This window comes from Uniformispora flossi (assembly GCF_049534875.1).
GTDB classification, from domain to species: domain Bacteria; phylum Actinomycetota; class Actinomycetes; order Streptomycetales; family Streptomycetaceae; genus Yinghuangia; species Yinghuangia aomiensis.
Genome location: NZ_JBMULZ010000001.1, coordinates 222633 through 334983, shown reverse-complemented (window position 1 = coordinate 334983; position 112351 = coordinate 222633). Strand labels below are relative to the sequence as shown.

Annotated in this window: 104 protein-coding genes; 52 read left to right on the top strand and 52 right to left on the bottom strand. The window is 71.5% G+C overall.

Annotated features, from left to right (window positions below; all coding sequences use genetic code 11):
• Positions 1 to 48: 48 nt before the first annotated feature.
• Positions 49 to 1197 (bottom strand): acyl-CoA dehydrogenase family protein, encoded by a 1149-nt coding sequence (locus ACPA54_RS01490; protein ID WP_423525937.1) that lies wholly within the window; start codon positions 1195 to 1197, stop codon positions 49 to 51.
• On the bottom strand, positions 1194 to 2402 hold the full coding sequence (locus ACPA54_RS01485; protein WP_423525936.1) for an acyl-CoA dehydrogenase family protein: 1209 nt from the start codon (positions 2400 to 2402) through the stop codon (positions 1194 to 1196). The genes ACPA54_RS01490 and ACPA54_RS01485 overlap by 4 nt, the downstream gene beginning before the upstream one ends.
• 269 nt (positions 2403 to 2671) lie before the next feature.
• Here ACPA54_RS01485 and ACPA54_RS01480 point away from each other — a divergent pair, with 269 nt between their 5' ends.
• Both ACPA54_RS01480 and ACPA54_RS01475 read left to right on the top strand, forming a co-directional pair.
• Positions 2672 to 4528, top strand: a complete 1857-nt coding sequence (locus ACPA54_RS01480) for an AMP-binding protein (RefSeq protein WP_423525934.1) — start codon at positions 2672 to 2674, stop codon at positions 4526 to 4528.
• A gap of 210 nt (positions 4529 to 4738) precedes the next feature.
• The gene (locus ACPA54_RS01475) at positions 4739 to 5656 is read left to right on the top strand and encodes an HdeD family acid-resistance protein (protein WP_423525932.1); all 918 of its coding nucleotides are present in this window, start codon (positions 4739 to 4741) and stop codon (positions 5654 to 5656) included.
• A gap of 34 nt (positions 5657 to 5690) precedes the next feature.
• On the opposite strand, the gene ACPA54_RS01470 is transcribed toward ACPA54_RS01475, so the two are convergent.
• The 3 genes from ACPA54_RS01470 to ACPA54_RS01460 are packed head-to-tail and all read right to left on the bottom strand — an operon-like array spanning position 5691 to position 7355.
• A complete protein-coding gene (locus tag ACPA54_RS01470; protein ID WP_423525930.1) occupies positions 5691 to 6512 on the bottom strand; it encodes a MerR family transcriptional regulator in 822 nt (273 codons plus the stop codon).
• Positions 6513 to 6566: 54 nt separating this feature from the next.
• Positions 6567 to 6896, bottom strand: coding sequence for a hypothetical protein (locus ACPA54_RS01465; RefSeq protein WP_423525928.1), 330 nt, complete (start codon positions 6894 to 6896; stop codon positions 6567 to 6569).
• On the bottom strand, positions 6897 to 7355 hold the full coding sequence (locus ACPA54_RS01460; RefSeq protein ID WP_423525926.1) for a DUF4279 domain-containing protein: 459 nt from the start codon (positions 7353 to 7355) through the stop codon (positions 6897 to 6899).
• A 191-nt stretch (positions 7356 to 7546) separates the two neighbouring features.
• Here ACPA54_RS01460 and lon point away from each other — a divergent pair, with 191 nt between their 5' ends.
• Positions 7547 to 9949 (top strand): endopeptidase La, encoded by a 2403-nt coding sequence (gene lon / locus ACPA54_RS01455; protein WP_423525924.1) that lies wholly within the window; start codon positions 7547 to 7549, stop codon positions 9947 to 9949.
• A 443-nt stretch (positions 9950 to 10392) separates the two neighbouring features.
• On the opposite strand, the gene ACPA54_RS01450 is transcribed toward lon, so the two are convergent.
• Positions 10393 to 11307, bottom strand: a complete 915-nt coding sequence (locus ACPA54_RS01450; protein WP_423525922.1) for an ADP-ribosylglycohydrolase family protein — start codon at positions 11305 to 11307, stop codon at positions 10393 to 10395.
• Between the two features lie 304 nt (positions 11308 to 11611).
• On the opposite strand from ACPA54_RS01450, the gene ACPA54_RS01445 reads away from it, so the two are divergent.
• The 8 genes from ACPA54_RS01445 (at position 11612) to ACPA54_RS01410 (ending at position 23087) form a co-directional block, all read left to right on the top strand.
• A complete protein-coding gene (locus tag ACPA54_RS01445; protein WP_423525920.1) occupies positions 11612 to 14410 on the top strand; it encodes a putative bifunctional diguanylate cyclase/phosphodiesterase in 2799 nt (932 codons plus the stop codon).
• Between the two features lie 469 nt (positions 14411 to 14879).
• Positions 14880 to 16457: an ABC transporter substrate-binding protein gene (locus ACPA54_RS01440; protein WP_423525918.1), complete on the top strand. Its 1578-nt coding sequence runs from the start codon at positions 14880 to 14882 to the stop codon at positions 16455 to 16457.
• A gap of 89 nt (positions 16458 to 16546) precedes the next feature.
• A complete protein-coding gene (locus tag ACPA54_RS01435) occupies positions 16547 to 17581 on the top strand; it encodes an ABC transporter permease (RefSeq protein WP_423525916.1) in 1035 nt (344 codons plus the stop codon).
• The gene (locus ACPA54_RS01430; RefSeq protein ID WP_423525914.1) at positions 17581 to 18759 is read left to right on the top strand and encodes an ABC transporter permease; all 1179 of its coding nucleotides are present in this window, start codon (positions 17581 to 17583) and stop codon (positions 18757 to 18759) included. The genes ACPA54_RS01435 and ACPA54_RS01430 overlap by 1 nt, the downstream gene beginning before the upstream one ends.
• The gene (locus ACPA54_RS01425) at positions 18756 to 19811 is read left to right on the top strand and encodes an ABC transporter ATP-binding protein (protein ID WP_423525912.1); all 1056 of its coding nucleotides are present in this window, start codon (positions 18756 to 18758) and stop codon (positions 19809 to 19811) included. The genes ACPA54_RS01430 and ACPA54_RS01425 overlap by 4 nt, the downstream gene beginning before the upstream one ends.
• Entirely contained in the window at positions 19795 to 21102 is a 1308-nt protein-coding gene (locus ACPA54_RS01420; RefSeq protein ID WP_423525910.1) for an ABC transporter ATP-binding protein, read from the top strand. The genes ACPA54_RS01425 and ACPA54_RS01420 overlap by 17 nt, the downstream gene beginning before the upstream one ends.
• Before the next feature lie 392 nt (positions 21103 to 21494).
• Positions 21495 to 21821, top strand: a complete 327-nt coding sequence (locus tag ACPA54_RS01415) for a hypothetical protein (RefSeq protein WP_345674688.1) — start codon at positions 21495 to 21497, stop codon at positions 21819 to 21821.
• 300 nt (positions 21822 to 22121) lie between these two features.
• Positions 22122 to 23087, top strand: coding sequence for a DUF6745 domain-containing protein (locus ACPA54_RS01410; protein ID WP_423526864.1), 966 nt, complete (start codon positions 22122 to 22124; stop codon positions 23085 to 23087).
• A gap of 11 nt (positions 23088 to 23098) precedes the next feature.
• On the opposite strand, the gene ACPA54_RS01405 is transcribed toward ACPA54_RS01410, so the two are convergent.
• The 8 genes from ACPA54_RS01405 to ACPA54_RS01370 all read right to left on the bottom strand — a co-directional run bounded on the left by ACPA54_RS01405 (position 23099) and on the right by ACPA54_RS01370 (position 31554).
• Positions 23099 to 24061: a DUF1152 domain-containing protein gene (locus ACPA54_RS01405; RefSeq protein ID WP_423525908.1), complete on the bottom strand. Its 963-nt coding sequence runs from the start codon at positions 24059 to 24061 to the stop codon at positions 23099 to 23101.
• Between the two features lie 34 nt (positions 24062 to 24095).
• Complete coding sequence (locus tag ACPA54_RS01400) at positions 24096 to 25034, bottom strand: STM4011 family radical SAM protein (protein ID WP_423525906.1); 939 nt, start codon at positions 25032 to 25034, stop codon at positions 24096 to 24098.
• Positions 25031 to 26374 (bottom strand): STM4012 family radical SAM protein, encoded by a 1344-nt coding sequence (locus ACPA54_RS01395; RefSeq protein WP_423525904.1) that lies wholly within the window; start codon positions 26372 to 26374, stop codon positions 25031 to 25033. The genes ACPA54_RS01400 and ACPA54_RS01395 overlap by 4 nt, the downstream gene beginning before the upstream one ends.
• Before the next feature lie 110 nt (positions 26375 to 26484).
• Positions 26485 to 27294, bottom strand: a complete 810-nt coding sequence (locus ACPA54_RS01390; protein ID WP_423526862.1) for an STM4013/SEN3800 family hydrolase — start codon at positions 27292 to 27294, stop codon at positions 26485 to 26487.
• A gap of 56 nt (positions 27295 to 27350) precedes the next feature.
• Entirely contained in the window at positions 27351 to 28541 is a 1191-nt protein-coding gene (locus ACPA54_RS01385; RefSeq protein WP_423525902.1) for an STM4014 family protein, read from the bottom strand.
• Positions 28513 to 29427, bottom strand: coding sequence for an STM4015 family protein (locus ACPA54_RS01380; protein WP_423525900.1), 915 nt, complete (start codon positions 29425 to 29427; stop codon positions 28513 to 28515). Before ACPA54_RS01380 ends, ACPA54_RS01385 begins: the two co-directional genes overlap by 29 nt.
• 12 nt (positions 29428 to 29439) lie before the next feature.
• A complete protein-coding gene (locus tag ACPA54_RS01375) occupies positions 29440 to 30465 on the bottom strand; it encodes an STM4015 family protein (RefSeq protein ID WP_423525898.1) in 1026 nt (341 codons plus the stop codon).
• Positions 30466 to 30564: 99 nt separating this feature from the next.
• Positions 30565 to 31554, bottom strand: coding sequence for an STM4015 family protein (locus tag ACPA54_RS01370; protein ID WP_423525897.1), 990 nt, complete (start codon positions 31552 to 31554; stop codon positions 30565 to 30567).
• 193 nt (positions 31555 to 31747) lie between these two features.
• Between ACPA54_RS01370 and ACPA54_RS01365 the strand changes: the two genes are divergently transcribed.
• The 7 genes from ACPA54_RS01365 (at position 31748) to ACPA54_RS01335 (ending at position 39984) form a co-directional block, all read left to right on the top strand.
• Positions 31748 to 32629 carry an NUDIX hydrolase gene (locus tag ACPA54_RS01365; RefSeq protein ID WP_423525895.1) on the top strand — a complete coding sequence of 294 codons (882 nt, stop codon included), beginning with the start codon at positions 31748 to 31750 and terminating at the stop codon, positions 32627 to 32629.
• 5 nt (positions 32630 to 32634) lie between these two features.
• Positions 32635 to 33888: a molecular chaperone DnaJ gene (locus ACPA54_RS01360; RefSeq protein WP_423525893.1), complete on the top strand. Its 1254-nt coding sequence runs from the start codon at positions 32635 to 32637 to the stop codon at positions 33886 to 33888.
• A gap of 40 nt (positions 33889 to 33928) precedes the next feature.
• Positions 33929 to 34933, top strand: coding sequence for a hypothetical protein (locus tag ACPA54_RS01355; RefSeq protein WP_423525891.1), 1005 nt, complete (start codon positions 33929 to 33931; stop codon positions 34931 to 34933).
• Positions 34934 to 34966: 33 nt separating this feature from the next.
• Complete coding sequence (locus ACPA54_RS01350; RefSeq protein WP_423525889.1) at positions 34967 to 36472, top strand: adenylosuccinate synthetase; 1506 nt, start codon at positions 34967 to 34969, stop codon at positions 36470 to 36472.
• 465 nt (positions 36473 to 36937) lie between these two features.
• Complete coding sequence (locus tag ACPA54_RS01345; protein WP_423526861.1) at positions 36938 to 37699, top strand: electron transfer flavoprotein subunit beta/FixA family protein; 762 nt, start codon at positions 36938 to 36940, stop codon at positions 37697 to 37699.
• Positions 37700 to 37759: 60 nt separating this feature from the next.
• Positions 37760 to 38719, top strand: a complete 960-nt coding sequence (locus ACPA54_RS01340; RefSeq protein WP_423525887.1) for an electron transfer flavoprotein subunit alpha/FixB family protein — start codon at positions 37760 to 37762, stop codon at positions 38717 to 38719.
• A 152-nt stretch (positions 38720 to 38871) separates the two neighbouring features.
• The gene (locus ACPA54_RS01335; protein WP_423525885.1) at positions 38872 to 39984 is read left to right on the top strand and encodes a barstar family protein; all 1113 of its coding nucleotides are present in this window, start codon (positions 38872 to 38874) and stop codon (positions 39982 to 39984) included.
• Here the strand turns inward: ACPA54_RS01335 and ACPA54_RS01330 are convergent.
• Positions 39879 to 41228, bottom strand: coding sequence for an MFS transporter (locus ACPA54_RS01330; protein ID WP_423525883.1), 1350 nt, complete (start codon positions 41226 to 41228; stop codon positions 39879 to 39881). The two genes, ACPA54_RS01335 and ACPA54_RS01330, sit on opposite strands and share 106 nt — an antisense overlap.
• Before the next feature lie 92 nt (positions 41229 to 41320).
• On the opposite strand from ACPA54_RS01330, the gene ACPA54_RS01325 reads away from it, so the two are divergent.
• Positions 41321 to 41776, top strand: a complete 456-nt coding sequence (locus ACPA54_RS01325; protein WP_423525881.1) for a winged helix-turn-helix transcriptional regulator — start codon at positions 41321 to 41323, stop codon at positions 41774 to 41776.
• Positions 41777 to 41831: 55 nt separating this feature from the next.
• Here ACPA54_RS01325 and ACPA54_RS01320 read toward each other — a convergent pair whose 3' ends face one another.
• From ACPA54_RS01320 to ACPA54_RS01305, 4 genes are all read right to left on the bottom strand, one after another.
• Entirely contained in the window at positions 41832 to 42446 is a 615-nt protein-coding gene (locus ACPA54_RS01320; RefSeq protein WP_423525879.1) for an acyltransferase, read from the bottom strand.
• 78 nt (positions 42447 to 42524) lie between these two features.
• Positions 42525 to 42923 carry a MarR family winged helix-turn-helix transcriptional regulator gene (locus ACPA54_RS01315; protein WP_345674939.1) on the bottom strand — a complete coding sequence of 133 codons (399 nt, stop codon included), beginning with the start codon at positions 42921 to 42923 and terminating at the stop codon, positions 42525 to 42527.
• Between the two features lie 293 nt (positions 42924 to 43216).
• The gene (locus ACPA54_RS01310; protein ID WP_423525877.1) at positions 43217 to 44128 is read right to left on the bottom strand and encodes an SDR family oxidoreductase; all 912 of its coding nucleotides are present in this window, start codon (positions 44126 to 44128) and stop codon (positions 43217 to 43219) included.
• Positions 44129 to 44162: 34 nt separating this feature from the next.
• Complete coding sequence (locus ACPA54_RS01305) at positions 44163 to 45146, bottom strand: LysR family transcriptional regulator (protein ID WP_423525875.1); 984 nt, start codon at positions 45144 to 45146, stop codon at positions 44163 to 44165.
• Positions 45147 to 45220: 74 nt separating this feature from the next.
• Here ACPA54_RS01305 and ACPA54_RS01300 point away from each other — a divergent pair, with 74 nt between their 5' ends.
• Positions 45221 to 46279: an EamA family transporter gene (locus ACPA54_RS01300; RefSeq protein ID WP_423525873.1), complete on the top strand. Its 1059-nt coding sequence runs from the start codon at positions 45221 to 45223 to the stop codon at positions 46277 to 46279.
• Between the two features lie 31 nt (positions 46280 to 46310).
• Here the strand turns inward: ACPA54_RS01300 and ACPA54_RS01295 are convergent, their stop codons facing one another.
• The gene (locus ACPA54_RS01295) at positions 46311 to 47525 is read right to left on the bottom strand and encodes an amidohydrolase family protein (protein WP_345674667.1); all 1215 of its coding nucleotides are present in this window, start codon (positions 47523 to 47525) and stop codon (positions 46311 to 46313) included.
• 115 nt (positions 47526 to 47640) lie between these two features.
• Between ACPA54_RS01295 and ACPA54_RS01290 the strand changes: the two genes are divergently transcribed.
• Both ACPA54_RS01290 and ACPA54_RS01285 read left to right on the top strand, forming a co-directional pair.
• Positions 47641 to 48546, top strand: a complete 906-nt coding sequence (locus ACPA54_RS01290; protein ID WP_423525871.1) for a LysR family transcriptional regulator — start codon at positions 47641 to 47643, stop codon at positions 48544 to 48546.
• Positions 48547 to 48705: 159 nt separating this feature from the next.
• On the top strand, positions 48706 to 49533 hold the full coding sequence (locus tag ACPA54_RS01285) for a hypothetical protein (protein ID WP_423525869.1): 828 nt from the start codon (positions 48706 to 48708) through the stop codon (positions 49531 to 49533).
• A gap of 16 nt (positions 49534 to 49549) precedes the next feature.
• On the opposite strand, the gene ACPA54_RS01280 is transcribed toward ACPA54_RS01285, so the two are convergent.
• Positions 49550 to 50794 (bottom strand): low temperature requirement protein A, encoded by a 1245-nt coding sequence (locus ACPA54_RS01280; protein ID WP_423525867.1) that lies wholly within the window; start codon positions 50792 to 50794, stop codon positions 49550 to 49552.
• Positions 50795 to 51056: 262 nt separating this feature from the next.
• Here ACPA54_RS01280 and ACPA54_RS01275 point away from each other — a divergent pair, with 262 nt between their 5' ends.
• From ACPA54_RS01275 to ACPA54_RS01250, 6 genes are all read left to right on the top strand, one after another.
• Positions 51057 to 51785 (top strand): response regulator transcription factor, encoded by a 729-nt coding sequence (locus ACPA54_RS01275; RefSeq protein ID WP_423525865.1) that lies wholly within the window; start codon positions 51057 to 51059, stop codon positions 51783 to 51785.
• On the top strand, positions 51782 to 53248 hold the full coding sequence (locus ACPA54_RS01270) for a sensor histidine kinase (protein WP_423525863.1): 1467 nt from the start codon (positions 51782 to 51784) through the stop codon (positions 53246 to 53248). The genes ACPA54_RS01275 and ACPA54_RS01270 overlap by 4 nt, the downstream gene beginning before the upstream one ends.
• Positions 53249 to 53304: 56 nt before the next feature.
• Positions 53305 to 53778 (top strand): hypothetical protein, encoded by a 474-nt coding sequence (locus ACPA54_RS01265; protein ID WP_423525862.1) that lies wholly within the window; start codon positions 53305 to 53307, stop codon positions 53776 to 53778.
• Positions 53775 to 53999, top strand: a complete 225-nt coding sequence (locus ACPA54_RS01260) for a hypothetical protein (RefSeq protein WP_423525860.1) — start codon at positions 53775 to 53777, stop codon at positions 53997 to 53999. Before ACPA54_RS01265 ends, ACPA54_RS01260 begins: the two co-directional genes overlap by 4 nt.
• Before the next feature lie 204 nt (positions 54000 to 54203).
• Positions 54204 to 55577, top strand: a complete 1374-nt coding sequence (locus ACPA54_RS01255; RefSeq protein WP_423525858.1) for an ammonium transporter — start codon at positions 54204 to 54206, stop codon at positions 55575 to 55577.
• Positions 55578 to 55637: 60 nt separating this feature from the next.
• A complete protein-coding gene (locus ACPA54_RS01250; protein WP_423525856.1) occupies positions 55638 to 55976 on the top strand; it encodes a P-II family nitrogen regulator in 339 nt (112 codons plus the stop codon).
• A 20-nt stretch (positions 55977 to 55996) separates the two neighbouring features.
• Here ACPA54_RS01250 and ACPA54_RS01245 read toward each other — a convergent pair whose 3' ends face one another.
• The 3 genes from ACPA54_RS01245 to ACPA54_RS01235 are packed head-to-tail and all read right to left on the bottom strand — an operon-like array spanning position 55997 to position 57654.
• Entirely contained in the window at positions 55997 to 56497 is a 501-nt protein-coding gene (locus tag ACPA54_RS01245) for a nucleoside deaminase (RefSeq protein ID WP_345674658.1), read from the bottom strand.
• 26 nt (positions 56498 to 56523) lie between these two features.
• On the bottom strand, positions 56524 to 56994 hold the full coding sequence (cynS, locus tag ACPA54_RS01240) for a cyanase (RefSeq protein ID WP_423525855.1): 471 nt from the start codon (positions 56992 to 56994) through the stop codon (positions 56524 to 56526).
• A gap of 54 nt (positions 56995 to 57048) precedes the next feature.
• Positions 57049 to 57654: a carbonic anhydrase gene (locus ACPA54_RS01235; protein WP_423525853.1), complete on the bottom strand. Its 606-nt coding sequence runs from the start codon at positions 57652 to 57654 to the stop codon at positions 57049 to 57051.
• A 119-nt stretch (positions 57655 to 57773) separates the two neighbouring features.
• Here ACPA54_RS01235 and cynR point away from each other — a divergent pair, with 119 nt between their 5' ends.
• Positions 57774 to 58688: a transcriptional regulator CynR gene (cynR, locus tag ACPA54_RS01230; protein ID WP_423525851.1), complete on the top strand. Its 915-nt coding sequence runs from the start codon at positions 57774 to 57776 to the stop codon at positions 58686 to 58688.
• Positions 58689 to 58837: 149 nt separating this feature from the next.
• On the opposite strand, the gene ACPA54_RS01225 is transcribed toward cynR, so the two are convergent.
• Positions 58838 to 59743 (bottom strand): IclR family transcriptional regulator, encoded by a 906-nt coding sequence (locus ACPA54_RS01225; RefSeq protein WP_423525849.1) that lies wholly within the window; start codon positions 59741 to 59743, stop codon positions 58838 to 58840.
• Positions 59744 to 59953: 210 nt separating this feature from the next.
• On the opposite strand from ACPA54_RS01225, the gene ACPA54_RS01220 reads away from it, so the two are divergent.
• Together ACPA54_RS01220 and ACPA54_RS01215 are read left to right on the top strand one after the other, a co-directional pair.
• Positions 59954 to 61081: an LLM class flavin-dependent oxidoreductase gene (locus ACPA54_RS01220; protein WP_423525847.1), complete on the top strand. Its 1128-nt coding sequence runs from the start codon at positions 59954 to 59956 to the stop codon at positions 61079 to 61081.
• A 94-nt stretch (positions 61082 to 61175) separates the two neighbouring features.
• The gene (locus ACPA54_RS01215; protein ID WP_423525845.1) at positions 61176 to 61613 is read left to right on the top strand and encodes an SRPBCC family protein; all 438 of its coding nucleotides are present in this window, start codon (positions 61176 to 61178) and stop codon (positions 61611 to 61613) included.
• Positions 61614 to 61739: 126 nt separating this feature from the next.
• On the opposite strand, the gene ACPA54_RS01210 is transcribed toward ACPA54_RS01215, so the two are convergent.
• On the bottom strand, positions 61740 to 62456 hold the full coding sequence (locus ACPA54_RS01210; protein ID WP_345674650.1) for a M50 family metallopeptidase: 717 nt from the start codon (positions 62454 to 62456) through the stop codon (positions 61740 to 61742).
• A gap of 65 nt (positions 62457 to 62521) precedes the next feature.
• Between ACPA54_RS01210 and ACPA54_RS01205 the strand changes: the two genes are divergently transcribed.
• Both ACPA54_RS01205 and ACPA54_RS01200 read left to right on the top strand, forming a co-directional pair.
• Positions 62522 to 63466: a DUF7065 domain-containing protein gene (locus ACPA54_RS01205; RefSeq protein WP_345674649.1), complete on the top strand. Its 945-nt coding sequence runs from the start codon at positions 62522 to 62524 to the stop codon at positions 63464 to 63466.
• Positions 63467 to 63644: 178 nt separating this feature from the next.
• Positions 63645 to 64769 (top strand): PP2C family protein-serine/threonine phosphatase, encoded by a 1125-nt coding sequence (locus tag ACPA54_RS01200; RefSeq protein ID WP_423525843.1) that lies wholly within the window; start codon positions 63645 to 63647, stop codon positions 64767 to 64769.
• Positions 64770 to 64884: 115 nt separating this feature from the next.
• On the opposite strand, the gene ACPA54_RS01195 is transcribed toward ACPA54_RS01200, so the two are convergent.
• Positions 64885 to 65820 (bottom strand): alpha/beta hydrolase, encoded by a 936-nt coding sequence (locus ACPA54_RS01195; protein WP_423525842.1) that lies wholly within the window; start codon positions 65818 to 65820, stop codon positions 64885 to 64887.
• Positions 65821 to 66065: 245 nt separating this feature from the next.
• Here ACPA54_RS01195 and ACPA54_RS01190 point away from each other — a divergent pair, with 245 nt between their 5' ends.
• From ACPA54_RS01190 to ACPA54_RS01175, 4 genes are all read left to right on the top strand, one after another.
• Positions 66066 to 68375: a molybdopterin cofactor-binding domain-containing protein gene (locus ACPA54_RS01190; RefSeq protein WP_423525840.1), complete on the top strand. Its 2310-nt coding sequence runs from the start codon at positions 66066 to 66068 to the stop codon at positions 68373 to 68375.
• A 147-nt stretch (positions 68376 to 68522) separates the two neighbouring features.
• A complete protein-coding gene (locus ACPA54_RS01185) occupies positions 68523 to 70097 on the top strand; it encodes an APC family permease (protein WP_423525838.1) in 1575 nt (524 codons plus the stop codon).
• A gap of 176 nt (positions 70098 to 70273) precedes the next feature.
• Positions 70274 to 70975, top strand: a complete 702-nt coding sequence (locus ACPA54_RS01180) for a helix-turn-helix domain-containing protein (protein ID WP_423525836.1) — start codon at positions 70274 to 70276, stop codon at positions 70973 to 70975.
• An 82-nt stretch (positions 70976 to 71057) separates the two neighbouring features.
• Entirely contained in the window at positions 71058 to 71180 is a 123-nt protein-coding gene (locus tag ACPA54_RS01175) for a hypothetical protein (protein ID WP_423525835.1), read from the top strand.
• Positions 71181 to 71241: 61 nt separating this feature from the next.
• Here the strand turns inward: ACPA54_RS01175 and ACPA54_RS01170 are convergent, their stop codons facing one another.
• Positions 71242 to 72420, bottom strand: a complete 1179-nt coding sequence (locus tag ACPA54_RS01170) for an alpha/beta hydrolase (RefSeq protein WP_423525833.1) — start codon at positions 72418 to 72420, stop codon at positions 71242 to 71244.
• A 373-nt stretch (positions 72421 to 72793) separates the two neighbouring features.
• Here ACPA54_RS01170 and ACPA54_RS01165 point away from each other — a divergent pair, with 373 nt between their 5' ends.
• From ACPA54_RS01165 to ACPA54_RS01150, 4 genes are all read left to right on the top strand, one after another.
• Positions 72794 to 73507: a nucleotidyltransferase domain-containing protein gene (locus tag ACPA54_RS01165; protein WP_423525831.1), complete on the top strand. Its 714-nt coding sequence runs from the start codon at positions 72794 to 72796 to the stop codon at positions 73505 to 73507.
• A complete protein-coding gene (locus tag ACPA54_RS01160) occupies positions 73504 to 73740 on the top strand; it encodes a hypothetical protein (RefSeq protein ID WP_423525829.1) in 237 nt (78 codons plus the stop codon). Before ACPA54_RS01165 ends, ACPA54_RS01160 begins: the two co-directional genes overlap by 4 nt.
• 118 nt (positions 73741 to 73858) lie before the next feature.
• Positions 73859 to 74770 carry an AAA family ATPase gene (locus tag ACPA54_RS01155; protein WP_423525827.1) on the top strand — a complete coding sequence of 304 codons (912 nt, stop codon included), beginning with the start codon at positions 73859 to 73861 and terminating at the stop codon, positions 74768 to 74770.
• A 13-nt stretch (positions 74771 to 74783) separates the two neighbouring features.
• Positions 74784 to 76163, top strand: coding sequence for a vWA domain-containing protein (locus ACPA54_RS01150; protein WP_423525825.1), 1380 nt, complete (start codon positions 74784 to 74786; stop codon positions 76161 to 76163).
• Positions 76164 to 76265: 102 nt separating this feature from the next.
• Here ACPA54_RS01150 and ACPA54_RS01145 read toward each other — a convergent pair whose 3' ends face one another.
• Positions 76266 to 78494 carry a HelD family protein gene (locus ACPA54_RS01145; protein ID WP_423525823.1) on the bottom strand — a complete coding sequence of 743 codons (2229 nt, stop codon included), beginning with the start codon at positions 78492 to 78494 and terminating at the stop codon, positions 76266 to 76268.
• Between the two features lie 751 nt (positions 78495 to 79245).
• Entirely contained in the window at positions 79246 to 80508 is a 1263-nt protein-coding gene (locus tag ACPA54_RS01140) for a DegT/DnrJ/EryC1/StrS family aminotransferase (protein ID WP_423525821.1), read from the bottom strand.
• Between the two features lie 195 nt (positions 80509 to 80703).
• Between ACPA54_RS01140 and ACPA54_RS01135 the strand changes: the two genes are divergently transcribed.
• Both ACPA54_RS01135 and ACPA54_RS01130 read left to right on the top strand, forming a co-directional pair.
• Positions 80704 to 81633, top strand: a complete 930-nt coding sequence (locus tag ACPA54_RS01135) for an aldo/keto reductase (RefSeq protein WP_423525819.1) — start codon at positions 80704 to 80706, stop codon at positions 81631 to 81633.
• On the top strand, positions 81630 to 83138 hold the full coding sequence (locus tag ACPA54_RS01130; RefSeq protein ID WP_423525817.1) for a GMC family oxidoreductase: 1509 nt from the start codon (positions 81630 to 81632) through the stop codon (positions 83136 to 83138). Before ACPA54_RS01135 ends, ACPA54_RS01130 begins: the two co-directional genes overlap by 4 nt.
• 58 nt (positions 83139 to 83196) lie before the next feature.
• Here ACPA54_RS01130 and ACPA54_RS01125 read toward each other — a convergent pair whose 3' ends face one another.
• Both ACPA54_RS01125 and ACPA54_RS01120 read right to left on the bottom strand, forming a co-directional pair.
• Positions 83197 to 84480, bottom strand: coding sequence for a PQQ-binding-like beta-propeller repeat protein (locus ACPA54_RS01125; protein ID WP_423525815.1), 1284 nt, complete (start codon positions 84478 to 84480; stop codon positions 83197 to 83199).
• Positions 84481 to 84653: 173 nt separating this feature from the next.
• Entirely contained in the window at positions 84654 to 85154 is a 501-nt protein-coding gene (locus ACPA54_RS01120; protein WP_423525813.1) for a MarR family winged helix-turn-helix transcriptional regulator, read from the bottom strand.
• A gap of 144 nt (positions 85155 to 85298) precedes the next feature.
• On the opposite strand from ACPA54_RS01120, the gene ACPA54_RS01115 reads away from it, so the two are divergent.
• Positions 85299 to 85631, top strand: a complete 333-nt coding sequence (locus tag ACPA54_RS01115; RefSeq protein WP_423525811.1) for a DUF2218 domain-containing protein — start codon at positions 85299 to 85301, stop codon at positions 85629 to 85631.
• Positions 85632 to 85730: 99 nt separating this feature from the next.
• Here ACPA54_RS01115 and ACPA54_RS01110 read toward each other — a convergent pair whose 3' ends face one another.
• Together ACPA54_RS01110 and ACPA54_RS01105 are read right to left on the bottom strand one after the other, a co-directional pair.
• A complete protein-coding gene (locus tag ACPA54_RS01110) occupies positions 85731 to 86198 on the bottom strand; it encodes a DUF3237 domain-containing protein (protein ID WP_423525809.1) in 468 nt (155 codons plus the stop codon).
• Between the two features lie 94 nt (positions 86199 to 86292).
• Complete coding sequence (locus ACPA54_RS01105) at positions 86293 to 87084, bottom strand: FadR/GntR family transcriptional regulator (protein WP_423525808.1); 792 nt, start codon at positions 87082 to 87084, stop codon at positions 86293 to 86295.
• 205 nt (positions 87085 to 87289) lie between these two features.
• On the opposite strand from ACPA54_RS01105, the gene ACPA54_RS01100 reads away from it, so the two are divergent.
• Positions 87290 to 88555, top strand: coding sequence for an amidohydrolase family protein (locus ACPA54_RS01100; protein WP_423525806.1), 1266 nt, complete (start codon positions 87290 to 87292; stop codon positions 88553 to 88555).
• Between the two features lie 10 nt (positions 88556 to 88565).
• Here the strand turns inward: ACPA54_RS01100 and ACPA54_RS01095 are convergent, their stop codons facing one another.
• From ACPA54_RS01095 to ACPA54_RS01085, 3 genes are all read right to left on the bottom strand, one after another.
• A complete protein-coding gene (locus ACPA54_RS01095) occupies positions 88566 to 90350 on the bottom strand; it encodes an arabinofuranosyltransferase AftB family protein (protein ID WP_423525804.1) in 1785 nt (594 codons plus the stop codon).
• 222 nt (positions 90351 to 90572) lie between these two features.
• Complete coding sequence (locus tag ACPA54_RS01090; RefSeq protein WP_423525803.1) at positions 90573 to 91058, bottom strand: hypothetical protein; 486 nt, start codon at positions 91056 to 91058, stop codon at positions 90573 to 90575.
• A gap of 109 nt (positions 91059 to 91167) precedes the next feature.
• On the bottom strand, positions 91168 to 92022 hold the full coding sequence (locus ACPA54_RS01085; RefSeq protein ID WP_423525801.1) for an SEL1-like repeat protein: 855 nt from the start codon (positions 92020 to 92022) through the stop codon (positions 91168 to 91170).
• Positions 92023 to 92409: 387 nt separating this feature from the next.
• Between ACPA54_RS01085 and ACPA54_RS01080 the strand changes: the two genes are divergently transcribed.
• Both ACPA54_RS01080 and ACPA54_RS01075 read left to right on the top strand, forming a co-directional pair.
• A complete protein-coding gene (locus tag ACPA54_RS01080) occupies positions 92410 to 92835 on the top strand; it encodes a hypothetical protein (protein ID WP_423525799.1) in 426 nt (141 codons plus the stop codon).
• Entirely contained in the window at positions 92832 to 93035 is a 204-nt protein-coding gene (locus ACPA54_RS01075) for a DUF6368 family protein (protein ID WP_423525798.1), read from the top strand. The genes ACPA54_RS01080 and ACPA54_RS01075 overlap by 4 nt, the downstream gene beginning before the upstream one ends.
• A 135-nt stretch (positions 93036 to 93170) precedes the next feature.
• Here ACPA54_RS01075 and ACPA54_RS01070 read toward each other — a convergent pair whose 3' ends face one another.
• From ACPA54_RS01070 to ACPA54_RS01055, 4 genes are all read right to left on the bottom strand, one after another.
• The gene (locus ACPA54_RS01070; protein ID WP_423525796.1) at positions 93171 to 94316 is read right to left on the bottom strand and encodes a DUF6183 family protein; all 1146 of its coding nucleotides are present in this window, start codon (positions 94314 to 94316) and stop codon (positions 93171 to 93173) included.
• Positions 94317 to 94515: 199 nt separating this feature from the next.
• Positions 94516 to 95112: a TIGR03086 family metal-binding protein gene (locus ACPA54_RS01065; protein ID WP_423525794.1), complete on the bottom strand. Its 597-nt coding sequence runs from the start codon at positions 95110 to 95112 to the stop codon at positions 94516 to 94518.
• Positions 95113 to 95181: 69 nt separating this feature from the next.
• Entirely contained in the window at positions 95182 to 95463 is a 282-nt protein-coding gene (locus ACPA54_RS01060) for a DUF397 domain-containing protein (RefSeq protein WP_423525793.1), read from the bottom strand.
• Complete coding sequence (locus ACPA54_RS01055) at positions 95447 to 96289, bottom strand: helix-turn-helix domain-containing protein (protein ID WP_423525791.1); 843 nt, start codon at positions 96287 to 96289, stop codon at positions 95447 to 95449. Before ACPA54_RS01055 ends, ACPA54_RS01060 begins: the two co-directional genes overlap by 17 nt.
• Before the next feature lie 189 nt (positions 96290 to 96478).
• Between ACPA54_RS01055 and ACPA54_RS01050 the strand changes: the two genes are divergently transcribed.
• The 4 genes from ACPA54_RS01050 to ACPA54_RS01035 all read left to right on the top strand — a co-directional run bounded on the left by ACPA54_RS01050 (position 96479) and on the right by ACPA54_RS01035 (position 99982).
• Positions 96479 to 97078, top strand: coding sequence for a TetR/AcrR family transcriptional regulator (locus tag ACPA54_RS01050; RefSeq protein ID WP_423525789.1), 600 nt, complete (start codon positions 96479 to 96481; stop codon positions 97076 to 97078).
• Between the two features lie 77 nt (positions 97079 to 97155).
• Complete coding sequence (locus tag ACPA54_RS01045; protein WP_423525788.1) at positions 97156 to 98679, top strand: MFS transporter; 1524 nt, start codon at positions 97156 to 97158, stop codon at positions 98677 to 98679.
• A 194-nt stretch (positions 98680 to 98873) separates the two neighbouring features.
• On the top strand, positions 98874 to 99455 hold the full coding sequence (locus ACPA54_RS01040; protein WP_423525786.1) for a hypothetical protein: 582 nt from the start codon (positions 98874 to 98876) through the stop codon (positions 99453 to 99455).
• Positions 99456 to 99481: 26 nt separating this feature from the next.
• The gene (locus ACPA54_RS01035; protein WP_423525784.1) at positions 99482 to 99982 is read left to right on the top strand and encodes a hypothetical protein; all 501 of its coding nucleotides are present in this window, start codon (positions 99482 to 99484) and stop codon (positions 99980 to 99982) included.
• Here the strand turns inward: ACPA54_RS01035 and ACPA54_RS01030 are convergent.
• The 5 genes from ACPA54_RS01030 to ACPA54_RS01010 form a co-directional block, all read right to left on the bottom strand.
• On the bottom strand, positions 99972 to 100550 hold the full coding sequence (locus ACPA54_RS01030) for a hypothetical protein (protein WP_423525783.1): 579 nt from the start codon (positions 100548 to 100550) through the stop codon (positions 99972 to 99974). The genes ACPA54_RS01035 and ACPA54_RS01030 overlap by 11 nt on opposite strands.
• Positions 100547 to 101116, bottom strand: coding sequence for an RNA polymerase sigma factor (locus tag ACPA54_RS01025; RefSeq protein WP_423525781.1), 570 nt, complete (start codon positions 101114 to 101116; stop codon positions 100547 to 100549). The genes ACPA54_RS01030 and ACPA54_RS01025 overlap by 4 nt, the downstream gene beginning before the upstream one ends.
• A 152-nt stretch (positions 101117 to 101268) precedes the next feature.
• Entirely contained in the window at positions 101269 to 102087 is an 819-nt protein-coding gene (locus ACPA54_RS01020) for an HAD family hydrolase (RefSeq protein ID WP_423525779.1), read from the bottom strand.
• Positions 102084 to 102500, bottom strand: coding sequence for a nitroreductase family deazaflavin-dependent oxidoreductase (locus tag ACPA54_RS01015; RefSeq protein ID WP_423525777.1), 417 nt, complete (start codon positions 102498 to 102500; stop codon positions 102084 to 102086). Before ACPA54_RS01015 ends, ACPA54_RS01020 begins: the two co-directional genes overlap by 4 nt.
• Positions 102501 to 102574: 74 nt before the next feature.
• A complete protein-coding gene (locus tag ACPA54_RS01010; RefSeq protein ID WP_423525776.1) occupies positions 102575 to 103012 on the bottom strand; it encodes a VOC family protein in 438 nt (145 codons plus the stop codon).
• A 145-nt stretch (positions 103013 to 103157) separates the two neighbouring features.
• On the opposite strand from ACPA54_RS01010, the gene ACPA54_RS01005 reads away from it, so the two are divergent.
• Positions 103158 to 104480 carry an outer membrane protein assembly factor BamB family protein gene (locus tag ACPA54_RS01005; RefSeq protein ID WP_423525774.1) on the top strand — a complete coding sequence of 441 codons (1323 nt, stop codon included), beginning with the start codon at positions 103158 to 103160 and terminating at the stop codon, positions 104478 to 104480.
• Here ACPA54_RS01005 and ACPA54_RS01000 read toward each other — a convergent pair.
• From ACPA54_RS01000 to ACPA54_RS00975, 6 genes are all read right to left on the bottom strand, one after another.
• Positions 104477 to 104638 (bottom strand): hypothetical protein, encoded by a 162-nt coding sequence (locus ACPA54_RS01000; protein WP_423525772.1) that lies wholly within the window; start codon positions 104636 to 104638, stop codon positions 104477 to 104479. The two genes, ACPA54_RS01005 and ACPA54_RS01000, sit on opposite strands and share 4 nt — an antisense overlap.
• 361 nt (positions 104639 to 104999) lie before the next feature.
• The gene (hrpA, locus tag ACPA54_RS00995) at positions 105000 to 108905 is read right to left on the bottom strand and encodes an ATP-dependent RNA helicase HrpA (protein WP_423525771.1); all 3906 of its coding nucleotides are present in this window, start codon (positions 108903 to 108905) and stop codon (positions 105000 to 105002) included.
• Positions 108906 to 108979: 74 nt separating this feature from the next.
• Positions 108980 to 109417, bottom strand: coding sequence for a PIN domain-containing protein (locus tag ACPA54_RS00990; RefSeq protein ID WP_423525769.1), 438 nt, complete (start codon positions 109415 to 109417; stop codon positions 108980 to 108982).
• Positions 109402 to 109662, bottom strand: coding sequence for a type II toxin-antitoxin system Phd/YefM family antitoxin (locus ACPA54_RS00985; protein WP_423525767.1), 261 nt, complete (start codon positions 109660 to 109662; stop codon positions 109402 to 109404). Before ACPA54_RS00985 ends, ACPA54_RS00990 begins: the two co-directional genes overlap by 16 nt.
• Positions 109663 to 109869: 207 nt before the next feature.
• Positions 109870 to 110883, bottom strand: a complete 1014-nt coding sequence (locus ACPA54_RS00980) for a TolB family protein (RefSeq protein WP_423525765.1) — start codon at positions 110881 to 110883, stop codon at positions 109870 to 109872.
• Entirely contained in the window at positions 110880 to 112268 is a 1389-nt protein-coding gene (locus tag ACPA54_RS00975; RefSeq protein WP_423525763.1) for an MFS transporter, read from the bottom strand. The genes ACPA54_RS00980 and ACPA54_RS00975 overlap by 4 nt, the downstream gene beginning before the upstream one ends.
• Between the last annotated feature and the right edge of the window lie 83 nt (positions 112269 to 112351).

Genomic DNA, 112351 nt, shown 5'->3' with positions numbered 1-112351 from the left:
GCCGGCCGGGAGGGAAGTCCGACCGGCACGCGACGCGCGCCCGCCGGGTCAGGCCGGCGGCAGGTTCACCAGCTCCGCCAGCGCCGTCCGGTGGCGGTCGGCCGTGCCGAGGAGCAGCGCGCTGCTCATGGCGCGTTTGACGTACAGGTGCGCCGGGTGTTCCCACGTGAAGCCGATGCCGCCGTGCAGCTGGACGCAGTCCTCGGCCGCGTGCACCGCCACGTCCGCGCAGTAGGACTGCGCGAGCGCCGCGGCGACGGGGGTGTCGGGGGAGCCGTCGGCCAGCGCCGCCGCCGCGTAGCGGGCGGTGGCGCGGGACGCCGCGATGTCCGACCACAGGTCGGCGGCGCGGTGCCGCAGCGCCTGGTAGGAGCCGATCGGGCGGCCGAACTGGTGGCGCGTGCGCAGGTAGCCGATGGCCTCCTCCAACGCGCGCTCCGCGACGCCCAGTTGCTCGGAGGCGAGCAGGGCGGCACCGGCGGTGAGCGCTGCCCGCAGCGCCGCGGGGGCGGTGCCGGCGTCGGCGATCACGACGGCCGGGACGCTGTCGAGGGTGAGTGTGCCCACCGGGCGCGTCGCGTCCAGGGTGGTCGTGCGGGTGCGGGTCAGGCCCGGAGCGGCGCCGTCGACGAGAGCCAGCTGCGGGGCGCCGTCCACGACCACCGGGACGACCAGCAGATCCGCCCGGTCCGCGGCGAGGACCGAGGTGACCGCGCCGGTCAGCAGGAGCCCGCCGTCGGAGGGCGCGCCGGTGACCGACAGCGGGAAGTCGGCCGTCGGCCACATCGTCGCCGGAACGGCCAACGTGCCCACGGCGGTTCCCGCCGCGATGCGGCCGAGCGCGGCGTCCCGGACGTCCGACGCGCCGCACGCCGTCAGTGCCGTGGTGGCCAGAATTGCACTGGCCAGGAACGGAATCGGCGCGACCGAACGCCCCAGCTCCTCCAGCGCCACCGCGGCTTCACGCGCCGTCGCACCGGCGCCGCCGAACGCCTCGGGCACCAGCAGCCCGGCGAGGCCGAGGTCTTCCGCGACGGCCTTCCACAGCGCCTCGTCGTACGGTTCGCCGGTGTCGACCCGGGCCAGGACGTCCTGCCACGCGCACCGGTCGGCCAGCAGGCCGCGCAGCGTGGCGCGCAGGTCTTCCTCGATGTCCGCGTAGAGCAGCGACGGGATTTCGGGTGCCGGGGACGTCACCGGGGGATCTCCTTCCACGGCAGCTTGGTGTCGGTGCGCGGCTCGCGCGGGAGTTCCAGGACGCGGTCGGCGATGACGCCGCGCAGGATCTCCGACGTGCCGCCTTCGATCGAATTGCCCTTGGCGCGGAGGTAGTAGTAGCCGGGTCCGCGGCCGCCGTCCGAGCCGCCGAGGTCGACCCGGCGCATCGTCCAGTCGTCGTACGCCAGGCCGTCCTCACCGGCGAGTTCCAGCCACAGCCGGGTGGTGTCCTGGTTGATCTTCGCGAATGCGATCTTCGCCGCCGACCCCTCCGGGCCCGGCCGCCCCGCGGCGAGCTGCTGGCGGATCCGCTCGTTCGCCAGCCGCGCCACCTCCGCCTCGACCCACGCGCCGACCACGCGGTCGTGCAGGCCCGGCGTCCGCACCTCGGGCCTGTCCCGCCACAGCGCGGCGACCGGCTTGATCGGGCCGCCCTCGCGCGGCGCCGCGGCGCCGCCGATCGCGACGCGCTCGTTCATCAGCGTGGTGTTGGAGACCGCCCAGCCCTTGCCGACCTCGTCCGCGCGCATGCTGTCCGGAATCCGCACGTCGGTCAGGAAGACCTCGTTGAACTCGGCCTGCCCGGTCGCCTGACGCAGCGGCCGCACCTCCACCCCGGGCAGCGTCATGTCCAGGAAGAAGTACGTCAGCCCCTGGTGCTTGGGCAGATCCGGGTCCGTCCGGGCGAGGAGCATCGCCCAGCGCGCCTTGTGCGCGAACGACGTCCACACCTTCTGCCCGTTGACCACCCAGCTGTCGCCGTCACGCACCGCCCGCGTCGCCAGGCCGGCCAGGTCGGATCCGGCGCCCGGTTCGGAGAACAACTGGCACCACACCTCCTCGCCCGTCCACAACGGCCGCAGCAGGCGGGCCCGGTGTTCGTCCGTGCCGTGCACCGCGACCGTCGGCGCACCCATGCCCAAGCCGATCGGGTTGCGGAACGGGTTCGCCGGCACGGCACCCGCCGCGGCCAGTTCGCGCTCCACGACCTCCTGCAGCGCCCGCGACGCGCCCAGCCCGCCGCAGCCCTCCGGGAAATGCACCCAGGCGAGACCCGCGTCGAAGCGATGGCCCAGGAACGCGACCGGGTCGGTCGTGGCGGGATCGTGCGCGGCGACCAAATCGCGCACGCGATCGCGGATCTGCTCCGCGGTGACGTCGGCCAAGGCGGCGTGCCTCCTCATCCGGTCTTCGACCGGTGCTGTCCGGTGACCGATATCCGGTCACACCCGGTACTGACTCGCTGTCAACAGCACTACGCAGGCTGATGCTAGGTACACGGATCAACGAGCGGAAGGGTTCCCGGATGCAACCCGGCCCCCGACCCCGCGCGTCCGTACTACGCGGTACGCTCCCTGCCCTGGCACGGCCCAGCTACCGCAGGACAAACCCCCACGCACCGGCACAACGAATCCGCGCGGCCCGGACCCGGCACCGCGCCGTGAGGACACCAGTGACGACTCCCAGCACGAGCGCCACCGGCGGACCGGCCTTCCTCGACACGCTCGCCGCCGAACTCGCCGTCGACGGCGAACCGGTCACCGAAGCGCTCGACGCGTGGTCGGTCCGAACCCCGTTGCGGGTCTTCATCCACTACGGGGAACACGGGCTCGACCTCAGCTACGCCGAAGCCCGCCGCGCCACCGACACCATCGCCGGCAACCTCGAAGCCGCCGGCATCCGCCGCGGCGACCGCATCGCCGTCCACTGCCGCAGCCCCTACGCCGCCGCACTGTGGATGTTCGGCATCTGGAAAGCCGGCGCGGTCTTCTGCCCCGTCGACCCCGACCTCGCCGGCGAACTCCTCGTCGCCCAGCTCACCACCCTCAACCCGCAACTCGTCGTCACCGAACGCGCCGGACTGCCCGCCCTCGAACTCGTCCGCAGGCACCTGCCCTACGCGCCGCGCGTCACCGTCCACGACTCCGTCGGCGTGACCCCGCCGCACGGCTTCCCGGAAATCCCCTACGCGCGCTTCCTCGCCCGCGCCCTCCCCCCGCAACTCGGCGCCATGGCCGAGGACGTCGCCGCCATCGTGCACACCCCCGGCAACACCGGCCGCCCCAAAGCCGCCGTGCTCTGCCACCGGTGGATCGCCCAGTACACCTTCCTGCTGCGCCGCCTCACCACCGCCGACGACGTCGTCTACAGCGACCTGCCGATGCACAGCCCCCTCGGCGCCTTCGCCGGCGTCGCCCGCGCGGCCTGGTGCGGCTCCACCGTCACCCTGTGGGACCGCTTCCACCCCGGCGAGTTCTGGCACCGCATCGCCGCCACCGGCGCCAGCACCGCGGTCCTCACCGACGCGGCCGTCCCGTGGCTCACCAGCACCCCCGAACGCGCCGACGACGCCGTCAACCCGCTCTCCAAGGTGTGGCTCCACCCGCTGCCCGCCACCCACGCCGACTTCGCCCGCCGCTTCGGCATCGACTTCGTCGTCGCCGCCTACGGCCAAGTCGAATCCGGCATGCCGCTCGCCGTCGTCGTCCAAGAACGCCCCGAAGGCGCCGGCACCCCCAGCGCCCTCCACCGCGGCCTCACCCACGAACAAGTCGCCCGCCTCTGCTCGCACTACCGGATCCCCGTGGTGCCCGGACAGGCGATGCCGCGCAAGGGCGTCCTCGGCGCGCCGCTGCCGTTCCTCGAGGTCGCCGTCCTCGACGAATACGACCGGCGCCTGCCACCCGGCACCGTCGGCCAGCTCGCCGTCCGCCCGCACCTGTCCGGCCTCGTCGTCCAGGAGTACGCCGGCGACCCGCTCAGTACCGCCGAAGCCCTCCGCAACCTGTGGCTGCACACCGGCGACGCGGTGATCCAGGCCGACGACGGACTCATCCACTTCGTCGACCGGGTCCAGGACCGCATCCGGATGCGCGGCGAGAACATCTCCGCGTACCACATCGAAGACCTCGTCAACCAGCACCCGGACATCGCCGTGTGCGCGGTCTTCGGCGTACCGATGGACGGCCGCCCCGACGACGACGTCGTCCTCTACGTCGAACCCGACCCCGGCAAACTCGTCGACCCCGCGGCCCTGCGGGCCTGGTGCGCGCAATCACTGCCCCCCTACATGCGCCCCGCCCACATCCGCGTCGTCGTCCACATGCCCCGCACCCCGAACCACCGCGTCGAGAAACACCGCCTGCGCCGCCACTTCCTCGGCGTCGCGGACCCGTCGGGACCGATCGTCGAACAACACCGGATCCCGACGCCGATCCCGCGGGTCGCACTGCCGTCGGGGCGGACGGGCTTCGGCGGCGGGATGCCGCCGGCGCTGCCGCCCGCACTGCCGCCGGGGGGCGGGCGGTAGAGAACGCGGACGGGCGGATCACCCGTCCGAGAACGGCGTACGACGTTTCCGCCCGGGCCGTCACCGGCCCGGGCGAACGTCCGTCACCGGTGCGGGCGGTATGGCCGATCAGGGCGGTCGCATCGGGGTCGGATCGGGGTAGGCCTCGGGTGAGCGGGTACACGGAGTCGCACGTACGACCCGCCGAGATCGACCCGAGGAGCGACCGCCATGAGCAGCACCACCGGCAGCGGCGCGCGGCACCGCCGGGCAGGAGCACCCAAGCAGTCCGGCTTCGGATTCGGCGTGCTGGTGCTCCTCGGCCTGATCCTGCTCGCCGCCGGCGTCGTCGGCCTGCTCTACACGGCCTTCGCGACGCTCACCACGATGGTGCTGTTCGCGTGGCTGCTCCTCGTCGGCGGCATCGTCGGCCTCATCCAAGCCATCCAATCGCGCCGGGAAGCCGGCGCCTTCTGGCTCACGCTCGCGGTGGCCGCGGTGAACATCGCCGCGGGCATCGTGCTGCTGCGGCGGCCCGACGTGGCGGCGTCCGCGCTCACCCTGTTCGTCGCGCTGCTGCTGCTCACCGCGGGACTGTTCCGCGTGGTCGGCGGCATCGCATCGATGTCGGCGCGCATGACGTGGACCGTCGTGGTCGGCGTGATCGACATCGTGCTGGGCCTGCTGGTCCTGGCCGAGTGGCCGAGCAACAGCCGCTACGTGATCGGCACGTTCATCTCGCTGGCCCTGCTGTTCGACGGGCTCAGCATGGTGAGCCTGGGGATCACCGGGCGGCGGATCGTGGACATGGTGCGGACCGAGGACGCCCGGATGGCGCACGGGACGGCGATCACGGGCGTTGGGGCCGGTGCCGCGGCGGGCGCCGGGGCGGGCGTGCAGGAAGGTGCTCCGGCGGGTGTTGAGGGGAGTGCCCAGGCAAACGCGACGACCGAGCGGCCGCCGGATGCCGAGATCGAAGAGGAATCCGAGGAACTCGCGGGCGGCGCGGCCTGGCGCGACGGGCCCGGCGAGGCCGACGGCGGCGACCCGTCGACCGCCGAATGGGCCGCGGACAAGGGCCCCGACACCCTCCGCAAGTCCTTCGGCGCGGGCCCGGACGACGAGACCGGCGGACGGCACCGGCGGTAGGAGGCCGGTGCCGTCCGCCGGTGCCGTCCCTCGGTCAGATGCCGCGGACGACCGGTTCCTGAAGCTCCGTCACCCACCCGGCGACATCGTCCGGAACGTCCAGGTACACCTCGCGCGGCAGACCCGTCGACCGGTAGCCGTGCTCCTCCAGCCACACGCCGAGCGCCTGCACGGTCGGCATGACGTCGTCCATCGACCCTTGGTGCACCAGGGTCGCGGCCTCGATCGCGGGCAGCACGACGACCTCGAAGGCTCGTTTGGCCGCGACGTCCGCCCCGACCGGCAGCGCCGCGTGCACGGTGACCGCGCCGCGGTCGCCGGTCGGCTCGTAGTACGCGATGCCCGGCCCGACCGGCGTGACCCCGGCGGCGGACAGCCGGTCGGCCAGCTCCGCGAACAGCGGACCGACCACCGGCCCGATGAACGCCGGCTCGTGGCCTTCCGCCACCGCCCGCAGCTCGGCCACCCGCACCGCCGGAACCGGCTTCACCACAACGTCCGCAGCAGACATGCAACCCTCGCTTTCGATCGCCCGGAGCCTCGCCTCGACCTGCGCCAACCGCGCGGCCTCCGCCGCCACCGACGCCGCCAGCTCGGCCCGCCGCAACCGCAGCATCCCGCGCAGTTCCTCGGGGCTCACCCGCTCGTCGAGGATCGCCCCGACCTGCTGCAGCGTGAACCCGAGGTCCTTCAAGGCGACAAGCCGGTTGAGGCGCGCAAGCTGCGCCGCCGAGTAGGAGCGGTAGCCGCTGACCGGGTCGACGAACGCCGGCGGCAGCAACCCGATCGCGTCGTAATGCCGCAGCATGCGCACCGACACCTGACCACGCCGGGCGAAGTCTCCGATTCCGAACATGACACCTTCAGCAGAGGGCCTGACACGGTGTGAGAGTCAAGCCGACGGCAGGACTCACAGCGACGCCACGAACCCGTGCGACAGATCGAGCCGGAACTGCGGCCCCGCCGCCCCTGGCTCCCAGCCGCGCCGCAAAGCCGTCCGGACGGCCCGAGCGACGTCGGAGGGCAGCACCGGCGAACCGCGGCGACCGACCCAATTGCCCGGATGCGGTCCTGCGGCGCGGACGACGAGTACGGCGCCGGGGTCGTCGTCGAGGGCGACGGCGTAGGCGCAGGGAGTCCAGCCCAGCGCCCGGCAGTACCTCGGGCGCCCCCGCAGCCGCCAACGGTAGGCGACGGAGTCGACGACGATCCGGCGCGAGCCGGTCTTGGCGATGGCCATCTACGGCTCCTCGTCCGGGCCCGGGGTCATGTCGTACTCGTCGACGTCGAGCGAGGCGCCGGTGGCGGCGAGGAAAGCGAGCGCGTCGCGGTCGAGCCACCAGCCGAGCAGATTGGCGGCGGTAGGCGTGTCCTCGGTGGGGCGAAGGTAGCGCACGACTTCCAGCACCGCGGAGCCCTCGCCGTCCTCGACCTCCGCGTCGAGCCGGCGTGCGAGGTCCGCGATGCGCTCGGTGTGGGGGATGAGGCGGGCCAGGACGCAGGCGGCCTGGTGGTCGACGCGGCGACCGGGCTCGCGACAGACGACCATCCAGGCGTGCACGACCGGGACGGGGGGCGAGGGCAGCTTGGTGCCGCGAACCATGACCTCGTCGGGCTCGATCCCGAGGAAGGCGGTCATGGCGGCGGCCGGGGTGCTGCGGCTTTTGAGCGCGAAATAGACGTACTGGTCGACCTGCATGCGGGTGAGGGTATTCCGACAACGGGTGAGCATGATTCGAACGTGTGTGCCAGGCGGGACCTCTGTGGGGCGTGTTCGCTGTGGGCGATCAGAGGTCGCGGGAGCGGCGGGAATGTTCGCGGGCTCTTTTTTCTTGAGTCGAGGCAGCGCAAGTGCAACGAACGAACCGACTCCGACCCTGGGAGCCCGTAATGAGCGACACCACCTCCGGCATCCTGACCCTCCCGGTGCTGCCCCTCGACGACATCGTGGTGCTCCCGGGTATGGCCGTGCCGCTGGAGCTGAACGAGCCCGAGACCCGCGCCGCGGTCGACGCCGCCCGGGCGCTGCCCGGGATCCGGGCCGGCAAGGGCCAGGCGCGCGTGCTGCTCGTGCCACGCGACGACGGGCACTACCCGGCGGTCGGCACCCTCGGCGTCATCGAGCAGATCGGCCGCCTGCCCAGCGGCGAGTCCGCCGTCGTGGTCCGCGGCACCGCCCGCGTCCGCATCGGCACCGGCACGACCGGACCCGGCGCGGCGCTCTGGGTGGAAGCCACGCCCGTCGACGAGGCCGAGCCGACCGAGCAGGACCAGGAGCTGGCCCGCGAGTACCGTGCGCTGGTCACCACCATCCTCGGCAAGCGCGGCGCCTGGCAGGTCGTCGACTTCGTCCAGCAGATCGAAGACCCGAGCGAGCTGTCCGACAACGCCGGCTACGCCCCGTACCTGAGCCAGCAGCAGAAGATCGACCTGCTGCAGACCACCGACCTCACCGAGCGGCTGGAAAAGGTCGTCGGCTGGACCCGCGACCACCTGGCCGAGCTGGACGTCGCGGAGACCATCCGCAAGGACGTCCAGGAAGGCATGGAGAAGACCCAGCGCGAGTTCCTGCTCAAGCAGCAGCTCGCCGCGATCCGCAAGGAGCTGGGCGAACTCAACGGCACGCCGGGCAGCGAGGAAGAGGACTACCGGGCCCGGGTCGAGGCCGCGGACCTGCCGGAGAAGGTGCTGCAGGCCGCGCTGAAGGAGGTCGACAAGCTCGAACACGCGTCCGAGGCCTCGCCGGAGAGCGGCTGGATCCGGACATGGCTGGACACCGTCCTGGAAATGCCGTGGAACGAGCGGACCGAGGACGCGTACGACATCGCCGGCGCCCGCGGCATCCTGGACGCCGACCACGCCGGACTCGACGACGTGAAGGAACGCATCGTCGAGTACCTGGCGGTGCGCAAGCGCCGCGAGGAGCGCGGTCTCGGCGTCGTCGGCGGGCGGCGCAGCGGCGCGGTCCTGGCGCTCGTCGGGCCTCCCGGCGTCGGCAAGACCTCGCTCGGCGAGTCCGTCGCGCGGGCGATGGGGCGCGAGTTCGTCCGCGTCGCGCTCGGCGGCGTCCGCGACGAGGCGGAGATCCGCGGGCACCGGCGCACCTACGTCGGCGCGCTGCCGGGCCGCATCGTGCGGGCGATCAAGGAGGCGGGGAGCATGAACCCCGTCGTCCTGCTCGACGAGATCGACAAGGTGGGCTCCGACTACCGCGGCGACCCGACGGCGGCGCTCCTCGAGGTGCTGGACCCGGCGCAGAACCACACGTTCCGCGACCACTACCTCGAGGTCGAACTCGACCTGTCCGACGTGGTGTTCCTGGCCACCGCCAACGTGCTGGAGGCCATCCCCGAGCCGCTGCTCGACCGGATGGAGCTGGTGCGGCTGGACGGCTACACCGAGGACGAGAAGGTCACCATCGCCCGCGACCACCTGATCCCGCGTCAGCTCGACAAGGCCGGGCTGGAAGCGGCCGAGGTGGCGTTCACGGACGAGGCGCTGCACCGGCTCGCGGGCGAGTACACCCGCGAAGCGGGCGTCCGCACGCTGGAGCGCGCGATCGCCCGGGTGCTCCGCAAGATCGCCGCGAAGCAGGCCCTGGACGACGTCGAACTGCCGCTGACGGTCGGCACGGCGGAACTGGTCGGCTACCTCGGCCGGCCGCGCCACACCCCCGAGGCGCAGTTGGCCAAGGACGAGCAGCGCACCGCGCTGCCTGGCGTGGCCACCGGCCTCGCGGTCACCGGCGCGGGCGGCGACGTGCTCTACATCGAGGCGTCGCTGGCCGACCCCGAGACCGGCGCGAGCGGGGTGACGCTGACCGGGCAGCTGGGCGACGTCATGAAGGAGTCCGCGCAGATCGCGCTCTCCTACCTGCGGTCCCGCGGGGTGGAGCTGGAACTGCCCGTCGGCGACCTGAAGGACCGCGGCGTGCACATCCACGTGCCGGCCGGTGCGGTCCCGAAGGACGGGCCGAGCGCGGGCGTCACGATGACGACGGCGCTGGTGTCGCTGCTGACCGGCCGCCCCGTGCGGTCCGACGTGGCGATGACCGGCGAGGTGTCGCTCACCGGACGCGTCCTGCCGATCGGCGGCGTGAAGCAGAAGCTGCTCGCCGCGCACCAGGCGGGGATCACCACCGTGCTGATCCCCAAGCGGAACGAGCCGGACCTGGACGACGTGCCGGAGGCGGTCCGCGAGCAGCTGACCGTGCACGCGGTCTCCGACGTCCGCGAGGTCCTCGCGCTGGCGCTGGAGCCGGCCCGGACGCGGGAGCACGCGGCCGCGGCCTGACGGCCCGGACTCCCGCAGGCCCGGCGGCGGCGTCCGCCGGGCCACCCGACCCCGCCGGGGCGAGCAGCCGACCTGCTTGCCCCGGCGGTGCCTTGTCCGCTTGTCCGCTTGTCCGCTTGTCCGAAGCCGTGTCGGGAGCCGCGTCCAGAACGGGATCAACGCGCGCGGCTCCTGGGCACACGGGCGAGAAGCGGCCCGGGCGGCGTTGCGTGGCTCCTTTTGTTCCGCCAACGACCGGGCGGCAAAAACGTCACAGGCGGTTCTCGGGCGAGTGACCTGGCTGTTCGAACAGGCCGGAGCGTGCGGGTCAACTGCCCAGGTTCGGGCGGCAACCGACCAGCGGAAACGTCACGCCCGCTGTTCTGTGCTCTCCCCGCCGTGTTCGAACAAGCCTGGATGGTGAGCAGGCCGCCGGCCTGGACAACGCCCGGCCGGCGAAAACGTCACGCCCGTCGGTCCGCGCTCTCCCCACGGTCTCCGAACAAGCCCCACCGCTTTTCCAACCGCTCGTCCAACGCCGCCAAATACCCTCGCCCGTATGTCCCGTCCTCCAACCCGGTGACCAACACCCCGGGCAGATCCGCCGCATACTCCGGTGTCACCGAAGCCGCGGCCAGGGCGATCGTCGCGACGGTGTCCACGTCCCCCGTGAACGCCACGCACGCGCGCAGCAGCGCCGCCATGCCGCGGTTCGCGGCGAGGGCCGTCACCGCCGCTCGGGCGCTCGACATCCCCGGCGAGCCGACCTTGCCGCGGTACGCGTGATCCCACGCCCCGTACTCGGCGGGCGCCGGCACCTGCGCGGCCAGCCACCGCGGCAGGTCGGCGACCGGGCCGAGGCCGTGGCGGCAGTAGTGCACCGCGAACGCCGCCCCTACCGCCGCGGCCACCCCGCCCGGCGTGTCGTGGGTGATCCGCGCTTGCAACTCCGCCAAACGGCGGACGTCGGCCGCGTCCGGCAGCAGACCCAGCACCCCCGCGCGCATCGCCGCGCCGCTCTTGTCGCTGGCCGGGCGCAGCGTCGCGCGCAGTTGCGCGCCCGTCTTCACCCGGTCGAGCACCGAACGGAAGCCCCCGGCGTAACCCGCCCGCGGGTCGCGCCGGTACGCCGCCACGAACCGGTCGGCCAAGGCTGCCGTCGCGGCCTCGGGTGTTCGGTGCAACGGGTCGTCGTCGAGCAGCCATTCGACGACCGCAAGGCTCATCTGCGTGTCGTCGGTGTAGTGCCCCGGAGCGAGGTCGTGGTGCCGCGGATGCCGGACATAGCCCGACAGCGTGTTCCCGCGGCGGACCAACTCCGGTGCGGCGTACTCGAACCCCGCGCCGTACGCGTCCCCGATCGCCAGTTCGACCAACATGCGGCAAGACCCCCAAATCCCCCGAACGAACCTGTCGCGGTGTCCCTCGCAGGAGTGATGCTCCACGCGGCAACGCCGAGTCTGAGACGTTTCGTGGTCTCGGCGGATACCGTCGACAGTGATCACACGGCTGATCGCGCGTGTGGGGCACACCGTAGTACCCGGAGGGACCGCCCGGCGGCGGCCGTGGCGTCAGCCGCCGCGGACCGGCCGATTTCGCCGGGCGTCGGAAGGCGGGAGACGTGCAGCGACCGACAGGCAGGGGCAGCGCCATGCACAGCAACGACCGCCGGGGGAGCGGGGCATGAGACCCCGCGACGACGTCACGCCGGGCCCGGGCGGTGCGGGCGCGGCGGCGAGCCGTCCGGCCGGCCCCGCCACCGCGGACCTGCCGGATATGGCGGACCTGCCCGTCGTGCCCGGCCTGACCGAGAGCGCGCTGACCGGAACCGGCTTGCCGGACGCGGCCTTGACCGAGACCGGCCGCCCGTTGCCGGGCCTCGCCGACACCGACCTCGAATGCGCCCGCTGCGACGTCGCCCGCACCGAACTCACCCGTGCGGACCTGACCCTGACCGCCCCGGTGGCGGACGAAACCGACGCGGCGGACGCGGACGGGGGAGCGCCCGCGGAGGCCGCGGTCCAGTCGGCACCGCGCTCGGGAACGCCGGTCGGCGCGTCGGACCTCGGCGACCAGGCCGAGTTCGCGTCCGGTTCCGCCGCCGCGCCGCGGTCCGCCCCTGGCTCCGGGGCTTCCCCCGCCGGCTCCGCACTCGCGCCCTCCGCGTCGGCTCCCGCGGACTCTGCCCTGTCTCCCGCGGTCTCTGCGTCCACGCCCTCCGCCTCGGCGGACTCTGTCTCGGCCCCGACCCCCGCCGCCCCGGCTCCCACGCCTTCCGCCCCGGCGGCCGCGTCGTCCGCCCCGCCCCCCGCGGCCACGTCTCCCACCCCCGCCGACGGCCCCGCCCACCACGAGTTCGCCCAGCAGTGGGCGCAGCGGCTCGATCCCGACGCGTCGGCCGACGAGCGCGGGGAACTCCTCGGTCGGCTGCAGGACCTGACGCAGCGTCTGGTGCACGCGCTGAGTGCCGACCCGGGCGACCCGCACGAAGCCCGCGCGGTGGGCGAAGCCCTCGTCGCCACGTCCGCGCCCGGCGGCGGCATGCTCGAGCACACGTTCTCGCTCATCGGCTCGTGGCTGCCGCGGATCGGCACGCAGGTCCCCGACCGCGAGGCGCACGCCCGCCGGGTCGCCGAAGTGCACGGGGCGCTCGCCGCCGGGTACGCCGACGCCCTCCGCACCCGCACGCTTGCCGAGGAGCAGGCCGCGCACGCCGCCGTGCTGGGTGCCCGCGACGACGCCCGTGCCCTCGCCGAGCAGGCGCTGTACGCCAGCGAGGCCCGGTTCCGTGCGGTGTTCGAGCAGTCCGGGCTGGGCATCGCCATCGCCGACGTGCACGGCACGGTCTTGGACGTGAACCCGGCGCTCGCGCAGATGTTCGGGCTGCGCCGGGAGGACCTCACCGGGTACCTCGGCGCGGTCATGCTCACCGAGGACCCGCCGCACGTCGCCCAGTGGTACGCCGAGCTGCTACGCGGCGACCGCGACCACTTCGCCGCCGAGAAGCGCTACGTGCGCGCCGACGGCGAACCGGTCTGGACGCACCTCACCATCTCGCTGATCCGCGATGCCGCCGGACGCCCCGAGTACCAGGTCGCGATGGTCGAGGACGTCACCGACCGGCACCGCCTCTACACCCGCCTCCGGCACCAGGCCCAGCACGACCCGCTGACCGGCATGCCGAACCGGGCCCTGTTCTTCGACCGGCTCGACGCGGTCTTCGCCGAGCCGGGCGCGCACGACCGGGTCGGCCTCTGCTACCTCGACCTGGACGGGTTCAAGGTCGTCAACGACAGCCTCGGCCACGACGTCGGCGACCAACTCCTCATCGAGGTCGCGCGCCGGCTCGACACCTACGTGTCGCGCGCCGGGCACCTCATCGCGCGCATGGGCGGCGACGAGTTCGTGGTGCTGGTCCGGAACTCCGCCGGTACCGGGCAGGTCGTCGCATTGGCCGAGGGGATCCTGGCCACGCTTCGCGAGCCGTTCCGGATCCGCGGACACGACCTGACGGTCGGCGCGTCGATCGGCATCGTCGAGCGCCCCGTCGCCGGGACCGGCCCCGCGGACACCATGCGGGCCGCGGACATCACCTTGTACTGGGCGAAGTCGGAAGGCCGCGGCCGCTGGACGGTGTTCGACAGCGAACGCAACGACCGCGAGGTCGCCCGCTACACGCTGTCCGCGGAGATGCCCGCCGCCCTGCACCACGGCGAGTTCTACGTGGACTACCAGCCGCTGGTGTCCCTCGTGGACAACACCATGTGCGGTGTCGAGGCGCTGGTCCGTTGGCGGCATCCGCGGCAGGGCCTGATCGGGCCCGACCGGTTCATCGGGCTGGCCGAGGAGACCGGGCTGATCGTCCCCTTGGGGATGTACGTGCTGGAACGCGCTTGCCGGGCCGCCCGCCGCTGGCACGGCGCCGGACGGCCGAGCCGCCTCGGCCTCGCCGAGCCCGAGCGGGGCCCGTTCATCAGCGTCAACCTCGCCGAACGCCAGTGCCATGAGCCGGGGTTGGTCCGCCAGGTGGAACGCGTGCTGGCGGAGACCGGGCTGGAGCCGGAGCGGCTGCAGTTCGAGCTGACCGAGTCGCAGATCATGGCCACCGACGGCGGCCCCCTCGAACGCCTGCGCGAACTGGCGTCGATGGGCGTCCGCATCGCCATCGACGACTTCGGCACCGGCTACTCCAACCTGGCCTATCTGCGCCGGCTGCCGGTGTGCGAGCTGAAGATCGCCGGGTCGTTCGTCGAGGGCCTGCGCGCGCCCGGCGCCGCGGACCCGGTGGACGCGCGGATCGTCGCGTCGCTGGTCGACCTCGCACACGCGCTCGGGCTGACGGTGACCGCCGAGGGCATCGAGACCGCGGCGCAGGCGGAGCGCCTGCGCACGATCGGCTGCGATGCCGGCCAGGGCTGGTACTTCTCCCGGCCTGGTCCGCCGGAACGCATCGCGACGCTGCTGGACGCCGCCGGGCGCTGACCGCCCCGGCGGTCGCGGCGGTCGCGGCCATGCCCCGCCCATCGACCTGACGACCTGTCAGATTCATTGTCCGACACCTCGCCATGATCCGCTCTCCGGTCCGGTGTGTTCGGTGGCCGGTATTCATTGCGAATTTCGGATGAAAACAACCGGATATTTAGTGCGTTGATGGCCGGAGATGACCGGTTTGTTGATATGTGATCCCGGTAACTTTGTTGATTCCTCGGGAACTTTCGGCGCCAAGCCATATTTCACTCTTGGCCTTCGAATCAAAGGCTTCCAAGCGTCAAGGCCTGGGGATTGCCGGAAATCGCCCGGTGATCTACGCGCAAAGCCGAGCACCGTGTCCAGTCTGTGATTTGGTTGAGACCAATCATCAGCCTCTATCGGGAACACCCGACGGCTAGTGTTCCGGCCCAGGCAGCGCCGGGTGTCCACCATTCGGCGCCTGGGTAGAGGGATTTCATCCATGGCACGTACGAAGCGCGCGATAGCGGCGGCTACGGTCGGCATACTCGCCGCCACCACGCTGGCGGCCTGCGGCAGCGACGACAAGGACAAGAACACCGGCGCCGGCGGCGGCGGTTCCACCGTCATCCTGGGCACCACCGACAAGGTCGGGTCGCTCGACCCGGCGGCCGCGTACGACCTCCCGTCGTGGACGATCATCCGCAACACCTTCCAGAAGCTCTACCGCTATCCGGAAGGCAGCACGACCGCGGTGCCCGACGCGGCCGAGAAGTGCGAGTTCCCGGACCCGAAGACGTACAGCTGCACCCTCAAGCCGGGGCAGACGTTCTCCGACGGGACTCCGCTGACGGCCAAGGACGTCAAGTTCACGTTCGAGCGCATGGTCAAGATCAACGACCCGAACGGCCCTGCGAGCCTTCTGGAATCGATGGAGAGCGTGGAGGCCCCGGAGGACCTGAAGGTGGTCTTCCACCTCAAGGCCGCCGACGTGACCTTCGCGTCCATCGTCGCGAGCGAGGTCGGCGCGATCGTGCCGGCCGCCAAGTACCCGGCGGACAAGCTGGCGGACAGCAACTTCCTGCTCGGCTCCGGCCCGTACAAGCTCACCAAGTACACCGCAGGACAGCAGGCGGGCTTCGAGCTGAACGACAAGTACAAGGGCGACGTCAAGTCGGCGAACGGCAAGTTCGTCATCCAGTACTTCCCGGAGTCGGCCGCCCTCAAGCAGGCCATCGAGAACGGCACCGTCGACGTCGCCGTCACCGGCCTCTCGCCGACCGACATCCAGGACCTGCGCGGCAAGTCCGCCCAGGGCATCAAGGTCATCGACGGCATCGGCTCGACCATCCGCTTCATGGCGTTCAACGTGAAGAGCGGCCCGGCCGACAACAAGGCCGTCCGCCAGGCCATCGCGCAGACCGTCGACCGCGAGGCGATGATCAAGCAGGCCTACAACGGCACCGTCGACCCGCTCTACACGCTGGCCGCCAACGGCTTCGCCGGGCACGCCGACGCGTTCAAGCAGAAGTACGGCGCACCGAGCAAGGACAAGGCCAAGGCCATCCTCGACGCGGCCGGCGTCAAGACCCCGGTCGACCTGACGCTCTGGTACAACCCGGGCCACTACGGCGCCACCACCGCCGACGAGTACACCGAACTCAAGCGCCAGCTCGACGAGTCCGGCCTGTTCAAGGTCAAGCTCGAAACCACCGAGTGGGAGGCGTACAAGAAGGCCTACGCGGCCGGCGAGTACGCGATCTTCGGGGCCGGCTGGCAGCCGGACTTCCCGGACACGGACAACTACTTCGCGCCGTTCCTGAGCCCGGACGGCACCTTCCACACCGGCTACGACAACCAGGCCGCCAAGGACCTGGTGGCCAAGGAGCGCACGAGCGCCGACCCGGCGGTCCGCAATCAGGCGTTCACCGAACTCCAGAAGATCGTCGCGGACGACGTGCCGTACCTCCCGCTGTGGCAGGGCAAGCAGGTCGCGGTGACGCGGCCGGGCATCGAGGGCGTCGACAAGACCCTCGACGTCTCCGTCCTCATCAGCTTCTGGGTCATCGGCAAGAAGTAGCCCCGGCAATCGCGTAGGACACCAACAGCACTGGGCACGGGCGGAACCGCCGCCCGTGCCCGGTGCCGTGTCCACGAAGGAATCTGACTATGAGCCAGAAATCAGGGAGCCTGGGCCGGTACTTCGCCATCCGGCTCGCCTTGGCCGTCCCGATGGTGCTGATCCTGCTCACGCTGGTGTTCTTCATGATGCGCGTCGCCCCCGGCGACCCGATCACCGCCTCCTCGGGCGGCGCGAAGATGAGCGCCGAGCAGATCGACGCCAAGCGCCACGCCGCCGGGTTCGACCGGCCGCTGCTGTCGCAGTACGGCGACTACCTCGGCGACGTCATCCGCGGCGACTTCGGCACCACGATCTCCGACCACCGCCCGGTGATGGACATCATCGTGGAGAACGGCGGCGCGACTCTGACCCTCACGCTCGCCGCGATGGTGGTCGCGCTGGGGGTCGGCATCCCGCTGGGCAGGCTCGCCGGCCGGTGGAGAGACACCCCGTTCGACGTCGCGACCCGATTGTTCGGCATCGTGATGTACGCGGCCCCGGCGTTCGTCCTCGGCGCGCTCGCCCAGCTCGTCATCGTCAAAAAGCTGCACTGGCTGGACGATTCGAGCCTCCAGGCATCCCCGCTGGTTCAGCTCAACACCCCGACCAAGACCCACATCCTGATCGTCGACGCGATGCTCGCCGGGGACTGGGACGCGGTCAACGACATCTTCCTGCACCTGATCCTGCCCGCGGGCACGCTCGGCCTGATCATCGCCGGCGTCTTCATCCGCATGGTCCGGGTCAACCTCATCCAGACCCTGCGCGGTGACTACGTGGAAGCCGCCCGGGCCCGCGGCATCGCCGAGAAATCCGTGGTCAACCGGCACGCGTTCCGCAACGCGCTGGTCGCGGTCACCACCGTGGTCGGCATGCAGTTCGCGATCCTGCTGGGCGGCTCGGTGCTCACCGAGAAGACGTTCAGCTGGCCCGGACTCGGCAACCAGTTGATCAACTACCTGAACGCGCGCGACTACATCGCGGTGCAAGGCATCGTCACCTTCATCGCCGTGGTCGTGGTCGGCATCAGCATCCTGATCGACTTCGTCAACGCGCTGATCGACCCGAGGGTGCGGTACTGATGGCGACCACAGAGATCAACCCGACGCCGAACCCGGCCCCCGAGCCAGCCGCGACCGCCGCCGAGGCGGCCGCCAAGACCAAGGGCCACCGCTTCGGCGGCCTCCACAAGATCCGCGCGCAGATCCGGGAAACCGAAGGCGTCGCCAAGTACATGCTCTGGACCGGCCTGGTCCTGAGCGGGATCTTCGTGATCGCCGCGGTGTTCGCGCCGTGGATCGCGCCCTACGACTTCGACACCTACAAGACCGACAGCGGCGAACGCTTCCCCAAGCAGGGCGCACCGAGCGGCACGAACTGGTTCGGCACCACCGTGCAGAGCCTCGACGTGCTCTCCCGCGTCGTGTGGGGCGCCCGCACCGCGCTCGAAGTCATCCTGCTCTCCGTCGTGTTCTCGCTGATCGTCGGCGTCCTGCTCGGCCTGGTGTCCGGCTTCGTCGGCGGATGGCTCGACCGCGTCCTCGTGCTGATCATGGACACGCTGTTCGCGTTCCCGTACCTGCTCCTCGCGATCGTCGCCGCGTTCATGTTCCAGGGCCTGCCCGGCGGCGGCGTCCTGACCACGGCACTGGCCATCACGGTCGTCTACATCCCGCAGTACTTCCGCGTCGTCCGCGCCTCGACCCTGTCCGCCCGAGAAGCGGTCTACGTCGAAGCCGCCCGCGCGATGGGCGCCAAGCCCACCACCATCATGCGGCGCTACGTGTTCTCCAACGTCGTCCAGTCGGTGCCGGTCATCACCACCGTCAACGCCGCCGACGCCCTCGGCACCCTCGCCGGCCTCGGCTTCCTCGGCTTCGGCATCCAGCCGACCGAAGCCGCCGAATGGGGCTACGACGTCAGCCGGTCCCTCGACGACATCAACGCCGGCATGTGGTGGACCGCGACCTTCCCGTGCGTCGCGATCGTCCTGGCCATCCTCGGCTTCACGCTGCTGGGGGAGGGCCTCAACGAGGCACTCAACCCGTCGATGCGCCGCCGCAAGATCGCGAAGGCGGTCATCCCGCCGATCACCAACCCGCGCAAGACCGTCACCCTGACGGCCACCGCGACGGCCACCGCGGAGGGCACGGCCAGCACGGCGACCGTCCCCGCTCAGGCCGACCCGCCCGCCGCGGAAAGCGACGGCGACCCCGCCCCCGAACCCACCCCCACCGAGCCGCAGGAGGAGGGCAAGTGACCGACACCGACACCACCCCGGCCCGCGAGGCCGCAACGCCCGTCCTGTCGGCCCGCGACCTGCGCGTCTGGTACGGCTCCAAGCGCGGCCCGGTCGCCGCCGTCGACGGCGTCACCTTCGACGTCCGCCCCGGCGAAACCCTCGGCCTCGTCGGCGAATCCGGCTGCGGCAAATCCACCCTCGGCCGCGGCGTCCTCGGCTTGCTGCCGCCCGGCGCCGCCGTCGACGGCGAAGTCCGCTTCGCCGGCCGCAACCTCGTCGGCATGCCCGCCAAGGACCTCCAAGCCCTCCGCGGCCCGGAACTCGGCCTGATCTTCCAAGAGCCGATGACCCGACTCAACCCGCTGATGAAGGTCTCCGACCACTTCGAAGAGGCCCTGCGCACCCACAACCGCGGACTGGGCAAAGCCCAGATCCGCGCCCGCGCCCTCGAGGCGCTGCGCGGCATGGGCATTCCGGCGAGCCGCTACGACTCGTACCCGCACGAGTTCTCCGGCGGCATGCGGCAGCGCATCATGATCGCCCTCGCGCTCGTGCTGCGCCCCGCGTTCGTGGTCGCCGACGAACCGACCACCGCCCTGGACGTCCTCGTCGAAGCGCAGATCATCCAGATCCTCGCCGATCTGCGCCGCAACTTCGACACCGCGCTCGTCCTCATCACCCACAACCTCGGCATCGTCGCCGAGGCCTGCGACCGCGTCGCCGTGATGTACGCCGGGCACATCGTCGAACAGGGCGACGCCGGCGAGGTCTTCGCCAACCCGCAGCACCCCTACACACAGGAACTGCTGCGGTCGACGATCTCCCTCGGCACCACCGGCCTCCACTTCATCCCCGGCGCGCCCCCGGACCTCGCCGACCCGCCCGCCGGATGCCGGTTCCACCCCCGCTGCCCCAAGGCGATGCGGGTGTGCGCCGACGAGCAGCCGCCCGAAGTCCTGCTGCCGTCCGGCAGCCGCACCACCTGCTGGCTGCCGGTGCCCGACATGACCACCGCGGAAGGCCGCCTTCCGCTCGAGGTGGAGGAGATCGGCGTTGCCGACGAAGCCTGACACCGCCGCGTCCTCCGCCCCCGCGGCCGACGCCCCCGAAACGCTGATCGAGGTCGCCGACCTCCAAGTCCACTTCCCGCTCCGCGGCGGACTGTTCAACCGCCACGCCGGCGCCGTCAAAGCCGTCGACGGCGTGTCCTTCCGCCTCCGCAAGGGCGAAGTCCTCGGCCTGGTCGGCGAATCCGGCTCCGGCAAGACCACCCTCGGCCGTACCCTGCTCGGCCTCAACAAGGCCACCGGCGGCAGCATCCGCTACCGCGGCAAGGAGATCGCCGGCCTCCGGGAAGGCGAACTGCGGCCGCTGCGCCGCAACCTCCAGATGGTCTTCCAGGACCCGCACGCGTCGCTCAATCCGGCGATGGACATCGCCACCGCGGTCGGCCACCCGCTCCAGGTCCACGGCTTGGCCCCGGACGCCGCGGAACGCCGCGTCAAGGTCGCGGAAACCCTGGAACGGGTCGGCCTCAGCCCCGCCGAACTGTTCCTCGACAAGTTCCCCTCCGACCTGTCCGGCGGCCAGAAGCAGCGCGCCGTGATGGCCCGCGCCATCATCGCCGGCCCGGAACTCCTGGTCGCGGACGAGCCGATCTCGATGCTCGACATGAGCGTCCGCGCCAAGATCCTCCAACTGTTCCTGGACCTGAAGCGCGACCTGGACCTGACGTACGTCTACGTGACACACGACCTGGCCAGCGCGAAATTCTTCTGCGACCGCATCGCGATCATGTACCTCGGGCGCGTGGTCGAGATCGGCCCGACCGCGGAGATCTTCGCGAATCCGCGGCACCCGTATACGAAGGCCCTGCTCGGTGCGATCCCCGACCCCGAGAAGGTCGGCGTCCCGCGCAACCTGCCCCGCGGCGAAATCCCGGACGCCGCGCAGCCGCCGCTCGGCTGCGCGTTCCACCCGCGCTGCCCGGTCGCGGTGGCCGGCTGCGGCTGGGAAGCCCGCGACCTGGCCGCGCTCCTGGACCGGCACTGGCTGGCCGCGGGGGAGGACGCGCGCCTGACCGAGTCGGCGCTGTTCGCCCGGCCCGCCGAGCTGGCGACAGCGGGCCTGCGCACGGTGTCGCTCACCCCCGGCAAGGGGCACACCGCCGCCGACGTCGTCGAACTCCTCGGCCGCGTCCGGGAGAAGACCCGCGACGACGCCTTCTGGCGCGGCGTCACCGCCGTCGAAGTACGCGCCGACCGCGCCTGCGTCGACTTCGCCGAGGGCTCGGACCCGCGGCTCCGGCTGGTCGGCGGGACGGCCGACACGGTCTCGGTGGCCTGCCACTTGGTGGAGTAGGAGCCGGGCAGCCGCAGGGGTTGCGGGTTGTTGGCGGCTGCCGGGCCTGTGCCCGCCGGACACGATCGTCCGGCGGGCACCGGCCGTTCGACGCGTGAGCATCAGCGGAAAGCTCCACGCCGTCGTGGCGGTCGGCGACCGGATCCACCGTGTGCGCGGCGCGGTCGGCCGCGCCAACCCGTGGCCCAAGAAGGAGTGGTCGGGCCGGTTAACCGTCCCCTTCCCCAACGCGCTCCGACCGGACCACCCGCTCGCACCCACAGTTCGACCGCACCGTCGGCCTGGGCCAGGGCGCCTGAGCCGAGCGCGCACTCCTCCGCGTGTCGGTCGCGCCCCGTAGCGTTCGAGGTGTCGGGGGAAAGCCTCGACTCCCGGACCCGCGAGGGGGATTCATGTACCGCCAGGGCGACATCCTGCTGCTTCCGGTCGACGACACCGCGGTGCCCGCAGGGGTGACCGGCCTGCCCGCCAAGCCGCGCGACGGCCGCGGCCGGATCGTCCTCGCGCTCGGCGAAGTCACCGGTCACGCCCACGCGGTGGTGGGCGCCGGCACGCTGTTCCTGGACCCGGAGCCGACCACCATCGGCCACCTCAAGCTCGACGCCCCGACCCGCCTCGTGCACGAGGAGCACGCGGCCATCTCGCTGCCCAAGGGCTGGTACAAGGTCGTCCGCCAGCGCGAGTACGTCCCCGGCGCGGTCCGCATCGTCGCCGACTGACCCGCTGCCGCCACCCCCACCCTTTCCCAGGAGCATGCCGTGACCGCCGCCCCGACCGTCTTCCCCACGCTCACGCTCGCGCACCGGGCCGCCCTCGCCGAGACCGCGGACGCGTGGGCCGACGTCGCCGCGGCGGCCCGCCCCGCCGACCGGGACGCCGCCGAACGCGGTATCCGCGCCGCCTACCGCGCCGCCGGACTCCACGAGCCCGACAAGATCCTCTGGTACGCGTCCCCGCTCGCGGCCGCGGTGGCCGCCACCGTTGTCGCGGGCGCCTTCAAGCCGCAGGAACTCACCGCCCTGCGCCTCCCGGTGCGCGCCCCCGCCGGTTCCCGCGCCGGAGCGAGCGTCCGCGACAAGATCCGCGCCGCGACCTGGGAGCGCGCCCGCACCGACACCGTCACCCTGCTCGGCCAAGCCACCTGGGCCCAGGCCTGGGGCGAGATCGCCGAACGCCTGTGGGATCCCACCACCAGCCTGTCGGCCCGCATCCGCGACGGCATCGAAGAAGCCGTCCTCTCCGCCACGGGCACCTCCACCGACCGCGGCACGGCCGCCCGCCGCGGCACCGTCACTCCCACCGCGCCGGTGGCCCGCGAGGCCCGCGCGGCAACGCTCGACGCCCTCGGCGGCCAGCACGACGCGGCATGGCTCGCCGCCTTCGACGGCCTTCGCCGGTGCTTTCCGCAGCTCGACGACTCGCCGTCCGCGCCCGCGCTGGACGCGGTCGCCGAGGTGGCCCGTTCGGCGGGCTGGTGGTGGCCGTACGAGAACGTCGTCCTGGTCGCCGAACGCCCCACCGAACTGCACCGCGACGAGTCCGCGCGCCTGCACAACGGCGAGGGCGCCGCCCTCGCCTTCCCCGACGGCTTCGCCCTGCACGCCTGGCGCGGCATGCCGGTTCCCGCCGACTTCGTCACCGCCCTCGGCCCGGCCGGCAGCGCCCTCAGCGCCCAGCGCATCCGCAACGAGGACAACGCCGAACTCCGCCGCGTCATGCTGGAGATCTACGGCTACGACCGCTACCTCACCGAGGTCGGCGCGCGCCCCCTCCACCGCGACGAGACCGGCGTCCTCTGGCGCATCGACCTCCCCGGCGACGAGCCGGTGGTCATGGTCGAGGTCCTCAACTCCACCCCGGAGCCCGACGGTTCGGTGCGCACCTACTGGCTTCGTGTCCCGCCCACCACCCGCACCGCGCGGGCCGGCGTCGCCTGGACCTTCGGCCTCACCGAGCAGGAGTACCACCCGGCGCGGGAGACCTGAGCCGTACCGGATCAGTGCGGGTACGCCTGGCGTGCCCGCACTTCCTGCTGCCCGTCGCGGAACTCGGCGATCACGCGCGACACGTCCCACGCCGTGCGGGTCTTGCGTAGTTCCCTCAGATAGAGGTGCCGATCGGCCAGCGCGTCGAGTTCGACCGCGAAGTACACGCCCATGAGCGGGTTGATGTACAGCTCCGATCCCGACGTGCGGTCGGTGACCGCCGCGTTCCCGAACTCGCCGCGCAGCGCGGCCGCGACGGAGCCGTTGACGATGCTCGGCCGGTCCGGTGTCTCCGCGGCGGCGTGCGCGACCGCGTCCAGGTACATGCGTCCTTCCGGTGAGTCCCGGGGGATCGACAGGGCTCCCAGATAGCCGCCGGATTCGCGTTCGAGGGCCGCCAGGTTCTCCAGCACATGGCTGTGGCAGACGCCGTGGTAGGCGTCGACGCCGAATCCCAGCGACACCACCAGCTTGGTCGGAACGTCCAGTTCGGCGGCCGCCGCGAGGCTCGTCATGTCCTCTTCGGGGGTTCCGAGGCCGGCTTCGTCGCCGCGCAGCAGGATGTCGGTGCCGCCGTCGACCAGCACCAGGGCGTCCGGGCGGAGCAGGGCGACGAGCGACCGGTATCCGCTCACCAGCGGGCGAACGCCGGTGCGCTGGAACGCGAACACGGTGGCCGGAAAGCCGTTCGCCTCCAGCCAGCGGGACAGCGAGCGTTCCGGGAAGTAGGCGCTGGGGCCGCCGCTGTCCGGCACGACCGCGGCGACGCCGGGCCGCAGGAGGTCGCGCGGAGGCAGGCGGTCGATGCCGACGAACGACAGGTTCGCCAGATGCACCTGCTTGCCGGCCCGCCACAGCGCGATGGCCAGCGGCAGTCCGGCGTAGACGTCGAAGCCGCCTCCGGCGCCGGCGATCAGCACGCGTTCGCAGTCCTTGAGACGGGTGAACAGCGGGGGTTCGGCGAGGGTGAACACCCGCGGCACGGTAGCAAGGCAACCGGTCCGGCGATCAAGCGATTTGCGGCCCCGCAGCCGGTGTCGGCATTGCCGGATCGAAGGCCTGCCCGGTGCCGAATGCCGCCGGGATGCGTTCCAGGATGCCCCCCGCGAAGACGTCGTAGAGCGGGAGCGCGTCCATGTGGACGTAGCCGATGTGGCAGTCGCACAAAGGCCGCGGGCACGGGCGCCGGCCCAGGGCCGCACGGAACGAGCCGTCGTACAGGTTGCCGAGGACGTCCGGGACGAAGTGGCAGCGCCGGACCGTGCCGTCGCCGTCGACGCTGACCACCGAGTCCCCGGTGCGGCAGGCCGCGCCGAGGGAGGCGTGGGGGTGCCGGCTGAACGCGAAGTGCGGGTCGATGTCCGTCCATGCGGCGGCCTCGGCGTCGGTGTAGGTGCGCCCTTCTGCCGCGTTCACCCACAGGTACACGTCCGCGGGCAGGTCGCCGCGCAGCCGTCGTGCCGCGTCCAGGTGTTCGGGAAGGCCGACGACGCCGACGGCGAACCGGACGCCGCGGTCGCGGAGTTCCCTACAGCGGGCCAGGAAACGCTCGTAGGGCACCTGGTCCGGGTGGAACGTCCCCCACAGGGCCAGCCGCCGCAAGTCCGCGGCCTCGGTCCACGACGGCCGGGCGCTCAGGTTGGTCTGGATGGCGATGCGCTCGACGTTCGGCAGGTGGCTCAGTTCGGCGAGCACGCGCCGGTACCACGACCGGACCAGGCCTTCGCCCCACGGCGTGAACAGCACCGACACCCGCTCCGGCGCACCTTCGACCCAGCCCGCGAAACGCTCCAACGCGGCCCGGTCCGCCCGGAGTTGCTCCCGGGAGTCGCGGCGCTTGGCGAACGGGCAGTAACCGCAGTCGTAGTCGCACGACGCCAGCGGCCCGCGGTAGAGGATTGTCAGCGGCCGCGCCGTTTCCCGCGACAGGGCGAGCGGCACGGTCATCGCGCCCGGTATCCGTCCATGAGCGCCGCCGTCGACGGGGAGAAGAGCGCCGGGCCGATCGCATCGGACCAGCCGAGGCCTTCGTCGGTGAGCGCGATCCGGTCGCCTTCGAGCGCCAACCAGCCGCGGTCGGCGAGGGGTTCCAGTTCGGCGGCGAAATCCGTGGCCGGGTCGGAGCCGAAGAGGCCGCGGTACTCGGCGGTGTCCAGGCCGTCGGCTTGGAGCAGCGACGTCAGCAGGTGGCGGCGGCGCCGCTCGGCGGCGTCGAGGCGGTAGCCGACGCGTGCGCGGGTGAAGGCGGCCCGGTCGAGGGCCACGTACTCGTCGATGATGCCGCGGACTTCGCTGATGCCCACCGCGTAGTCGAACGAATAGTGCAGGTCGCTGGTGTAGGAGCGGGCCCCGCAGCCCAGTCCGACCATGCCGTCGCGCTGGCAGCGGTAGCCGGTGTCGGCGTCGGCCGGCGCTCCGGCGCGCCGGAACATGCGCATCGAGACCTGCTCGTACCCCGCGGCGCGCAGGTGGTCGCGGCCGGTGCGATACAGCGCGAGGCGCTCCGCGTCCCAATCGGCCCGGGTGACGGCGCGGCGGCCCAGGCCGGTCAGCGGGCGGACGTACAGCGGATACAGGTAGATCTCTTCCGGGCGCCAGGCCAGGGCCGCGTCGATGGACGCACGCCAACTGGCGTGCGTTTGGCCGTCGATCCCGTAGATCAGGTCGATGTTGAGGGTCGGGACGGCCGCTTCGCGGATCGCGGCGAGCGCCGTCTCGACCTCGGCGCGCTTCTGCGGCCGTCCCGCGGCCCGGGCCTCGGCGTCGTCGAAGGACTGGACGCCGATGCTGACCCGCGTCGTGCCGTGTGCGGCCAGCACCGCGAGCCGGTCGGGTGTCGCGGTCGCCGGGGAGGTCTCCACGGACAGCGGCATCCGGCCGAACTCGGCGCCCATGACGTCGGCGGCGATCCGGAACATCCGGGTCAGCTCGGGGGCGTCCAGGTAGGTCGGCGTTCCGCCGCCGATCGCGCCGACCGCGAACCGGGCGTCCGGGACCGCCTCGCGGACCGCGGACGCCTGGCGTTCCAGGGCGTCCAGGTACCGCGTCACCAGCTCGGCGGGCGCCCCGGTCCGGGTGAACAGGTTGCAGAACCCGCAGCGCATCTCGCAGAACGGTATGTGCAGGTACAGGAACAGGGCCGACAGGTCTTGCCCCGCCCACACGTCGCGCAGCGCGGGCTCGGGCTCCAGCGCTCGGTACGCGGTCTTGTGCGGATACGAGTACACGTAGCCGGCGTACGGCGACCCAAGCGCCAGGGACGGGGCTTCGGCGGCGGTCGGGCCCATGAACGGCTACCTCCGGGACGTGCGGCGAGCTGTGCGGCGAACCCCGCGAGCCTAGGCGGCGGTCCCGACACCGCGTGGCGGCAGGGTCCGGCGGGCGGTGTGTCCCGCGGTCACCACTCGCCCGGGTTGAGGGTGAAATGCGCGTAGGGCACGTTCCACACGACCTCGTGGCCGATGCGGTGGCCGGTGTACCCGTCTTCGCCGTAGGCGGTGCCGTGGTCGGACGTGACGACGGTGAAGCACGGGCGGCGGCTGCTCATGGCGCGGAACAGCCGCCCGATGTGCCGGTCGACGTACTCCAGGGCCGCGGCGTGGGTCTCGCGGGTGTCGCCGTCGGCGGCGTTGGCGCCTTGCAGGTGGAACCAGTTGGGCTGGTGCAGGGCGGAGACGTTCACCAGCAGGAACAGCTTCTGGTCGGTGTCCAGCGCGCCGACCACGCGTTCCGCCCGCGCGACCTGCGCTTCGAAGGAGATCGGCGAGGTGACGCCGAGTTCCGGATCCCAGTGGCTCTCCGCGAACATCCCGGGCAGCACCGACCCGAGCGCGCCCTGCTTGTTGAAGAACCCGACGCCGCCGATGCAGGCCGTGTGGTAGCCGGCCTTGGCCAGTGCCGTCGGCAGGTCGGCTTCGTCGAACACCCAGGTCCGCGGCGCCGTCGACTCGCTGCCGCCGAACCGGGCGGCGAACAGCCGCGGGTGCGGGCCTTGGCCGACAGGCGTGGGCAGGAATCCGGCCAGGAACGCGGTGTGCGCGGCGAAGGTGAAACTGCCAGGGGTGTGCCGCCGCTCCCAGCGGCCCTCGGGCAGCACCTTGGCCAGATTCGGCAGGCGCCCCGCGGCGGCCAGCTCCGCGGCGACGTCGTACCGGAGCGTGTCCAAGGTCACCAGCAGCAGGTCGTGCCGGCCGACGACGGCGTTCATGTCCGGGGTCGCGGGGTCGTCTCCGCGGTCGCCGAATTCGGGCGGGAGCGGTGTCGTCATGTCGGGCACGGAACTCGATCCTCATCTCGTGCCGCCGGACCCGTGGATCCGTACGGCCGCCAACCTCCCACCAGGGCGTGGACCTGTTCCCCCCACGTGTCCCGGCCCCGGTGCAGCACACCCGGCAGCAGGTCCCCGAACGCGTTGACCTCTCCCACCGCGTGGCGGCGCCGATCCACCGCGAAGAGCAGGTCGACACCGACGTGCAGCGTACGGGGAAAACACTCGGCCGCGCGGACACACGTCGCCATTGCCCGCGCCCACGCGTCCTCCCCGACGGCGGCCCGCACCGCGGGCACGTCGCCGCGCGCGTTGCCCAGGTGCAGGTTCGTCATCGGCGACCGGCTCGACCGCGCGACCACGTGCGTCGCGCGGCCCGCGACGACGAGCACGCGCAGGTCGGTGGCATGCCCGTCGAGGGTCAGTTTCGGCAGCCACGCCTCGACGTGCAGGCCGCCCGGACCGGCATCCGCACCGAGCGCGTCGACGAGCGCCGCGACCTCGGTTTCGTCCCGGTACTTGCGGATCCGCAGCGAGTTGAACAGCGCGACACCGTCCGCGCCGCGTGTCAGTTCCACGGACGTGGTGGCCTGCACCCGCGTTCCGTGCGTCTCCAACGCGACCACCCCGGACGCGGACGACCCGTGCGGCGGCTTGACGAACACCCGCGCGGCGCGTGCGTCGGCCATGCGCTGCCGCAGTTCGGCGTACGACCGCACCGGCGCGGTGGGCCCGGACAGCGCCCGCGGCACGGGAACGTCGTGCGTTTCCAGCAGCGGGTGCGCCCGGCGCTTGTCGAACATCACCGCGATGTCCGCGGGATCGTTCGCCAACCAGGCCCCGGGCGAGGCCGCCGCCGCGGCCTCGATCCGCCCCAGCGCGGCGACGAACTGCGCATGCCGGGTACTGCCGCCCTCGACCCGGTGCGGGTCGCCGTGCGTGCCGCCGAGCAGCGCGTGCACGGCGGGGTCCTCGCCCGGCGAGTCGATCCGCACCGGCCCGGGCGGGAAGGCGAGCGGCGCACCGGAGAGCACGTCGCGCCACGCGACCAGCCGCGGCGCGGGCAGGCCCGCGGCCGCGGCGGCGGCCGCGAAGCCGGTGATCCGGCGGTGGCCGGGATTGCCGACCACGGTGACGAGAGGACGTTCCGGCACGCTGCTACTCCCGCACCTCGATGAACCGGGCATGGAAGGACGGATCCACCTCGGGCTTCGCCAACTTCCCGACCGGCAAAGCGGATTCGACGCGTTTGATCATCGTCCTGGACAGGAAGTGGTGGGTCAGGTCGAGAGACTCGAGGTGGCCGAGCGGCTGCCCGGACAGCAGCGCTTCCGCCCCCGCGTCGCCCAGGGTCCCCATGGACAGGTCGATCGTCCGCAGTTGCGCCGTCAACGGCTCCACGGCGAGTGCGGCGGCGAGCGCGTCGGTCCGGTCGCAGTTGCGCAGGCCCAGGTGGGTGAGCGCGGGGAGGCCGTGGCTGCGCAGCAGCTCCGTCACCTCCGTGACCGCGTCGACGGCGTACTCGTGGTCGCCGAACCACAGTTCGACCCGGGTCAGCGCGGGGAAATCGCCTGCGGCGATGCCGCGCACCATCTCGTCGAGGAGCCCGCAGCCCTCCACCGTGAGGGTGCGCAGGCCGGTGTGCCGCAGGTACGGCGCGAACCACGCCCACGAGCCGCGGACGCCCAGCTCTTCGAGCCGCGGGTAGGCGGTCAGCAGCGCGGTCAGGTCGTCGTGCTCGATCATCGACAGCTCGCACTCTTCGTACGCGATGTCGCCGACGAACAGCGCGGCCAGGTTCGGCAGCCGGTCGGCGGCGGCCGCGATCGCGGCCACCGGCTCGCGGGAGTCGTCGCCGTGTTCGGCATTCCAGTCGCCGACGAGCAGCGCCCGCACCGCGCTGCCGTCGACTTCGTCGAGGAACCGGGCGAACCGCTCGGACCACGTCTCGTCGTCGTGCAGCACCCGCACGCGCCACGCGTACAGCTCCGCGGTGCCCGGCCACGGCTCGCCGACGCCGGGCACGTCCTCGACCGGCAGCCCGCCGAAGGTCTGCAGGTGGTTCGCGGTCACGATGCCGTCCGCCTACTCGGTGACTTCGGCGTAGCGGCCGCTGCCCCAGTCGCGGAGTTGCTCGGGGCTGTCGATGTCGACGGTGACGCCGAGCGGGCGCAGCGTCTTGCGGAGGCGCTCGGACGTGGGGTCCGAGATGAAGTGGTGGTTGATGCGCAGCCGCTTCAGGTGGGTGAGGGGCTGTCCGGCGAGCAGCGCTTCGGCGCCTTCGTCGCCGAGCGTGCCCATCGACAGGTCGAGGGATTCGAGGCGGGCGGTGAGCGGGGCGCCGGCGACGGCGGCGGCCACCGCGTCCTGGATCTCGCTGTTCATGAGGCCGAGGTGGCGCAGGGCCGGGAGGCGTACGCCGGACAGCAGCTCGGCGAGGTCGTCGGCGGTGGCGTCGCCGCCGTACTCGGATATGCCCATCCAGACGTCCAGGCTTTCCAGTGCCGGGAATTCGCACAGGCCGAGGGTGGTGATCACACGGGCCGACAGGCCGCCGCTCTCGAAGGTGAGCTTGCGCAGCCCTTCGTGGCGGAGCGGTTCCAGTGCGGGCGGGTCGCCGGCCTCGTCGCCGCCGCGCACGACGAGTTCCTCGAGCTGCGGGAAGGCCCGCAGGACCGGTGTGAGGTGGCCGATGGTCATCCAGGAGATCTCCGACTCCTCCTGGACGACATCGCCGAGGAAGAGGTGCCGCAGGTTGGGGAACTTGGCGGCGTTCTCCACGAGCAGGGCGAGGGCGGGGCTTTCCTCGGAGAGCTCCTCGTCCCAGCATCCGCACAGCAAGGCCGTGACCCGGGTGGTGTCGACCGAGTCCAGGAAGTAGCGGAAGTGGTCTTCGAAGGTGAGTTCGTCGTCTTCCCACGGGTCGATCCGGATCCGCCAGGCGATCGCGTCGGCGGCGTATTCGGCGGGTCCGACGCCGTAGACCTCGGGCTCGCCGTAGTTGCGGGACGGCTGGGTGCCCGGCTCGATCGACGTCGCTTCCGAGGTGCTCGGACGGAGGTCGGCGACCGGAAGGCCGCCGAAGTAGGGGGCGAATTCGTAGAGGCCCATGCGCTGCTCCTTGCTCCCGGGTGTGTGGTCAGACACGCGGCAGGACGCCGCGTGGGGACGTGCGGTGCTGCTCCGGCGCGTGGCGGGCGGTTCCGCGGGTCATTCGGAGACCTCGACGTAGCGCCAGAACTCGTCGTCGTCCTCGTCTTCGTCGGGCTCCTGCTCGCCGTCGGCGACGAGTGTGACGCCGGTCTCCGCGAAGGCCGCCTCGACGCGCTTCCGCATGGCCTCGGACATGAAGTGGTGGCTCAGGTCCAGTGTGCGGAGGTGTCCGAGGGGCTGTCCGGTGAGCAGGGCTTCGGCGCCTTCGTTGCCCAAGGTGCCCATGGACAGGTCGAGTTCGGCGAGCCGGGAAACGATCGGGGCGGCCGCGACGGCGGCGGCGATCTCGTCCTGGATCTCGCTGTTCATCAGGCCGAGGCGGGTGAGGGCGGGCAGGCCGGTGCCGCGGAGGATGCCTTCCAGGTCGCGGACGGTCGCGGTGCCGCCGTAGTCCTCGACGCCGAGCCAGAGGTCGAGGGTCTCCAGCGCGGGGAACGTGCTCGCGCTCAACGCGCGCACCACATTGCCGGGGAGTCCGCCGGTGCGGAACTCCAGGTGCCGCAGGTTCCCGTGCCGCACCGGGTGCAGGACCGCCTCCTGGCCGCCCTTGACGATCAGCGTCTCCAACTGCGGGAACGCGTCGAACAGCGGGGTGAGGTCGCACTGCAGGATCCAGGAGATCTCGTTCTCCTCCGACGTGATGTCGCCGAAGAAGAGGTGCCGCAGCCCGGGGAGCCGCTCGGCGGCACCGGCGAGCAGCCGGACGGCCTCCTTCGAGTCCTCGCCGGGCTCCCACATGCCGACCAGCAGCGCGGACACCTGCGCGGTGTCGACGGTGTCGAGGAACCGCGCGACGTGCTCCGCGAACCTCTCGGTGCGCGGATAACTGTCGATCCGCAACCGCCATGCCGCGTCGGCCGCCGCCGGCAACGGCTTCGCCTGCCGCGCCGCGGCATTGTCGGCCCGTGTCCCCTTGGGGTTCGGCAACGCGGGAAGCTCGACCACGGGCAGGCCAACGAACCGCTCTTCGCGAGCGTATCTCGACATGGCACATGCCTACCAGAGCGCGGTGACTGCCGGGCGGGGAGTGGGCGTCGTGCACGCCCGCTCCGCCCCCGGCTCGCGCCCCCGCGCTCCCGCCTGAGGGAAAACCCTGCTGCGCCCGCTCCGCCCGACGCGCTACGTTGTTCTCAGAGCAAGAAATTCTCAGAATGAGAACAACCAAGGCGAGGGCGGAACCATGCCGGCGGTCGGATCACCCCACGGGCCCAACGAGCAAGCCTGGCTTGCCGCCTACGACCCGCGGGCGTTCGCGCCCGTCGCCGTCACGGTCGATGTCGTCGCCCTCACGATCCGGCACCGTGCCGACACCGGCGTCAAGGCACTCCACGTGCTGACGATCCGCCGCGGCGGCATGCCCTACGCCGGACACCTCGCCCTCCCCGGCGGCTTCGTGCGCGCCGCCGAGGACGAAGACCTCGACGACGCCGCGGTCCGCGAACTCGCCGAGGAGACCGGCCTCGCCGCGCACGGGGGCGGCGAGGCCGGGCAGTCCCGCGGATCCGGATCCGGCGACGGCGCGGCCAACGGCCATGCGACCGCCGCCCGCCCGCCGATCCCGCGCCTCCACCTGGAGCAGCTCGGCACGTACGGCGCACCCGGTCGGGACCCTCGCATGCGCGTCGTCTCCGTCGCGTACCTGGCGTTCGCCCCCGACCTGCCCGACGCCACCGCGGGCGGCGACGCCGCCGCCGCGTCCTGGATCCCCGTCGACACCCTTGACCCCGGCGAACTCGCCTTCGACCACGCGCGGATCCTCTCCGACGGTCTGGAGCGCGCCCGCGCCAAGCTCGAATACACGCCCCTCGCCACCGCCTTCACCGGCCCCGAGTTCACCGTCACGGAACTCCGCGAGGTCTACGAAGCGGTGTGGGGCGAACCCCTGCACCCCGGCAACTTCCACCGCAAGGTGCTGTCCGTGCCCGGCTTCGTCGAGGACACCGACACCACCACCGCCCGCGGCGGCGCCCGCGGCGGCAGGCGCGCCCGGCTCTACCGGGTCGGCGGCGCCCGCCTGCTGCACCCGGCGCTGCTGCGCCCGTCCCGGGAGGGAAACCAGTGACCGGCATGCCCCCACGTACGGCGCCCGCGCTGCCGAAGACCCTGGAGGAGGCACTCGAACTGGTCGGCGGGGCCACCGAACCCGACGACCTCTTCGGGCCCTACGACGGCACCCCGGAGGCCTGCCTGCGCTCCGGCGGCCGCCGCTACCGCGCCCTCGCGCGCATGCTGCACCCCGACACCGTCCCCGACGACCGCAAGGCCGCCGCCCAAGCGGTCTTCACCCGGCTGTCCGAACTGTGGCTGCGCTACCAGCAGACCATCACCGGAGTGACGGGCCGCCAGGTCGTCATCACCACCCGGAAACGCGCCTACTCCGTCGGCGGCGAGCGGGCCCGCGGCGACGTCGCGAACCTGCTGAAGGTCACCTACGCCGACGCCGACGGCGGCGAGGTCCGCGCGCTGCTGAAGATCCCGCGCTCGGTCGCCGACAACGACCTCATGGAGCGCGAGGCCGCGGCCCTCGAGCGGATCGGCAGGGACGGCGACCCGGAGTACCGGGCGTACGTGCCCGGGCTCGTCGAGTCCTTCCGGCACCGCGACGCCGGCTCCGGCAGCGAACGCCGCGCCAACGTCGTCGCCCGGGTGCGCGGCTTCCGCTCGCTGACCGAAGTCCGCGAGGCGTACCCGGACGGCCTGGACGCCCGCGACGTCGCGTGGATGTGGCGCCGCCTGCTGGTCGCCCTCGGCTACGCGCACCGCGCCGGCGTCGTGCACGGCGCCGTCGTGCCCGACCACGTCCTCATCGAGCCGCGCGAGCACGGCCTGGTCCTCGTCGACTGGTGCTACGCGACCGTCCTCGAACCGGTCGCGCCGGGCCCGGGCGGCCGCGTGCTCACCGGTCCGCCGATCGGCCCGTCGTTCAAGCTGTCGAACGGCCGGAAGTCCGGCGGAGGCGTGCCGCCCCCCGACGGGCCCGACGGCGGCAGGACGACCCCGCGGCCCGCCCGGTTCCACCCGGCCGCGGAGCACGTCCCGGCGATGCTCGACCGGTTCGCCGACCTGTACCCGCCGGAAGTGCCCGGGAAGCAGCCGCCGGACACGTCCACCGACATCTTCATGGCCACCCGGTGCATGACCTACCTGCTCGAACCCGGCGCACCGAAGCCGCTGTTCCGCTTCGCCCGCGGCTGCACCCTGCCCGCCCCGGCGCGCCGCCCGCACGACGCGTGGAAGCTCCTCGGCGAACTCGACGAGCTGCTCGGCCGCCTGTACGGCCCGCGCAAGTTCCGGCCGTTCAGCATGCCGGGCCGGCGCTGAGCACCCCCTGACCGCACGACATCCCCCTCGGAGGGAAACCATGGGAAGCGGCAACTGGTCCACCAACGTCTACGACGCCGCGCAGAGCCTCAACGCGCGCATGGGCCGCAGTGCCTTCGACTACAGCGACACCACCCGCGGCAGCATCCCGCGCGACAAGTGGGCGGCGCACGCCGACCTCGACCCGCGCGGCGTCGGCGTCCGGGAGAGCCGGGACAGCGACGAACACCCCACCTCCCTCGCCATATCCGTGCTGTTCGACGTCACCGGCTCCATGGGCTCGGTGCCGGTCACCCTGCAGACCAAGCTGCCGGAGCTTTTCGGCCTGCTGCTGCGCAAGGGCTACGTCGACCACCCGCAGATCCTCTTCGGCGGCATCGGCGACGCGACGTGCGACCGCGTGCCGCTGCAAGTCGGCCAGTTCGAGTCCGACAACCGCATGGACGACCAGCTCGGCAACATCCTGCTGGAAGGCGGAGGCGGCGGGCAGAAGACCGAATCGTACGAACTGGCCCTGTACTTCATGGCCCGGCACACCGAACTCGACTGCCTCGACAAGCGCGGCAAGCGCGGCTACCTGTTCATCATCGGCGACGAGATGCCGTACAACCGGGTGAAGCGCCGCGAGGTCGACGCGGTGATCGGCGACACGATCGGCGAGGACATCCCGATCGAGGCGATCGTGGCCGAATTGCAGCGCAAGTTCGAGGTGTACTACATCCTCCCGGCCGGCACGTCGTACGTCGGCGACACCGAAGTCCTCGGCATCTGGCGCAAGCTTCTGCGGCAGAACGTCATCGAACTCGACGACCTCGACGCGGTCTGCGAGACCATCGCGCTGACCATCGGGCTCGCCGAGGACGCCATCGACCTCGACGAAGGCCTCGGCCACCTGCGCGACGTCGGCGCCGCCGACAACCAGGTCGGCTCGGTCTCCCGCGCCCTCGCGTCCTACGCGGAAGGCCGCGGCGGCCCCGTCGCCACCACCGGAAGCCTTCCCGGACTCGACGGGGACGCCCCGGCCGCCGGGACGACCCGGCTCTGAGCCGGGACACCCCGCACAGAGCCCCGCACCGCGATGCCAGGGACGGCCCCACTGAACGGCTCCGCACCACGCCATTCCGCACCACGCCATTCCGCACCACGCCATTCCGCACCACGCCATTCCGCACCACGCCACACCGCCGTCGTCGACCTCGGCTTCGGGGACGCCGGCAAAGGCACGGTCGTGGCGCACCTGTGCCAAGCCGCCGCCGACCGCGGAAACGCGGCCGGCGGCGGCTTCGGCGCCGTCGTCCGCTTCAACGGCGGCGCGCAGGCCGCGCACAACGTCGTCACCGACGACGGGCGCCACCACACCTTCGCCCAGTTCGGCTCCGGCTCCTTCACCCGCGGAGTGGAGACCCACCTGTCGCGCCTCATGCTCGTCGACCCGCTCGCGCTCACCGCGGAGGCCGACCACCTGGAGGCGCTCGGCGTCCCCGACCCGTTCGGCCGCCTGACCGTCGACCGCGAAGCACTGCTCACCACCCCCTACCACGCCGCCGCCAACCGCCTCCGCGAACAAGCCCGCGGCGCCGGGCGGCACGGCTCGTGCGGCATGGGCATCGGCGAGACGGCCGCATACGCCCTCGCCCACCCCGAGACCGCACCGCGCGCGGGCGACTGCGACGCACCCGAACGGCTGCGCGCCCGACTGCGTGCCCTCCACGACCGGCTCACCGACGAACTCGGGCCGCTGCCCGACGTCCCGCCGGTCGACGCGTGCGCCGCCGTCTACCAGGCGTTCGGCGCCGCGGTGCGGCTGGTGGACCGCGCGTACGGCGCCCGCCTGCTCCGCACGACCCGCGTCGTCTTCGAAGGCGCCCAAGGCGTCCTGCTGGACGAATGGCACGGCTTCCACCCCTACACCACGTGGTCCACGACGACCTTCGCCCACGCGGAAGCCCTGCTCGCCGAAGCGGGTCCGGCCGGCGACGTGCTGCGCCTGGGAGTCGTCCGGACGTACACCACCCGCCACGGCCCCGGCCCCCTCCCCACCGAGGACACCGCCGCGACCGCAGCTCTCCCCGACACGCACAACGGCACCGGGCGCTGGCAGGGCGCCTTCCGGGTCGGGCACTTCGACGCGGTCGCACACCGCTACGCCGTCGACGTGTGCGGCGGCGTCGACGCCGTGGCGCTCACCCATCTCGACGCACCGCTGCGCCATCCGGATCTGCGGATCTGTCGTAGTTACGCGATCGACGGCCGCCAGGTGTCCCGGCTTCCCGTCGGCGAGCCCGGCGACCTGGACCGCCAAGCGGAACTGACGGCCCGTCTGCTGCGCGCGTCGGCGTCGGTGGAGCAGGTGCTGTCGGTCCCTTCGGGGCCGCCGGTTGCGCCTGTTGCGCCGGGGGAGCGTGGGACCCCGTCGGCGTCGAACACCCGGGGCACGGCCGCCGCCTGGTCGGCCGCGGTCGCCGACGCCCTCGGCGCACCCGTTGTACTGCATTCGTATGGTCCGCGCACGGGTGACAAGCAGGCGAACGCGACCGCGGTGCCGAGCCCGGCCGATCGGGCCGCCGACACGCCCGCCCGATGACGAATCGGCCGGTGACAGGCCCGATAGACTGGTGTTACTGTCCAGTAACAAGATGAGGCGCGCGTTCGAGTGCCGGAAGGAAAGCGGATCATTCGCCCGTTTGCCGGGGCGGTGGTCAGGTTCCCTTCCGGGGGCGCGTAGTCTCGACCCAGAAAGTTGACGGACCGTCACATGATGGGCGTGCCGAAGCGTTTGTCCGCGTGCGTGCGCACCGCCGCGCGTGGGCAGGACGTCTCGGGGCGGACATCACAGGACCGAAGGGGCCGGAGCCGTTCCTGCTGCCGGGGACGCCGTACAGGAGTACTACTGCGCAGATGCAATGATGCGGGAGTGATCGAACACCCGGCTCTGAGCAAGCTGCCGGGTGGGGCCATAGCGGCGTCTTCGGACGGGCATGACACCCTCGGACCGGCACCTGGGTGACCGGACGACCACAGGAGAACTGTTGTGAAAATCGTTGTCTGCGTGAAGTACGTGCCCGACGCCACCGGTGACCGCGGGTTCAACGAGGACGGCACGTCCGACCGCGAGTCGGTCGACTCGCTGCTCTCCGAACTCGACGAGTACGCGATCGAGCAGGCGCTGCAGATCGTCGAGTCGGGCGTCGAGGCGGAGATCACCTACCTGACGGTCGGCCCCGACGACGCCAAGGACGCGCTGCGCAAGGCGCTCGCGATGGGCGGCGACAAGGCGATCCACGTCAACGACGACGACATCCAGGGAACCGACGCGCTCGGCACGTCGCTGATCCTCGCGAAGGCGATCGAGAAGTCCGGCTACGACCTGGTCGTCTGCGGCATGGCCTCGACCGACGGCAACATGGGCGTCGTCCCGGCGATGCTCGCCGAGCGCCTCGGCGTCCCGCAGGTCACCTTCCTCGACGAGGTCAAGGTCGAGGGCGGCGTGGTCAAGGGCCGCCGCGAAGGCGACGTCGCGTCCGAGCAGATCGAGGCGAGCCTGCCCGCCGTCGTGTCCGTGACCGACCGCACCGGCGAGGCCCGCTTCCCGTCGTTCAAGGGCATCATGGCGGCGAAGAAGAAGCCGCTGGAGAAGCTGGACCTGGACGACCTGGGCGTCGCGTCCGACGAGGTCGGCCTGTCCGCCGCCTGGTCGACGGTCGACTCCGCCACCGCCCGCCCGCCGCGCAGCAAGGGCGAGGTCGTCGAGGACGAAGGCGACGGCGGCGTGAAGCTCGCGGAGTTCCTCGCCGCGAAGAAGTTCATCTGAGTCGGGCAGCACCGGACCTTACGACTATCCCCGGGCTTCACCGGACAAGGAGAGAATGCTGTGGGTGAGATCCTCGTTCTCGTCGACCACGTCGACGGAGCCGTTCGCAAGCCGACCCTGGAACTGCTGACCCTGGCGCGCCGCCTGGGCGAGCCGTCCGCGGTCTTCCTCGGTAAGGGCGCCGACGCCGCGACCGAGACCCTGGGCCGCTACGGCGCCCAGAAGGTGTACGTCGTCGACGCCGCCGAAATCGACGACTACCTCGTCGTCCCGAAGGCCGACGCGCTCGCGCAGATCGCGCAGTCGGCGAACCCGGCCGCCATCCTCGTGCCGTCGTCCGCCGACGGCCGCGAGATCGGTGCCCGTGTCGCGGTGCGCCTGGGCTCGGGCCTGATCACCGACGCCGTCGACGTGGTCGCCGGCGAGAACGGCCCGGAGACCGAGCAGTCGGTCTTCGCCGCCACGTACCAGGTCCGCGCGCACGTCACCAAGGGCACGCCGGTCATCACCGTCAAGCCGAACGCGGCGACCCCGGAGGAGGCCCCGGCCACCCCCGCCGTCGAGTCCGTCTCGGTTTCCTTCTCGGCCGCCGCCACCGGCACGAAGATCGTCTCGCGCGCCCCGCGCGAGAAGTCCGACCGCCCCGAGCTGACCGAGGCCGACATCGTCGTCTCCGGCGGCCGCGGCGTGAACGGCGCCGAGAACTTCGTGGTCATCGAGCGCCTCGCGGACTCCCTCGGTGCCGCGGTCGGTGCCTCACGCGCCGCCGTCGACGCCGGCTGGTACCCGCACAGCCACCAGGTCGGCCAGACCGGCACCCAGGTCTCCCCGCAGCTCTACATCGCCGCGGGCATCTCCGGCGCGATCCAGCACCGCGCGGGCATGCAGACCTCCAAGACCATCGTCGCCATCAACAAGGACGAGGACGCCCCGATCTTCGACCTGGTCGACTACGGCGTGGTCGGCGACCTGTTCAAGGTCGTCCCGCAGCTGGAAGAAGAGATCAACAAGCGCAAGTAAGGCCCCAGGCCTACCGCTTCGCCGCACCGGCCCCCGATTCCGCATGGAATCGGGGGCCGGTGGCGTTCGGGGGTTCGTCGGTGCGGCCCCGTCGGCTACTGTCGGCTCCCGGAGCCCGAGGAGGCGCCATCACCGACCCGAAGTTCCGGATCATGAGCTGGGACGAAGACGAAGCCCTCGGCGAATGCCAGGACATCGACGGCCTGTTCGTTCCCGACGACACACCGCCGAGGAATCGGCTCGTGCTGCTGGGCTGCTCGTCGGCCGACGCCATCCGCGAGGCCTTCGCGTCCCCACGGCGGCCGTCCTACCTGGAATGGGAAGAAGTCGGCAGCGCGGGCGACGCGATCGGGGCCTACTACGCCGACGCCCCGCACCTCGTCGACATCCGGCCCTGCCTGCGCGATCTCCGCCGGCACGATGTCGTGGTCGAATACGGCGACGGGGGCGCCATCCCCGGCACCAGCGCGCCTCCTTATACGCACGTCCCCTTCTCCTCGGGCTACCGGCTCCGGGCCCACGAGGGCGACACGGCCCGCGAACTCGGCACCTTCCGCCAAGAGTCCTGGCTCGTCACCCACGACGACGAACCCGACGTCCCGATGACCTTGGTCGGTTGTGCGCCCGGCGACGGTCTCCGCCGCATCCTCGCTTCCACGAGCCCGCGCCGCCGGGACGTCGGCCCCGTGTTGCTTTATCTCCTCGACCGGGACGGCGGTGTCGCCCACATCGAGTCCTGCCGCATGACCGTCGGCGACGCGCGTCCGTCACGCCTCGGCGGCGGGCTCCTCGACATCACCGTGACCGGCCCCGCCTGGACGCGCCCGGTCGTGGACGCCGCCGAGGTGTGGGACCTGTGGCTGAAGGGCAGGCCCACGGAGCCCGGTTCGTGGACCGGGCTGTCCGCCCGCGGCCGAGCGGAATGGCTGGCCCGGGCGGTCCCCGCCCGCCACGGTTTCGCCGTCGGCTCGTCCGACAGCCCCGCCGGAACCGTCTACGAACTCGACGGCAGCCACGTCACCGACGAGGCCGGCTTCTTCTGCGCCTTGGGGGAAGCCGTCAACGGTGCCGGCGGCTACTTCGGCAGGTGTCTCGCCGCGCTGGACGACTGCCTGGGCGGCGGGTTCGGCGCCAGGAGGCCGTTCACCCTGGTCTGGCGTCACTCCGACGTGGCGGCCCGGCACGCGGCGGAGGCCGGTGCCTCGTGGTTGGCCGACTGTGTGGACCTCTTGCGGAGTTCCGGCGTCGACGTGCGGATGTCCTGACCGCCCGACGCTGCGGCCGCGGACGAACGGGCGCGGCGTCCCCGACGCTCGCCCAGCGCCCATACTCCGAGCCCCGTCAGGGCGAAGGCCGCGCCCAGGGCGCATACCGCGTGCCAGCCGGCCGCGGCGTAGAGGGTGGTGGCGGTGATGGCGCCCAGGGCGCTGCCGAGGGAGTAGAAGACCATGTAGCCGCCGATGAGGCTGCTGCCTGCGTCGGGGCGCAAGGCGTAGAGCACCGTTTGGTTCGTGACATGCACGGCTTGCACCGCCAAGTCCAGGACGATCGCCCCCACCACCAGCGCCCACAGGGTCGAGGTGGTTGCGGCGAGGGGCAGCCAGGACAGGGCCAGCAGGGCGAGGCCGCCGCCGGTGACGTGGCGGGCGTAGCCGCGGTCGGCGAGGCGTCCCGCCGGGGACGCGGCGAGGGCGCCGGCCGCTCCCGCCAGGCCGAAGGCGCCGATCGCGGAGTGCGAGAGCGTGTACGGCGGTTCGCTCAACGGCAGGGCGACACTGCTCCACAGGGTGCCGAACGATGCGAACAGCAGCAGCGCGATCGCCGCACGCTGTCGGAACAGCTTTTCGGTGCGCAGGAGTTCCGGCAGTGAGCCGAGCAGCTTGCGGTACGGGGGCGGCGTCGGCCGGGCGCCGCCGGAGGGGAGGATGCGCGCGAGTGCGGCCGCGACGGCGACGCTCAGCACCGCCGATGCCGCGTATACCGAGCGCCAGCCCGCGGCGTCCGCGAGCAACCCGGCGACGGTGCGCGCGAGCAGGATCCCGACCACGATCCCGGCGGTGACCGTGCCCACGACGCGACCGCGGGACGCCTCGTCGGCGAGTGCGGCGGCCGACGCGACGAGAAGCTGCGTCACCACCGCGAGGAGCCCGACGGCGGCGAAGGCCGCGAAGAGCACGGCCGGGGACTGCGCCGTCGCGACCGCGGTCAGTGCGACGGCCAGCGTCAGCATCTGGGCGACGGCGAGGCGCTTGCGGTCGAGCCGGTCGCCCAGCGGGACGAGCAGCAGCAGGCCGATGCCGTAGCCGAGTTGGGTGAGGGTGACGACGGCGCCGACGGCGCGCTCGCCGATGCCGAAGTCGGCGCCGAGGGTGGCGAGCAGCGGTTGCGCGAAGTACACGTTCGCCACCGAGGCGCCCGCGGCGACGGCGAACAGGAGCGCGGCTCCGGGCGGGAGGCCGGTGGGGGCGGCGTTGCGGGCGTTGCGGGCGTTGGGGCGCAGTGCGGACACGGCGGCTCCTCTCTGGTTTCAAGATGAAACCAGAGGGACGTTAGCCGCCAGTGGTAGCATGATGCAACCACGAAAGCCCGGGAGGTCCGGAGATGGTGAAACGCACGCGGTTCGACGCGGAGCCGTGCCCGGTCGCGCGGTCCGTCGACGCGATCGGCGACTGGTGGTCGCTGCTCATCGTGCGCGACGCGTTCGACGGGAGCCGGCGGTTCGGCGACTTCCAGCGCGGGCTCGGGATCGCCAGGAACATCCTCACCGCCCGGCTGCGCGGCCTCGTCGACGCCGGGATCCTCGACCGGCAGCCTGCCGCGGACGGCAGTCCCTACCAGGAGTACGTGCTCACGCCCCGGGGCCGCGACCTGTTCCCGGTCGTGGTCGCCCTGCGCCAGTGGGGCGAACGGCACTTCTTCGCACCCGGCGAGCCCCGGTCGGAACTCCTCGACCGCCGCGACGGCAAGCCGCTGGCCCCGCTGGAGATCCGCGCCGCGGACGGCCGGCGCGTGGAAGCGCCGGAGACGGAAGTGCGGAAGGTGCCGGAGGGGGAGTGACCCGGCTTCTCCCGGCCCGGTCGGCGTCCGATCCGGGCCGGGTGCGGTCCTTGCGTCAGTGCTTCTCGCGGTACGTGTGCAGCGGCTCCGCCACCGACGCGTCGGTGCTGACCCGGCGCCGGTCCGGTTCGACGGCCGTGAGGGCCGTGGCCGGGCGGAGGCTGACGAGGGAGCGGGCGGCGAGGTCCTGGTAGACCTTGGTGCCGTTGGCCTTCCAGGCGAGTTCGGCGTCGGACAGTTCGCGGGTCACCTTCGCGGGGGATCCCGCCGCGAGGTGCTTTTCGGGGACGACGGTGCCCGCCTTCACGAAGCTGTTGGCGGCGACGAAGGCGTAGGCGCCGAGGTCGACGCCGTCCATGACGACCGCGTTCATGCCGACCAGGACGCCGCGGCCGACGCGGCAGCCGTGCAGGATCGCGCCGTGGCCGATGTGGCCGTCTTCTTCGATGACCGTGTCGGTGCCGGGGAAGCAGTGCACGACGCAGCCGTCCTGGACGTTCGCGCCCGCGCCCACGGTGATCCGGCCGAAGTCGCCGCGGAGACTGGCCAGCGGGCCGATGTAGCAGTGCGGGCCGATGATCACGTCGCCGAGCAGGACGGCGTCCGGGTGCACGAACGCCGTCGGGTCGATCACAGGGACCACGGAGTCGATCTCGTATACCCGGGCCATGCCTGTCTCCGTTCCGTCGCAGCTCCCCCGCGGAGCCAGTATTGCTGACGGTGCGTCAGGTTTGGTGGGTGCCCGGCCTCACTCCTCGCCGAGGGCCGCTTCGTACGCCGCCAGCGTCCCGGTGAACACCGCCCGCTCCGCCGGGGTCAGCGGCTCCAGCGCCTTGCGCCACGCCCCCGCGCTGCGGCCCAGCCAGGCCCGGATCGCGGGCTCCTGGGCCGCCGCGATCCCGACGATGGCCTTGCGCCGGTCGGACGCGTCGGGGGAGCGCTCCAGAATGCCCTGCCTGGCGAGGTCGCCGACCATCAGGCTCACCGTCGCCGGCGCCACCTCCAGCCGCGCGGCCAGCTCGTTGACCGGCATCGGGCCGTCGAACACCAGATAGGCGAGCAGCGACAAATGCCGCGGCGCCAGCGTGAACCCCCGGAGTTCGGGCGGCACGCCGAGCCGCTTCGCCCGCCCGACGATCCGCGGCATGAGCAGCAGCAGCGTCCGGATCGCGTCGTCGACGTCGACCCCCGGCGCGGCGTCGCGGGCCGGGGCGTCTCCCGGATCGGTTGACACCGGCGCGTCACCTCCATGGCTTCGAGAGCAAAGATACTGGGGACCTGCCGCGCGAGGAACGCCGCGTGATGGTCGAGGTGTTGCGGCGCGTGGAAGCGATCGCGGGGATGTCGGCCGGGGGGCAAAGGCCACGGCGCGCCGCGCAAAGCGGCAGGCTCCGGGCCGCGGACGCGGACCCGGAGCCTGCCGTCGAACCGAGGGGCGGATCAGCCCTGCACGCGGTTCCCGTCCATGCCCGCGTTCGGCGCCGCCTTCGCGACCAGGTCGGGGATGACGTCGGAGAGTTCCGCCGGGCTCCAGCGGCTGCCCTTGTCGACGGTCGGGCCGTTGGCCCAGCCCTCGGCGACCGAGATCGAGCCGCCCGCGACCGAGAAGACCCGGCCGGTGACGCCCGCCGACGCGGTCGAGCCGAGCCACACGACCAGCGGCGAGATGTTCTCCGGCGCGAGCTTCTCCGCCGCCTCGGACTTGTCGCCGATGAGGCCGGCCAGGTCCTCGGTCATGCGAGTGAGCGCGGTCGGGGCGATCGCGTTGACCGTGACGCCGTAACGGCCGAGTTCCTGCGACGCGATGACCGTGAACGCGGCGATGCCGGCCTTCGCCGCGCCGTAGTTCGTCTGCCCGACGTTGCCGAAGATGCCCGACGGCGACGACGTGTTGATGATGCGCGCGTCGACGGCCTCGCCCGCCTTGGCGAGATTGCGCCAGTGCGCGGCCGCGTGGTGCGCCGGGCCGAACGTGCCCTTCAGGTGGACCTTGATGACCGCGTCCCACTCGGCTTCGCTCATGTTGGTCAGCATGCGGTCGCGCAGGATGCCCGCGTTGTTGACCAGCACGTCGATCCGGCCGAAGGTGTCGATCGCCAACTGGATCAGCGACGCCGCGCCGTCCCACGTCGAGATGTCCTCGGCGTGCGCGACGGCCTCGCCGCCCGCGGCGACGATCTCGTCCACCACGGCCTGCGCCGGTCCCGTGGACGCGCCCGTGCCGTCGCGCGAGCCGCCGAGGTCGTTGACGACGACCTTCGCACCCTCCGCGGCGAATGCCAGCGCGTGGGAGCGCCCGATGCCGTTGCCCGCGCCGGTGATCACGACCACGCGGCCGTCGCAGATGCCCATTCAGTCCTCCTGGACCCGGATCAATTGCTGACGCTCAATCAATAGCGTCACGATAACCGGGGACGCCAGAGCGAGAGAGGGCGAGCCTGGGATCCGCGGGCGGCAGCGGACGGCGCCGCACGCTTTCCGCCAACCCGTCCGCGCGGTCGCGGAGCGCGTTCAACAGCGGCGTGGCGGCGCTGCCGCGGCGGACCGCGGCGAACAGGTGGCGCCGCGGCGCGGGGGCGCGCAGCGGGCGCACCGCGACGCCGGGCGGCGCCGACGCGAGCGACATGTGCGGCATCATCGCCACGCCGAGACCGGCGGCGACCAGCGCGTACATCGCGCCGAAGTCGGTGACGTGGTGCCGTACGCGCGGCTGGAAACCGGCCTGGCCGCAGGCCTGCGCGGCGAGCGCGTGGCACGCGGTGCCTTCCGCGGTGAGCACCCACTCCTCGTCGACGAGGTCCGCGGCCAAGTCGAGTTCGGGGAGGTCGGCGAGCGGGTGCCCGGCGGGCAGCGCCATGTGGACGGGCTCGCTGAGCAGCGGGTGCAGCACCAGCGTCGGGTGGTCCGCGGCCGGCACCTGCGGCGAGTTCATGACCACCGCGAGGTCGAGGTCGCCCGCGACGAGCAGCGGGATGGCGTCCTCGGTCTCCTTCTCGACGATCGCGAACCGCCAGCCCGGGTGGGTTTCCCGGACGTGCGCGACCGCGGGCGCCACGAGCGACGCGAGCGCGGTCGGGAACCCGCCGACCCGGGCTTCGCCGACGCCGCCGTGCGCGTGCGCGGCCAGGTCGGCGCGGGCGCGTTCGAGCTGGACGCCGATCGCGTCGGCATGGGTGAGCAGCACGCGGGCCGCGCCGGTGAGCCGGACGCCGCGCCCGTGGCGCTCCAGCAGCGGGACGCCCGCTTCCTTGGCGAGCACCGCCAACTGCTGGGACACCGCCGACGGGGTCAGGTGCAGGCTCTCCGCGGCCGCGGCGACCGTGCCGTGCCGGGCGAGGGTCTGGAGGATCCGCAGCCGCTTCAGGTCCATTCAGGAAAACTACCGAATGGCTCCCGGAAAAAGTAGCTGGTCCTGAGGATGGGCCCGCCGGAACACTGGCGGTCATGCCGCAATCGCCGCAATCGCCGCAGGTACCCCAGGTCCTCCAGGTCCCCCAGGTCCCCCAGATCCCGCACCTCCCGCAGATGCAGCGCTCTCACACGCTCCAGGCCGCCCTGGTCGCCGTCATCTGGGGCCTGAACTTCGTCGCCATCGACTACGGCCTCGACGCGTTCCCGCCGCTGCTGTTCGCGGCCCTGCGGTTCACGTTCGTCGCCCTGCCCGCGGTGTTCTTCGTGCCGCGGCCGCGGGTGCCCGTGCGGATCGTGGTCGGCGTCGGCATGCTCGTGTGCGTCGGCCAGTTCGGCTTCCTGTTCACCGCGATGCACCTGGGCATGCCCGCCGGGCTGTCGTCGATCGTCCTGCAGTGCCAGGCGATGTTCACCGTGCTGTTCGCGATGGCGTTCCTCGGCGAACGCCCGGCGCGCGGCAGGCTCGCCGCGCTGGGCGTGGCGGCGGCCGGACTGATGGTCATCGCGGCCGGACGCGGGCAGAGCGCCGGAATCGGCGCGTTCCTCCTGGTCGTGGCGGCGGGCGCGTCGTGGGCGCTGGGCAACGTGCTGACCCGGAAGGCGGGCAGCGCGGCCGGGTTCGGGCTGGTGGTGTGGTCGGGGCTGGTCGCGCCGCTGCCGCTGTTCGGGCTGTCGCTGGCCTTCGAAGGCTGGTCGGCCGACCGGGACGCGCTCACCGGCATCGGCCCGTCCGGGATCGCCGCACTGCTCTACATCGTCGTGGTGTCGACGTTCGCCGGCTACGGCCTGTGGAACAACCTGCTCGGCCGCTTCCCGGCCGCCGCCGTCGCGCCCTACACCCTGCTCGTCCCGGTCGTCGGCATCGCCGCCGCGGCCGCCGTCCTCGGCGAACGCCCCACCGGGTGGGACTGGGCCGGGGGAGCGGTCGTCATGGCCGGCATCGCGCTGATGAACCTGCCGGCCCGCCGCCGCGCCGTGCCGCGCGAGCCCGCACCCACCCGCGAGCCCGCACACACGCAAGCGCGGGACCCCCGCCGAATCCGGCAGGAGTCCCGCGCCGCGGACAGTGCCGACCCGGTCGTTACCGGGTGACTACCGCATGACCGCTGTTCGGTTGCTTCGGTTACTTGGTGATGCCGAAGCGGTCCAGGCCGTACGCCTTGATGGCGTTGCCGCGGAACAGCTTGTAGCACTCCTCCTGCGTCAGGCCCGCGTTGGTGGCGATCTCCGTCGCGACCTTCAGCGTGTGCGGGAACGTCGCGTCGGCGTGCGGGTAGTCGACCTCGAAGCAGATCTGGTCGATGCCGATGATGTCGCGGTTCTTCAGGCCGATCTCGTCGTCGAAGATGCAGCCGTAGACGCGGTCCTTGATGTACGACGACGGCTTGTTCGCCAGCGACGAACCGAAGTCGTTGTCGTCGCGCTCGGCCCACAGCTTGTCGGCGCGCTCCAGCACGTACGGCATCCAGCCGACCTGGCCCTCGGCGTACGCGATCTTCATGTTCGGGAAGCGGTCGAACACGCCCGAGAAGATGTAGTCGACCAGCGAGCCCATCGCGTTCTGGAAGGTCAGCGTGGACGACACGATGAACGGCGCGTCGGGCGACGTCGACGGCATCTTCGACGACGAACCGATGTGCATGTTGATGATCGTGCCGGTCTCTTCGCAGGCCTGGAAGAACGGGTCCCAGAACCGGCCCTTGTCGTGCACCGACGGCAGGCCCAGCGGCACCGGGTTCTCCGAGAACGCCACCGCGAACGAGCCCTTGGCCGCGCAGCGCCGCACCTCGGCCGCCGCCAGCTGCGGGTCCCACAGCGGGATCAGCGTCATCGGCAGGAGGATGCCCTTGCCCTCACCGGCACACCACTCGTCGATGATCCAGTCGTTGTACGCCTGGACGCAGAGCAGCGCCAGCTCCTTGTCCTGGCGCTCCAGGAACGCCTGGCCGCAGAACCGCGGAAGGATGTTCGGGAAGCAGATCGACGCGTCCGTGTGGTTCGCCGCCATGTCCTTCAGTCGCTCGGACTGGATCCACGCACCCGGACGGATGTCGTCGAAGGTGACCGGCGTCACGTCCAGCGTGTCGAAGCCGACCGCCGCGGACAGCTTCGGGAACGGGTAGACCAGGTCGTCGTACAGCCACCAGTCGCACCACTCGCCGTCCTCGACGCCCTTCTCGTACGAGAAGACGCCGCCGACGAAGTTGAACTTCGCCTTCTCGCGCACCACGCGCGGACCGCGGTCCTTGAACTTCGCCGGGAGCCGGTCCTGCCACAGGTTCGGCGGCTCGACGACGTGGTCGTCGACCGAGATGATGCGGGGGATTTCCAGCGTCATGATGCGGCTCCTGATCCGTGCCCTGGCCTGTCCCCTCCAGGAAACCCGCTGCGCCCGGCCCGGCCAAGCCCCCAGTCCCGGCTAACGTTATTCCGCACGGGCATATCCTGGCGGCATGGACTTGCGGGATCTGCGGAGCTTCCTGGCCGTCGCCGAAGAACGCCACTTCGGCCGCGCGGCCGCCCGCCTCTACCTGTCGCAGCCCATGGTGTCCAAGGCGGTCCGCCGTCTTGAGCAGCAACTGGGCGTCCGCCTGGTCGACCGCAGCTCGCTGCCGGTCACCCTGACCCCGGTCGGCGAGCAGTTCCGGCGGCAGGTCGACGACGCGCTGCGGCTCCTCGACGACGCCTGCGCGGACGTCCGCCGACGCGCCTCCCGGGAAGCCGGGCAGGTGCGTGTGGGGTATACCTCAGGCCTCGGCCCGTCGCTCGTCTCCACCGCCATCTCCGCCCTGCACATCCGCCACCCGGAACTCCGCGTGCAGTGGACCAGCGAACCCACCGCCCGCCAGGTCGCCGACGTCCGCGAAGGCGTCCTCGACGCCGGCATCGGTTGGATGCCCGACCTCGGCCCCGGCCTCGGCTCCGCCCGAGTCGGCACCTTCGCCTTCGTCGCCCTGCTGCCCGCCGACCACGAGCTGGCCGCCCGCGACTCGGTCGACCTCTCCGAGCTGGTCCGCGGCGAACCCATCATCGTCTGGCCCCGAGGCCCCCACCCCCGCCTCTACACCCGCGTCACCGACGCGCTGCGCCGCGCGGGCGCGGACGACATCGTCGAGGCGTACGGCAGCGTCGACGACGTCATCGCCCGCGTCGTCGACCGCCAAGGCGTCGGCATCTCCCCCCGCAGCTGGGCCCGCCAGCGCCCGGTCCGCGGCATCGTCCAGGTCGACCTCACCGGCACCCCCGACGTCCCCGTCACCGCCTTCTGGCGCTCCGACCGCGACCACGAAGGCGTGGACCTCCTCGTCCGATGCCTCCGCGAGGTCGCCGAGGACAGCGACCTGGCCGAGCAGCTCTAGACCCAGCCGACCTGTTTGGCTGTCGGGGACGCCGAGATCCACCCTTCGCGGCCCGTCCGCTTGACACCCCGTCACCGCCCCCGCCGGGCCCCGCGGCGCGGTCGGCGCGGCTCGGTACGCTGCTGCGCACCGCGGGGCGATCTTCTGGCTGGGGGATAGGTGCACGACGACAACGGCAGTGACGGCGGCTGGCAGTGGGAGCGCCCGGAGGGCAGACGCGGCCGCCATCCGTGGGAACGGCCGTGGGACCGGCTGCGGATGCGCCGCGGCGGGGCCCGCCGCTACGGGACTGCCGGACGCTGGGACGTGTTCGCGAGCTGGTGGTTCCGCACCGTGATGGTCAGCCTGTTCCTCGCGTTGGCCTTGGCCGTCATGAAGGGCGACTGGGGCACGTTCGGCGGCGACGGAAAGTCGGATGACTCGCCGACCACGGTCGCGCCATGGCCGTCCGGAGCCTTGCTCGACCCCGAACAACTTCCCCTGATACCCGGCGAGTTGACCGGCTGGCGGACGGACTCGGGGCACCGCGGCCCGGACTGCGTGCAGTTGAAGCTCCCGAACTCGGACGATGTGCGGGTGAGCGAACGGGGATTCACCCACGACACCGGCGGCGCCCGCGAGGTGCTGATCCGCTACCAGCCGTTCACCCAGCGGCCCAACGCGCTCAGCCGCGTCATGGACGCGGTCACGGCATGCGCCGAAGGCTCGAAGGGCGTGCGCACCCCCGGCACGTCGGACGCGAACAACCTGGTGTGGGAGATCGACGACCCGAAGGGCGCGGAAGGGAAGGACACCCGGCTGCGGATCGGCATCCGGTTCGCCTACGACGCCATCGTGCTGGTCGTGGTCGACAGCAAGGGGCCGCCCCTGGACCCGGCGGTGCGGGTCATGGACGGGCTGCTGTCCGCGGCCGGCCGGGAAGCCGGCATCGCGGGCGGACGCCCGGCGGGCGGCGACATCCCGGCCCGACCCGGAGTCCCGGCCTAGGGACCGCGGTCACCGCCTAGCCCGCGGCCTGGATGCGGCCGGTGCCGGTCTGCGCCCGGTAGCGCCGGTGGGCCGCCACGGTCTCCACCGCCACCAGCAGCGCCGCCACGCCCCCCGCCACGGCGGTGGCCGGTGCGGGCGCCAGGACGAACCCGGCCAGCACCAGCGCCGCCGCCGCGACCGCCCAGCGCACCAGCCGCTCCGGACCGCACGGGTCCGTCGGCCGCAGCGAGATCACCCCGACGGCGACGAGGAAGACCGCCAGCGGGACGGTGACCGCGAGCGCGGCCGTGCGGTCGGGAATCCCGTGCTCGGCACCATGCCGCGCGACCGCCGCCGCGGCGGTGGCGATACCGCCGCCGACCGCGGCCAGGGAGCCGAAGACGACATAGTGGCCGTAGCCCCACGTGAACGCCCGGATCTGGGTGTCCGGCCCATCGCCGCCGAGGGTGTCGAAGTACAGCCACCAGCACGAGAAGGCCACCAGCAGCCCGCCGCCCCCGACGGTCACGACCGGGGCGGTGACACCGGCTTCCGTCGCGTCGTTGACGGCCACCGTCGCCGCCAGCACGGACTCGCCGAGAATGATCAGCGCGAACAGGCCGTACCGCTCGGCGATGTGCTCCGCGTGCCACATCAGCCCCGGCGCTTCGGCCTGCTCGGCCCAGATCGGCACCAGGATCTCGATCAGCATCAGCGGCACGAACAACGCCTTGAACAGCGTGATCGAGTCGGGGATCGCCGCCCCGATCCACAGCAACTGCACCACGCCGACGCCGATCGCGTACCGGACCGCCCGCGTCCGCACACTCGGCTGGTGCCTGGCCACCCGCAGCCACTGCACGATCAACGCGACCCGCATGACCACGTAGCCCGCCACGACCACACGGTACGTCTTGCCGTCGAACGCCGCGTCGACCCCGGCCGCGAGGATCAGCACCCCGGCCATCTGCAGCAACGTCAGCAGCCGGTAGGGCACGTCGTCGCTGTCGTGCGCGCTGGCGAACCACGTGAAGTTCATCCAGGCCCACCACACCGCGAACAGCAGCATCGCGAAGCCCTGCATGCCGGTGCCGATATGCCCGGTGGCATACGCGTGCTCCAACCGCCCGGTCAGCTGCGACACCGCGACGACGAAACACAGGTCGAAGAACAACTCGAGCGGCGTCGACGCCCGGTGCTCCTCGTCCGGATCCCGCAACGCCGCCCCCCGGCTCCACGGCTTCCCCTCCGTGACCACCAGGCTCTCCTCGGCCGCCATCCCCGCTCCGCTCCTCGTGCGCCAGATCTGCGCCACAGTACGCAGCGGGCGGGGGCAGTGGGGGGATTGCGGCGGGGTGGGGGTCTGCACGCGCGCGAAAGCCGTACACGCAGAAGTCGTCGAGCCGGATTCTGGGTGCAACGCAGGCGCCACCGCCACGCGTTTTGGCGGAAGATGCGGCGCACGCAAGCGGGAAATGCGGCACCGGACCGCACACGAACACCGCCCGGTGCCGCGCCGGACGGTACGGAAGGGACCCACCATGGCCTCGAGACGCGACGTGGTGCTCGTCGTCGACGACGATCCGGCGATCCGGCGTGCCGTCGGGCGCGGGCTGCGGCTGGCCGGGTTCGACGTGCGGCTGGCCGCCGACGGCGGGGAAGCCCTCGCCGCGGTCGTCGGCGACGCGGACCCGGGCGGGCCGCCGGACATCGTCGTCCTCGACGTGTGCCTGCCCGACCTCAGCGGCACCAACGTGTGCCGGCGGCTGCGCGCCGACGGCTGGGACCTGCCGATCCTCGTCCTCTCCGCCCTCGACGAGGTCACCGACCGCATCGCCGGGCTGCAAGCCGGCGCCGACGACTACCTCGTCAAACCGTTCGCGTTCGAAGAGCTCGAACTGCGGCTGCGGGCCCTGCTGCGCCGCATACCCGGCACCGCGGGCCGGGCCGCACCCGAGACCGCGCTGCGCTGCGGCGGCCTCGTCGTCGACCCCGCGGCCCGTACCGCCGCCGTCGACGGCGCCGAACTCACCCTCACCCGGCGCGAATTCGCCCTCCTCGAAGTGCTCGTCCGCAACCGCGGGCGGGTGCTGAGCCGGGATCAGATCCTGGACCGGGTCTGGGGCTACGACTTCGACGTCCGCTCCGACGTCGTGGACACGTTCGTCAGCTACCTGCGCCGCAAACTCGAAGCCGACGGGGCACCGCGGATCCTGCACACCGTCCGCGGCATCGGATTCGTGCTGCGCGAGGACGGGGCCCGGCGGTGAGACTCTCCACCCGCATCGCCCTCGTCACTTCCGTGCTCGTGCCGCTGCTGGTCCTGTCCGCGGGACTGCTGCTGTTCCGGCTTGTCGTGCACGACCAGCGCACGCAACGCGACGACACCCTGCGGCGGCGGGCGGCCGCTCTCGCGCCGCAGGCGCAGTCGCTGCTGCGGGCGACGGCGAAGGACAACGACCGCCAGGAGCAGAGCCGTTCGGCCGAGCTGTTCCTGTCGGCGCTGGACGACGGGGTCCGGCTGACGACGCCCGACCAGACGTACCAAACCGGGCCCCAGCCCGGCCCCGACGTGAAACTGCCCGCCTCGGCACGCAGACCGATCGAGGTGTCGGAAGGGGGACGGCACTGGCGTGCCGTGTCCGTCCCGGTGGTCCTCGCCAAGCCGCGCACGGCCGCGACGCTGTGGCTGTTCACCGCCGACGACGAAGCCCGCGCCCGCGAGAAGCAGCTGCGCAATCGGGTCTTCCTCGTCGCCGCGTTCGCCGTCCCGGCCGCCGCACTCGCCGGGTTCGCCGCCGCGAGCCGCGCCACCAAGTCCCTGCGCCGGCTGCGCGCCCGCGCGGCCGGACTCGACCCGAGCACCGACGCGACGCGCGACGTCCACGTCCCCACGGGCGTCGGCGACGTCGACGACCTCGGCAAGACCCTCGCCACCCTGCTCGGCCGCTACGACGAGCAGGCCGCCCGTACCGCAAGCGCCCTCGACACCGCCCGCTCGTTCGCCGCCGTCGCCGCGCACGAACTCCGCACGCCCCTCACCAGCATGCGCACCAACCTCGACGTCCTCGACCGGCACCCCGACCTCGACGCCGCCGACCGCACCGAGATCCTCGCCGACCTGTCCGGCGAACACGCCCGCGTCCTCGGCCTGCTCCGCGACCTCGGCGCGCTCGCGCAGGGCGACCTCATCGGGGACGACGCGTTCGGGCCGGTCGGCCTCGCCGTCGTCGCACAGGCGGCCGTCGACACGGCACGCGTCGCCTACCCGCGTGCCGACATCACCCTCAGTACGCTCGACGACGCCTTGGTGCGCGGCTGGGAGACCGGGCTGCGGATGGTCCTGGACAACCTGATCGGCAATGCCGTGGTGCACGGCGGGGCGACGACCCGGGTCCGGGTCGACGTCCGGACCGACACGGGCGCCGACCGGGTGCGCATCACCGTCGCCGACGACGGTCCCGGCATCCCTGGGGAACTCCGCGCCGCCGTGTTCGAACGCTTCCGCCGCGGGGCCAGCAGCCCCGGATCCGGCCTCGGCCTCACCCTCGTCGCGCAGCAGACCGCCGTGCACGGCGGCACCGTCGAACTGGTCGACGCGGAGCCGGGACCCGGGCTGGTGGTGCGGATCGACCTGCCCGTCCACCCGCCCGCGGCGACCGCCGCCGACCGGCACGACTGGCTTTCCGGAACGGGCCCAGGCCCACAGGGTTTCCACAAAAACCGCGGTTAACGTCGCCGTCATCGGCACCGGGCCCGCCGGTGCCGCCGACGGAAAGGAAACCAGCCATGGCACGTTCGACACGCGCACTCGCGCTCGGCGCGGTCCTCGCGGCCGCCGCCGCGCTCGGCGCCGGCCCCGCCGTCGCCGACACGGGCACGCCCTCCACGGCCCCGTCCGCCCAGTCCGACGCGGCGCAGAAGGCCGCCCGGAAGGCGGCGGAGAAGGCGGACAAGGCGGCCGCGAAGAACGCCGCCAAGTTCTGCGCCCGCGTCCCGGTCCTGGAGACCCGCCTGAACAAGGCCCTGACCCGGCTCAACGGCGGCTCGAAGGACGCCGGCTCCATCGCCGCGGTGCAGGCCCGCATCGACCGTCAGAAGGCCCTCGGCCACCCGGAGATCGCCACCCTCCTCGGCGACCGGCTCGCGGCCCGGCAGGCGCTGCTGCCGATCCTCACGAAGGGGAAGACCGACCTCGACGCGGTCAAGAACTGGTGCGCGACCCAGCCGAAGCCGGCATCGACCCCGTCGGGCAAGGAGTGACCCGCACCCGGGCCGGACTCGCCTTGGCGGGGGTGGTCGCCGCGGTGCTCCTGACGGCGTCGTGCCAGTCGGACGGCGGCAGTTCGGCCACCCCCTCAGCCGGGACCCCGGCGGCCACGGCGGTGCCGTCGGACATCGCGAGCATCGCGGCCGCGGCGGAGTCGGCCGCGGACCGCGCGGACGCGGACGCGGCGACGGGGGACGGGGACTCGGCGCCGTAGACCGGATGACCCCGCGTTTCCCCCGCATGTCGGTCCCCGCACGGTGTGAGCGGTCCGATACTCCGTGGCAACGTCGAAGTAACACGACATCAGGTTGCGTAACGTGCGCGTAACTTCGGTGTATGCCGGGGGAAACCGGGGCTCTCCACGCTGGGCTGAGCTCCGCGGCCGGGCGGGGCGTGCCCAGGGGAAAAGGACATGCCGATGCGATTGGCCGCGGACCAGCTCAATGCCGGGGACACCGCGTGGATGCTGGCTGCGACCGCGCTCGTGCTGCTGATGACGCCGGGGCTCGCGCTCTTCTACGGCGGCATGGTGCGCGCCAAGAGCGTCCTCAACATGATCATGATGAGCTTCGCGGCGATCGCCGTGGTGAGCATCGTCTGGTTCGCGTTCGGGTGGTCGCTCGCGTTCGGCGGCGATCTCGGCGGGGGCGGCATCCTCGGCGGGTTCGGGCAGATGTTCCTGCACGGGATGAAGCCCGACTCGCTGACCGGCACGATTCCGTCGCTGGTCTTCATGGTGTTCCAGCTGACCTTCGCGATCATCACCGTGGCGCTGATCAGCGGCGCGATCGCCGACCGGGCGCGGTTCCGGGCGTGGCTGGTGTTCTGCGCCGTGTGGGTGACGCTCGTGTACGTGCCGCTCGCGCACTGGGTCTGGGGTCCGAACGGTTGGATCCGGGAGAAGCTCGGCGCGCTCGACTTCGCCGGCGGCCTGGTCGTCGAGATCAACTCCGGTGCCGCGGGCCTGGCGGTCGCCCTGGTGCTCGGTCCGCGCCTCGGCTTCAAGAAGGACCCGATGCGCCCGCACAACCTGCCGCTCGTGATGCTCGGTGCCGGGCTGCTGTGGTTCGGCTGGTTCGGTTTCAACGCCGGTTCCGCGCTCGGCGCCAACGGCCTCGCCGCGCAGTCCCTGGTCAACACGCAGGCCGCCGCGTGCACCGCGCTGCTCGGCTGGCTGCTCGTGGAGAAGAAGCGCGACGGGCACGCCACCACGCTGGGTGCGGCGTCCGGCGCCGTGGCGGGCCTGGTGGCGATCACCCCGTCGTGCGGCGTCGTCGACATGCCGGGCGCGCTGGTGATCGGGCTCGCGGCGGGCTTGCTGTGTTCGTACGCGGTCGGCTGGAAGCACAAGTTCGGCTACGACGACTCGCTCGACGTCGTCGGCGTCCACTTCGTCGGCGGTGTCGTCGGCACGGTGCTGATCGGCGTCTTCGCGTGGGACGGTGTCACGCCCAACGGCGAGCGCGGCCTGCTGCACGGCGGCGGACTCGACTTGCTGGGCAAGCAGATCGCCGCGGTGATCATCGCGGCGCTGTTCTCGTTCGGGGTCACGTACGCGATCGCGAAGGTCATCGACCGGACGATCGGGTTCCGCACGTCCGAGGAAGACGAGCAGGTCGGCCTGGATCTGGCCGTACACGCCGAGACCGCCTACGATCTCGGTTCGGTCGGGGCCGCGTCCCACCTGTCCGGGGGCTCCTTCGGCGGCGGAACCGGCGGCATGGGCGGCTTCGGCATCAGCCGTCCGGACCGCGCCGAGCGGGCCGAGCGGGCCGACGCCGACGAGGACTGACCGCACCACGCGCCGGGCCGGCCCCCTGCGCCCCGACGAGGATTTGGCGGAAGAAGAGCCATGCGACTGATCACCGCGGTCATCAAGCCGCACCGACTGGACGACGTGAAGACCGCGTTGCGGGAGTTCGGCGTGCAGGGCCTGACCGTGACCGAGGCCAGCGGCTTCGGACGGCAGCACGGGCACACCGAGGTGTACCGCGGCGCCGAGTACCACGTGGACCTGGTGCCGAAGATCCGTCTGGAGGTCGTGGTCGACGACGGCGACGCCGCGGAGGTGATGACGATCATCACGAAGGCCGCCCACACCGGGAAGATCGGCGACGGGAAGGTGTGGAGCGTGCCCGTCGAGACGATCATCCGCGTACGGACGGGCGAACGCGGGCCGGACGCGCTGTAGCGCGCCCGGTCCCCGCATCCTCACTCCGCCGAAGGCACCCCCGCCACGCGGCGTTCGCCGCCGTTGCGGTCCTGCCAGAGGCGGTAGACGTCGACGGCGGCGTCTTCCGGCTGGTGGCGCATGGGCAGGCGGCGTTCGGTGTAGTCCTTGGCGAACTCGTCGTAGAACGTCGCCAGCTCGAAGTACTTGCGGTCGTCGACGTAGTGCGGCTCGTAGGCGTCGCGGGTGGTCAGGAACACCACCTCGTCCGGCGAGCAGTAGTACAGCGAGCCGAGGCACATCGGGCACGGGTGGGCCAGCACGTAGATCGTCGTACCGGTCAGGTGCTCCGTGCCGAGCTTCGTGCACGCGTCGCGGATCGCGAGGATCTCGGCGTGGGCCGTGGGGTCGCCGGTCTGGGCGACTTTGTTGGGGCTTTCGGCGAGGATCTCGCCGTCTTTGACGATGACCGTCGCGAACGGCCGCCCGCCTTCGAGGACGTTGGCGCGGGCCAGGTCGATGGTGCGTTGTGCGAAGTCCATGGCGTCTCCAGGAGGCTCGGAGCGGATCAGAACGGCTTGGTCGGCAGGTACTTGCCGTCCAGCGTGATCACGGCCCGCTCGCCGCCCTCGGGGTCGGCGACCTTCTTGACGTCCAGCTTGAAGTTGATCGCCGAGATGATGCCGTCGCCGAACTCCTCGTGGACGAGCGCCTTGAGGGTGGTGCCGTACACCTGGAGCATCTCGTAGAAGCGGTAGATCGTCGGGTCGGTCGGGATGCCGCCCGGGATCGAGCCGCGGGTGGGAATGGTCTGCAGCAGCAGCTCGGCGTCCTCGTCGAGGCCGAGCAGCTCGACGACGGCCTTGGCGGAGTCGGCGGGCAGGGCGTGCTGGCCGAGCACCGCGGCGGTGACGAAGGCGACCGACAAACCGGCCGCGTCCGCGATCTGCTGCCAGGTCAGGTCCTTGCGGGTCTTGGCGAGGACGGCTTCGGCGGCGAGGGCTTCGCGGGCGGTGGGGTCGAACTGGGCGTGCGGCATGGTGCTTGCTTCCTTGCTGTGGGGGAGAGGGGGAATCCGGGGGGAAACGGCCGGTCAGGCCGCGTGTGCGGGAGCCGCCGGGGCGAGGACGTCGACGCCGCCGGTGGCGATGTCGAAGACCCAGCCGTGCAGCGTGACGGTGCCCGCGGCCAGCGCGCGGGCCACCGCGGGGTGGGTGGCCAGGTTCGCGAGCTGGGCGAGGACGTTGTGGCGGACCAGCGCGTCGACCGAGGAAGCGGCCGCACCGTCTTCCGCGCCGCCGGACACCGCCCGTGCCGCGTCCGCGTGCCGCAGCCAGCCCGCCACCGCCGGGGCGGCGGTCAGGTCCCGGCGTTCGGCGAGCGCCGTCATCGCGCCGCAGGAGGAGTGCCCGCAGACGACGATGTCGGAGACGCCGAGCACGGCGACGGCGTACTCGATGCTGGCGGCGACCCCGTCCGTGCCCGGCGTATACGCGGGGACGAGGTTGCCCGCGGTACGCACCACGAGCAGCTCGCCGGGTTCGCTCCCGGTGATCAGCTCCGGCACCACCCGGGCATCCGAGCAGCCGACGAACAGCGTCGACGGCGCGTGATGCGCGGCCAAGTACGCGAAGAGGTCCGCTTTGGCCGGGTAGACGTCGCGGCGGAACCGGGCGACGCCTTCGGTCAGGTCGGGCATGGTCACTCCTTCGATCGCGGCCGGTCCGAAAACCGACTCCTTCACCATGCACGACCAGGGTCTATAGCGTCCAAGACGTAGAAATCATCACTCCTATAGATGTCGTCTATAGTCGGAGCGTGGCCGTCGAACTCCGTCATTTGCGCTATCTGCTCGCCGTGGCCGAACACGCCAACTTCACCCGGGCGGCGGAGGAGCTCCACGTCTCGCAGCCGACCCTGTCGCAGCAGATCAAACAGCTCGAACGCGCGGTCGGCGCCCAGCTCCTGGACCGCACCGGCCGCGCGGTGCGGCTCACCGACGCCGGAGCCACGTACGTCGACCACGCCCGCCGCGCCCTGCGCGACCTCGCGGCCGCCGAACGCGCCGTCCACGACGTGCGGGACCTGTCGCGCGGCCACCTGCGCCTGGCCGTCACCCCGTCGTTCAGCGCCTACCTCGTCGGCCCCCTCACCGCGGCGCTGCACGGCCGGCACCCGGGCATCACACTGACCGTCGAGGAAATGCCGCAGGAACGCATCGAACCGGCGCTCCTCGCCGACACCATCGACCTCGGCATCGCCTTCGGCGGCGCACAGGCGACGGGCATCGGGGCGGATCCGCTGTATGCCGAGACGCTCAGCCTGGTCGTCGGGGCCGCCCATCCCGATGCCCGGCGGCCCGACAGCGCGGCGCCGCTCACGACCGCGGATCTGGCCGAACGGCAACTTGCGCTGCTTACCGGTGACTTCACCACCCGAGGGCATGTCGATGCCTACTTGGAACGGCATCGCGTGAGCCCGCGCATCGCGGTCGAGGCGAACTCGATCCAGGCGCTGGCCGAGATCGTCCGGCATGCGCCGCTGGCCACCGTGCTGCCGGATGCGGTCGCGGACGGCCACCCGGACCTCGTCGGGGTGGCCGTCGACCCGCCGTTGCCGCCGCGCACGGTGGTCGTGCTCGGCCGTACCGGCGCCTATCGCAGTGCGGCAGCTCGCGCGTTCATGCGTATTGCGCAGGACTTGGTGCGGGAACGCGGGTATGCGATCGCCTGATCGGGCGAGGAGAGTTCAGGCGCGCCCCCGCGTCGAGCATCCCGCACGGTCGCGCACCGGTCGCTGCGCCGTCCAGGTGGGTCGGCACGCCGGCGGCGACGGTGGCGCGGTAGCCGCGCGGTCGGGGTCTCCGAGGAAAGGGCCCCGAGTCAGGCCTCCGACAAGTCCGGCGCCCGACCACCCGTCATCTTCGTCACCAGGCGCGTGGTGGCCGCCAACCGATCCCCGTACGCCAACACCTGCCGCCCGGTCACCTGCGACAGCCCGTTCAGCGTCATCCCCAGCGCCACCGTCCCCAGGGCGTCGAAGACCGGCGCCACGATCGTCGTGATGTCGTACGTCGCCTCCAGGTCCACCTCCAGCAGCTCGTAGTCCTCCTCGCCCAGCGCCGCCGTCAGCTCCGCGATCCGGTCGCGCAGGCGCGGGGCTTCCCGGGGGCGGTCCGCCAGCCGTTCGAGGGTCGCGCCGATCTCCGTGCGCGTCGGGCTCTCGACGGTGATCGAATAGCCGCGCTCGCGGACCACGGCCAGCGACAGCGGCAGGTGCACGCTCGCCGTGGCCTGCATGCGCCGGTCGAGCCGGGTCAGCCACGCCTCGATCTGCGCCGGCGGCGACCACGCGAAGAACGCCTGGCCCACCGGCGGAACGAGCGGCACCCGCTGCCCCACCCGCACGTCCGCCGACGCCAACTGCGGGCGCCCCTCGATCGCCAGGATCACCAAATCGTCGCCGACCGGCGCGCTCAGGATCGCCTCGGTGCTGAACTCCTCGGCCAGCGCCCGCATTTCCCCCCGGGCCAGATCCACCATGCGGTTGCTGCGGAGCGCCGCATCGCCGAGCGCGATCAGTGCCGGGCCCAGCTCGTACGTCTTGCGCCGCGGATGCCGCACCAGGTAGCCCGCGTCCTCCAGGGCCTGCAGCACCGACAGCGCGGACGCCAGGTTGATGCCCGTCGACGCGGACAGCTCGGACAGCGTGAACGCATCGCCCGGATGCGCCGCGAAGAAGTTCAGGATGTCGATCGCGCGTGTCGCCGCGAGTGCGGGACGAACCATCGTCGCCCTCCCCAGAATGCTCGGCCGGTCCCCGTGAGCGCGCTGCCACCCGGCGGCCACGCCGACGCGCGGAACCGGAATCGGCCCTGCCGTCGGCCTTGTGACCTGGCGGACATCGCGTCACACTCCCTATCACATTTCGAAGTACTTTTCAGAATATCGAAAAATCGAAAAATCCTCGGCAGACCCCAACGACCTGGAGGCGCGCGCATGAAGCTCGACGTGCTGTACGAAGTCGACGTCCCCCGCCCCTGGAACGGTCCCCACCCCTACGGCCAGCGCCGCGAGGAGCAGCGCGCCTACCGCGAGGCGGTCGAGCAGATCCGTCTCGCCGACCGCATGGGCTTCAACACGATCTGGGCGGTGGAGCACCACTTCCGCGAGGGCCGTTCGCACATGCCCGCGTCCGAGGTGTTCCTCGGCCATCTCGCCGGCCTGACCGAGCAGATCCGCATGGGCTTCGGCGTCACCCTCACCCCCTTCGGGTTCACCCCGCCGCAGCGCATCGCGGAGAAGGTCGCGACGGTCGACATCCTGTCCAACGGCCGCGTCGAGTGGGGCACCGGGCGCTCGACGCCCATGGAGCAGACCGCGTTCGGCGTCGACATCGCAAAATCGCGCGACGACTGGCGCGAGGCGATCGAGATCGTGTGCGGCATGTGGCGCGACGAGTACTTCGAGTACGAGTCCGAGCGCTTCACCTTCCCCAAGCGCATGGTCACCCCGAAGCCGTTCCAGGACCCGCACCCGCCCGCGTGGATGGCCGCGACGTCCAACGGCTCCGCCGAGGTCGCGGGCGCCAACGGGCTCGGCCTGCTGTCGTTCTCGATCATGCAGCCGCTGGAGGTCATGGCCGCGCAGGTCGCCGCCTACCGCGCGGCCGCCGCGAACGCGACGCCGCTGACCGACGTCACCACCAACAAGGTCGCCGCCTACACCCTCGTGCACACCACGGGCAGCAAGAAGGTCAGCCCGAAGGTCTGGGAATCCGTCGCCTGGTGGTACAAGAACCTCGCGATGTTCACCCTGGAGTGGGAACTCCCGCACCTGAGCCCGGAGGAGCGGGACAAGACCTTCCCGCTGCTCAAGCCGCTCTTCGAAGGCGACGTCCCGGTCGAGACGTTCGACGCCGCCGACATGATCGTCATCGGCGACGTGGAGACCTGCATCACCAAGATGAAGCGTTACGCGGACCTCGGCGTCGACGAACTCATCTGCTACGTCCAGTGGGGCTACCTGGACCACCAGGACATCCTCAAGACCATCGAGATCCTCGGCAAGGAAGTCATCCCCGAGCTGGAGAAGTACACGCCCAAGGTGCAGCCGCCGACCGCCTGATCCCGACCCCGCCCGGATTCGTGGCCGGACGTGCCGAAGTGGTTTGCTTGCCCCGCCGGCACTCCGCCGGCGAGTCCGAACCCGAGGAGTGGTGATGGGGCAGGTCAACGCCGATGCGTCGCGCGAGGTCGCCGGGGAGCCGGACGCGGTTTTCGCCGCGCTGTCCGACTACGCGGGGACCCGGCCGAAGCTGCTGACCGAGCACTTCTCCGGCTACGAAGTACGCGAAGGCGGCCAGGGCGCGGGCACGGTCGTGCACTGGAACCTCCAGGCCACCAAGAAGCGTTCGCGTGAATGCCTGCTCGACGTCGCCCAGCCCGCCGAGCGCACCCTGGTGGAGACCGACCGCAACTCCAGCATGGTCACCACCTGGACGGTCGTCCCGGCGGGCACCGGCCGCAGCCGCGTCAACATCCACACGACGTGGCAGGGCGCCGGCGGCATCGGCGGCTTCTTCGAGAAGACGTTCGCGCCGTCCGGCCTTCGCAAGATCTACGACGGCGTGCTCGCCAGGATCGACGAGGTCGTCTGACCCAGCGCCGGCACCCGACCGGCCGACGCACCACGCAAAAACGCCGGAGTCCCACAAGGACTCCGGCGTTTCGTGCGTCTCCGGACACTCCCAGCCCGCGCGGGGCCGTGCTGCCGGGGTGCGCGCTCAGGCCGCGGCCAGCAGCCACCCCGCCGCCACGCCCAGGCACACCGCGTTCACCACGCCGAACAGGCCGACCCACGCCGCGCCCGGGATCCGGGTCAGGGTGGCGAGCTGGTCGGCGTCCGACCACTGCGCCTGGCCGCGGCGGCGCAGCTGCTGGAGTTCGAACACCGGACGGATGCCGGCGATCAGCAGGAACCACACCAGCAGGTACGCGAACCCGGCCTGCACCTGGTACTTGGCCAGCCACGACACCGCGAACACCACGCCGCCGACCACGACCAGGGCGAACGCGCCGTACACGTTCCGGATCATGGTGAGCATCAGCGCCAGCCACAGCAGAGTGATCCACAGCGTCATGGTGATGTGCCCGGACGCGAGGAGCGCCGCGCCGCCCATGCCCAGCAGCGACGGGGTGACGTACCCGGCGAACGCGGTGACGACCATGCCGAAGCCCGTCGGCCTGCCCACCGACAGGGTCACCCCGGAGGTGTCCGAGTGCAGGCGTATGCCCGTCAGACGCCGCCCGGAGAGCAGCGCGGCCAGCGCGTGGCCGCCTTCGTGCGCGATGGTGACCACGGTCCGCAACGGCCGCCACACCGGGCGGTTCAGCACCGCGGCGAGCGCGACAATCCCGGTCACCGCCATCAGCCAGCGGGGCGGGTCGGGCTGGGTGCCGACGACCCGGTCCCACAACTCCTGCAAGGACACCGTCTCCACGCGCGCTCCGCCCTACACACCACTATTGATTGACCCTGACAAGGACTCGTAGTACGCAGTGCGTCATGACGATGCACCCTGACGACGAGTTCCATCCGCCGACCGTCGACGACCCGTACTGGACCGAGACGTGCTGGTTCACGTTCACGGTTCCCGAGCGCCGGCTGTCGGGCCAGTTGTATCCGTTCTTCCGCCCGAACCAGAAGGTCGCCGCCGGCGGCGCCTACTTCTGGGACGACACCGGCCGCCACCCGCACGACGCGCTGTACGCCAAGAACTTCTGGCATCTCCCCCTCCCCGAGCAGCAGCTGACGGACATTCAGCTACCCAACGGGATCAGCTACAAGTGCCTCGAACCGCAGAAGGTCTACGAGGTCAAGTACACCGACCCCGACGGCGGCGACGAGATCTCCGTCGACCTGACCTTCACCGCCGTCCTGCCGCCGCACTACCTCGGCGACAAACACGTCGACCAGCCCGGCCGCTACACCGGCACCATCGAGCTGCGCGGCGAGACCATCCCGGTGGACTCGTACGGCTTCCGCGACCGCTCCTGGGGCGTCCGCTCGCAGTTCGGCCAAGGCCTCATGACCTCGCCCGCGCGCCGCGGCGGCTACAGCTACGCCACCGCCTCCGACCGGGACGCGTTCCACTCCATCACCATGGACTTCGGCTCCGGCTGCATCTCCATCCACGGCTACGTGCTCCGCGACGGCGTGTGGGCGAAGCTCGCCAAGGGCCGCCGCGAGGTCGTCGAACGCGACGCCGAATCCGGCTGGGCGACACGTGTCGTGCTGGAAGGCGTCGACGAACTCGGCCGCGAACTCCACGCCGAAGGCCGCACGATGAACCGCCTCGGGTTCTTCCTCAACCCGAACCTGTTCACCGTCAACTGCCTCACCGAATGGACGTTCGACGGCGTCACCGCCTACGGCGAGGACCACGAGAACTTCAGCGCCGCGGAAATCCGCCGCTTCAGCCGGGAACTCCGCGAGCTGCGCGTCGGGTAGCGGAACGTGACCCCGCGGTGACCGGACGGGCGGCGCGGCGGGCCCCGGCACGGCGGCCACGGACCCGGGACCAAAGTCCCGACTCCGTGCCGCCCTTGGTCGGGACCTGCCGCGAACCGCCCGTTCGGCGCGGCCCGCGACCGGAGCGAGGACGACCGTCCGGCTTATCGTGGACCGCGTGAACACCGAGCCGACCCCCGAGCGGCGGGTCGCCGGGCGGCTCGACACCGCGCCCCCGCCTTCCTCGATCACCGCGCGCTGGATCTGGTGGGCCCCCTTCGTCCTCGTCGCCGTCGACGCGCTGGGCGAAATCATGATCCCGCGCAGGCTCGCCGCCGGATTCCTGCTCATCGGCGTGCCCGTGTTCGCCGCGCTCACCCGCAGCGCCCGCACCGTCGCCCTGTTCATCGTCGTCGCGCTCGGCCTGGAACTCCTGTTCGCGTGGCGGTTCGACCACCTCGGCGAGGTCCACCACATCGGCCTCTACGTCTCCACCGTCGTGCTCGGCACGGTCAGCATCGAGCTGTCCCGCCAGCGCCAACGCGACGCACGCAACGTGATCCAGGCCCGCTCGGTGTCCGAAGCGCTGCAGATGATGCTGCTGAAACCCGTTCCGGCCACGCTCGGGCCGGTCCACGCCGCCGGCTTCTACGCGGCCGGCGACCCGCGCACCCTCGTCGGCGGCGACCTGTACGACATGGTGGAAACCCGCTTCGGCGTCCGCGTCGTCATCGGCGACGTCCGCGGCAAAGGCCTCGGCGCGATCCGGCACGTCGGCACCGTCCTCAGCAGCTTCCGCGACGCCGCCTTCGACGTCCCCGACCTCGCGGACCTCGCCGACCACATGGAACGCCGCCTCGTCCGCGAAGCCCACGAGGTCGGCGACACCGAACTGTTCGTCACCGCGCTCTTCCTGGAATTCCCGGCCGACCGCGCCGAGGTCCGCATCGTCGGCCGCGGGCACCCCGCACCGATCCTCGTCCGCCACGGCAAAGCGGAGAAGATCCGGGTCCACCCCGGCATCCCCCTCGGCCTCGGCACCCTCGCCGACACCCGCACCCAAGCGACCTCGCAGCCCCTCGCCCCCGGCGACGTGCTCGTCCTGCACACCGACGGGGTCAGCGAAGCCCGCGACGGGCACGGTGTCTTCTATCCGACCGAAGAGCGCCTCACGACGCGGTTCTGGGGACGCAGCACCGTCGACCCCGCCGCCGTCGTGGCGTTCCTCCGCGAAGACCTCACGGAGTACGCGGTCGAGGCGGAGGACGACGTGGCAGTGATCGCCCTGGCGCGCGGGGCGTAGTCCGCGCCGCGTGTAGTTCGCGCCGTGTAATTCGACGGGTGTGATTCGACGGGTGTGATTCGACCGGAGTGATTTCCCGGGTGTGATTTCGCGGGTGTGATTCCGGGGGGTTCCGTCAGATGCCGAACGCCTTCCGCAGCGCCGCGTACGAGCCCGCGGTGGCGGCCGCCGCCGGGGCGACGAAGTCGGCGAAGCTGACGAAGCCGTGCGACATGTCCGGGTGGTCCTCGACGGCGGCCGGGACTCCGGCGGCGCGCAGCCGCTCCGCGTACACGATCCCCTCGTCGTGCAGCGGGTCCTCGCCCGCGACCACGACCAGCGCCGGGGCGAGCCCGGACAGGTCGTCGGCGAGGGCGACGGCGCCGTAGGGGACGGCCGCGCCGGGCGGAATCTTGGAGAAGTAGTGCTCGCCGAACCATGCGATGGAGTCCGGCGGCAGCAGCGGGTCGTTCGTGTTGGCGCGCTGCGACGCGGTGCCTTCGACGCCGGTCGCCGGGTACCACAGCAGCTGGAACACCGGCTGTGCGATCCCGCGGTCGCGGGCCATGAGGCACACGGCGGCGGACAGCGACGCCCCCGCGCTGTCCCCGGCGACCGCCACCCGGTCGGGGTCGCCGCCGAGGTCCGCGGCGTGCTCGCGGACCCACGCGTAGGCCGCATAGGCGTCCTCGTAGGCGGCCGGGAACGGGTGCTCGGGCGCCAGTCGGTACTCGACCGAGACGACGATGCAGCCGACCTGCTCGGCGATCTTCCGGGCCACCGGGTCGTGGCTCGCGATGCTGCCGATGCAGAACCCGCCGCCGTGGAGGAAGACCACGACCGGCAGGCCGGGCGCGGCCTCCGGGGATTCCGGCGCGTAGATCCGCACCGGCAGCTCGGGGGCGCCCGCCGGGCCCGGGACCGTCCGGTCCTCGACCCGGGGGAGCGGCGTGGTGACCGGCCGCAGAGCCATGCCGGCGTCCATTTTCGCGCGGAAGTCCGCGGGCTCGCCGGCAAAGGCGAGCTGCGGAATCGCGGCGAGGAACGCGCCGAGTTCGGCGTTGAGCGTCATGGGGGCTCCCTCGGGCAGGTGGTCGCGGTGAACGGGACGTGGTGGTTGGCACGCGGTGCCAGGCTGAGGGCACTGTACGGCGCGGCGCGGGGGAGGTGAAGCGCGTCGCGTGCGAAGCTGTGGACAACCGACGGCTGTGGACGACGGGCTTGCTGCCCCGGCGCCCGTTCGGGCAGCGTGGAATTCAGGGGACCCCCAGGCCGGTGTGATCATCGGAGAAGCGGTCTCCGTCGAGAGGGGCTCTCATGCGCGATCGGGCCACCGTCACCGCCCCGCCCGTGTCCGGCATCGGCACCAGTCCGCCGCGGCCGGACGGGATCCTCAAGGTCAAAGGGGCCTTCGCGTACGCCTCCGACCTGTGGGCGGACGGCATGCTGTGGGGCGCCACGCTGCGGAGTCCGCATCCGCGGGCGCGGATCCTCTCCGTCGACATCGGCGCCGCGCTGGCCACGCCCGGGGTCGAGGCCGTGCTGACCCACGCGGACGTCCCCGGACGCAACCTCTACGGCCTGGAAGCCACCGACACCCCCGTCCTGGCCGAAGGCGAAGTCCGGTACCACGGCGAGCCCGTCGCGATCGTCGCCGCCGACCACCCGGAGACCGCCCGGCGCGCGGCCGCGCGGATCGCCGTCGCGTACGACGTCCTCGACCCGGTCGTCACCGAAGCCCAGGCCCTCGCCCCCGACGCGCCCACCGTCAACCCGTTCCACCCCGGGAACGTCGTCGCCCGGCAGCCCGTCCGCTGCGGCGATCCCGACGACGCCGCCGTGCGGGCCCGCGCCGCGGTCGTCGTGCGCGGCCGGTACGCCCTCGGGATGCAGGACCAGGCGCCGCTCGGCCCGGAAGCCGCGCTGGCGGTGCCGGGGGAGGACGGCGGCATCGACCTGTACGTCGCCACCCAGTGGCTGCACGTCGACCAGCGCCAACTTGCCCCCGTCCTGGGCCTCCCCGAAGACAAGGTCCGCCTCACCCTCGGCGGCATCGGCGGAGCGTTCGGCGCCCGCGAAGACCTCACCCTGCAAGCGCACGTCTGCCTGCTCGCCCTGCACACCGGCAAGCCCGTCAAAATGGTCTACGGCCGCGAGGAGTCGTTCCTCGGCCACGTCCACCGCCACCCCGCCACCCTCGACTACGAACACGCCGCCGACCGCGACGGCAAACTCGTCTCCGTCAAAGCCCGCATCGTCCTCGACGGCGGCGCCTACGCCTCCACCACGTCCGCCGTCGTCGGCAACGCCGCGGTCCTCGGCGTCGGCCCCTACGAGGTGCCGCACGTCGCCCTCGAATCGATCGGCCTGGTCACCAACAACCCGCCGTGCGGTGCGATGCGCGGTTTCGGCGCGGTGCAGGCGTGCTTCGCGTACGAGAGCCAAATGGACCGGGTCGCCGCCGAACTCGGCCTGCATCCCGTCGAGTTCCGGCAGCGCAACGCGCTCGCCGAAGGCGGGGCGACGCCGACCGGGCAGGTCCTCGACTCGCCCGCCCCCGTCGCCGAGATCCTCGGCATCGTCCGGGACCTGCCGATGCCGGTTGACGCGCAGCCCCGGGACACCGGCGAACTCCCCGGCGGCTACGCGTTTTCGACCCGTGGCGAAGGCGTGCGGCGCGGCGTCGGCTACTCCGTCGGCGTCAAGAACATCGCGTTCTCGCAAGGCTTCGACGACTACTCGACCGCCCGGGTGCGTCTCGAACTGGTGGCCGGCGAGCCGCTCGCGACGGTGCACACCGCCGCGGCCGAGGTCGGGCAGGGCGGGGTGACGGTCTGGACGCAGATCGCCCGTACCGAACTCGGGCTCGACGCCGTGGTGCTGGAGACCGCGGACACGCGTGTGGGGTCGGCCGGGTCCACGTCGGCGTCGCGGCAGACGTACGTGTCCGGCGGTGCCGTCCGGGACGCCTGCCGGCTCGTGCGGGCCGAGCTGCTCGCCCGCGCGGGGCTGCCGGCCGACGCCGTCTTGGCCGGCGGGCTGGTCACCGCGGCGGACGGCACCGTACTCGGCGGCATCGCCGACGCGCTGGCCCGGGTCGGCGAGTCGATCGAACGCACGACGGAGTTCCGGCATCGGGCCACGTTCCCGCTCGACCCGGTGACGGGGCAGGGCAACGCCGTCGTGCAGTACAGCTTCTGCGCGCACCGGGCGGTCGTCGACGTCGACGTGGAACTCGGCCTCGTCAAGGTCGTCGAGCTGGCGGCCGCGCAGGACGTCGGGCGGGCCATGAACCCGCAGGCGATCGCCGGGCAGGTGCAAGGCGGCGGACTGCAGGGCATGGGTCTTGCGTTGACCGAGGAGATCGTGGTGCGCGAGGGGCATGTGGTGAACGGGTCGTTCACCGACTACCTGATCCCGACGATCGCCGACGCGCCCGCGATGCCGGTGGTGCTGCTGGAGTATCCGGATCCGCACGCGCCGTACGGGCTGCGCGGGGTCGGCGAGGCGCCGACCGTGTCCGCGGCCCCGGCGGTGGTCGCGGCGATCCGGGCGGCCACCGGACTGCCGCTGGTACGCATCCCGCTCCGGCCGGAGGACCTGGTGGCGCCGGCCGAGGTGCCGTGAGCTACTCCACAAGACCCCGGATAACCGCGTAGACCTGGGCAAACGCCGCGAATCATCATCACACCGATGGCGGCTGTCCTGGTTTGTCCTGGGAAGCGGAGGTGATTGTGTCAGATTCCCGTTGAACCTGTCCTACTCTGGTCGATTGTGACCAACCAGAACATGCGTGATCAGCACGGCGCGCACCACGGCTCGCCCGAGCTTCGGTACGAGAACGAACCGGACCTCAAGGACAAGGGCCTCAGTCACAACGCCATCGGCCTGGTCGGCAGCGTCGTCGTCGCGATCTCCACGGTCGCGCCGGTGTACACGCTGACCGGCGCGCTCGGGCCGACCGTGCGTGAGGTCGGCGTGCACCTGCCGGCGATCTTCCTCATCGGGTTCGTCCCGATGCTGCTGGTGGCGTTCGCGTACCGCGAGCTGAACAAGGTCGTGCCGGACGCGGGCACGTCGTTCACCTGGACGGTCAAGGCGTTCGGGCCGCGCGTCGGCTGGATGACCGGCTGGGGGCTGGTCATGGCGACGATCATCGTGCTGTCGAACCTGGCGGGCATCGGGACGTCGTTCTTCTACCTCACGCTCGGCAAGCTGTTCGACAGCGACTGGGTCGCCTCCTGGGACGGCAACAAAGCCATCCACATTCCGACCTGCATGGTGTTCATCGCCATCGCGACGGCCATCAGCTACCGCGGGATGACGGTCACCAAGCGCGTCCAGTACTTCCTCGTCGTGCTGCAACTCGCGGTGCTCGCGGTGTTCATCGCCATGGCGATCAGCAAGGCGACCTCGGGCGACTTCCCGGACACGTCGCTGTCGTTCTCGTTCGGCTGGCTCAACCCGTTCGGCGTGGAGAACTTCGCCGCACTCACCGCGGGACTCTCCCTGTCGATCTTCATGTACTGGGGCTGGGACACCGCCCTGACCATGAACGAGGAGACCGCGGGCGGCCGCAAGGTGCCGGGGCGCGCGGCCATGGTCACCCTCGTGGTGATCGTGTGCGCGTACCTGATGACGGGCATCGCGACGCTCATGGTCGCGGGCGTCGGCGACACCGGGCTCGGACTCAACAGCGACGACACCAACATCTTCGCCAAGCTCGCCGACCCGGTGATGGGCTCCGGCTTCGGGATCATGCTGTTCATCGCGGTCCTGGCCAGCTCGGTGGCGAGCCTGCAGACCACGTTCATCCCGGTGGCGCGCACCGCACTGGCGATGTCGACGTACGAGGCACTCCCGCCGGCGTTCGCACGCGTCCACCCGCGCTACAAGACCCCCGGCTTCGCGACCGTCACGGCGGGCGTCGTCACCGGCGTCTTCTACACGGTCATGACCCTGGTCAGCACGTCGGTCCTGGAGGACACGATCGCCGCGCTCGGCCTGATGATCTGCTTCTACTACGCCCTCACCGCGTTCTCCAGCGTCCGCTACTTCCGCCACGATCTGCGGCGCAGTGTGCGGGACTTCTTCATCAAGGGCGCCATGCCGCTGATCGGCGGCCTGATGCTGAGCGCGATCTTCGTGAAGACACTTGTGGACGCCTGGAACCCCGACTACGGCAGCGGCAGCTCGGTGTTCGGCATCGGCAGCGTGTTCGTCATCGGCGTCGGCGTGCTGCTGCTGGGCGTGATCTTCATGGAGGTCACGGCGCGCCGCAGCCCGCGCTTCTTCCGCGGCGAGGTGCTGAAGGTGGACACGCCCGTCCTGGTGCCGGACGAGGACTGAGTTCACTCCTGCGGCTGAAGGTCCGGCGGGCGGATGCGCCGGCTTCCGTGTTCCGGGGACGCAACCGACGGCGGGTAGGCAAAATAGAGACCGCACATCAGCCGCGTTCTCCTCGAAAAATTTGCCTCTGAGGCAAGAAAATTGCCAGCGAGGCTAAGCCTGCCTACTTTTTAACCATGTCCGCAGGATCATTCCGCGCTCCGCAATCCCCGCGCCAGGGCCGAACGGCCCCCTCGGTGCCGCCGGGCTCCGGACCGGGTCCGGCTGCCCCCGCACGGCGGGAAACCTCCCAAGGCCCGGAGACCGCCGCCCCCGGCCTCGGCGACCGACTCAAGCAGGCCCGGCTCGCGCACGGGCTCACCCTGGAGGACGCCGCGGGTGTGAGCGGCCTGTCCGTCGCCTACCTCTCCCGGCTGGAGAACGAGCGTCGACAGCCGTCGCTGCCCGCGCTGCTCACCCTCGCGCGGGTCTACGCCACCTCGGTGTCGACGCTGCTCGGCGAGGCGGGCGCGGGCGAAGAAACCATCATCCGGGCCAAAGCCGCCGAGCCGTTCAAGGCGCACGGCTGGACGTACTGGCGGGCCGGCAGCCCACGCCGCGGCATGCAGGCGCTCCGCGTCCAGGTGCCCCCCGGCCGCGCCAACGGGCCCGCCCGGGTGCACCCGGGCGAGGAGTGGCTGTACGTCACCGCGGGCCAACTCCGGCTGACCCTCGACGGCATCGTCCACCTGCTCGCCCCAGGCGATGTCGCGCACTTCGACTCCGCGCTCTCGCACGTCATGGAATCCGCCGACGACCACGTCCCGGTCGAGTTCCTGATGGTGCACGCGGCGCCGGCGATGGTCGCCTTCTCGGCCTGCCTGCCGCCGTCGCACTGACGCGTCCCGCGTCGCCCCCGCGTCCGGGCGCAGCGCCACGCCGCGCCGACGTCTTCGACGCACCCAGAGAAAGGCCCCGGCAATGTCCAGCCAGGAATCGGAGAAGAGCCGCGAGAACGGCATGTGGATCCGGCTCTCCATATACGTCCTCGGATTCGCCGTCATCTTCGGCACGCTGGTGATCGTCGCCGCGACGCAGCGCTGACCGCCCCACGGCCGGACGCCGAGAGCCCTCGACGCCGGGCCGCGAAAGCGCGCGGCACCCGTCAGCCGGCAACGGCCGGCGGCGGGGATATCTCCCGGCCCAGCCACGCCAGGGCCTCCGGAATGCCGAGGGCCCAAGTGTGGAAGTTGTGGCCGCCGGACGGGGCGACGACCGTCGTCACCTCGTTCGGCGCCCGGAACCGGGCCGCGAAATGCCGCATGTCCTTCACCGCCGGACCCTCGCCGCGCGCCGCGAACAGGTACATCCGCAGCGGGCGCGCCCGGGGCCGGTCGATCGTCACGATCGGGCTGTTCGCCCGGCGCACTTCCTCGTTGCCCTTGTAGAGGTCGCCGGTGGTCATGTCGGTGATCGCCTTGTAGTAGCCGGACAGGCTGGCCGCGGCGCCGAACCGGTCCGGGTAGTTGATGGCGAGGTTCGCCGCGCAGAACCCGCCGGTCGAGTAGCCCATGATGCCCCAGCGCGCCGGGCGTTCCGCGGTGCGGAAGTTCGCCTCGACGGCGGACGGCACGTCCTCGCCGAGGTAGGTCGCCGCCCGCGCGCCGCCCACCGCGTCCACGCACTCGCTGTCCCGCCCGTCGACCGGGTTCTGCTCGGGCAGCACCGCGATCGATGCCGGGATCTTCCCGGACTCCATGAGCCCGGCGAGGATCTTCTCTATCCGCATGCGGCGTATCCACGTGCTCGGCGTGCCCGGATAGCCGGACTGGAGCTGGATCACCGGGAACCGCTCGGCGGCGCGCGCCGGATCGAAGTAGGCCGCGGGCAGGTACACGTTCGCGGGCAGGTGGTGCCCCGACTTGGCGCCCTTGACCGAGGTCGACACCAGCACGCCGTGCCGGGTGTCGACCTTGCCGCCGGGCGGCATCCAGGCCGGAGCGCCGGGCCGCGCGGGCAGCGCCGCGGTGGTCGCCAGGTCGGGCGCCTTCACATGCGGCACGTGCACCTTCGGTGCGGGCGGCCCGTCGGCGATCGTGAGGACGTCCGAGATCGTGCTGTAGAAGTACATTTGGCTGTTGATCGCGGTCAGGATCGTCAGCGTGACCATCAGCTGCGTGAAGATCAGCGTGACGATCCTGCGCGTGCGCTTCAGCCTTCTGCGCTGCCAGGTCAGCACCGTCGCCACGACGGCCCCCACCGTCACCACCGTCATGCCCAGGACGAACCACCCGCTGGTGATGTCCAGATCCCATGCCGGCCGGGCAGCCAACCCGTTGCCCATTGCCCTTCCTCCCGTGTCCGCGGAGGGTCGGCAATGCCGCCCGCCCCCCAGGTCTCCCCCCGGTGCCCCGCGGCACCCGCCCCCCTCGGCACGGCCGCGGACACACCCCTGGGGAGGGGGACGCGTCCGCTTGCTTGCGCGGTTCGCCGCTTCGTCGGTGTTACGCGCGTGGCGCCCGAAAGGTGACGGCATCGGTGCGGATCCCATCCTTGCGGCCAGGTCCCGCGTCCGGCATCGGCCGATGGTCTGGAGCACGGCTCGCCTGGAGGTCGTACGCGCCGATGCCAAAGTCGTCCCGGTATCGGCCGATGGTCGGAGCGCCCTGGCCGAAAAGCGGTTCCGCCGCGCGGGCCGGGTGCCCGAGACTGATGCGATGCCGACGACACTGCTCATGGGCGTGGTGGGTTCCACCGCGTACGGCCTGGCCACGGCCGGGTCCGACGAGGACCGCCTCGGGGTCTACCTCGCCGACCCCGAGGACGTTTTCGGCCTGCACGGGCCCGCGGCGCTCACCGGCTCCCGGGTCACCACCCACCCCGACGTGACCCTCCACGAGCTGTACAAGTTCACGACCCTCGCCCTCAAGGGCAATCCGACGGTCGGGGAACTGCTGTGGCTCGACGACTATGTCGTGCAGACCGAGACCGGCCGGGCCCTCGTCGAGATACGCGACGCGTTCCTGTCCACCCGCGCCATCCGCCGCTCCTACACCGGCTACGCCATCCAGCAGGCCCACAAGCTCCGCACCCGGCACGGCGAAGGCAAGGCCGGCTTCGCCGCCGACCTGACCCGCCGCACCGCCAAGCACGGCCGCCACTGCCTGCGCCTGCTGCGCCAGGCCCGCGGCCTGCTGGCCACCGGGCACCTGACCATCGACGTCTCCGACCAGCGCGACGAGCTGTTCGCCGCGGGCGAGTTGGCCGCCACCGACCCGGAAGCCTTCGCCGAGCTGTTCGAACGCGAGGTCGCCCAGCTCGACGCCATCGCATCGGTCTTGCCGGAGAAACCGGACACGGCCCGGGTGGAGCGGCTGCTGGTGGAGATACGCCTGGCGTCGGCGACCGCGGCACTGGCGGCGAGCCGATGACCGAGGTGGCGGTGGTGTCGGCCAGTGCGGCGACGGCGATGACGATCGGCGTGCTGCCGGCCTTCGACTACCGGAACTGCGCGATCCATGCCGACGAATGGATGCAGAGCTTCCGGAACGAAGGCCGCCCGGACGTGCCGCGCCCAACGGTGCTCCGGTGGGCGGGCGGCGCGCTGGTGGTGCTCGGCGTTGTCCAGCTGGTCGCGGCGGTGCGTCACTGGTCGGGGTTCTGACCCGTCGACCGGACAAGATGTGCGTGAGTGCGAAGACTGGCGCGGTGCAGACCCGCCCCGCGGGTGTGGCCCGGGGCTGACCTTCTTGGGTCGGGCCAGTAGTATTTGACCTAGTCAAATGGATTCTTGTCGGCCCGGAGGAGTGCCTGTGACCTCGTCGTTGTTTGCCTCGCCCGACGACGTGCGCGAGCGGTTGGCGGCGGGGGACTACCTGGCCGACGCGCACATCGCCACCACCGTCTTCCTCGCCGACGCGCTCGGGAAGCCGCTGCTCGTCGAAGGCCCCGCCGGGGTCGGCAAGACCGAGCTGGCCAAGGCCGTGGCCGCGGCGACCGGCGCCGGGCTGGTCCGGCTGCAGTGCTACGAAGGACTCGACGAGGGCCGCGCGCTCTACGAATGGAACTACCGCAAGCAGCTCCTCCGGATCCAGGCCACGCCCGAAGGCCAGGACTGGAACGAGACGCACGACGACATCTTCAGTGACGAATTCCTGCTGTCGCGGCCGCTGCTCACCGCGATCCGGCGCAGCGAGCCGACCGTCCTGCTCATCGACGAGATGGACAAGACCGACGTCGAGGTCGAGGGCCTGCTGCTGGAGGTCCTCTCCGACTTCCAGGTGACCATCCCCGAACTCGGCACGGTCGCCGCCGAGCGGAAGCCGTTCGTCCTGCTGACGTCGAATGCGACGCGGGAGCTGTCGGAAGCGCTCAAGCGCCGCTGCCTCTACCTCTACCTGGACTATCCGACACCCGAGCGTGAACGCGAGATCGTCGTACGGCAGGTGCCCGGCATCAACGAGACGCTCGCCGAGCAGCTCGTGCGGACCGTCGCGACGCTGCGCGCGCTCGACCTCAAGAAGTCGCCGTCGATCGCCGAGACCATCGACTGGGCACGGACCCTGCTCGCCCTGCAGGCCGACACCCTCGACGAAGCCGCGATCGCGCGGACCCTCGGCGTCGTGCTCAAACACGTCTCCGACCACGGCCGGGCCGCCAAGGAACTGGGGCTGCCCGACGCCGAGCTGAGCTGAGAGACGGCACACCATGGCTCTCCTCGACCGGCATGTGGGATTCCTCGACGCGCTGCGCGGCGCCGGACTGCCGGTGTCGCTCGCCGAAGGGCTCGACGCGGCACGGGCGTTGACCGTCCTCGACCTGGTCGACCGGGAAGCCCTCCGGGCCGCCTACGCGGCCACCGTCGTCAAACGGCCCTCGCACCGGCCGCCGTTCGACACCCTGTTCGACCTGTGGTTCCCGGCCGCCATCGGCGACGGCGCCGCGGGACCGCCGCCCGAACGCCCCGCCAAGACCACCGGGCCCCGGCAGCCGGACCCGCTCGCCGAAGCCATGCGGGAACGACTGTTCGACCTGCTGCTCGACGGCGACGAAGCGGGCATGCGGCAGCTCGTCCGCGAAGCCGTCGCCGCGTTCGGCCAGTCCCCGTCCGCGGCCCGCCCCGCCTGGTCGACCTACGCCGTCGGCTCCGCGCTCGACCCGCGCACGCTCATGGCCGGGCTCCTGCGCGCCGTCCTCGAAGGCCAGGAACGCGGCGGCCTCGCCGAACGCCGCGCCCGCCAGATGCTGGAAGACCGCATCGCCGACCTCAACGAGATGATCGTCAGCGAGACCCGGCGCCGCGTCGCCGAGGACAAGGGCACCGAACGGGTGGCGAAAGTCGCCGTGCGGCCGCCCCTGGAAAACCTCGACATCCTGCGCGCCACGAAGAAGGACCTGGCCGAACTCCGCCGCGCCGTCCACCCGTTGGCGCGACGGCTGGCCACCCGGCTGGCGATCAAGCACAAGGCCGGGCGGCGCGGACGGCTCGACTTCCGGCGCACGGTGCGCGCGTCGCTGTCCACCGGCGGCGTCCCGGTGCGCACCTTCCACCGGCCGCGGCGGCCGCACAAGCCCGAACTGGTCGTGCTGTGCGACGTCAGCGACTCGGTGTCGTCGTTCGCGCACTTCACCCTGCTGCTCGCCTACGCACTGCGCGAACAGTTCACCAAGGTGCGGGTGTTCGCGTTCATCGACAACCTCGACGAAGTCACCAAGTACTTCGCGCCGGGCGTCGACGTCGGCGACGCGATGAAGACGATGACGTCCGAGGCCGATCTGACCTGGGTGAGCGGACGGACCAACTACGGCCGCGCGTTCGAGCTCTTCGCCGAGCGCTATCCCGACGTCGTCGGGCCGAAGACCGCCCTGCTGATCCTCGGCGACGCCCGCTCCAACTACGGCCCGCTCGCCCTGTCCACCCTGGCCCACGTCGCCGGCAAGGCCCGCCGCGCGCACTGGCTCAACCCGGAGCCGGCCCGCGACTGGGACACCGGCGACTCGGCGTCCTCGACCTACGACAAGGTCGTGCCGATGGCGGAATGCCGGAACCTCGCACAACTCGGGCAGTTCATCGAGGACTTGGCTTGACGGTTCCGACCGTTCCGACCCTTCCGACCGTTCCGACCGCTGACAAGCCGGTACGCCGCGGCCCCGCTCCCCAGTCGAGGGAAGCGGGGCCGCGGCGGCGTCTCACGGCACCGGCTGCAGGCTCTCCAGCCCCAGCGGCAGCGGCCCGAAGTGGATCACGCCGAGCCGCTGCGTCGCCCGGGTGAGCGCCACATACAGGTCGTGCAGCGTGAACTCGGCCGGCTCCACGACGAGCACCGTGTCGAACTCCAGCCCCTTCGCCTGCCGTGGCTCCAGCAGCACCACCGGATTGGCCAGGTCCGGAACGAGACCCGCCGACGCATCCGGCAGGGCCTTCGCCAGGTCGTTCTGGTACTCCGCCGGGGCGATGACGGCCAAGCGCCGCGCCGGATCGGCGTGTTCGGCGACCGCGTCGGCCACGGCCGCGGGAATGTCCGCGGTCATCCGCGCCCACGGCGCGACACCGGTCGACCGCACCGACTCCGGCGGGTTGAAGCCGGCCTCCGCGGCCCGCATGAGTTCCGCGGCGACCTGCATGATCTCGGTCGGCGTCCGGTAGTTCACGCCGAGCCGGGTCAGCTCCCAGCGGCCCTCGACGAACGGCGTCAGGATCCGCTCCCACGAACCGCAGCCGCCCGGCTCCGACGTCTGCGCCGGATCTCCGACCAGCGTCATCGACTTCGTCGGCGTCCGGCGCATCAGCAGCCGCCACGCCATCGGGGACAGCTCCTGCGCCTCGTCGACGACGATGTGGCCGAACGCCCACGTGCGGTCCGCGGCGGCGCGCTCGGCGGCACTGCGGTGGTCGGCTTCCTCGTGGCGTTCCGCGAGGCGCTCGGCGTCGACCAGGTCGTGGGCGCTGAGGACTTCGGACTCCTCGTCCTCGCGGTCCTCGAATTCCTGGGTGCGGGAGCCGTACGAGAGGTCGAGCACGCCCTGCGCGTACTCGATGCGCCGCCGCCGCTCGATCTCGGCCTTGCGGCGGGCTTCGGTGTCGTCCTCGCCGAGGAGGTCGGCGGCTTCGTCGAGCAGCGGCACGTCCGACACGGTCCACTCGCGGGTGACCGGGCGGCGGATCGCGGCGGCCTCGTCGTCGCGCAGGTAGACCGGGTCGGCGAGGTAGTCGGCGACGACCTGTTCCGGCGTCAGCGGCGGCCACAGCTCGTCGATGGCGTTCTGCACCTCGGCGCTCTCCGCGACACCCATGGTGATCTCGGCGATCTCCTCGGAGTTGAGGAAGTTCGGCCCGCCGAACGGGTCGCCGCCGATCCGGTCGGCGAGCTGCGCGGCCAGCCCGTCGATGACCGCGGACGCGAAACGCGGCCGGGCCAGGTTGTGCGGCAGCTGCGACTCGCGGGCCCGGCGGCGCGCCTCGCGGGCGATGTCGGTGTCGAGGAGGAGTTCGTCGCCGTCGTGGTCGACGACGAGCGGCAGGTCGGGGATCGTCTGCCGGTCGGCGACGAACCGGCCGAGGACCTCCGCCATCGCCGCGCGGCCCTTGATCTCCGCGGCGACGGGCTCGTCGACCGCGGTCGCCTTGACCCCGGGGAACAGCTCGCCGGGCGTGGCGAACAGCACACCGGTCTCGCCGAGCGACGGCAGCACGTCCTCGATGTAGCCGAGGAACGCCGGGTTCGGGCCGACGACCAGGACGACGCGGCGGGTGAGCTGCTCGCGGTTCGCGTACAGGAGGTACGCGGCACGGTGCAGCGCGACGGCGGTCTTGCCGGTGCCGGGGCCGCCTTCGACGACGAGGACGCCGTGGTGCGGGGCGCGGATGATGCGGTCCTGCTCGGCCTGGATGGTCTGCACGATGTCGTGCATGCGGCCGGTGCGGGCGGCGTCCAGGGCGGACAGCAGGACGGCGTCGGCGTCGGAGCCTTCGAACCCGGTGCGCTCGTGGTCGTCGAGGTCGAGGATCTCGTCGTGCAGGTCGGTGACCTGCTGTCCGTTGGTGGTGATGTGCCGGCGGCGGCGCAGGCCCATCGGGGTGTGGCCGGTGGCGAGGTAGAACGGGCGCGCGACGTCGGCGCGCCAGTCGATCACCAGGGGAGTGTGCTCGGTGTCGTCGCGGCGGATCCCGATGCGGCCGATGTGGTGGTCGGCGCCGTCGCGGAACAGCAGGCGGCCGAAGCAGAGGCCGGTCTCGCCGGCGTTGAACGCGGCGAGCAGCCGGGTCTGCTCGGCGACTTCGATGTCGCGCTCGATGCGGGCCTGCCGGGTGCCGCCGTCCTCACGCCCGAGCGCGCCCTCCACCGCGGCCGCGGCGCGGTCCTGCAGCTCGGAAAGGCGCGCGTAAAGCAGATCGACGAATTCCTGCTCGTGCCCCAATTCCGTATTTGACAATTCGACTCCCGGGCGGATATGATGACTCCAGTTGTTTACTCCGCGATTCCGTGTGGCGCGGAATGCGGAAAGAATCAATATAGCACCGAGAATTAACCCCGAGGCCGACGGCCCGGGGTTTTTTGCTGTGGGGGCGCTGCGGGAGCCGAAAGCCGGGCGGGCGGGGCGGGCGGGAGCCGGCGTGGGTGCCGGGTCGCGGGAGCCGCGCGGCGGGTGCTCGGGTTGGGCGGAGTCTGGGGAGTCGGACGGAGTCAGACGGAGCCAGGCGCAGTCAGGGGCGGCGAGAGGGAGCGCGGCGCCAAGGGAGCCGAAATACCGGGCCGGGCCGGGCGGGGGTTGGGGCGGTGGCTGCCGGTGGTGCGTCGGTTCGCGGCGCGGACGCGCGGCGCCGGCCCGCCTGTGGAGCGAGCCCCATCCCGTGTCGCCGGTGCCGAGCGCCCGAGCGTGGTTCGGGGCGGCGCTGCCTGGCCGCGCAAGTGTGGCGAGCAGGCGCGGCCGGTTTGCCTTGCTTCTCGGGGTGGAGTGGCGGCCGTCGGGTCGGCCGGGCTCGCCGGGGAGTCCGGCGCCGACCGTGCCCGTCTCGCGGTGCGTGCCGCCGAAAAGCCTTGGCGGCGGCGCGGCCCGGTGTCGTTGCGTGCAGCGGGAATCCCCCCACACGTCCGAACCCGGGCCGCGTCCCTTTTATCCCCGGTCGTCTATACCCCCGTCGTTGCGGGGCCTTTCGCGACCGTCCGGCTTACTGTCCCTTGCGCTCCGTCAGGAAAGCCTCGATGTGCTTGCCCACGTAGGCGATGCTCTCGTCGGTCAGGCCGTGGTTGCAGGAGATCAGCATTCCGCGTTCCATGACCTCGTCGGCACCCGGGAGACCGGATTCCGGGACGCGGAACTCGGCGTTCTTCATGAACGGCTGCCGGGCCGCGTTGCCGGTCCACACCACGCGGGTGTCGATGCCGTGGCCCTCCAGGTACTGCTGGAGGTCGCTGCGGGTGAAGCCGGCGTCGGGGCGGATCAGGAAGCAGTACGACAGCCACGCCGTGTCCAGGCCCGGGATCTGGCGCGGCGCCACGAACGACTCCGGGTGGCGGGCGAGGATCTCCGTGTACAGGTCGTAGTTGCGCTGGCGGCGTGCGCGGTTGCCGGGCAGTTTGTGGACCTGCGGGACGCCGAACGCGGCGCAGATCTCGGTGGGCAGGAAGTTCCAGCCGGCCTCGTCGAAGATGAACATGTTGTCGTAGGCGATGCCGTCCAGGTCGGTCCAGAAGTCCCGCGACCCGGCCTTCGAGCCGAACAGCTGCGTCTCGGAGCGGCGGCCCCAGCCGCGCAGCGTCAGGCAGCGGTCACGCAGCGCGTCGTCGTCGAGCATCACCATGCCGCCCTGGCCGGCCGCGGTGATGATGTGCGACAGCGAGAAGCTGGTCACCGAGATGTCCGAGCGGGTGCCCGTCGGCGTCCCGTGCAGGGTGCTGCCGACCGCGTCGCACGAGTCCTCGATCACCGGCAGGTTGTGCCGGTCGGCGATCTCCCGGATCGCGTCCCAGTCGGGGGCGTTGCCGGCCAGGTTCGGGAACAGCAGGGCACCGGTGCGCTCGGTGATCATCTCTTCGATCTTCGTCACGTCGACCTGGAACGTGTCCGGTTCGACGTCGACGAACACCGGCACGAGCCCGGCGCGCAGCAGCGGCGACAGGTCGGTGGAGAACGTCAGCGGCGAGGTGATGACCTCGGTTCCGGGCGTCAGGCCCAGGAGTTCGACGGCCAGGAACAGCGCGGCGGAGCCGGAGGACACCATCACGCCGTGCCGCTTGCCGAACAGGTCGGCGACGAGGCGCTCCATTTCGGCGACGTTCTCGCCGATCCGCAGGCCGTTCTGACCCTGGGTCAGGACCCGGTTGACGGCGTCGATTTCGGCCTGGTCGTAGACGGCGGTGGCGTAGACGACCTTGCGGTCCTCGGCGGTCTCGGCGGCGTCGGCGGCGGTGCCGGCCGGGTTTTCGGGCATGGCGAAGCTCCTCGGGGGACGGTTCGGTGGCGTTGTCGGTGCGGTGCTGTGCAGCCCTTGTAGAGCTATCATGGCCATGATAGCTATGAAAAGGGGGGTAGGGTGGGCGAGCGAAACCGCGGACGGCCGGGCCGGCACCGCAGAGGCGCCCGCCCGGCCGCCCGGACGAAACGGCGAGAGACGAGGACCTGAGCGATGGATTACCGCAACGTCGGCACGTCGGACCTGCGGGTGTCGGCGGTCGGTCTGGGCTGCAACAACTTCGGCATGCGGATCGACGAGGACCAGACGCGCGCGGTCGTCGACGCCGCGCTCGACGCGGGCGTGACGCTGTTCGACACCGCGGACATATACGGCGGCGGCGCCTCCGAGGAAATGCTCGGGAAAGCCCTCGGCGCCCGCCGCGGCCAGGCCGTGATCGCCACCAAGTTCGGCGGCAAGATGCCGTACGGCCAGGGCACCGGCCGCGCCCACGTCGTGGCCGCGGCCGAAGCCAGCCTCAAGCGCCTCGGCACCGACTACATCGACCTGTACTACCTGCACTTCCCGGACGCGTCGACGCCGATCGACGAGACCCTCGCCGCGCTCGACGACCTGGTCAAGGCCGGCAAGGTCCGCACCGTAGCCTCGTCCAACCTGCCCGCGTGGGAGATGGTCCGGGCCGAGTACGTGGCCCGCGAACTCGGCACCGCCCGCTTCGCCGCCGCCCAGGTGGAATGGAACCTGCTCACCCGCGGCGTCGAGGCGGAGATCGTCCCGGCGAGCCGCGCGTACGGCATCGGCGTCATCCCCTACTTCCCGCTGGCGTCCGGGCTCCTGTCCGGCAAGTATCGCGCGGACCAGGCGTTCCCGGACGGCAGCCGGCTCGCCGACATGCCGTACTTCGCGTCCGTGGCGACGCCGGAGAACTTCGCCAAGGTCGAGAAGCTGCGCGCCTACGCCGAGGCGCACGGCCGCACCCTCCTCGAACTCGCCGTCTCCTGGCTCGCCGCCCAGCCCGGCGTGCCGAGCGTGATCAGCGGCGCGACCAAGCCCGAACAGGTCTACGCGAACGCCGCCGCGGCCGACTGGGCCGTCGACCCGGCCGACGTCCTCGCCGCGATCAGCGAAGGCGGCGCGGCGTGACGGGGACCCCCTCCGGGGTGTCCGGCGCCTCGGCGACCGCCGACGTCGTGATCGTCGGCGCCGGGTCGGCGGGCTGCGTGCTCGCCGCCCGGCTGTCCGAGGACCCGGGACGCTCGGTCCTGCTGCTGGAAGCCGGCCCCGACCACCGCGTCGCCGAACTTCCCGCCGAACTCCGCACCCTGTCCAAGCCGGTCGCTTGGCCGTACAACTGGGGCGACAAGGTCGCCTCCACCGGCGGTCGCGAACTCAACTACGCGCGCGGCCGCGTGGTCGGCGGATCGTCCGCGACGAACGGCGCCGTCGCGCTGCGCCCGGAACCCGAGGACTTCGCGTCGTGGCCGGCCGCGCTCGGCTGGGACCGCATGCTCGGCTACCTCAACCGCATCGAGAACGACCTCGACTTCGGCGGCGAGGCCTACCACGGCGATGCGGGACCGATCCCGATCGTGCGGCACGCGGAACCCGACTGGACGCCGCTGCAGCACGGATTCGTCACCGGCTGCCTCGACGCGGGCCTCGAATTCTGCGCCGACCACAGCCGCCCCGGGTCGACGGGCGTCGGGCCGATCCCGATGAATCGCAGCGACCGCGACCGGGTCTCGAACGTGGTCGCCTACCTGGACCCGGTCCGCGACCGCGCGAACCTGGCAGTGTGGGGCGACTGCCACGTCGCCCGGCTGCTCGTCGCCGACGGCCGCGTCGTCGGCGTCGCGTGCGCGGACGGGCGGATCGTGCACGCCGGACAGGTCGTCCTGTCCGCGGGCGTCGTCCAGAACCCGCTGCTGCTGTGGCGCTCGGGCATCGGGCCGGCCGTCGGGGTCCGCGGACTCGGGCTCGACGTCGTCCACGAACTCCCGGCCGTCGGCGGCAACCTGACGGACCATCTGGTCATCTCGTACCGGGCGGGGGTCGACCCGTCGAGCACCCCCGAGGGCGCGCCGACGCTGCAGACGATCGCCCGCGCCACTGCGCCCGGCAGCGACCGGCGGCACGACATCCAGCTCACCCCGGTCGCCCGCCGCAACCCGGACGGCAGCCGGGAGATCGAGATCAGTGTCGCCCTGCAGCTTCCGACGGGGGCGGGGAGCATCACGCCGTCGGGTGCGGAGGTCTCCGACCCCGCACGGATCGTGTGGCCGTTCGCGGCCGACCCCGACAACCGGGCCCGGCTGCGCGACGGCTGGCGTCTGGCGGCGCGCGTGGTGGCGGGCTCCGGACTGGCGCTCGACAAGGCCGCCGTGGCCGCGGACGCGGAAGCGACCGACGAGGTCCTCGACCGGCTGATCGACGAGACCCACTACGCCTTCTACCACGGCGTGGGCACCTGCCGGATGGGCGACGATCCGTCGACGTCGGTGGTGGATGCGGGCCTCCGCGTCCACGGCCTCGATGGCCTGAGCATCGTCGACGCCTCGGTGGTACCGACCGTCCCCCGCGCCAACACCCACCTTCTGGTGACGGCGCTGGGCGAGTTGGGCGCGGAGCTGATCGCCGCTCGGGGGTAGCAGGAGGGGACGTGACGGGGCCGCTGCCGGATTCGGCAGCGGTCCCGTCCGCGTGGGGTCAGGCGGGCGGGATGGCGTACATCTCCGACAGGTGCGACACGTAGAGCATGTGCGGGGTGACGAGGGGCGTTTCGGTGAGGGTGCTCGGGCCGTCGGCGAGGTGCCAGCGGGGTTTGCCGGTGGCGGGGTCGAGGCCGGTCACGGCGGTGCCGCCGGTTTCGACGTAGACCGTCGTGGCGTCGACGACGGGGCCGTGCGGCACGTTCTCGACGCCGCTCTCCACCGTCCAGCGGGGTTTCCCGGTGGTGGTGTCGAAGGCGGTCAGCACCCCTTCGGTTTTGACGGTGCCGGACGTGATGTAGACCGCGCCATGGCCGGTGGCCCAGTGGTGGATGTCGCCGGACGCCGCGGTCGGGGCGGCGGTGCTCCATTTGCGGGCGCCGGTGGCGGCGTCCAGGGCGCCGACGTCGGTCTTCGTGAGGTAGTAGACGGTGTCGCCGGAGAGGTGCAATTCGACGACGGCGAGTTCCGGCGGGGTCTGCCAGCGGAGTCTCCCGGTGGCGGCGTCGAGGGCGACGACCCCGTCGGAGGCGACGTCGCCGGTGCGGCTGCCCCCGACGACGAAGGTGTCCTGGTACGCGAATGCCTCGCCGTACACGCTGAGTCCCACGTCGTCCGCGGTCCAGCGGACGGTGCCTTTGGCCATGTCGATGCCGATGCCTTTGCGGTCCGGGCCGCGGTGGAGCAGCACGCCGCCGGTCGCGGCCGTCCGGACGGCCGCGCCCTCGACGGGGAGCTTCCACAGGACGCGGCCCTCGGCGGCGGTGAAGGCCCAGAGCTCGGCGTCCTGGCGGTAGGCCGGGAGCGTGGCCGAGTAGATCACGCCGTCCACGACGACCGGGGACGTGGTGGCCTCGACGGTCATGCCGGGCAGCCGCCAGCGTTCGGCGCCGGTGGCGGCGTCGAGGCCGTACCAGAGCCCGTGCTTGGCTTCGCCCCATCCGGTGCCGTAGACCAGCGCGTCGCCGATCACCAGCGGGTCGCCGACGGAACTCTTGCCGCGGAACGTCCACTTGACGGCGCCGGTGGCGGCGTCGATGGCATAGGCGGAGCCGGTGGGCTGCGCTTCGCCGTAGGCGGTGGCGTAGAGCGTGCCGTCGGCGTGGATGACGCCCCCGATCCAGTGGCCGTCGACGGCGGTGAACTTCCAGACGTGCTTGCGGCCGAGCGCGGCGTTGGACGCCGTGCCGCCTGTGCGTTCGCAGGCCGCGGTGCCGAGGATCAGTGCGGCGGTGGCGGCGAGAAAGCCGCGACGATTCGTATGTGCGCTGTGCAGGCTCAAGGAGCCTCCCCCAAGGAGACGACACGAGGCCCCCCGACCTCACTTGGGGGGAGGGACGCACGGCTGGACGGGGGAGGTTGCGGGGGACGGCGGATCTCGGGGGTAGCCCCGACGGGGGACGAGCGGTCGCCCCGAAACGCGCGTGCGGAGAGCGCGGCGGACCGTCGGGTGTGTCAGTGATGGTGGCCGTGGCCGTGCTTGTGGTCATGGGGGTGGTCGCCCCGTTTGCGGGTGAATTCGGAGTCGGGGGCGTGGGCGGCTTCGGCCTTGGCGAGGAGGGCCAGGAGGGTGGCGCGGTCGGTGTCGGTGAGGGCGGTGAAGTAGTCGGTGGCGACTGCTTCGCGGGCTTCGCGGCTGGCGGTGAGCATGGCGGTGCCGGCGGCGGTGATGTGGAGGACGGTGGCGCGGCGGTCGTCCGGAGCCGGGCTGCGGGTGACGAGGCCGCGGGACTCCAGGGCGTCCACGACGCTGGTGGCGGAGCGCGGGGCGATGTGCAGCCGGTCGGCGAGGCCGCCCGGGCGGAGGGTGCCGTCGGAGGCCGCGATGACGTGCAGGGCACGGCCCTGGGCGGGCGTCAGGCCGAGGGGGGCGAGGCGGTGCAGCGCGGCGCGGCGGATGCGCTTCGCGGTGTGCGTGAGGGCGTCGGCCAGTTCGAGGCCGGTGGCAGCCGTCACGGCCGACCTCCGAAAGTGAGCGCGTCGGGGACGCGGGTCGAGAAAACTCATCGATATGCTGAGCTAAGCTCAATATGATTCAAGCCCACTATGCGGCGGGATGTGTCCCACCGTGCCCGATCACGTGCCGAGGAGCAACCTCCCATGCCCCGATCCCTTGCCCATGTCACCACCGACCGCCCCGGCCGCTATGCCAAGCAGCTCGCCTCGCACCTCGGCCGCAAGCTCACCACCGCGTGGGACGACGAGTCCGGCGTCGGCAGCGTGGAGTTCCCGGACGGCGCGAAAGCGGAGCTGCGCGCCGAGCCGGGCGTGCTGGTCATGACGGTGGACGCGTCGGCGGAGCGTCTGGACGGCGTCGAAGACGTCCTCGGGCGTCATTTGGTCCGCTTCGGCGCCAAGGACGAACTGGTCGCCGCCTGGCGCCGCGAGGACGGAACGGAGGGGACGACGCAGCGGTTCGCCGGCGACGCGTGACGCGTGACGCGTGACGCGTGACGCATGACGAGTGACTTGGCGGACGGCGAGTGACGAACGGCGATGACGAGACGCCGGGCGGTCCGCCGGCCGCGGGGCCTAATGCACCTCGTACATGCGGATCGCCACGACGTCCTCGTTCTCGCCCTCGGTGCGGGCGAGGCCGACGAACACGGTCTCGGCGAGCCAGCGGTGCGCCGGGGCGTCGGTGCGGAACACCGGCGACGTCCGGTAGTAGAGCCCGGCGTGCGTCACCTGCAGCCCGTCGTCGTGCTGGTCCGGGCTCTCCGGTCCGGGGCGCCAGAAGCCGCGGTTGACGATGTCGATGACCGCGCCGTCCTCGGCCTGGATCAGATAGCGCGCGTCCAGCTCGCACACCTCGCCGCGGGTGTTGTGCCAGTCGCCGCCGCCCGGCAGCACGGTGCCGCGCAGGCGCGGCCCGTCGACGGTGCCGCCGACGATCGGCGTGAACTCGGCGTGCTCGCCGTCGCCGTGGCCGACGTGCAGGGTCGGCGCGACGTGGGCCCGGATCTCGAAGGCGAAGGCAAGCGACGGGGCGAAGGACACGGTGGGACTCTCCGGGGTGGGGACGACGTGCGAGTACGTACCCGGATTATCCCCAGGGGGTTGTCGGCAGGCGGCGCGCGGGCCTACCCCAAGCTCAGCGGTCCGGCAGTGACGCGATGCCCATGCCCGGGCGGGCCTCCAGCGGGTGGGACTGCGCGTACTCCACGTGCTGCCGGGACAGCGCGTGGGTGGCGTCGACGTCGCCCGCGGCGATGAGGTCGACCAGTTCGCGGTGCACGTCGAGACCGGACTTGATGCGGTCGGTGAAGTCGGACCCGACCGGGACGGCGTCCGCCCAGTCGTGCTCGTGCACCGTCCACAGCGTTTCGGCGGTGCCCAGCAGCAGTTGCATGGTCGTGTTGCCGCACAACCGCACGAGTCCCTCGTGGAATTCGCGACACGCGCGCACGAACGCGGGCAGATCGCCGACGAGTTCCACGCACCGCTCGTGCAAAGCCCGCAGCTGCGGCACGACTTCGGTGTCCCGGTCGGTGCGCGCCGCGCACATCGCCGCGCAGGTGGGTTCCAGATTGCGGACGGCCGCCGCGAGGTCTTCGAGCGGCACCCTGCGGCTGCGCAGCACGAGCCCGAACGTCCGGGCGGCGTCGGTCTCGCTGGGGAGCTGCACGGCGAGGCCGCCGGTGTTGCCGCGGCGTACCGTCACCAGGCCCTCGGTCTCCAGGATGCGGATCGCCTGACGCAGCGTCGTCTTGCCGACCTTGTACTCGTCCAGCAGCTCGCTCTGCTTCGGCAGCAGGTCGCCGTCGTGCATGCCGCCGTCGAGGATCCGGTCGCGCAGCACGTCGGCGAGGCCCTCGGCGACGCTCACGCCCCGGACCGGCATACGGCGGGGCTGTCCGGTACGGGCGGCGGCTTCGGCATCCATCGGAACTGCGGGTCTCCAGTCTCGGGCGGGTGTGCGGGGGCGGGTGTGCGGGGCGGGGCGGACGCGGTGCGGGCAGGGTGCGGGCAGGGTGCGGGCTTCATCGTACGGAGCCGGACCCTGTGTTGTCTTTGATAGCTAAGATAGCTAACTTAGCCATCGCAGAGCACCGACCTTGCTCCTCGCCATCGGAAAATGAGGCAAGAAAATGCGCATAGAGGACAACCGTTACACCGTCATCTCGTCGGACGGGCACGCCGGCGCCGACCTGCTCGACTACCGCCCCTACCTGGCGAGCACCCACCACGACGCCTTCGACGCCTGGGCCCGGCAGCACGTCAACCCGTTCGAAAGCGAACACCTGCTGAGCAAGGCGCAGGACTGCAACTGGGACACCCGGATCCGCAACGCCGACCTGGAGTCCCAGGGCATCGTCGGCGAGGTCGTCTTCCCCAACACCGTGCCGCCGTTCTACCCGCAGACCCAGTTCTTCGTTCCGCCGCCGCCGCAGGACCGGCACGCCTACGAACTCCGCTGGGCCGGACTCCAGGCCCACAACCGCTGGCTCGCCGACTTCTGCGCGGAGACGCCCGGCCGCCGCGCCGGGGTCGCGCAGATCATGCTCAACGACATCGACGACGCGGTCGCCGAAATCCGCTGGGTCAAGGAATCCGGGCTGTTCGGCGGCATCCTCGTGCCCGGCATCCCGCCGGGCTCCGCACTCCCGCCGCTGTTCGACGCGGTCTACGACCCGATCTGGGCGGCGTGCGAGGAACTCGACGTGCCGGTCAACCTGCACAGCGGCGGCGGCGTCCCCGAATACCCGCACGACCCGCGCGGCCTCGCCGTCCTGCTGTCGGAGATCACCTGGTTCTCCAACCGCGTCCTCGCCCACCTGATCTTCGGCGGCGTCTTCGAGCGCTACCTGCGGCTCAAGGTCGCCTTCACCGAGCAGGGATCCGCCTGGGTGCCGCGCGAACTGGCCAAGCTCGACCAGTTCGTGCACGTCATGCCGCTCGACGGCACGTCCCAGCACTTCTTCGGCAAGGACATGATCCAGGGCCTGAGCATGCTCCCCAGCGAGTACTTCGCCCGGAACTGCTTCCTCGGCTCCAGCCCGCTGCGCCCCGCCGAGTGCGCGATGCGGCACCAGATCGGCGTCGCGAACATCATGTGGGGCGCGGACTACCCGCACGCCGAAGGGTCGTTCCCCTACACCCTCGAAGCCCTGCGGCTGACCTTCGCCGACGTGCCGGAGGAGGAGGTCCGCGCGATGCTCGCCGACAACGCCGCCCGCTTCTACGGCTTCGACCTGGCGGCCCTCGCCCCGCTCGCCGCCCGGTGCGGTCCGCGCGTCGCGGACGTCGCCCGCCCGCTGGCCCGCGAGGAAGTCGCCTCGGACGCCCTCGGTTCGGTCTTCATCGACCACTTCGGCGCCGAGCACCCGGCACTGGCGGCACGGCACTCGGCCTGAGTGGCCACGGTCAGCAGAAGCGGGCCTCCGCGGCGATCGGATCGCGAGGGATGCGCAGCGAAGTACGGGACGCCGCCCCCGTCAGGTTGCTCCAGAAGCGCTTCCAGGTGAGCGGTTCCCGGGTCGAGTCGAGGAGTTCCTTGAGGTCGCCGCAGCTCAGGGCATGGCGGGCGGCGGCCAGCCCGGCCGCGGTGACCTTGGGGTAGCCGGGTGGGGGCTCGGTGACGCGGGGGTCGAGTTCGAGGGCGAGCAGCCACACGTCGTCGATGAGCTTGCGGTGTCCCGGCCAGTATTCGCGCCAGTCGTCCGGGTATTCGAGGTGTGCGCCGACGGTGTTGGCAAGGCCCCACATCTCGACGATGCGCTGGTCGAGCGGAACGGCGGCGCCGGTCACACCCAAGTACCAGCCGGGCACGGAGACTTGGGCATGCGCATATGCCGGGTTGAGCGGCACGGTGGACTCGAAGCCGTAGTCGCCGGGCCGCAGATGCAGGAGAACCGGTTGCGGGCTCGCCATGCCCTGGGCGATCGCGGCGCGGAGTTCGGGGAAGGCCCGGAGCCAGTCGTCGGTGTGGTCGGCGTTGAGGGTGCCCGTGATGCCGATGTCGCTGGTGCGGACGACGACGGTCTTGGCACCGGCGGCGCCGGCCGTCGGCGTGAAGGCCGAGGGATGCCATGGGCCGATGCACGCCACCGCCCACACGGCCACCGCCGGCGACACCGTGGCGAGTGACCGCGTGGCCCGTACGACGAGTACCGGCAGCAGGGCGAGGAACAGCGGTGGCAGCAGCATGCGGGCGTGCATGTAGTCGCCGCCGACCTTGACCACATAGGCCGCCAGCAGTGCCGCGGCGACGACTGGTGTCCCGGTGACGATCCGGTCGCGCGTGCCCGCGCACCGGAAGAACACGACACCGGCCACCGCCAGGACCGTCAGCGGGATGTAGAGGAAATACGGGGTGACGAAGTCCGCGCCGTAGCGCCACCCCAGCCCGAGTTCGGTCTCCCCGGCCTCCTTGGTGAGCGCGGGCATCGGCGTGAGGAGGCCGTAGTAGCCGGCGCGGAAGATCTCGTAGGCCACCGATCCCGCGCCGGCGACGGCCAGCCACGCCGCGGTGCGGCGCCACGACGGACGCTGCAGCAGCCAGGCGCCGGTGAGGAAGACCGCGGTGACCACGGCGAGTTCGGGGCGCACCAGGAATCCGGCGCCGTACCAGGCCGCGGCGGGCAGTCCTCCGGCGCCGTGCCGTGCCGGGTCCGCGTCGCGGACGAACAGCCACCAGCAGCCGGCGAGCCAGAACGTGCCGAGGCCGCTGTCGAGCCCGGCGGTGGAGAAGTCCCAGAACGGGGGGAGCGCCAGGAGGACAAGGATGCCCGCGGGAGCGAGCGGGACCTGGCGTCCGGCGCGGCGCGCGTGCAAGCGTCGCGTGGCGTCGCAGGCGAGCGCCACTCCGGCGGTGGTGAGGACGAGTCCGGTGACGACTGCTGTGAAGCCGATATCCCCCGGGAGAATCCAGCCCAGGAAGGCGAGCAGCCACTGCCACAGCGTGCTGGTGTTCGCCTCGACGCGTTCCCCTGCGTTGAGCACCGGCCCGTTGCCCGCCAGGATCTGCCGCACGGTGCGCAGGAAGATCGTGCCGTCGTCGGTGAGCGCGCGGTGCCGCCAGCCGAGGAAGGCGAGAAGGGCGACGGGTAAGGCCACGAACGCGAGATTCCACCAAGTCGTCCACTGTGTAGGCGGATCGGCCTCCGGTGCGGTGGGACGCAGCGTACGGGTGGCCTCGGCAGTGCTCACGGAATTTCCCCCTGGGGCGAGCCCTGTCGTGTGGGCGCGCCGCGGCCGCGCGGGCGTTCGGCAGCCCGCGTTCGGCCGACGGGGATTCTAACGACTGGTTGTATGGATCAAAGGTTTGCCACGCCGAAGCGTCACACGGCTCGGTACATGAACCATCGTGGCCACCTGTTCACGACGGGAGGCCGTCCAGGACGTGTCGCGCTCCGGGGCTGTTTCGCGTGCCTACCGAGAGAACGCGTAGGTTCGGACGGGGTCGAGGTGCAGTTCGTAGGGACCGAAGCAGTCTGCCGCCAGCGTCGCGACCGGGGCGCCGCAGGGACACGCTCGGTTGAGTCCTTCGTCACCCATCGGCCCGCAGCAGCCGGTGCTGTTCTCCCAGTTGGGCAGCGGTCGAAGGTCGAGGGCGTCCTCGGGGTGTATCAGCACCGTGCCCGGGACGCCCGCGGAGATGACGAAGCCCTCCTCGCGGCAGATCAGCGTCCCTCGGGACTGAGCCGGCTTCGGGTCCTCCTGATCGTCCTGCGCGACGTAGGGAGCTCCCCAGGGCTCGGGATCGATCGCGTAGCGGCCCCGCGGAACGGTGGAGGTTGCCCGACGCGTCTCCTTGTCCCGGCCGTGTTCGTCGTCCGAGGGGTCGGGGACGGCGGCCAGCCCCGCCAGCTCCGGCGTGATCGCGGTGCCGCACTTGGAACAGAGGAAGACGGTCATCCCCCGTTCTAGCCCTCAGAACTACTGCTTCGCACCTTCGTTTTGCTGCTCGGAGTCGATGCGCGCGACGACGCCGCGGACATCGGACACACCGAGATGGACGGTGCGGCTAAACCAAGCCATTGGCGCCGGGGTGCGGTTCAACCTTCCGTCCATCCACTGGGGGAACGGCGTAGGCGGCGTGTCGGGCGCGGTGTTCGTTGAGGAGGCGGCGGGTCTCTATGTCGAGTTCCTCACGGGCGGCGAGGACCTGGAGGTGGGGGAAGACCGCGCGGAGGATCTCGTCGGCCTGCACGATGCCGCGGGCCGAGGCGCGCAGGGACCAGTAGCCGGCTCTGCTGTCGTCGCGGTTGTTGAAGGCGAGCGCGGCGAGGTCGTAGAGGGCCGCGTGGTGGCCCCGTTCGGTAGCTGCCTCCAGCCACGCGCGGCCGACCGCGGCGTGCCGGGCGCTGTGCGCGAGGCCGAAGCCCAACTGCGCCATGGCTTCGGTGTCGCCGCGCTGGGCCTTGCCCCACAGGAGCAGGTACGACGCGGCGAGGCTGGCCGGCGGCGCGGCGAGCTCGGGGACGGCGGGATCGGAGGCGACCCCGGCCAGCGTCGCGAAGAACTCGACGTACTCGCAGGCCTCGGGTATGTCGTGCGCCGCCGCCTTGCGCATCCACGGCAGCGCGTCCGCGAACCGCCGGCGGGACGCGAGGTGCAGTGCGAGGGTGTAGCAGGCCCGCGGGTGGTCGGCCTCGGCGGCGGCGCGGAGCCAGCGTTCGGCGGCCTTGGCGTGCTTGGCCTGCTGGGCGCGGGTGGCCTCGCCTCGGGTCGCCGCGCTGGAGAGGTGCGCGCCGAGCTGGTACGCCGCCTCGGCATCGCCGGAGCCGGCGCGCTCCCGGAGCGCGTCGTGCCTGAAGCCGATGATCGCGCGCCATCCGCCGCTGCGCTGGTTCCGCGCACGCCGGAATACCCCCATCACGGAACCCACCCTGTTTTCTCCCCCACCCGGCGCGCGATCGCGGCGCCCCACCATGATCGACGGTCGGACGGGTTGGTGGGAGGGGGATGCGGAAGAAAGTCCGCGTGATTCCGCCCATGGGGTGTGACGCGGGGGTGGGGGAGGGGCCTTCGACGTGATGCCGATCCGCGGGTGGCCCGACACGGCCGCACTGCCGCGTGGTTGAATATCGGCGACGCGGAATTTGAGCACTCGCTCAAAACGTGATTCGGGGGTGGGGACATGGCTGGTCGAATCGTGGCAGCAGCTCTGGCAGGAGGCTTGGTTGTCGCCATGTGCGGCTGCGGCGGCACCGAAAGACCGGTGGCACGCTCCGCGTCGTCGGCCTCTGCCGGCGGCACCGTGCCCGTGGACATCACCACCTGGCTGGAGACCCTCCTCCACGGCCGGATCGACGCCGCCTGCCGGCGCGTGGACCCACACGCGTTCGCCGGACACACAGCACCCAACGACTGTGCAGGCACCTTGACCCGCTTCGTCGACTCGCTGCATCTGCAGCCGTGGACGACCCTGGAACTGACCCACACCACCACCCGGAAGCACGGCGTGGTCATCGAGGTCGGCACCGACGCAATCCTGCTCGACGACGCAAGCCTTGCCGGGCCGGTCAACGCCCAGAACGTAGGCATGCACGGCGAATACCTGCTGCGCTTCCACACCGTCGACGGCGAATGGAAGTACTTCGAACAGACCGCCAGCGCCCACACCGTGCCTGCCGGTCACGAACAACTTCCCGAGAACACGGCAACAGCAGCGATGTCGACCACGTCGTGACGGCGCTGCTGACTGCTGAGGTGACGGATGTCCTCGGCGGGTTCGCGAACATCGAACTGCGGGAGGACCAAGAGGACGTCGTGGCGGGTCTGCCCGGCCTGGTCGCGCGGGTGCCTGATGATCCCTACCGCAGAGTGTTCGGCACCGCCGACTTCCTGCGGCGTTGGGTCCGTCGGCCGGGCTTTCGGCTCCTCAAATAGCTGTCCGGGTCGGCGCGCGAGGAGCACGCGCTTCCGAAGGAGGGCGCAGCCGGCACGCCCGAACATCTGGAGCTTGGGCATCTTGATCCGGTTCACGTGAGCCTGCTGGCGATCTTCGCCGGGCGCGCGGCCCGGTCAGTCCACTTCGCTGGTCGCCAGGATTGCTACACCTGTGCGCTCGGCATCCAGGACCGCGAATCCGAGGTCCATGGCATCGCCGGCGGACCACTCGCTTTCGTGCGGTTGGACGGTGAACCGCAGCCAGCGGCATGCGGCGGCGTGCCGGACGGCCTCCGGGAGAGCCACGTCCTTGGCCAGTCCCATCAAGGCGTACAGGCCGCGCCAGGCGTTGAGTCTGCCGTAGGCGCCGAGTTGGCCCGGGCGGAGCCCGCGGGTGCCGAATGCCGTGCCTGCGTCGGCGGCGATGTACAAGTCGCCCAGGACCCGGTCGCCGGTGGTGTGCAGGGCGCTCACTGTGTCGGGCGTTGCTCCGACGAGGCAGTCGGCGGGGAGCGCGGACAGCAGGGCGCCGTTGAAATCGTGTCGGTCCAGCGGGGCGGGCAGCGTGAAAAAGCGGGCCTCCTTCTGCCTGATGGCGACGACCGGGGCCAGGGCGGCCTCTGTGCGTGCGGGGTTGGCCGGCTCGCTTGCCGCACGGCCCGCCGCACCCCCGCACGGTGTGGGCGGGACAGCCGGGTTTGGTTCGGCGTCCGCTCCGTCGACCATGACGCCGGTTCCCCCGGCACCGTCGAGCCGGCGGAGCCTGTGCTCGAACGGGAACGACTCCAGAGGCAGCCACGCCAGAGGATGGCCGAGCTCGACCAGTCGCGCGTAGTAAGCCCACGCTGCATTCCATGTGTCGTGCGGGCCGCGCGACGGCACGATGCCGGAGATACGTGCGAGCTCCTGCAACAGGCAGGCCCGGAACTCGGCAGCCAGACCGAGCCGGACGGGCAGTTCGTCGAAGAGCGTCATCAGCGCGCGCGAGGCCGGACCGCGAACCTGGGCGAGTTGCCGCGCCATGCGGCGGACCAGGAAATCCGGCATGTCCCTGGGATCGCCGTCTTCGGCGAGGTCGTCGACCAAGCGCCCCACCAGCGCAAGGCCCTCCTCCGAAGGATGGTGTGCGCACAGCAGGAGCATGGGATCGAGAATCTCGTGCGGGACGCCGTGGCCCCGTCGTCCGGTGGCCAGCTCGTAGAGGGCGGCCGGGTAGTTCTCGGCGCGCCGCCGCCACACCTCGTCTTCGTGGCTCGCCTCGGCCGATCCGTCTTCGTTCATCGCGACAGGCTAGAAGCCGAACATCGGTTTGCTACCCACCCGTCCCGAATACGCGGCCCCGTCCCGTCCGGAAGCAGACCGACACCGACGGAGGTCACCAACAGCATCCAGAACGTGAGCCAGAGCCACTTCTCTGGTGAACAAAGCCAGCGGGCCCGGTGCCGAGGACGTTCGCGGAATGGCTTTGTGGAAAGGGAAATCAGGGAGTGGTGGGGGTCCAGGCGGGGTTGCGGCCGGAGAAGCCGAGGAGCTTGTCGGCGGGGGAGGCGTCGGAGCCGACCTCGACGACCGGGCCGTACTTGCCGAACGAGTTACGGACGAAGTCGACGATCTGGTTCGCGATGTCCTCCAGCCCGGCGGCGAGTTCGTCGCTCAGCGGCGCCGAATCGCGCTGGCCGGTGGCCACGGCGATGTCCCACGCGTGCAGCGCGGCATCGAGCGCACCCGCGGCGGTTCCGACGGTGGCGGGCATCGGCCCCATCGGCGTCGGCACGAACTCCGCCTGCCGCCCGGACTCCCACGCGGTCGTCGCGGTCAGCAGGGCGTTCCCGAGATCGGCCAGCGGGTCCCCACCTACGGCGTCCTCCGGCGAGAACGGGTCACTCAGCGGCCCGATGTCGGTGATCTGCATGACCAGGGCGAGTTGGTCGAGACGGGCGTGGTTGAAGACCTGACGCACCGTCCATTCGGCACAGGGCGTGGGGTTTCCCCACGCGTTCGCGGGCACGCCGCGGACGACGGTACGCAGGTAGTCGTGCGCGTCGGCGAGCAGCTTGAAGCCGTCGACGGAATCCATGAAACGCCCTTCCCGGAGAGCAAGATCGAACCCCCAGGATAGGGCGCCATGCGGCCGAAGGGGCGGAACCTATCCCGCCATCGAAGACTTCACCGAAGCGACCAACGACGTCCACCCGGAGTTGGAGAAGAGGAGGACGGAACCACCTCGACGCTTGCTGTCGCGAACCGGGACGACCTCGGGCACGGCTCCTGCAACCTCGACGCAATTGCCGTCCTCGCCATTGGTGTGAGAGGACATCCGCCACGCCGCATCGGGGAAGGATGCGACCTCGACGCAGTTGCCTCCGTCGGGGTTGCTGTATGAAGACTTCCGCCAGACCGCATTGCCGAACTCACGTGCTTGGATCATGGATTGCGTAGTCCTCCGCGATCGACTCGATCATGGCCAGGGACTCGCTGAAAGACAGCGAGGCCGCCCGCGCCACATCGTAGGACGCCTGGTAGCGAGCTACCAGCGCCGGTTCGTCGATCAGCTGGCCGCTGTGCGCACCCTCGACATATACGAGCGGCGGCGCATCCGCGAAGGTCATGAGCGAGCAGAGACTGTGCATGAAGGGGTGCGGCCCTGCGGTGTAAGGGTGGACCTGGACGATCAGCCGGTGAGACCGGATGGCGGTCGCGAGACTCCTCAACTGCTCCCGCATGATCTTTGGGCTGCCCACCACGATTCGCAGCGCGCTTTCGTGCACGATCTCCCAGACTTGCGGGGATGGAGTGCTCAGCAATCGCTGTGCTCGGTCGATGCGGGCACGCACCACGTCCTCGATCTCGGCGTCGGTGGCAAGCGGTCGCCCGATCCGGGTCAACTGGCGTGCGTAGGATTCGGTCTGCAGCATCCCCGGTAGCAGCATCGGTGAGTACTCGTTGATCGTGGCCGCCAGCGGCTCCAAGTCCGCCGTATCCGCGAAGTAGTCCGGGTGCGTGCTCTCCCGCGCCAACCGGCACAGCCGCTGCAAGTGCTCGCCGCTCCCCAGCACGAAGTCGAAGATCTTCGACAGCTCCGGCTGCGGCCGTCGCACCGCCGCCTCGAACTGTCCGATGTAGGCGCCCGAACAGAACGCCTGCTCACCCAAACCGTCCTGTGACAAGCGCGCCTCCTCGCGCAACCGCCGCAACTCCGCCCCGTAGAACGCGCGCGCGGACACGTACGGGTCAAGGTCCTTGCTTCCAGGCATCGAAACCCCCCTCGGGAAGAGGGGTCTCACGCTACCCGCGAAGAATCACTCCGTGTGCCTGTTCGACTACAACATGCGACTTGTTGAGAAGATCATGTGGGTCGTACGAAACGGTTTCGTTTCGCTGGTGTTAGGGTCTACGCTGACAGAAACGAAACCGTATCGTTCCGAAAATAGGAGACCCCAGCGGTGGCCGCAGCAGCCGAGCAATCCGAGCGCCGCAGCAGCCGGCTCTCGCCCGAGCGCGAGACCGAACTGCTGGCCGCCGTGGTGGAGGTGCTCCGCGAGGTCGGTTACGACGCCCTGACCATGGACGCCGTCTCCGCCCGCGCCCGCACCAGCAAGGCGACCCTGTACCGCCAGTGGCAGAACAAGCCCACCCTGGTGAGCACTGCCCTCCGCCACCTGAACGCAATCTTCGACACCGGCGTCGACACCGGCACCCTCACGGGCGACTTGCACGCCGTTGCCCACACCCTCGCCGAGGTCGCCCGCGACGGCGGCGAACTGCTCACCTCCATGGGCCACGCCGTCACCCGCGACCCCGAACTGGCCACCGTCTTCCGTGAAGTACTGATCGAGCCCGAACGCCGGGCCTTCGAAGCAATCGTCATGCGGGCCGTCGAACGCGGCGAACTCGCCAAGGTTCCCGCCTCGTTGCCCTACTGCGGCCCGTTGCTCGTGCAAGCCGTCGCCAATCGGCCGGTCTGCGAGGGCACCGCCTGCACGCTGGAGTACCTCGAAGGCCTCGTCGACACCGTCATCCTGCCGTCGCTCAGAAACAGCTGAGTTTCCGCGGCGCGAGTCGTCCACGCAGCAAACCTGCGGACTCCGTACGTCCGAAAACCTCTTACGGGGGTACCCCCATGTCCCAAACCACTCTCGACAAAGCCCCCGGCACCCGGGGCACACCCGGCGGTGACGCCGACAAGCGCCGCTGGTGGGTGCTTGTCATCATCTCCATAGCCCAGCTCATGGTCGTCCTCGACGCGACGATCGTGACCGTGGCCCTGCCCGACGCCCAGGCCGACCTCGGCATGTCGGACGCCAACAAGCAGTGGGTTGTGACCGCCTACGCGCTCGCATTCGGCGCGCTCCTGCTGCTCGGCGGACGCATCGCCGACTTCTGGGGCCGCAAGAAGGCCTTCGTCACCGGCATGATCGGCTTCGCGCTGGCGTCCGCCCTCGGTGGCGCCGCGCAGAACGAGATCATGCTGTTCGGCTCGCGTGCCCTCCAGGGCGTGTTCGCCGCGCTGCTCGCCCCGGCCGCGCTGGCCATGCTCACCGTCACCTTCACCGAGGCCAAGGAACGCGCCAAGGCGTTCGCCGTCTACGGCGGCATCTCCGCCGGCGGCGCGGCCATCGGCCTGCTGCTCGGCGGCGTGCTCACCGAGTACGCGTCGTGGCGCTGGTGCCTCCTGGTGAACGTCCCGATCGCCATCCTCGCCATCGCGGCGGCGATGCCGATCATGCGCGAGAGCCGTGCCCACGGCGACACCCGCTACGACATCCCGGGCGCCGTGACCGTCACCCTCGGTCTCGCCGCCCTCGTATACGGCTTCACCCGCGCCGCCGAGGAGAGCTGGACCGACAGCCTCACCGTGGCGATGCTGGTGATCGGCGTCGCGCTGCTCGTCGTCTTCACCTACATCGAGAGCCGCACGAACCACGCCCTGCTGCCGCTCCGCATCGTCGCCGACCGCAACCGCGGCGGGGCGCTGCTGGTGATGCTCCTGGTCGGCGCGGCCTTCATCGGGTCGACGCTGTTCATGATCTATTACATGCGGATCGTGCTCGGCTACGGCGCGGTCAAGGCCGGCGCGGGCGCGCTCGGCATCACCGCGGGCGTGCTGGTCACCGCGGGCGCGTCGGCCGCGCTGCTGCCGAAGATCGGTCCGCGGATCCCGCTGCTCGTGGGATCGCTGCTGGCCGCGGGCGGCACGTTCTGGCTCACCTTCATCACGGTGGAACGCCAGTACGTCACGCACATGCTGCCCGGCATGGTGCTCATCGGCCTGGGCCTCGGGCTGGTCTTCACCTCGGTCTCCAGCACGGCCCTGATCGGGATCGGCGAGCACGACGCGGGTGCGGCGAGCGCCTCGATCAACGCCGTTCAGCAGGTCGGCGGCGCCCTGGGCACCGCGCTCCTCAACAGCGTGGCGACCTCGGCGACCGACAGCTTCATCGCCGACAAGAAGGCCTCGCTCGGCGCTCAGCTCGCCGACCCGGCCATCCAGCAGAAGCTGTTCTTCGACAGCCAGCTCGACGGCTATACGACAGCCTTCGCGTGGGCCGCGGCCATCATGGTGGTCGGCGCGATTCTCGCGGCGGTCCTGGTGAACGCGGGCAAGGACGCACTGCCGAGCGAGGGTGCCGTGCACATGGGCTGATTCTCGGCCCAGGGTGTTTGCGGCCCGGAGGTTCGGCCGGCAGGCCGGACGGGTGCCTGGTGCTTCGGAGGATTCTCCGAAGCACCGGGCACTTCTTTTTGTCCGATGATTGCGTCCGCGCTGATGGTGTCTTGACCTGCCGTCCCGGTTGAATTGACCGTTGGGTTGGCGGGGTTGGTGGATGCGGGGGCTGTGTGGGGGGACTCGACGAGGTTCTGCGGGCTGCTGATCTGGTGCGGTGGAACGCGGTGCCGGGGCCGTCGAACGGCGTGTACCGGCCGGGTGACTGCGGCGCTGCGCTGCGGGCGCTGGCCGTAGCGGAGGATGCGGTTGCGGCGCGCGAACCGCTGGCCGTACTGGAGTCCGGCGGCATCGTGCACCTGCACAGTGCGACGGTGTACCCGACGGCTGTGGTCGCCGCACCGATCCTGCTGGACATCGCGGACCTCGCCGCCCCGGCGGCCGCAGCGGGAGCGGCCTCCCTGCTGGAGCACATGCTCGACTGCGAGCCGTTTCCCGGCTTCGAGCGGGTCGTGGTGGCGGCGGGCCGGCGGATTGCCCTGTGCTGTGCGGTTGCCCGCATGATCCGCGAGCATCCGGGAGCTGCGCGCGGTGCGCGGCAGATCTGGCGTCCACTGGTCGAAGCTGCCGCGGAACACGGGTGGTTCGACGAGGGGGATGGCCCGTGTGTGGTGACGGTTGACCAGGCCGCGCCGGCGTGCCGGCGTTCGATTGTGGCCGAGGGGGAGCAGCGTTGCGCGCGGTTTCGGCGTTGAGTGTGCCGCGGACGTCGGTGCGGGGGATGGCCGCGGTCACGGTGTTGCAGGTGCGGCACTGGGTGGTGGTGCCGTTTGCGTACCTCGCGGTGACGGGGACGATCGGGCGGGTGGTCTTGGCCGCTGCTTTGCTGCAGATCGGGCTCGCCGGCTGGGAGTTCGTGCGGGTGCGGTCGGTGGTGGCGGTCGACGAGCCTTGGCTTGGGCTGCGGGTCGGGCGCCGCGCCGAGCGGGTGGTTGCCTGGAAGGATGTCGACGAACTGATCGTGGTGCGGCCTGCGTTGTGGCGTCACTGGGGGTGGGTGCGGGTCGAAGCGGTTGTGAAGCGACAGCGTTTGGTGCTCGCGCCGCTGGCGCGGGAGGCGGACGTGCGCGAGCTGGCGGCGCGGATCGGGTTGGCGGGTCCGCGGGGTGCGGCGCGGAAGAACCGGGTGCGGCTGGTGCGGGGGCCCGCCGCGGCCCCCGCGGGGGATCTCGGCTCAGGTCAGGTGCCGTGGAACCACACCGGGAACGGCATCACGTGGTGATCCCGCCAGGCTGGAGGACGCAGGCCGCCACCGGGCCGTCGGCAACCCGGACGAGGTCGCCCGCGACGTGGCCGGTGGAGTCGTTGCGGTAGAAGACCTCCATCACGAGGGTCTGGCCGGGAGCGATGCGGTCCGGGCGCAGCCGCATGTATCCGCTGTGCCCGTCGCGGGGCGCCATGCTGGTCCACAGCAGGGGGTCGGACGCGATGAAGTCGGCCCGCGGTTCCGCGCAATGCCGGTCGGCGGGGACGAAGTCCACGACGGCGTTCACGCCGAGGTCGCGGAGCCGCTCCTGGAGTTCGTGCGGTTCGGTGTACTCGCGCATGAGGACGGAGATCGACCCGTCGTCGTTGCGTTCGACCGCGAACGCCGGCGTGGTGGTTCCTGCGAACAGGCTCGGCAGCATCGCGACGGCGCACGCCGCGGCAAGCACCGCGCCGACTTTGACGCCGCGACGGACAGCGTTGCGGCCGGTCGCCGGCGCCGGGGACAGGGCACGCTCGGCGACGGTCTCCTTCAGTTCCGCGAGCAGGTGTTCCTGGAACGGGAAGCTGCCGGTGGTGTTCATCGCATCTCCGTTGCCGGGGTCATCGTGAGCGGGGCGGGGACGAAGGCGGCCAGGGCGCGGCGGGCGCGGTGCAGGCGCACGCGTGCGGTGACCGTGGTGATTCCCAGTGCGGTCGCGGCTTCGGGGACGGACAGGCTGTCGACCGTCATCAGTTCCAGCAGTGCGCGTTGGCCGTCCGGCAGCATGGCGAGGGCGGCGCCGGCGCGGCGTGCCGCGCTCTCCGCGTCGATCCGCTCTTCCAGCCGGGCGAGGTCCTCCCCGTCCAGCTCGCGTCGGTGGGCGGAGCGGCGGACGGCATGGAGCTCCCGGGCCGCCCGGCGGCGTTCGTTCTGCACCACGTGGCGGGCGATTCCGAAGAGCCAGGCGACCTCGGTGCCTTTGTCGGATCGATAGGTATGGGCCGAGTCGATGACCGCGAGGAACGTCTCGGCGGTCAGGTCGGCGACGGTGTGCGGGTCGTCGACACGGCGCGCCATGAAGCGCGTCACCGCCTCGAAGTGCTCGCGGTAGAAGGCCTCGAACGCGGCCGGGTCGCGTCCGATATGCAGCAGGCCAAGCTTTGTCATGCACGGATCTCCTCGTTGCTTTGCCGTACTTGGCCGATCGACGGCAAAGCGTTACAAGCGCGCGGCCACCGCAACCACGGCGGTGGCTGAGGGCACCGCAACCACGGCGGAGGCCGAGGAGAAGCGGGACGCGCGGTTTCCGGGGAACCCGGTCAGTCGTGCGGTGCGTACGCCGGCGGTGTCGAGGACAGCACGTTCGGAAGCTCGGCGAGGGTGTGGATGACGGGGATGCCATCGCGTGCGGCGGTTCCGTCGTCGGTGGCGTTGCGGTCGAGCCAGCAGGGGATCAGGCCCGCATCGCGGGCGCCGATCGCGTCGGCGGCGTAGTTGTCGCCCAGGAACAGGACTTGGTGGGGCGGGAGGCCGAGGGCGGCGCAGCCGGCCAGGAAGATCGTGGGGTCGGGTTTGTGCGCGCCGTGGTCCTCGGAGCAGATGAGGGCCGTGCCGAGGTACGGGAGCAGGCCGATGACGTCGAGCTTGCGCCGTTGGTGGGCGACGGCGGAGTTGGAGACGACGCCGAGCCGGTAGGCGGGTGCCAGGGCGCGCAGCAGGGGCTCCGCATCGGGGAAGGCCGCCCAGCGGGAGTCGCGGTGGGCGGCGTAGCCGGCGAACCAAGCGGTGGCCGCGGCGTCGGACATGCCGTCGGCGGGGAGGAGGTCGATCCGGGCGAGGAACCGGCGTGTGCGGACGCGCTGTTGCTCGGCGAAGGTGAGCGTGCCGGCGAGGTAGGCGGCGTAGGCCTCGTCGAGGATCTCGCGCCAGAGCTTGAGCGCTGCGGCGGGGGTGGGGAAGTGGGCGATGAGGCCTTCGTCGGCTAGGTGGGCGAGGAGGCCGTGCTCTTCGGAGGTGTCGAAGTCGAAGAGGGTGCGGTCGACGTCGAAGAGGATTCCGCGGATGGGGCCCGGGTTGGGTGAGGATGCCGGGTCCGGGTCCGGGGAGGAGGTCGGGTTCGGGCTGGGGCCGGTCGTCATGCGATTCGGGTCAGGGCGATGACGGGGATCGGGCGGCCCGCTCGGGTCTCGAAGTCCTCGAAGTAGGGGGTGTGGGGGAGTTGGCGGGTCCAGAGCCGGTCGCGTTCCGGGCCCTCGACGAGCGTGGCGTCGGCCTCGTACGTCTCGGTGCCGACCTCGACGGTGGCGGTAGGGGCGGCTCGGAGGTTGTGGTACCAGCCCGGACGGTTCGGGCGGCCCCCGTTGGCGGCGAAGACGATCAGGCGGTCGCCGTCGGGGAGGTACGTCATGGGCATGGTGCGGAGGGTGCCGGTGCGGGCGCCGGTGGTGGTGAGGAGGAGGAGCGGGACGCCCTGGAAATCACCGCCGACGATCCCGGCGGCGGCGCGGAACTCGTCGATGACCTTCTGGTTGAGCCGGAGGCGCTCGGACATGGTGGTCCCTTCCGCGTGAGGGTGATTCTCAGTTCTGTGTGACGAACGTCCCCGGCCCTCTGTGACATGGGTCCTTAGTCGAGGCAGAACTCGTTGCCTTCGGGGTCGCGCATGACGATATGCCCTGCGCCCATCGGGGGTTCGGGTTCGAACCGCTGCTCGCGGGTGGCGCCGAGTCCGGACAGTCGTTCGGCCTCGGTTTCGAGCGCGGCCATGCGCGCGTCGCCCTGGAGGTCGGGCGCGGCGCGGACGTCGAGATGGACGCGGTTCTTGGCCTGCTTGCCCTCCGGGACCTTCTGAAAGAAGAGCCGCGGACCGGAGCCTTCGGGGTCGACGGCGGCGGGGGCGTCGTTGCGGTGCTCGGGCGGCACACCCCAGGCCTCGAGAGCGGCATCCCACGAGGCGAAGCCCGGTGGCGGGGACTGGACTTGGTAGTGGAGGGCCGCGGCCCAGAACGCGGCGAGCGCGGCGGGATCGCCGCAGTCGAAGGTGATCTGCACGGTGCGGGACATGGGGAGCTCCAGGGGGATGGCGGGGGAATCGACGGTAGTCGGTGGGGGGTGGGGATGGGGGGAAGCAGACGGGGGTGTTGCGTCCCGTGCCCGACCCCAGGGAGATCCCTCGGACCGGGGTTTCGGGGGCTGACATGCTGGCCGCGTGAGAGAGAGCGTTATACCCGCACCGCAGGTCCGCTGGCATGCCGCCATCGATGCGTCCAGTTGGAACGTGCCGCTGTATGCCGCCGACGGGCGACTCTACGGCGCCGACCTCACCACGACGTTCGCCCGCGACGCGGTCACCGGGCGCATGCTGTGGGAGAGCGACTTCAGCGGGTCCCTGGACGCGGTGGGCGAGCACGTCGCCTATCAGGCGGACTTCCAGTGCGTACGGGCCGTCGACCTGCGCGACGGGGCCGAGTTGTGGTTCCGCGATCTGTCGAAGGACCGGCTCAAAGCGCCGCGGGAGGTCGTCCGCGGGCCGGTGCGGCTGCCGCGGCGCAACGAATCCCGGTATGTGGATGCGCTGCACGAGACGGCCGACGGCACCTTGGTCGTGCAGTGTGGGGGTGCGGTGTTCGCGTTGGACAGGGCGACGGGCGGGCTGCGATGGGGGAGGCGGCACGGGCACTGGAGCACCTACGCCGCGGTCCCGGACCGGGCGGGGCCGGTGCTGTTCTTCCGCCGCTATCCGGTGAAGGTCGTCGCGCTGGATCCGGGCACCGGCGAGACCGTGTGGAAAGGGGAGTACCAGCCGCTCGGCAGGCAAGGCGAGCGGCTGCTCGTCGCCGAAGGCCGCGACCGTGCGCTCGACGTCGTCGACGGCGCCGGCGGCCGACTCACCCGGCACACCTTCGCTTCGCCGCCGACGGACTACGTCGGAACGTTCGACGGGATCCGGATCGCCATGACGTCCGAGCATGTGCTCGTCGCGTCCGGTGCCTCCGGCCGCCCGTCGTGGTCGGCGCCGACCCGGCTGCCGCACACCGCCGAAGGCGTGACGACCTGCCTCGTGGACGGCGTCGTCTACGTCTGGGACCACCTCGGCGTCACTCGGGCGTTCGATGCCGCGGACGGCACGCTCCGGTGGTCCGGCGACTCCCCGTGGCAAGGGCTGTCAGGGCGCAGTGGCAGCCGGGTGCGGGTCACCGTCGACGAGGACGTCGTCGTCCTCACCGCCGACGGCGGACACGTTGCCGTGCTCGACCGCGGCGACGGTTGCCCGCTGTGGGCCTGGGTCGACCCGGACAGCTCGCCCCAGACCCCTCCCCCGCGCGTTGCCGTCGACCGCACGGGTGTGTACGTGGTCACCGAAGATCGCTTGCTCGCCTTCGAAACCCCGCGGCACGAGCCGCACCACGAACGGGTGTCGGCAGAGGAACGGGCCGCGCCCCGCCGCCGGGTCGTGGGCATGGAGCCGGCGTTGCGACGGACGCACCGGTTGACCGCGGATCCGCGGCTGCGGGGGAAGGCGCGGAGCTAGGCCCGCCCCGCCAACCCCCGCCGGACCTCGTCGAGCATGCCCGGCGTCGCCGACTCGATCATGCGGAGGACGTCCTCGAAGCCGTCCAGCTCGCCGTAGGGGACGTCGAAGTCGCCGTTCGCGGCGGATTGGGAATCGCCGGCGGCTGAGTTATCCACAGGGGGACGGATCGCGGGTGGCGGCGGCTGCTCGAAGGCGGGCATGGTGGGGGTGTCGGCATGATCCGGCGGTGGCGGGGGTGGGGGAGGGCACTCGCACGGGCTCCGACCAGAGATGGTGGGAGGAGGGAGGGCCCGTGAGGGCAGCGAACGCTGTGTCGTGGTCGTTCGTTGCGTCAATTACTTTGTGCCAAGCGATTTTCGGAATCGCCAAGCCGACCCGGCCGGAAGTCCGCCGGGTCGGCTTCAGCAACTTGCCACCGGAATTTCGGCATCACCATCGGCAGCCGGTTGGTGTTACGGGACACACGAACGCGATTCGGTGTGGCACCGATCCTCGTGATCCGTTCCCGTCATGGACCTAGCCTTCCAGCGCCTTCAGGATCCGCTTGTCCGACACCGGGTACGGCGTCCCCAACGACTGCGCGAAGTAGCTGACCCGCAGCTCCTCCAGCATCCACCGGACCTGCGCCAGTTCGTCCGGCACCGTGCGTCCGGCAGGCACCGCCGCGAGGCGCTCCGCGTAGGCCTCCTGCAAGTCCGCGATCTTGAGCATCCGGTGCCGGTCCCCCGGAGGGTCGTTCGGCAGCTTCGCCAGGCGCCGTTCGATGCCGCGCAGGTAGCGCAGGACGTCCGGCAGCCGGCGCCAGCCCGCTTCGGTGACGAAGCCGCGGTGGACCAGGCTCGCCGATTGCGCGCGGATGTCGGTCAGGGCCGGGACGAGCGCCAGGCTGGTCGTGCCCTTGAGCTTGACCTCCAGCCCATGGTGCACGGTGAGGATGCGTTCGACCTTGACGACGGTGTCCTCGGTCGTCGCCGGCAGGTCGGTCCGCACGCGGGCGAGCAGCTTGCCGAAGGACTCCGCGTCCCAGGCCGGGCCGCCCGCGTCCGCCATGATCTTGTCGACCGCGCAGGCCACGCAGTCGTCGAACAGGTCGGTGATGTTCTTGTGCGGGTTGTGGCTCAGCGCGAGCTTCGCCCGGTTGGGGAGGCGCCCGGAGATCGCCTTGACCGGCGAGTTGACACCCAGCATCAGCAGCCGGCGGGTGCCCCGCCACATCGCCGCGGCCTGCTCGGCCTCCGTTTCGAACACGCGTACCGCCACGCTGTCGCCCTCGTCGACGAGCGCCGGATAACCCTTCACCGGGTGGCCGTCGCGCGTCGTCTCGAACGTGCGCCGCAGCGTGCCGAGGTCGCCCCACTCCTTCAGCCCGGTGCGTTCCACCGAATCCGCGGCGCGCGACAGCTTGGCCTGCGACTTGGGCTTCAGGCGCAGCTTGAGTTCGGCGAGGTCCTTGCCTTCGGCGAGCATGCGGCCCCGGTCGTCCTCGACCCGGAAGGTGATCCGCAGATGTTCCGCTATCCGGCTGAAGTCCCAGCTCTCCGGCGGAACGGGGATGGCCTTGAGCCGCTGCAGTTCGCGGGCGAGGGCCAAGGCCAGCGGCTGCTGACGCGGCTTCATCGCGGCCAGCGCGGCGCGGGCGACGTCCGGTGCCGGGATGAAGTTGCGGCGCAGGGTCTTCGGCAGGGAGCGGATCAGCTCGGTGACCAACTCCTCGCGCAGACCGGCGATTTGCCAGTCGAAGCCGTCCTGCACGACCTGGCCGAGGACGGCCAGCGGGATGTGCGCGGTGACGCCGTCGGCGGCGTTGCCGGGCTCGAACTGGTAGGTCAGCGGCAGCTTGAGGTCGCCCTGCGTCCAGAAGTCCGGGTAGTCGGCCTCGTCGATGCCGCCCGCGCGGTCGTTGATGAGCATCGACTTCTCGAAGCTCAGCAGATCCGGCTGCTTGTGCCGGGCCTTCTTCCACCAGGAGTCGAAGTGCCGTCCGGAGACGACGTCTTTGCCGACGCGCTGGTCGTAGAAGTCGAACAGGGTCTCGTCGTCGACGAGGATGTCGCGGCGCCGGGCCCGATGCTCCAGCTCCTCGACCTCTTCGAGCAGCGCCCGGTTCTCCTTGAGGAACGCGTGGTGGGTGCGCCAGTCGCCCTCCACCAGCGCGTGCCGGATGAAGAGCTCGCGGGACAGCTCGGCGTCGATCTTCCCGTAGTTGACCTTGCGCTGGGCGACGATCGGGACGCCGTACAGCGTGACCTTCTCGAACGCCATGACCGCGCCCGCCCGCTGCTCCCAGTGCGGTTCGCTGTAGCTGCGTTTGACGAGGTGCTCGGCGAGCGGCTCGATCCACTCCGGCTCGATGCGGGCGTTGACGCGGGCCCACAGGCGGCTGGTCTCCACCAGTTCGGCGGACATCACCCAGCGCGGCGGCTTCTTGAACAGCGACGATCCGGGGAAGACCGCGAAGCGGGTGCCGCGCGCGCCGCCGTATTCGCGTTTGGCCGCGTCGTACAGGCCGATGTGGCTCAGCAGGCCGATGAGGATCGACGTGTGGATGCGCTGCGCATCGGCGGGCTGGTCGCCGATGCTGATGCCCATCTGCTTCACGGTCTGCCGGAGTTGGCTGTAGACGTCCTGCCACTCGCGGATCCGCAGGTAGTTGAGGAACTCCTGCTTGCACATGCGGCGGAAGCCCGACGACGAGCGTTCCTTCTGCTGTTCCTTGAGGTAGTCCCACAGCTTGAGGTACGTCAGGAAGTCCGAGCCGGCTTCCTTGTCGACGAACCGGGCGTGCTGCTGCTGGGCCTGTTCCTTCTTGTCGGCCGGGCGTTCGCGCGGGTCCTGGATGGACAACGCGGCGGCGATGACCATGACTTCGCGGACGCAGTTGTTGCGGTCGGCTTCCAGGACCATGCGCGCCATGCGCGGGTCGACGGGGAGCTGCGCGAGCTGCCGGCCGACGGGGGTGAGGCGTTTGCGGACGTCCGTCGCGGCCGGGTCGATCGCGCCGAGCTCCTGGAGGAGGTCGACGCCGTCCTTGATGTTGCGGCGGTCCGGCGGGTCGATGAACGGGAACGCGGCGATGTCGCCGAGACCGATCGCGGTCATCTGGAGGATGACGGACGCCAGGTTGGTCCGCAGGATCTCCGGGTCGGTGAACTCCGGGCGGGCGACGAAGTCGTCTTCGGAGTACAGCCGGATGCAGATGCCGTCGGAGGTACGCCCGCAGCGGCCCTTGCGCTGGTTCGCGGACGCCTGGGAGACGGCCTCGATGGGCAGGCGCTGGACCTTCGTGCGGTGGCTGTAGCGGGAGATGCGGGCGCTGCCCGGGTCGACGACGTACTTGATGCCGGGGACGGTCAGCGAGGTCTCGGCGACGTTCGTGGCGAGGACGACGCGGCGCCCGGAGTGCGCCTGGAAGACGCGGTGCTGTTCGGCGGACGAGAGGCGCGCGTACAGCGGCAGGATCTCCGTGTCGCGCAGCTGCTGCTTGCCGAGCGCCTCGGCGGTGTCGCGGATTTCGCGCTCGCCGGACAGGAAGACCAGGACGTCGCCGGGGCCTTCGGCCTGGAGTTCCTTGACCGCGTCGATGATGCCCTGGACCTGGTCGCGGTCGTCCTGCTCGGCTTCGCTGTCGGCGACGAGGGGGCGGTAGCGCACCTCGACCGGGTAGGTGCGGCCGGACACCTCGACGATCGGCGCGTCGCCGAAGTGCCGGGAGAACCGCTCGGGGTCGATCGTCGCGGAGGTGATGACGACCTTGAGGTCGGGGCGGCGGGGGAGGAGCTGTTTGACGTAGCCGAGGATGAAGTCGATGTTGAGGCTACGCTCGTGGGCTTCGTCGATGATCAGCGTGTCGTATTGCAGGAGGTCGCGGTCGGTCTGTAGTTCGGCGAGCAGGATGCCGTCGGTCATGAGCTTGACCAGCGACCCGTCGGAGACCTGGTCGTTGAACCGGACCTTGTAGCCGACCGTCGACCCGAGCGGGGTCTTCAGCTCCTCGGCGATCCGATCGGCGACGGTCCGCGCGGCGAGCCGGCGCGGCTGGGTGTGGCCGATCAGGCCGCGGATGCCGCGGCCGAGTTCCAGGCAGATCTTCGGGAGCTGGGTGGTCTTCCCCGACCCGGTCTCGCCGGCGACGATCACGACCTGGTGGTCGCGGATCGCGGCGAGGATCTCGTCCTTCTTCTGCGAGACCGGCAGCTGTTCGGGGTACTCGATCCGCGGCACGGCGGCGCGCCGCAGGTCCGCCTTCAACTCGGCGGATTCCACGGCTTCCGCCAGGTCGGCGGCGATGGCTGTGCGCGCTTCGGGATCCCGGATCCGGCGCGCCCCGTCGATCCGCCGCGCCAACCGACGCTCGTCACGCAGGGTCACACCAGACAAACGGTCCCGCAAAGCGGCAAGCGGAGAGACGGGCGGCGTATCCATACGCCGTCCAGGATAGGCATGGCGGGGGGTGGGGTGACCAGCGGATATCGCGTACCCCGTGTCGCCCCGCCGGATCACCGGGGCGAACCGCCCCCGGGGCGGCGGGCGATGGGGAGGGTGACGGACGCAACGCCCGGCAGTTCGTCGAACTTTGCCGCCGCGTCGGTCGTGACGAGCGTCCGCCCGGTGGCGAGGGCTGTGGCGGCGATGATCAGGTCGTGGGCGCCGCGAGGGCGCCCGCTGCGCCGGGTGTGGGCGAGCAGGACGGCATGCTGTTCGGCCGTTGCGGCGCTGTAGTCCTCGACGGGGATGGGGGCGAGGAGGTTCTTGACCGCCAGCTCGAGGCGGGCGCGGCGGTCGTCGGGGGCCAGGAGGACGCCGGTGTGCAGTTCGGCGGCGGTGATGGCGGCAATGACCACGTCGTCGTCCGCTGTCAGCACGGTGGTCGGCGCGACTTGGCCGCGTTGCAGGGCGACAAGGACGCAGGTGTCGAGGATCAGGCGTCGGCCCACGGGTCGCGCACCTCCTCCGGGGTGTTGGTCGTCGCGACCGCCTGCTCGGTGGCGTCGGCCCACTCCGGATCGGGCTCCAGTCCGCGGAAGAAATCGATGATCTGCTGCCCGTTCGGCCGCACCGGCGGCACGATCGTGGCGACGTGGACGCCGCCGCGCACCACCTCGATGCTCTCGCCGCGGCTGACCGCGTCGAGGACCGCGGACAGGTTTCGCCCGACCTCGGTGGCGGACAGAGTCTTCATGGGGTCATGGTATCCGGGAATCAGACAATCTGATCCCTTGAGGTACTGAATCAGCGACATGCGCAAAGCCTGCGGGGCCGCGAGGGCCATCCGCAGTCGAACGCCTATCGATCACACTCCGGTGTGAACGGTGTCGGGCGGCGGTGGGCGGGGTGGCCGAGGACGAGAGAGCCGAGAGAGCGCGGCGTAGGCAGGTCTCGCCGCGGGTCAGTTTCTGAGGACCGTCGGCGACAGGGCGTACTTCACCAGCACCTTCGGCTTTCCCCCGCCGTCCGCCGGAGTCGACCAGATGTCGGCGCGGAGATCACCCGGGAGGGTGTAGAGGACGGTGCTGTTGTCGAGCCACTCGGCCTGGTCGTCGAGGGTGCGGGTTTCGGCGGTGGCGGTCTCGGTGCCGGTGCGGAGGTCGAGGGTGTAGAGGCGCCAGGGGCGGGACGGGTCGGCGTCGGGGAGGCGCTTCTTGTACGCGATGCGGGTGCCGTCGGGGGAGAGGGACGGGCATTCGACGTTGTCGTGGAGGGTGCGGAGGGTGCGCGTGGCGAGGTCGCCCTCGGCCAGGTAGCGGTGGCCGTCGGTGGCGACGGTGGCGTAGAAGCGGTTGTCGTCGGCGGCGAAGGTGACGCCCCAGACGTTGATGTCGGCGGCTTGGTAGGGCTTGCCGTCGCGGATCACGTGGAAGTTCTCGAGGTTGTCGTAGAGGGTGCCGCTGCGCCGGTCGAGGATGGCGGTGCGGGTGGCGAAGTCGATGCCGGCGTAGGACTCGCCGCCGACGAAGGTGGTCCAGGCGGCGAGGTTGCCGGTCGGGGAGACGCGGGCCCGGGAGGGGGTGCCGGCGGTTTCGCGGGTGTCGACGGGGCGCAGGTGGTCGTCGAGGATGACCGCGTTGTAGGTGTGCAGGGCGGCGTTGGCGAGTTTGAGGCAGACGCCGATGCCGTGCGCGGCGTGGAAGACGAGGCAGGCGGTCGGGGAGATCGCGCGGCCGTCGTCGCCGTCGGATGTGCCGGTGGCGGACAGGTCGAGGGCGGCGACGTGGTCGCGTCCGGAGCCCGCCATGGTGGTGCGGAAGAGGATGCGGCCGGGCGGGTCGAGGGCGACGTCGGAGAAGCCCTGTTTCGGGCCTTGGCCCGCGCGTCCTGAGGCGTGCCAGGTGTAGGCGACGGCGATGCCGGCCAGGAGCGCGGTGGCGACGGCGAGGACGGCGAAGCGCGCGGTCCGGGTCATCCGGCGGTCTCCTCGTGGGCAGCGGGAGCGGTGGGGGCAGCGGGGGAGGCAGGGGCGGAAGCGGCCGCGGACGCCGGGGACGCGGCGGGAATCGGGTGCCGTCGCGAGACGAGCCAGGCCGTGCCGGTGGCGGCCGCCAAGGCCGCCCCGGCGGCGGTCAGCGCGGTGTGCGGGCCCCAGGTGGTCCAGGCCGCGCCGAAGGCGACGGCCCCGGCGGCGCGGCCGGCGGCTTGGCCGGTTTGGACGAGGGCGAGGGAGCCGCCGCGGAGGTGGGCGGGGGCGAGGGGCGCTGCGAGGGCCATGAGGACGCCGTCGGTGGCGGCGTAGAAGGCGCCGAGCAGGAAGAGGGGTAGGACGATCGCGGCGGCGGCCGGGAGGGGCGTGGCGAGGGCGGCGTAGCAGGCGAAGAGGACGGCGTGGCCGGCGAGGAAGACGCGGAGGCGGCCCCAGCGGTCGGCGAGGAGGCCGACGGGGACGGCGAGGGCGAGGAACGCGAGCGAGGTGCCGAAGGGGAGCAGGGGGAAGAGGTGCGGGCGCAGGTCGACGGCGCGTTGGAGGAGGAGGTAGACCATGCCGTCGCCGATGGTGGCGGCGCCGAGGACGGTGGCGTAGGCGCAGACGCGGGCGAAGCCGGGGACGCGGAGGACGGCGAGCGCGTCGCGGATCCGGGCGCGAGGCGCGGCCGGTCCCGAGGGTTCGGCGGGTTTGGCGGGGGCGTCGCGGACGTAGAGGAGGAGCAGGAGGACGCCGAAGGCGGCGAGGCAGAAGCTGACCACGAAGACCGCGTCGTAGGCCTGGGCGGCGAACCACAGGACGGCGAGGGCGGCGGGCGGGCCGAGGAGGGCGCCGGCGGTGTCGAGGGCGCGGTGGACGCCGAAGGCGCGGCCTTGGGCGTCGGCGGGTGCGGAGAGGGAGATGAGGGCGTCGCGGGGTGCGGTGCGGATGCCTTTGCCGGCGCGGTCGACGGCGATGACGGTGCCGATGCCGGGGACGGACGATACGGCGGGGATGGCGAGTTTGGCGGCGGCGGACAGGCCGTAGCCGGTGGCGGCGACGGGTTTGTGGCGGCGGGTGCGGTCGGCGACGTGGCCGCCGGCGATCCGCAGGGCCGCGGTGGCGCCGTTGTTGAGGCCGTCGAGCATGCCGAAGGCGAGCGGGGACAGGCCGAGGCCGAGGACGAGGTAGACGGGCAGGATGGCGGTGACCATCTCGCTGGAGATGTCGGTGACGAGGGAGACCAGTCCGAGGGCCAGCACGTTGGGCGGGACGGTGCGGAAGGCGCGCGCGGCGCGGCGGCCGCGGGGCTTCGGTCCGCCGGGCGGGGTGGCGGGTGAGGCGCGGATGCCGCCGGAGATGTCGGTGCCGCGGCTGGTCGACAGGTACATGCAAGCTCCTGCGCGGACGGGGTCCGGGGGGGGGGGCGGGGGGGCCCCCGGCCGGGCCCACGGCCCAGGGGGGGGGCGGGGGG

What these genes read in the sequence shown, in the direction of transcription:
- ACPA54_RS01485 (WP_423525936.1), bottom strand. Translation starts at nt 2,402, where the DNA reads ATGAGGAGGCACGCCGCCTTGGCCGACGTCACCGCGGAGCAGATCCGC.
- ACPA54_RS01475 (WP_423525932.1), top strand. Translation starts at nt 4,739, where the DNA reads ATGAGCAGCACCACCGGCAGCGGCGCGCGGCACCGCCGGGCAGGAGCA.
- ACPA54_RS01470 (WP_423525930.1), bottom strand. Translation starts at nt 6,512, where the DNA reads ATGTTCGGAATCGGAGACTTCGCCCGGCGTGGTCAGGTGTCGGTGCGC.
- ACPA54_RS01465 (WP_423525928.1), bottom strand. Translation starts at nt 6,896, where the DNA reads ATGGCCATCGCCAAGACCGGCTCGCGCCGGATCGTCGTCGACTCCGTC.
- ACPA54_RS01460 (WP_423525926.1), bottom strand. Translation starts at nt 7,355, where the DNA reads ATGCAGGTCGACCAGTACGTCTATTTCGCGCTCAAAAGCCGCAGCACC.
- lon (WP_423525924.1), top strand. Translation starts at nt 7,547, where the DNA reads ATGAGCGACACCACCTCCGGCATCCTGACCCTCCCGGTGCTGCCCCTC.
- ACPA54_RS01450 (WP_423525922.1), bottom strand. Translation starts at nt 11,307, where the DNA reads ATGTTGGTCGAACTGGCGATCGGGGACGCGTACGGCGCGGGGTTCGAG.
- ACPA54_RS01445 (WP_423525920.1), top strand. Translation starts at nt 11,612, where the DNA reads ATGAGACCCCGCGACGACGTCACGCCGGGCCCGGGCGGTGCGGGCGCG.
- ACPA54_RS01440 (WP_423525918.1), top strand. Translation starts at nt 14,880, where the DNA reads ATGGCACGTACGAAGCGCGCGATAGCGGCGGCTACGGTCGGCATACTC.
- ACPA54_RS01435 (WP_423525916.1), top strand. Translation starts at nt 16,547, where the DNA reads ATGAGCCAGAAATCAGGGAGCCTGGGCCGGTACTTCGCCATCCGGCTC.
- ACPA54_RS01430 (WP_423525914.1), top strand. Translation starts at nt 17,581, where the DNA reads ATGGCGACCACAGAGATCAACCCGACGCCGAACCCGGCCCCCGAGCCA.
- ACPA54_RS01415 (WP_345674688.1), top strand. Translation starts at nt 21,495, where the DNA reads ATGTACCGCCAGGGCGACATCCTGCTGCTTCCGGTCGACGACACCGCG.
- ACPA54_RS01400 (WP_423525906.1), bottom strand. Translation starts at nt 25,034, where the DNA reads ATGACCGTGCCGCTCGCCCTGTCGCGGGAAACGGCGCGGCCGCTGACA.
- ACPA54_RS01395 (WP_423525904.1), bottom strand. Translation starts at nt 26,374, where the DNA reads ATGGGCCCGACCGCCGCCGAAGCCCCGTCCCTGGCGCTTGGGTCGCCG.
- ACPA54_RS01390 (WP_423526862.1), bottom strand. Translation starts at nt 27,294, where the DNA reads ATGAACGCCGTCGTCGGCCGGCACGACCTGCTGCTGGTGACCTTGGAC.
- ACPA54_RS01385 (WP_423525902.1), bottom strand. Translation starts at nt 28,541, where the DNA reads ATGCCCGGTTCATCGAGGTGCGGGAGTAGCAGCGTGCCGGAACGTCCT.
- ACPA54_RS01375 (WP_423525898.1), bottom strand. Translation starts at nt 30,465, where the DNA reads ATGGGCCTCTACGAATTCGCCCCCTACTTCGGCGGCCTTCCGGTCGCC.
- ACPA54_RS01370 (WP_423525897.1), bottom strand. Translation starts at nt 31,554, where the DNA reads ATGTCGAGATACGCTCGCGAAGAGCGGTTCGTTGGCCTGCCCGTGGTC.
- ACPA54_RS01365 (WP_423525895.1), top strand. Translation starts at nt 31,748, where the DNA reads ATGCCGGCGGTCGGATCACCCCACGGGCCCAACGAGCAAGCCTGGCTT.
- ACPA54_RS01360 (WP_423525893.1), top strand. Translation starts at nt 32,635, where the DNA reads ATGCCCCCACGTACGGCGCCCGCGCTGCCGAAGACCCTGGAGGAGGCA.
- ACPA54_RS01355 (WP_423525891.1), top strand. Translation starts at nt 33,929, where the DNA reads ATGGGAAGCGGCAACTGGTCCACCAACGTCTACGACGCCGCGCAGAGC.
- ACPA54_RS01350 (WP_423525889.1), top strand. Translation starts at nt 34,967, where the DNA reads ATGCCAGGGACGGCCCCACTGAACGGCTCCGCACCACGCCATTCCGCA.
- ACPA54_RS01335 (WP_423525885.1), top strand. Translation starts at nt 38,872, where the DNA reads ATGAGCTGGGACGAAGACGAAGCCCTCGGCGAATGCCAGGACATCGAC.
- ACPA54_RS01325 (WP_423525881.1), top strand. Translation starts at nt 41,321, where the DNA reads ATGGTGAAACGCACGCGGTTCGACGCGGAGCCGTGCCCGGTCGCGCGG.
- ACPA54_RS01320 (WP_423525879.1), bottom strand. Translation starts at nt 42,446, where the DNA reads ATGGCCCGGGTATACGAGATCGACTCCGTGGTCCCTGTGATCGACCCG.
- ACPA54_RS01315 (WP_345674939.1), bottom strand. Translation starts at nt 42,923, where the DNA reads ATGCCGCGGATCGTCGGGCGGGCGAAGCGGCTCGGCGTGCCGCCCGAA.
- ACPA54_RS01310 (WP_423525877.1), bottom strand. Translation starts at nt 44,128, where the DNA reads ATGGGCATCTGCGACGGCCGCGTGGTCGTGATCACCGGCGCGGGCAAC.
- ACPA54_RS01305 (WP_423525875.1), bottom strand. Translation starts at nt 45,146, where the DNA reads ATGGACCTGAAGCGGCTGCGGATCCTCCAGACCCTCGCCCGGCACGGC.
- ACPA54_RS01300 (WP_423525873.1), top strand. Translation starts at nt 45,221, where the DNA reads ATGCCGCAATCGCCGCAATCGCCGCAGGTACCCCAGGTCCTCCAGGTC.
- ACPA54_RS01295 (WP_345674667.1), bottom strand. Translation starts at nt 47,525, where the DNA reads ATGACGCTGGAAATCCCCCGCATCATCTCGGTCGACGACCACGTCGTC.
- ACPA54_RS01290 (WP_423525871.1), top strand. Translation starts at nt 47,641, where the DNA reads ATGGACTTGCGGGATCTGCGGAGCTTCCTGGCCGTCGCCGAAGAACGC.
- ACPA54_RS01280 (WP_423525867.1), bottom strand. Translation starts at nt 50,794, where the DNA reads ATGGCGGCCGAGGAGAGCCTGGTGGTCACGGAGGGGAAGCCGTGGAGC.
- ACPA54_RS01275 (WP_423525865.1), top strand. Translation starts at nt 51,057, where the DNA reads ATGGCCTCGAGACGCGACGTGGTGCTCGTCGTCGACGACGATCCGGCG.
- ACPA54_RS01265 (WP_423525862.1), top strand. Translation starts at nt 53,305, where the DNA reads ATGGCACGTTCGACACGCGCACTCGCGCTCGGCGCGGTCCTCGCGGCC.
- ACPA54_RS01255 (WP_423525858.1), top strand. Translation starts at nt 54,204, where the DNA reads ATGCGATTGGCCGCGGACCAGCTCAATGCCGGGGACACCGCGTGGATG.
- ACPA54_RS01250 (WP_423525856.1), top strand. Translation starts at nt 55,638, where the DNA reads ATGCGACTGATCACCGCGGTCATCAAGCCGCACCGACTGGACGACGTG.
- ACPA54_RS01245 (WP_345674658.1), bottom strand. Translation starts at nt 56,497, where the DNA reads ATGGACTTCGCACAACGCACCATCGACCTGGCCCGCGCCAACGTCCTC.
- cynS (WP_423525855.1), bottom strand. Translation starts at nt 56,994, where the DNA reads ATGCCGCACGCCCAGTTCGACCCCACCGCCCGCGAAGCCCTCGCCGCC.
- ACPA54_RS01235 (WP_423525853.1), bottom strand. Translation starts at nt 57,654, where the DNA reads ATGCCCGACCTGACCGAAGGCGTCGCCCGGTTCCGCCGCGACGTCTAC.
- ACPA54_RS01225 (WP_423525849.1), bottom strand. Translation starts at nt 59,743, where the DNA reads ATGGTTCGTCCCGCACTCGCGGCGACACGCGCGATCGACATCCTGAAC.
- ACPA54_RS01220 (WP_423525847.1), top strand. Translation starts at nt 59,954, where the DNA reads ATGAAGCTCGACGTGCTGTACGAAGTCGACGTCCCCCGCCCCTGGAAC.
- ACPA54_RS01215 (WP_423525845.1), top strand. Translation starts at nt 61,176, where the DNA reads ATGGGGCAGGTCAACGCCGATGCGTCGCGCGAGGTCGCCGGGGAGCCG.
- ACPA54_RS01205 (WP_345674649.1), top strand. Translation starts at nt 62,522, where the DNA reads ATGACGATGCACCCTGACGACGAGTTCCATCCGCCGACCGTCGACGAC.
- ACPA54_RS01195 (WP_423525842.1), bottom strand. Translation starts at nt 65,820, where the DNA reads ATGACGCTCAACGCCGAACTCGGCGCGTTCCTCGCCGCGATTCCGCAG.
- ACPA54_RS01190 (WP_423525840.1), top strand. Translation starts at nt 66,066, where the DNA reads ATGCGCGATCGGGCCACCGTCACCGCCCCGCCCGTGTCCGGCATCGGC.
- ACPA54_RS01180 (WP_423525836.1), top strand. Translation starts at nt 70,274, where the DNA reads ATGTCCGCAGGATCATTCCGCGCTCCGCAATCCCCGCGCCAGGGCCGA.
- ACPA54_RS01175 (WP_423525835.1), top strand. Translation starts at nt 71,058, where the DNA reads ATGTCCAGCCAGGAATCGGAGAAGAGCCGCGAGAACGGCATGTGGATC.
- ACPA54_RS01170 (WP_423525833.1), bottom strand. Translation starts at nt 72,420, where the DNA reads ATGGGCAACGGGTTGGCTGCCCGGCCGGCATGGGATCTGGACATCACC.
- ACPA54_RS01165 (WP_423525831.1), top strand. Translation starts at nt 72,794, where the DNA reads ATGCCGACGACACTGCTCATGGGCGTGGTGGGTTCCACCGCGTACGGC.
- ACPA54_RS01160 (WP_423525829.1), top strand. Translation starts at nt 73,504, where the DNA reads ATGACCGAGGTGGCGGTGGTGTCGGCCAGTGCGGCGACGGCGATGACG.
- ACPA54_RS01155 (WP_423525827.1), top strand. Translation starts at nt 73,859, where the DNA reads ATGGATTCTTGTCGGCCCGGAGGAGTGCCTGTGACCTCGTCGTTGTTT.
- ACPA54_RS01150 (WP_423525825.1), top strand. Translation starts at nt 74,784, where the DNA reads ATGGCTCTCCTCGACCGGCATGTGGGATTCCTCGACGCGCTGCGCGGC.
- ACPA54_RS01140 (WP_423525821.1), bottom strand. Translation starts at nt 80,508, where the DNA reads ATGCCCGAAAACCCGGCCGGCACCGCCGCCGACGCCGCCGAGACCGCC.
- ACPA54_RS01135 (WP_423525819.1), top strand. Translation starts at nt 80,704, where the DNA reads ATGGATTACCGCAACGTCGGCACGTCGGACCTGCGGGTGTCGGCGGTC.
- ACPA54_RS01115 (WP_423525811.1), top strand. Translation starts at nt 85,299, where the DNA reads ATGCCCCGATCCCTTGCCCATGTCACCACCGACCGCCCCGGCCGCTAT.
- ACPA54_RS01105 (WP_423525808.1), bottom strand. Translation starts at nt 87,084, where the DNA reads ATGGATGCCGAAGCCGCCGCCCGTACCGGACAGCCCCGCCGTATGCCG.
- ACPA54_RS01100 (WP_423525806.1), top strand. Translation starts at nt 87,290, where the DNA reads ATGCGCATAGAGGACAACCGTTACACCGTCATCTCGTCGGACGGGCAC.
- ACPA54_RS01090 (WP_423525803.1), bottom strand. Translation starts at nt 91,058, where the DNA reads ATGACCGTCTTCCTCTGTTCCAAGTGCGGCACCGCGATCACGCCGGAG.
- ACPA54_RS01070 (WP_423525796.1), bottom strand. Translation starts at nt 94,316, where the DNA reads ATGAACGAAGACGGATCGGCCGAGGCGAGCCACGAAGACGAGGTGTGG.
- ACPA54_RS01065 (WP_423525794.1), bottom strand. Translation starts at nt 95,112, where the DNA reads ATGGATTCCGTCGACGGCTTCAAGCTGCTCGCCGACGCGCACGACTAC.
- ACPA54_RS01060 (WP_423525793.1), bottom strand. Translation starts at nt 95,463, where the DNA reads ATGATCCAAGCACGTGAGTTCGGCAATGCGGTCTGGCGGAAGTCTTCA.
- ACPA54_RS01055 (WP_423525791.1), bottom strand. Translation starts at nt 96,289, where the DNA reads ATGCCTGGAAGCAAGGACCTTGACCCGTACGTGTCCGCGCGCGCGTTC.
- ACPA54_RS01045 (WP_423525788.1), top strand. Translation starts at nt 97,156, where the DNA reads ATGTCCCAAACCACTCTCGACAAAGCCCCCGGCACCCGGGGCACACCC.
- ACPA54_RS01035 (WP_423525784.1), top strand. Translation starts at nt 99,482, where the DNA reads ATGGCCGCGGTCACGGTGTTGCAGGTGCGGCACTGGGTGGTGGTGCCG.
- ACPA54_RS01030 (WP_423525783.1), bottom strand. Translation starts at nt 100,550, where the DNA reads ATGAACACCACCGGCAGCTTCCCGTTCCAGGAACACCTGCTCGCGGAA.
- ACPA54_RS01025 (WP_423525781.1), bottom strand. Translation starts at nt 101,116, where the DNA reads ATGACAAAGCTTGGCCTGCTGCATATCGGACGCGACCCGGCCGCGTTC.
- ACPA54_RS01020 (WP_423525779.1), bottom strand. Translation starts at nt 102,087, where the DNA reads ATGACGACCGGCCCCAGCCCGAACCCGACCTCCTCCCCGGACCCGGAC.
- ACPA54_RS01015 (WP_423525777.1), bottom strand. Translation starts at nt 102,500, where the DNA reads ATGTCCGAGCGCCTCCGGCTCAACCAGAAGGTCATCGACGAGTTCCGC.
- ACPA54_RS01010 (WP_423525776.1), bottom strand. Translation starts at nt 103,012, where the DNA reads ATGTCCCGCACCGTGCAGATCACCTTCGACTGCGGCGATCCCGCCGCG.
- hrpA (WP_423525771.1), bottom strand. Translation starts at nt 108,905, where the DNA reads ATGGATACGCCGCCCGTCTCTCCGCTTGCCGCTTTGCGGGACCGTTTG.
- ACPA54_RS00985 (WP_423525767.1), bottom strand. Translation starts at nt 109,662, where the DNA reads ATGAAGACTCTGTCCGCCACCGAGGTCGGGCGAAACCTGTCCGCGGTC.
- ACPA54_RS00980 (WP_423525765.1), bottom strand. Translation starts at nt 110,883, where the DNA reads ATGACCCGGACCGCGCGCTTCGCCGTCCTCGCCGTCGCCACCGCGCTC.
- ACPA54_RS00975 (WP_423525763.1), bottom strand. Translation starts at nt 112,268, where the DNA reads ATGTACCTGTCGACCAGCCGCGGCACCGACATCTCCGGCGGCATCCGC.